Source organism: Photobacterium sp. 2_MG-2023 (assembly GCF_030547675.1).
Classification (GTDB): domain Bacteria; phylum Pseudomonadota; class Gammaproteobacteria; order Enterobacterales; family Vibrionaceae; genus Photobacterium; species Photobacterium arenosum.
Window position 1 is genome coordinate 173,015 of sequence record NZ_JAUOQQ010000001.1, and the last position, 115,343, is coordinate 288,357.

The following is a 115,343-nucleotide window of genomic DNA, read 5'->3' on the forward strand; positions in this document are numbered from 1 at the left end:
ACTATAGGCCAGCGTTTAACCTCCTTGTCTCATAAACAGCAAGAGTTAGCAGGTCAGTTCAAAGTGTGACAGCGCCGCCGCTGTCAGCGTGACCAAAAAAAGCCCGCAGTGCGGGCTTTTCTACCTTAACGGGAACCTGATTTAGTCGGCCTGATGCCAGTAACCCATGTTAACCCATTGGGTCAGCAGTAAAATTAATGCTGAGTTATTGATGAGCTCACCCACCTCTGCGATGGAGAAACTGTCCTGATTGCAAAGCCAGTCGGCGGCCTGTTCACAACCGGCGGGTAACTGGTAGCGCTCGCCATCAATATAGACAGTGTGCGGGTGCCCCTGATGGTAAAAAGCGCGCAGACCGCCAATCTTAAACAGCGTTTCGCCCTGCATCAGCGCGCCCACGATTTCATTACCCGACCAGGCCGGATCAGCTGCGATCACATCCATATTATGACGGCTCAGGCTTAAGTATTCACCCAGCCACTGATGCATGGTTTCCGGTTTTTCCATCAGGTTGCGCATCATGGCTATCAGATCCTGACATTCGCTGGCTGGCAGTTCGCCGACCTTGTCACGAGCCGGAAGATCCGGGTTGTGATAATGTTCATCGCCCAGTTCATTTTCGATGATGAAATCGGCAAAGCTGCTCAAAAGCTCCTGTTGCTTTGGTGAACGGAACCCCATTGAGTAGCTCATTGCGGTTTCCAGTGCATAACCGTCATGGGGGAATCCGGCAGGAATATACAGAATGTCGCCCGGCTCCAGCACTTCATCTATGATTGGGTCGAACCCGGTGATCTGGCGCAGATTCGGATGACGGAAGCACTCCTCGTAGTTCTCTTTGCGCGGGCCGACACGCCAGCGGCGTTGTCCGGAACCCTGAATAATGAAAACATCATACTGGTCGAAATGAGGGCCGACACCGCCTCCAGGGGTGGAGTAGCTGATCATCAGATCATCAAACAGCCAGCCGGGCATTGCCTGAAACGGTTTGACCAGCCTGGCCGCGCCGCTGTGCCAGTGGTTGGCTGCCTGCACCATGAAAGACCAGTGATCATCCGGCAGGTTTTCGAAGCTCAGCGGCCCTTGTTCGACCTGCCAGTCTTCACCCTGACGTGCAATATAACGGGAGTCGACTTCTTCTTCCATCGCCAGTCCGGCCAGTTCATCTGGCGAGATAGGGTCAACGAAATCGGCAAAACCGCCTTTAATCACTGTGGGTTGCTTTTGCCAGTAAGTCGATAAGAACTCGCTGAACGAGAAGGTAAATTGATACATAGTCTTCATCGGTTAGAAATTTAAGGGCGATTATATCAGTGATTGGGGGCAGACCGGCAGAAACTAAAAAGGCCAGCATCCTACGCTGGCCTTGAGACACAATAAATAAGCCGATCAGAGTTGATCAGTCAGTTTAATTGCATCACCAATGTAGTTAGCCGGTGTCATGGCTTTCAGGCGTGTTTTCTCGTGTTCCGGCAAATCCAGACCATCGATGAACTGACGCATACCCTCGCCGTCGACACGTTTGCCGCGGGTCAGCTCTTTCAGCTTCTCATACGGCTTTTCGATACCGTAACGACGCATCACTGTTTGTACCGGTTCGGCCAGCACTTCCCAGTTTTTGTCCAGCTCGGCTTCCAGTGCAGCCTGGTTGACTTCCAGCTTGCTGATCCCTTTCAGGGTAGAAGTGTAAGCAATGATGGCATAACCGCAGCCAACACCCAGGTTACGCAATACCGTAGAGTCGGTCAGGTCACGCTGCCAGCGGGAAATCGGCAGTTTTTGAGCCAGGTGAGCAAAGATAGCATTCGCCAGACCCAGGTTGCCTTCTGAGTTTTCAAAGTCAATCGGGTTGACTTTGTGCGGCATGGTGGAAGAACCGATTTCACCGGCAATGGTCTTTTGCTTGAAGTGGCCCAGAGCGATATAGCCCCAGACATCACGATCAAAATCGATCAGGATAGTGTTGAAGCGTGCAAAGGCGTCAAACAGTTCTGCGATGTAATCGTGTGGTTCAATTTGCGTGGTGTACGGGTTCCAGTCCAGACCCAGAGAGGTGACGAACTCTTCGCTGTACTGGTGCCAGTCGATATCCGGATAAGCAGAAAGGTGGGCATTGTAGTTACCGACAGCGCCGTTGATTTTACCCAGCAGTTCTACCTGTTCAATCTGACGGTACTGACGTTCCATACGGTACGCCACGTTAGCCATTTCTTTACCCATGGTACTTGGTGAAGCCGGCTGGCCGTGTGTACGGGACAACAGAGGCACTTCACGGTACTCCGCTGCCAGTGCTTTAATGGCGTCAATCACGTTACGGACTTCAGGCAGCATGACTTGCTCACGCGCTTCTTTTAGCATTAAAGCGTGCGACAGGTTGTTGATGTCTTCAGACGTACAGGCAAAGTGAATGAATTCATTCACCGCGTGCAGCTCAGGATTATCAGCCACTTTTTCCTTCAGGAAGTACTCTACGGCTTTCACATCGTGGTTGGTCGTGCGCTCAATGGTTTTGATACGCAGTGCATCTTGCTCGCTGAATTCAGCGGCAATACGATCCAGGAAGGCATTGGCTTCAGCGCTGAAGGCCGGAACTTCCGCGATAGCGTCAGTCGCTGCCAGTTTTTGCAGCCAGCGAATTTCAACGATGGTACGGTATTTCAGCAGACCAAATTCACTGAAGATACTGCGCAGTGCGCTGGTTTTGCTACCGTAGCGGCCGTCTACCGGGGAAACAGCAGTCAATGCTGACAGTTCCATGATGTCTCTCTCCTGATTAAAGGGTTATAGCTGAGTTACAGAACGCCCAGCAGGCGTTCTCTGAGAATAGTGTTTAGCTTCGGGCCTGAATGATTTTTGCCTGTTCAAGCATCTGTTTGCGGCCAAAAATCAGATGACGGCGCTTACCGCCGACCTGACGCCACAATACGGCACTGCGAACAGCAGCCAGCAACAGGGCACGTACCTTGTGCTGCACTTGTTGCTGTTGCAACTGAGCCGGCGTCCCTGTGACCTGAATGCGCGGGCCAAGCGGGCTGATGATATCCAGATACACACTGGCCATGTTGCTGATCATCTGGTCATCAAGCAGGTCGAAATGATCCAGCTGGCGTTTCACCATATCAATCCGGTCGCCCAACTGCGCCATACTGTCGCGACGACTGGCCAGCTTACGCTCCAACGCCATCACACTGACCAGATAGCGGGTAATTTCACTGCCTGCAGGTGTATTGTCAATTTCATTGATCATGGTGCTGAGGCCTAACCTGAGGTCAGCTTCTTCACCAAAAATTTCAATCACGTTGTTTGGGTTTGTCGAGGTCAGGGTGCGTAAACAGGTGACGAAAGCATCGTTATCACAAGTACCTGTGCGAGCAACAGTCTGTACTAATTTCACTGCCTGACAAATACCTGCAAACGCAATGGTTCTGTCATAAATTGTATAAGCCATGGACTGTCCCTTTAAATCCGCTCTTCAATGATGCCGCCGCCAAGACACACATCACCCTGATAAAACACCGCTGACTGGCCTGGCGTCACGGCGATTTGCGGCTCATCAAAAATGACTTTGATGCTGTTGTCATCAACAGGAATAAGGGTGCAAGGCGTATCCTGCTGGCGATAACGAGTCTTCACCGTGCATTTCACCGGCTCACGCACTGGTTCGCGATCCACCCAGTGCAGCTGAGCGGCGATCAGACCGTTAGATTGCAGGCGCGGATGATCTTTTCCTTGTCCGACAATCAGCAGGTTCTTCTCAATATCTTTATCAACGACATACCAGGGCTCATCTGAGCTGTCTTTCAAACCACCAATCAGCAGGCCTTTGCGCTGGCCCAGGGTGTGATACATCAGTCCCTGATGCTGTCCGATAACTTTACCGTCTTCTGCCGTCACAATATCGCCTGGTTGTGCAGGCAGGTACTTACCCAGAAATTCGGTGAACTTGCGCTCGCCGATAAAACAGATACCGGTAGAGTCTTTTTTCTTGGCGGTGATCAGCCCTTGCTCTTCAGCGATGCGGCGTACTTCCGGTTTTTCCAGTTCACCGACAGGGAACAGACTACGTGCTACCTGATCGTGGCTCAGGGTATAAAGGAAATAGCTCTGGTCTTTGTTGTTATCCAGTCCGCGTAACATCTGTGCTTTTTGACCGGGCTGGGTAGGGAAAGTGCGACGGGTATAGTGTCCCATGGCAATATAATCAGCATCCAGCACTTCATCGGCAAACTCCAGGAATGCCTTAAATTTGATTTCTTTGTTACACAGAATGTCAGGGTTTGGGGTACGGCCAGCTTTATATTCTGCAAGAAAGTATTCGAACACGTTGTCCCAGTACTCAGCAGCAAAGTTGATCGTATGAAGATGAATGCCCAGTTTGTCGCACACAGCCTGTGCGTCCGCGAGATCTTCTGCCGCTGAGCAGTACTCGTCATTGTCATCTTCTTCCCAGTTCTTCATGAACAGGCCTTCTACCTGGTAGCCCTGTTGAAGTAGCAGGTAAGCAGAAACCGAGGAATCGACGCCGCCGGACATGCCGACAATAACTTTTTTCTGGCTGTTATCTGACATTTTTCTCTTCAATCTTGAATAAGTGATAAGGGCGTAATTCTAACAGAAAGCTGCGAACTGAAACAGATCGAGAACCGCTTCACACTTTATTCATCTTTTATCGGCAAATTGGGCTGTCAGCCTGTGCGATCACTCGTTAATCACCACTAACGCAATCGTTTGCTATTTGCCGGCAATGATAGTGTAACTCTCCGCTAATGTGTAGTGTTTTAGCAAAATTAACGCGCCGGTAAATCTCCCCGGCCAGCCTGTCGTTGTCAGAGAGAGACTTCCCGCCATTCACCGGGAGCCAGACCATCGACAGTCCAGTCAGCCATTTGATAGCGGATCAATCTGAGAGTGGGGTGACCTATATGGGCCGTCATACGGCGCACTTGCCGGTTTCGCCCCTCTCTTAAGGTAATACTGAGCCAGGTGGTCGGGATATTTTTACGCTCACGAATTGGCGGATGCCTGTCCCAAACCGCAGGTGTTTCAATGACGGTGACATCGGCCGGCAATGTCATACCGTCTTTTAATGTAACACCTGTACGTAATGCTTTGAGCTGCTCTTCATCTGGAATGCCTTCAACCTGCACCCAGTAAGTTTTGGGCTGCTTGGAGCTGGGCTGTGTCAGGCGCGCTTGCAGGATACCGTCATTGGTCAGCACCAGCAGGCCTTCGCTGTCTTTGTCCAAACGCCCTGCGGCATAGACATCTTTTACCGGGATGTAGTCAGCGAGTGTTTTGTCTCCCGGCTCTCCGCTAAATTGCGTCAACACATTGAAGGGCTTGTTAAAAAGAATGATCTTCTGCGGACCACGGTGACGGCCTGGCTGAGAGGCAATACGTGATTTTCGCGGTTTGGCGCCAGGCTGACGGGACGGGTTACGATCGTCGTTCCGGGTGGTGCGTCGGGTACGTTGAGTTTTCATGGCGATACAAAGTAAAGGGGATAAGTATTTTGTGAGCGCACCATTATAACGTAAAAAACCACCCATGGCGTGCTGGTGAATTTTCAAGTATGATTCCCCCGCATCTTACAAAAAGATAACAAACGGACGCTAGGAGAATTTAATGGATAGTAAAGTAGTTGTACCAGCAGAAGGTCAGAAAATTGCCCTTGATGCCAATGGTAAGCTGGTCGTTCCTAACAACCCGATCATTCCTTTTATTGAAGGTGATGGTATTGGCGTTGATGTAAGCCCTGCAATGATCAAAGTGGTTGATGCGGCAGTTCAGAAAGCATACGGCGGCGACCGTAAAATTTCCTGGATGGAGATCTACACCGGTGAAAAATCGACTCAGATTTACGGTGAAGATGCTTGGCTTCCTCAAGAAACCCTTGATTTTATTCGTGAATACAAAGTTGCAATTAAAGGTCCACTCACTACACCTGTTGGCGGCGGCATTCGTTCTCTGAACGTTGCACTGCGCCAAGAGCTGGATCTGTATATCTGTGCTCGCCCGGTTCGTTATTTTGAAGGCGTACCAAGCCCGCTGAAACAACCTGAACTGACTGATATGGTTATCTACCGTGAAAACTCAGAAGATATCTATGCAGGTATCGAGTTCAAAGCGGGTACAGCCGAAGCAGATAAAGTTATCAAGTTCCTGCAAGACGAGATGGGCGCGACTAAGATCCGCTTCTCTAAAGACTGCGGCATCGGCATCAAGCCAGTATCTGAAGAAGGTACTAAGCGCCTGGTACGTGCAGCAGTACAGTACACCATCGACAATGACCGTGATTCACTGACGCTGGTTCATAAAGGCAACATCATGAAGTTTACTGAAGGTGCCTTTAAAGACTGGGGTTACGAAGTAGCGAAAGAATTCGGTGCTGAGCTGCTGGATGGCGGCCCATGGATGACGCTGAAAAACCCTAACACAGGTAAAGAGATCATCATCAAAGACAGCATTGCAGACGCATTCCTGCAGCAGATCCTGCTGCGTCCGGCTGAGTATGATGTGATTGCGACTATGAACCTGAACGGTGACTACATTTCTGATGCACTGGCTGCTCAGGTAGGTGGTATCGGTATCGCACCTGGTGCCAACATCGGTGATGGTGTTGCACTGTTTGAAGCTACTCATGGTACTGCACCTAAGTATGCTGGTCAGGATAAAGTGAACCCGGGTTCTCTGATTCTGTCTGCTGAAATGATGCTGCGTCACCTGGGTTGGACTGAAGCTGCCGACCTGATCATCAAGTCTATGGAAGCGGCAATCCGCAACAAGACTGTGACTTACGACTTTGAACGTCTGATGGACGGCGCAACACTGCGTAAATGTTCAGAGTTCGCTGGCGATATGATTGAACAAATGTAAGTCAGTTTAATCGCTTTGAAAAAGGCTCGGCTTCGGCTGGGCCTTTTTGTTTTTACTCGATTATTTATCCCATGGCCTGAGAAAAGCATGTCTCTGGCATTGTGTTGTTTCTATGAGATCGGTCATAATTAGCCCACAAGCGCTTGTTCAAAACGATAAGAAAACGCGGGCTGAATAGCCAGTTGTTAACTGAATTGTTAATTACTTGTTTTCTTGTGATTTATTCACTGTTTATTCACTTAATTGTCAATGAAGTGGTGATGAAAAAGCATAACCAGAGATGAAATGCTTGAAGAGTAGGTTGTCAGTAGGGTGGGAGAGGCAATAGCTAAAGGTGAGCAGTCGCCCACCTGGATAAAGTGATGTAAATGTGTCAGCTACGTTTATTTACTGGCGCTTTCAACATCGATGGGGACGATTTCACTGGCGTGATAGCCTTTCGGGCCAGTTTGAACGGTGTAGTTAACTTGTTGACCTGCTTTCAGCGTTCGATATCCTTCCATCTGGATAGTTGAATAGTGTGCAAAGATATCGCCTTCACCGTTTTCAGGACAAATGAAACCGAAGCCTTTTGCGTTGTTGAACCATTTAACTGTACCTGTTGCCATGCTTTTACATCCCTCTTTGCATTCAATTTCCATTTAGCATTTATTTATCAGTACTGTTTTAACATGACTTGAATATAAATGCTATTTTGATGCAGTTAGTATCTACTACAAGGTACACTTTAGTAAAAAGACTTAGACAGTCAAGCAAGACTTGTAACATTTGGATGAAATCTTTTTTGTCCGTCGCAATCTAGCAACCGATTGAACAAATGACTAAGATGAGAATATGAGTAAGTTAAGCGAAAGGATTAGCCCAGAGTCAGACATACTGAATAAGGAGGACACTCAGGTTAAGCCGCCATCGATGTATAAAGTGATTTTAAATAATGATGATTACACACCGATGGATTTTGTGATAGAAGTGTTACAGAAGTTCTTCTCCATGGATTTGGAGAGAGCAACACAGTTGATGCTGGCTGTGCATTATGAGGGGAAGGCAGTGTGCGGCATTTTTACTGCCGAAGTCGCTGAAACCAAAGTGGCTCAAGTCATGATGTATGCAAGAGAGCATGAACATCCGCTACTGTGTACCATGGAAAAAGCCTGACTTTTTCCGGCACGCCAAATCAAGTGGTATTTAGGGGAGGTGCCTTATGCTAAATAAAGAACTTGAAACCAGTCTCAATGGTGCCTTCGCGCGGGCAAGGGAAAAACGCCATGAGTTTATGACGGTTGAGCATCTGCTGTTGGCGCTATTGGAGAATCCTGCTGCTCAGGAAGCCCTGTTAGCGTGCCGTGCTAATCTGGACACCCTTCGAAAAGAACTGGATGCCTTCATTGAACAAACCACGCCATTAATCCCTGCCGATGACGAAAGCAGGGAAACCCAGCCAACACTGAGCTTTCAGCGCGTACTACAACGCGCGGTTTTCCATGTACAGTCATCGGGCCGCAGCGAAGTGACCGGTGCTAATGTGCTGGTGGCTATTTTCAGTGAACAGGAATCGCATGCGGCCTATCTGCTTAAGAAAAGTGATATCAGTCGACTTGATGTGGTCAATTTCATTTCTCATGGCACAGTAAAAGACAGTGACAGTGATGATTTGAATCAGTCAGAGGTTAGTCCTGATGATCCTCGTGCTGAAGGCGGTGAAGACCGTCTGGAAAACTTTGCCACAAATCTCAATCAGCTGGCCCGGGCCGGTGCTATCGATCCATTAATTGGCCGTGAATATGAGCTTGAACGTACCGTTCAGGTGTTGTGCCGTCGTCGTAAAAATAATCCTTTGCTGGTCGGTGAGGCCGGGGTGGGTAAGACGGCTATCGCGGAAGGCCTTGCCTGGCGTATCGTTGAAGGTCAGGTCCCCGACATTATTAAAGATTGTGTTATCTACTCGCTGGATATCGGCTCACTGTTGGCCGGCACTAAGTATCGTGGCGACTTTGAGAAACGCTTCAAAGCGATTTTGAAGCAGCTTGAGAAAGAAGAGAAAGCCGTCCTGTTCATCGATGAAATACATACCATCATAGGCGCGGGAGCGGCTTCTGGTGGACAGGTTGATGCGGCTAATTTGATCAAGCCTTTGCTGAGCAGCGGTAAAATCCGTTGTATGGGGTCAACCACTTATCAGGAATACAGCAATATTTTTGAGAAAGAGAGAGCGCTGGCTCGCCGATTCCAAAAGATTGATATTGTTGAACCTTCGTTGGACGATACCACGAAAATACTCATGGGGCTGAAAACGAAATACGAAGCCCACCATGAAGTCAGGTACACCAATAAAGCCATTCGGGCGGCAGTTGAGCTTTCTGCTAAGTATATCAATGAGCGCCATTTACCTGATAAGGCAATTGATGTCATTGATGAAGCCGGTGCGCGTTGCCGTCTGGCACCTGTCAGTAAGCGTAAGAAAACCATCAATGTCAGCGACATTGAAGCCATGATCGCGCGTATTGCCCGTATCCCTGAAAAATCGGTTTCCTCAAGCGATAAAGAAGTTCTGCTGAACCTGGACAACAAGCTTAAGATGCTGGTCTTTGGTCAGGATAAGGCGATAGAAGCGCTGACCGAAGTTATCAAACTCAGCCGTGCCGGGTTAGGGGCTGATAATAAACCCGTGGGTTCATTCCTGTTTGCCGGCCCGACAGGGGTAGGTAAAACCGAGGTGACGGTGCAATTGGCGAAAATGCTGGGCATCGAACTGCTGAGGTTTGATATGTCTGAGTACATGGAGCGCCATACTGTCAGCCGTTTGATTGGTGCGCCTCCGGGCTATGTTGGTTTTGATCAGGGTGGTTTGCTGACCGATGCCGTCATTAAGCATCCGCACTCTGTTGTGCTGCTGGATGAAATAGAGAAAGCGCACCCGGACGTCTTTAACCTGTTGCTGCAGGTAATGGATAACGGGACCCTGACTGATAATAACGGACGTAAAGCGGATTTCCGCAACGTGATTTTGGTGATGACGACTAATGCCGGTGTTCAGGAGACGGTACGTAAATCCATTGGGCTTGTTCAGCAGGATCACAGTCATGATGCGATGTCGGAAATCAAGCGGGTCTTTGCACCTGAATTTCGTAACCGTCTGGATAATATCATTTGGTTCAATCACCTGGAAAAAGATGTTATCAATCAGGTTGTTGATAAATTCATTGTTGAGCTGCAGGCCCAGCTGGATGCCCGTGGCGTCTCAATGGAAGTGTCAAATGAAGCACGTGAATGGCTGGCAAATAAAGGCTATGACAAATCTATGGGTGCCCGGCCAATGGCCAGGGTCATTCAGGAAAATCTGAAAAAACCTATGGCGAACGAGTTGCTGTTCGGCTCGCTGGTCAATGGTGGTTCGGTGCGTGTAACCTTAAAAGATGACGGTACACTGGATTTCCGCTTCAGCAGTGAGATGGAACCCGCGCATTAAAACGCCGGCTTCAGCCAGTGACAGCTAACAAAAACGGGACTTGAGAGTCCCGTTTTTTATGCCTTAGCTTATGAAGGCGATAGTATGGTGTGCTTCGCAGCTGGGCCAGTCTGATGTTCACCCGCCCGGCGCAAATTAGCGTGAACGGAAGACGATGCGGCCTTTAGACAGATCGTAAGGAGTCAGCTCAACTGTCACCTTGTCGCCGGTCAGGATACGGATGTAGTTTTTGCGCATTTTGCCAGAAATGTGTGCAGTCACTACGTGACCGTTTTCCAGCTCAACGCGGAACATAGTATTAGGTAGTGTATCCAGTACAGTACCTTGCATTTCGATTACGTCTTCTTTTGCCATTGAATCCTCTTAGGCTACCGTGCCTTGCATCTGATTGGGCCGGATAATGCCTTGAAACTGTTTAAGTGTAAAGTTCAGGCCCGCAATTTTACCCTTGCTGCTGCCCTTTGTCAGCTTTTGTTGCAAACTTCGTTCCTTTTAATGAGGCAGAAGCAGGGGGGATAAATAATAATCTTATTGCCATTGGCCCTGAATCAGCTTTTGGTAAGGCCTGAAGCGGGTTTTATAGTTCATCGCAGGGCAGTCATCAATCTGATAACCGGGGTAGAGCCAGCGCCGTCCGGTATCCCGGCAGTACTGGATTTGCTTCAGCACGCAGAGAGTGCCCAGCGATAACGGGTAGTTCGGCTCGAAGAAGGTATAGACTGCGCTCAGTGCCTGGTCAAAAAAATCGGTGACGGCGACAGCCAGTAATTGCTGATCCTGATAGAGGTGCAAAAAACGGGTTTCCATCCAGTTTGCCTGGCAAAACTCAAAAAACTGCTGTCTGCTGGCCGGATACATGGCCCCGTGCGCATGCCTTTCCCGGATATATCGTTCATAGAGAGGGAACCAGTCATCATTAAGCTGGTTCTTGAATTCAGCCCGAAAGCCATTGAGCTGTTTTAACTGCCTTTTCTGGCTTTTGCTGGGAGTGAAGTTAGTGCAGTCAACACGAAGGGGAGTACAGGCATGGCACTGGTCACACATAGGTTTATAAATGGCCTGACCGCTGCGACGATATCCGCAGCCAAGCAGAGCGCCGTAGCCAGAAGCCGTTAACCAGCGATGGTCAACGACTACGCCAAGCTGCTCTTTTTGCTCAGGTAAATAACTGCAACTGATTTCCGGAGTAAAGCCTAAGCGTATAGTGGGAAGACTCATGATAACCTACTACGCAATAACCTGGGGCGAATAACAACCTGATTTAAGTATGGCGCATCTTTGTTGTCCTAAGGTTTGCAAAAATGCGTCACGAGGCACTTCCTGCGCGCCCAGAGAAGCAAGGTGCGAGTTCATAATCTGACAGTCGATAAGACTGCCGTTATGTGCGCTGAAATGCCGGCAGAAGTGCCAGAATGCAATCTTTGAGGCATTGTCGGCGAGCGAAAACATGGATTCACCGCAAAAGACGGTACCGACGCTAATGCCATATAAGCCGCCAACAAGCTGGTCGTCATGCCAGACTTCAACGGAATGGCAGTGACCCTGGTTATGTAAGTGCTGATAGGCTTTAATCATGGCGGAAGTGATCCAGGTGGCATCAACCCCGCGGCTGTAAGCGCATTTCTCTATGACTTGATGACAGGCATGGTTCAGAGTGACCTGATAGCCTGATTTGCGGTAAAACTTTTTCAGACTCTTACTTGGCTGAAATATCTCTGGCAGGATAATCGCTCTGGGAGACGGGCTCCACCATAACAGGGGCTCACCTTCAGCGTACCAGGGGAAGATGCCTTGCCGATAAGCATGAACAAGTCGCTGGGCACTGAGATCACCACCAAATGCCAACAGGCCATTGGGATCATCAAGCGCTGTGCTCGGATGGGGAAACTGTAAGTCGACTGAGTCGAGCTCAGGCAAATATATAGCCATATAAATACAATGTAGGTGGAGAATATCAGTATGAGAAAGTGGTTATGGTTCGTTTTGCTGTTTTCGTGCGTGTCGCAAGCCGCGCCTTATAATCGCAATCAGGCGCGCCCGGTCAATCAGGTTGTTTTCGGTCAACTGGAAACGGTACGTTATATTACCCAGCAGCAAGTGGTCAACTCCGAACATAACGGTTGGCAGACTTTATTAGGTGCAGTGGTGGGCGGCTTGATCGGTAATCAGTTCGGAGGAGGACATGGCCGTGAGGTCGCGACCACGGTTGGTGCTTTGGCGGGCGCTGGAGTTGCCTATCAAAATCAGCATATTGGTCAGTCAATCCGGCAGTACAAGCTGGTGGAATTACTGATAAAAACCGATGACGGTAAGCTGGTGGATGTGATTCAGGATATTGATCCGAATATGTTGTTTCAGTCAGGTGATAACGTCCGGATTCTCTATTTTGACGAAGGGGTCAGAGTTGACCGCACTTATCCATAGCCAGAACAAGTGAGTCAGAACAAATGTGAGCCAGACTGAGAGAAAGGCGCTGGAATCGCTCCAGCGCCTTTCTGTTGCATGAGTTAAACCCGACGCCAGAGTTCAGTGTAGCGCCCGTTCAGGGCCATCAGAGAAGCGTGATTGCCACGTTCTATGATGTTGCCCTGATCCATCAGACAAATCTGATCCATTTGCTCCAGCCCGACCAGACGGTGGGTAATGAAGACCACTGTTTTATCCGGCATGTGCTCGAACAGCAAAGACAGGATCTGTTGTTCAGTCCGGCGGTCCAGCCCTTCGGTTGGTTCATCGAGCAGTAAAATGGGGGCATCATGAAGCAGCGCACGGGCGATGCCCATACGGCGGCGTTCGCCCCCGGAAATTTGCCGGCCCCCGTCACCCAGCCAGGTATTCAGGCCATTACCGTCCAGCAGTTTCTCCAGTCCGACTTTGGTCAGTACGGCTGTCAGCTCGCTGTCGGTGGCATCCGGTTTGGCTAGTTGCAGGTTATCGCGCACTGTGCCGTTAAAGATATCGACACGCTGGCTGACCACGCTGACAGCATCACGCAGTGCCGCTTCCTGCCATTGACAAAGCGGCGTGCCATCCAGTGTGATCTGACCTTGCTGCGGATCCCAGTTACGGGTCAGCAATTGCAGCAGGGTTGATTTACCACAGCCTGTGCGTCCAAGCAGCGCCAGTTTTTCACCGGCTTTGAGCTCAAGAGTGACATGGTTGAGCACGGATTGTTCGCTGCCGAAGTAGCTAAAGCTGACGTCTTGAATTTTAATCTCGCCCCTAACACTGGCTTGATGGCCCTGAGGATCAAACTGTGTGTCGGGCGTGGCATGAATAATTTCATTCAGGCGTCTGGCCGAGGAGAGCGTTTGCCCCAGATACTGGAAAGCCCCGGCAACCGGCATCATCAGCTCAAAGCTGGCCATAGTGGCAAAAGCCGCCAGCGCAATCATAGAATCAGGTGTGCTGCCGCCCACACCGTCAGCCGCTAACCACAGCATGAGTACCAGAGACCATCCGGTGGCCAGCAGTAACATCGCATTCGCCATTCCTGTCAGGCTGGTCATGCGGCGCTGTGCCAGCAGCAGCTGACTTTGTTCATTCAGTGTCCGCTCTCTGTACGCGGACTCTGCGTTAAACAGCAAGAGCTCGGCCTGGCCTTGTAACCAGTCGAGCAGGCGTATTCTGAATCCGGCTTTGGCCATCGTCAGCGTTTCACCGTGCTTCTTGCCCAGTTTATAAAAAATAACCGGCAGAGAAAGCATCAGGGTAAACAGCAGGCAACCGAGTACCAGGCCAAGCGCGGGGTCAAACCAGGCCAGAAAGCCACTGATCGCCAGGATACCAATCACCCCAATCACTAAGGGGCTGATCAGCCGCAGGTAAACGTGGTCCATGGCATCCACATCAGCAACCAGGCGGTTTAGCAAATCGGCGTCGCGCAGATTGGTCTGACGGCCGGGAATCAGCGGAATGAGCTTACGGAAGAAGAAAATGCGCAGATCGGCCAGTAGCTTAAAGGTTGCATTGTGGCTGACAACACGTTCTCCCCACCGGCCAGCGGTACGGGCGATGGAAAAACCACGCACACCCGATGCAGGTAACATGTAGTTGAAGGTTTCACGGGCAATCGTCATACCCGCAACGGCAGAGGCGGCAAGGAACCAGCCAGACAGTGTCAGCAGGCTCATGGCAGCAAGCAGGGTCGCCAGCCCCAGCAACATACCCAGGGTCAGGCCAAACCAATGACGACGGTAGAGTTTAATGTAAGGGATTAAATCATGCATCGAGATCCCTCTTATCTGTGTGGGACAACATGTCGGCTAATAAGCCTTCGCGGCTAATCTGGCTGAAATGGCCTTGCTGAACAATCTGGCCGTTTTCCAGCACCAGCACCTTATCCATACTGGTCAGCTGGTCGAGACGGTGGCTGATCATCAGGGTGGTCTGGCCTTGTGTAGCCTGGTTAAGGCTCTGTTGCACCAGGTGTTCGCTGTTAGCATCCAGGCTGGCGGTGGGTTCATCTAAAAGCCAGAAACTGCCGTTCTGAAGCAGGGCACGGGCGACGGCCAGCCGCTGTGCCTGGCCCACGGACAGACCGGCTGAGCGATCACCGACTGGATGATCAAAGCCCCGTTCCAGATGTTGAATAAACTCATTGGCGAAGGCTTTGTCAGCCACTTGCAGAACATGCTCGTCAGTGGCGTTTGGATTACCCAGCATAATGTTATCGCGAATGCTGCCATGGATTAGCAGCGGATTTTGGCCAACCCAGCTGATAGCCTGGCGCCATTGGGCAGGGGCGATTTCGCGCAGTTCTGCGCCATTCACTTTAATGCTGCCTTCATAGGGTAGAAAACCCAGCAGGGCATTTAACAGGCTGGTTTTACCGGCACCGCTGGGGCCAACCAGAGCCACTTGTTGTCTGGCATCAATATCAAAACTCAGCGGGCCTGCCAGAACCTGTCCTTGCGGGCTGAGCACTTTGACGTCGGTCAGACTGATGCGGATGGTCTCGGGTGAAGGCAGCGGTTGCTCACCCTGACTCATGTCGTCGGCCTGGGTATTGAGGAATGTCACTATGGATTCTGCGGCGCCAATGGCTTGTGCTTTGGCGTGGTAATAGGTGCCCAGATCTCTCAGCGGCTGATAGAACTCAGGTGCCAGCAGCAGAATAAAGAAACCGGTGAACAAAGTGATCGGCAGGCCATAATGGCCGAAATCCAGCTCGCCAATGAAAGAAAAACCAAAATAGACCGCGACCAGTGCGATGGAAATGGCCGTGAAAAATTCCAGCACGGCGGATGACAGAAAGGCCATGCGTAGCACTTCCATAGTGCGTTTGCGCAGTGTATCGGCGGCATCGTGCAGGTTTTCTGCTTCAGCGTCTGCGCGGTTGAACAGTCGCAGTGTTGCCAGGCCCTGCAGGCGGTCATAAAAGTGGCCGGACAGGCGCTGCATGGCTGTGAAGTTGCGTCGGCTTGCATCGGCAGCACCCATACCGACCAGCGCCATGAACAAGGGAACTAACGGCGCAGTGATCAGGAAAATCAGGCCGGCCGCCCAGTTAAACGGAAATACCGCCACCAGAATGACTACCGGGATAAGGACAGACAGCGCCATCTGAGGGATATAGCGGGCAAAGAAATCCTGCATTTCTTCAACCTGTTCCAGAATCAGGCTGGCCCAGGAACCGGCAGGACGACCTTTGATAAACGCCGGGCCAAGCTGATGCAGCCGTTGAATGATCAGCTGACGGATATGCAGGCGGATATGCTCTCCGCACCGGTATCCTGCCACTTCACGGCCCCAGCTGCAGGCGGCACGCAGTGCAACCACAGCAATCAGGCCGGCAAAATGCGCGATCAGCTGGTACTTGTCAGTGTGTTCAATGATCAGTTGCTGCAAAATGTAGGCGAGCAGTCCGGCCTGGGCTACCAGGAGCAGACCCGACAGGAATCCCATGCCGACACTCAGCATGAGCCAGGGTTTGGCAAGCTTGCTTTGCGATTTTAACCATTTGGTCAATTCGCGCTGTAATTGTTTATCCATTTTTTAAAGTAGCGCTGTATGGTTGGTCAAATTCTGGTTTCCCAAAGGGGGAAGGCAAAAAAGGCCGCGGTCGATTGCCGTGGCCGTAGTTTCAGTTTTTACTTGCTGTTTAACGCGTCAAGGTAGCGTTCCGCATCCAGCGCGGCCATACAACCTGTGCCAGCAGAGGTGATAGCCTGGCGGTAGACGTGATCCATGACATCTCCGGCGGCAAATACACCAGGAACGCTGGTTTGTGTTGCATTGCCTTCCAGGCCGGACTGAACTTTGATATAGCCATTTTCCATTGCCAGCTGACCGGTAAAGATGCCGGTGTTCGGCTGGTGGCCGATAGCAATGAACACGCCCATCACGTCCAGATCTTCGGTTGTATCAGACTGAGTTGCTTTCAGGCGCACACCTGTCACGCCCATGTCATCACCCAGTACTTCTTCCAGGGTACGATCCGTGTGCAGGACGATATTGCCGTTATGGACTTTGTCCATCAGGCGATCGATAAGAATTTTCTCGGCGCGGAAGGTGTCACGTCTGTGTACCAGATGCACTTCGGACGCGATGTTGGCCAGATACAGGGCTTCTTCTACTGCGGTATTACCACCGCCGACCACAGCAACTTTCTGGTTACGGTAGAAAAATCCGTCACAGGTGGCGCAGGCAGAGACACCGCGGCCCTGGAACGTTTGTTCGGAATCCAGACCGATATATTTTGCGGACGCACCGGTTGCAATGATCAATGCGTCGCAGGTGTATTCACCGTTATCGCCTTTCAGATGGAAAGGACGCTGGCTGAAATCGGTTTCGTTGATGTGATCGAAAATGATCTCAGTATTGAATTTTTCAGCATGCTCTTTCATGCGGTCCATCAGTGCCGGACCTGTCAGTCCTTCCGCGTCGCCAGGCCAGTTTTCAACTTCTGTCGTCGTGGTAAGCTGGCCGCCTTGCTGCATGCCAGTAATCATGACTGGATTGAGATTGGCACGGGCCGCGTAGACAGCTGCCGTATAACCGGCGGGGCCAGAACCTAGGATGAGTAGTTTACTGTGTTTTGCGTTACTCATTGTTTCTCCAGACTTAGTCAGCGTCACTTATCAATAAGGCATCGATTGTAGGGAAAATGCAGGCGTAAGGAAAGAGCAGACCATAGCTGTTCAGGAAACTCAACGAAAAAGCGCCGGAAACCAGGTTTTCAGCGCTAGGGGCAGCGAAATGTAACAGGCGCAGTTTAGTGCATGCTCAGGGCAACCGTCGGATCGGTATAGTGAAGGTTAAAGGCTTCAGCGACTTCGCGATATGTCACTTTACCGTGTATGACATTTAAACCGGCCAGAAAGCCGGGATCATCCCGTAACGCCTGCTTATAGCCTTTACCGGCCAGACTGATGATATACGGCAGCGTGGCATTGTTGAGCGCAAACGCCGAAGTTCGTGCCACCGCACCGGGCATATTGGCGACACAGTAGTGTACGACATTGTCCACTATGTAGGTTGGGTTGGTATGCGTGGTCGGATGAGAAGTTTCAAAACAGCCGCCCTGATCAATCGCCACATCAACAAGGCATGAACCGTGCTTCATAGCTTTAACGTGCCCGGCCGTGATGAGCTTAGGGGCAGCTGCACCGGGAATGAGCACCGCGCCGATAATCACATCGGTATCAGGCACCAGACGGTCAATCAGATCATCCGTCGAGTAAAGCAGCTTCACTTTGCCCTGAAACTCGCAGTCCAGCGCCCGTAACGTATCCAGGTTACGATCCAGCACAGTGACATCAGCACGCATCCCTACCGCCAGACGGGCGGCATTCGAACCCACAACACCACCGCCTAAAATGAGGACTTTGGCTGGCTCGACCCCGGGTACACCGCTGAGCAGCAAACCTCTGCCGCCACGGGTATTTTCCAGCGTTTGCGCAGCGGCCTGAACCGACATCCTGCCGGCTACCTCAGACATGGGCGCCAGTAAAGGAAGCCGGCCTTTATGGTCTTTTACCGTTTCATAAGCAATACAAATAGATTTGCTCTGAATCAGCTCCTTTGTCTGCTCAAAATCAGGGGCCAGATGTAGATAAGTGAATAGAATTTGCCCTTCGCGAAGCATGGCTCTTTCGACGGTCTGGGGTTCTTTTACTTTAATAATTAGCTCTGATCTGGTAAAAACTTCTGAAGCAGTCGAAAGAATCGTTGCTCCGGCAGATTGATAATCTGCATCGGACAACCCTATACCTGCTCCGGCCTGGGTTTCAATCAGTACCTGATGACCTAGCGAAACCAGTTCTCTGACGCTGCTGGTTACAAGGCCTACTCGGTATTCGTGGTCTTTGATTTCTTTAGGCACACCGATGATCATGCTGTGCTCCTTGATCTATGTAGCAGGGTTAGCTATGGACAAGGTTGAAATGACAGAGCTAATGGCAGTATAGTTTGACTAAAAGAGTATTTGATACTAAATAACTAGTAGATGTAGTATATTTTTTTGCAAGGAAGTAAATAGGTGGAATAAAAAATGGTAGATACCAAAAAGAAACCCTCCAAGGAGTTGGATCGCATCGACCGCAACATTCTGAACGAACTTCAGAAGGACGGACGAATTTCAAACGTTGAGTTGTCTAAACGTGTTGGATTGTCTCCAACTCCTTGTCTGGAGCGTGTACGTCGCCTGGAGCGCCAGGGGTACATCAGCGGCTATACTGCGTTGCTGAACCCGCAATATCTGGACGCATCTCTGCTCGTTTTCGTTGAAATTACCCTTAATCGTGGTGCACCCGATGTCTTTGAGCAATTTAACCGTTCGGTTCAGGAGCTGGAAGATATTCAAGAGTGCCATCTGGTGTCGGGCGATTTCGACTACCTGTTAAAAACACGTGTATCGGATATGTCTGCATACCGTAAGCTGCTGGGTGAAACCCTGCTGCGCTTACCGGGTGTAAACGACACTCGTACATATGTTGTAATGGAAGAAGTGAAACAGACCAATAACCTGGTTATCAAAACGCGTTAATTGGCCCGGAGCCAGTCTGATTTCAATCAATACCAAGCGGCCTTGCGCCGCTTGTTTCGTTTTTGTGGCAGTTATACTGTTTTGTGTCTCAATTGCTGAAAAAGTCGGCATCCCATCATCTATTTGACATTGGGATGAATTATTTGTGTTATCAACAAACTACAATTACAGCTTGTATGGTGGAGCCAAGCGTGCTGCGGGAGTGCGCAAAGTGAGTGAAAGTGTCAACGGGCGTGCATTCTGTGTTGTTCACATCGTTTTCCTACTTTGCTCCCACATTTCCTCAGGCAGGTAACATTACCCGTTAAGTGGTATAAAATAGGCCACAACACCCAAGCCCCTTAAAGCGGCCTGGGTGATATATCAAACGCAAATTCAGCTGGGTCACCCACAGGACGTTGATTACCCCCGGCTTACAGTCAGTATTAGCAAGACCGGAGAGAGTTTTTGAGGAAAGTTAGAGGCAAAACTCAGCCTATACGCCTGTCAGGCGGACAGCGCCTGCTGGAAAGTTTTTTGATCATCGGTATTCTTGCCGCAGTGTATATCATGGTTGCCCTGGTCAGTTTTAACCCGGCCGATCCGTCCTGGTCGCAAACGGCCTGGCAGGGTACGGTGCAAAATAAAGCCGGCGCATTCGGTGCTATGGTGGCCGACACCGCCTTTTTCACTTTTGGCTCGCTGGCGTACCCTTTACCGCTTGTTATGCTGGGAGTGACCTGGGTGATGTTCCGTCGTCGTGGTGAACGGGAAGCGGCGGACTACATGATATACGGCACCCGCCTGTTAGGCTTGCTGTTACTGTTTCTGACCAGTTGTGGCCTTGCCGATCTGAACTTTGATGATATCTGGTACTTCTCCTCCGGTGGTGTTATCGGCGATGTCGTCGCCAATCTGACTCTGCCGCTGTTTAGCCTGCTTGGCACGACACTGGTTCTGATGTTTTTATGGGCGGTGGGTTTTACCCTGCTGACCGGCATTTCCTGGCTGCGCGTGGTGGATGGCATAGGTGAGACAACCTTAGGGATGCTAGGCTGGTTGCTCAACAGAGTCCGTGGCGAAAAGCCGCAGACACTGGCGCCTTTTGCTGCTGATATTCCAGACGAAAGCCAGACAGCTTATGCCGCCAGGCTGACGCACAAGGACGAGACAGACATTGACGAGGATGACGTATTACTGCGTCGTCCAGAACGTATTGCCTATACCCCAACGCCGCTGGCCGACACACGGGTTTCGGATACGGCTGTTGAGAAACCGGCTCAGATCAATCAGGCTCGCCCTGAGGTTAAGCCGGCGCCGGCGCATGCGCCTGGGCAGTCAGAACCTGCCATTGTGATGCCAGAACGCAGCAAGCCCGCTGCAGCCTCCGCCAGTCAGCCGCTGGGATCCAATCCGGATATCGCTGGCGTGACGATTGCGGACTTGCAGTCCCAGCTGGCCGAAAATGATGATTACAGCGTGTATGCCGCCGAGTCGGACAACGCCCAGGCCGACACTCTTACAGACAGTTATGAACAGCCGGGTCAGGACCAACTGAGCCAGCAGGACCCGTCCACTCATGACAGGGTGGATGAACCCGTTATCGGGGATCTGTCCCTGGTCGGGGAAGAGCCGGTGATGTCTGAGTACCAATCTGCGCCGGAGCAGGAGTACGCAGTTGCTGAACCTGATGACGATATACCCTGGCAAGACGAACCCATGCCCGATACGGATATTGAGATCGGTGTCCGTGATGGTATGTCTGAACTGGAACGTGCTGGCATAGCCTCAGAAACTGAGGACGAGGCTGAATACGCTGATGACCAAGAATCTGATGAAGAGGCTTTTCAGCGCAAAATTCGCGAAGCGCAGCAGGCACAACAGCAGCAAGCCTACGCAGCGGGGCTGGATAATCCGTTCCTGATGAAAAAAGATGTCGATTTGCCTAAACCGACTTCACCGATGCCAACTTTGGATCTCCTGCAGCCGCCAACACAAAATGTGCAGCCAACCAGTGAAGAAGAATTAAAGAATACCGCCCGTTTGGTGGAATCTAAGCTGGCGGATTACAAAATTAAAGCCAAGGTGGTTGGGATTTATCCTGGCCCGGTGATCACGCGCTATGAGCTGGATTTGGCACCCGGTGTCAAAGTGAGCCGCATCTCAGGGCTGGCGAAAGATCTGGCCCGTGCTTTGTCTGCCTATGCAGTGCGCGTTGTGGAAGTGATCCCGGGCAAGCCTTATATCGGTCTGGAATTGCCGAACGAGAGCCGCGAAACGGTTTATATGTCTGAAGTGCTGGGCAGTGAGCGCTTTATGAACATGCGCGGTCCACTTCCTATCGTGCTGGGCTATGACATTGCCGGTGAGGCGGTAGCCGCTGATTTGAGTAAAATGCCCCACTTACTGGTGGCCGGTACCACAGGCTCTGGTAAATCTGTGGGTGTCAACGTGATGATTCTCAGCCTGCTTTACAAATGTAAGCCAGAGGATTGCCGTTTCATCATGATCGACCCGAAAATGCTGGAGTTGTCTATTTACGAAGGCATTCCGCATCTGCTGACCGAAGTCGTCACTGACATGAAAGACGCCGGTAATGCGCTTCGCTGGTGTGTGGGGGAAATGGAACGCCGCTACAAACTGATGGCCGCGGTAGGGGTGCGAAACCTGGCCGGTTATAATGCCAAGCTGAAAGAAGCTGCTGCCGCCGGTCACCCAATCCATGATCCGCTGTGGAAACCTGGCGATAGTATGGATGAACATCCACCGCTGTTGGAGAAAATGCCAAGTATTGTGGTCATAGTGGATGAGTTTGCCGATCTCATGATGGTGGTCGGCAAGAAAGTGGAAGAGCTGATCGCTCGTCTGGCGCAGAAAGCGCGAGCCTCTGGTATTCACCTGGTGCTGGCGACTCAGCGTCCGTCGGTGGATGTGATTACCGGTCTGATTAAGGCCAATATTCCAAGCCGTATGGCGTTTACCGTCTCAACCAAGACAGACTCACGGACTATTCTGGATCAGGGTGGGGCAGAATCGTTGCTGGGCATGGGTGATATGTTGTATCTGCCGGCAGGTCAGAGTCACACCATACGTGTTCACGGTGCCTTTGCATCCGATGATGATGTCCATAATGTGGTGAACGACTGGAAAGCCCGGGGCAAACCCCAGTATATCGACGGAATTCTGAACTCAGACCAGGGGTCGGAAGCCATGTTGCCAGGGGAAACTTCATCCGGTGGTGAGGATGATCTTGATCAGCTCTTTGACCAGGTCGCTGCCTTCGTGGCAGAGAGCCGTCGCGGATCCGTTTCTGGCGTCCAACGCCGTTTCAAAATTGGCTATAACCGCGCCGCCCGTATTGTAGAACAGCTGGAAGCACACGGTATTGTCAGTCCTCCGGGCCATAATGGTAACCGCGAAGTGCTGGCGCCGGCTCCGGCAGGAGATTGATGTATGATGAAAAATCAGCAAATAACAAAAACCATTCAGGGCGTGATTCTGGCCGCTGCACTGTTTCCAGTACTGGCATTAGCCAGTGCCCAGCAGGAGTTGAGTCAGCGTCTGAATAAAGTCGATGCCTTCAGTGCCACATTCACTCAGAAGGTCACCAGCCCTGAAGGGGATTTGCTGGTTGAGGGTCAGGGGAATGTTTCGGTTCAGCGCCCGAATTTGTTCAGATGGCATGCCGACACGCCGGATGAAAATCTGCTGGTGTCAGACGGTCGTACCCTCTGGTACTACACTCCTATGGTAGAGCAGGTAACGGCGATGAAACTGGACGATGCCACCGCGCAGACTCCTTTTGTTTTATTGATTCGCAACCAGAATCAGGATTGGGCGAAATACAACGTAGCCCAGACGGCTGATACGTTTACGCTGACGCCGAAAGACAGCGCTGCAGTGACCGGGAAGTTTGTGGTTACAGTCGGCCGGGATGGTCAGGTTCGCGGTTTTTCCGTTGAAGAGCAGGACGGTCAGCTCAGCCAGTTTCGCTTTGCCCGATTTACGCGTGGCAAGCAAGATCGTAAGCAATACAGCTTCACTCCCCCTCCGGGCGTAGAGCTGGACGATAAGCGCTGATTGCGTTAAAAACGAGAGAGTATTATTCAGGCGGTAGAGATACCGCCTTTTTCAGTGATGGATGGTCAGCGTGGATAACCTCAGCTTAAATTTTTCCTCGGATTTTCGCCCCTTGGCTGCGCGCATGCGTCCGCGTACGGTAGAAGAGTACATTGGCCAGCAACATATACTTGGCCAGGGGAAGCCTTTACGAAGAGCGCTGGAGGCCGGGCATCTACACTCCATGATTCTCTGGGGACCGCCCGGCACCGGCAAAACGACGCTGGCGGAAGTTGCGGCTCACTATGCCAATGCTGAAGTAGAGCGTGTATCGGCGGTGACCTCGGGCGTCAAAGATATTCGTGCCGCCATAGATAAAGCGCGTCAGAATCAGCACGCCGGCCGGCGCACCATTTTGTTTGTCGATGAGGTGCACCGTTTCAATAAAAGCCAGCAGGATGCGTTTTTGCCGCATATTGAAGATGGCACTGTGACATTCATTGGCGCGACCACTGAAAATCCGTCTTTTGAGCTCAACAATGCACTGTTATCCCGCGCCCGGGTCTATAAGCTCAAGTCTCTGACGACAGACGACATACTGACAGTCATCAATCAGGCGATGGATGATGCAGAGCGCGGCATCAGGGACGACAGCCTGACCTTTGCTCCGGATGTGAAAGAAAGCCTGGCGGCACTGGTTAATGGCGATGCGCGTATGGCGCTCAACTACCTGGAGCTGCTGGCGGATATGGCAGAGGCGCATCAGGGCAGTAAAGTCATCACTTTAGCGCTGCTGGCTGAAGTCGCCGGTGAGAAGATCACCCGTTTTGATAACAAAGGCGATCTCTGGTACGACATGATTTCCGCGGTCCACAAGTCAATCCGCGGCTCCAGTCCGGATGGCGCCTTATACTGGTATGCGCGCATGCTACAGGCAGGTTGCGATCCCCTTTATGTCGCCCGCCGATTACTGGCCATAGCGTCTGAAGATGTCGGCAATGCCGACCCGCGTGGCATGCAAGTCGCGATTGCGGCCTGGGATTGTTTCACCCGGGTGGGCGCTTATGAAGGTGAAAGGGCGATCGCGCAAGCCATTGTGTATCTTGCTTCTGCACCCAAAAGTAATGCGGTCTACACTGCATTTAATCAGGCAAAAGCGGATGCGGCCAATCTGCCCGACTACGAAGTCCCTCCTCATCTGAGAAATGCACCAACCACACTGATGAAAGATCTGGGTTACGGTGCTGAGTATCGGTATGCCCATGATGAGCCTGGCGCGTATGCGGCAGGGGAGTGCTATCTGCCCCCTGAGCTACAGAGCAGGAAGTACTATCAGCCCTCAGAGCGTGGTTTAGAGAGTAAAATTGCTGAGAAGCTGGAATATCTGGCTTCCTTGGATGCAAAAAGCCCGCAGAAACGCTATCAATAATCAGGCTTTTTGGGTATCGTTTATCAACTTGCGTTAGTGATTCTAACGTATTCAGATTTCAACTTATTTAACCCGCGAACGGGTTAAATTTTGTGCAACATTCTATGACGAGCACAGGATTAGCATGCTAGATTCAAAACTTCTTCGAACTGAGCTGGACGCGACAGCAGAAAAATTAGCGCACCGTGGGTTTACCCTTGACGTAGAAACACTTCGTTCCCTGGAAGAGCAACGTAAGTCGATTCAGGTGAAAACGGAAGAACTGCAGTCCTTGCGTAATTCCCGCTCGAAGTTAATTGGTCAGCTGAAAGGCAAGGGCGAGCACGAAGAAGCCGATAAAGTCATGGCAGAGGTCGCTGGCCTGGGTTCTGAGCTGGATAACGCTAAAAAAGCGCTGGCTGAGATTCAGTCTCAGCTCAGCGACATTGAGCTGTCTATTCCGAATATAGCGGATGACTCCGCGCCAATCGGTAAAGATGAAGACGAGAACGTCGAAATTTCACGCTGGGGCGAACCTAAGACTTACGATTTTGCTGTGAAAGATCACGTTGATCTGGGCGAGATGGCTGAAGGTCTGGACTTTGCCAGCGCGGTAAAACTCTCTGGCTCCCGTTTCATCGTAATGAAGGGCCAGTTCGCCCGTCTGCACCGTGCATTGGCGCAGTTCATGCTCGATCTCCACACCCAGGAGCATGGCTATACCGAAATGTATGTCCCTTACCTGGTCAATCAAGACAGCCTGTACGGTACGGGCCAGCTGCCGAAATTCGGCGAAGATCTGTTCAATACCAAGCCTGCGACCGAAGAAGGCGTGGGTATGTCGCTGATCCCGACCGCGGAAGTGCCGCTGACCAATATGGTTCGCGATACCATAGTTGACGAAGCTGAACTGCCAATCAAGATGACGGCGCATACGCCTTGCTTCCGCTCTGAAGCCGGTTCTTATGGTCGTGATACCCGCGGCCTGATTCGTATGCACCAGTTTGATAAAGTGGAACTGGTTCAGATCACCCGTCCGGAAGATTCTATGGCGGCACTGGAAGAGCTGACCGGCCAGGCAGAGAAAGTACTGCAACTGCTGGAACTGCCTTACCGTAAAGTGATTCTCTGTACTGGTGATATGGGCTTTGGTGCGATGAAGACGTACGATCTGGAAGTCTGGCTGCCGGCGCAGAATACTTACCGTGAGATCTCTTCCTGCTCCAATGTGGGTGATTTCCAGGCACGCCGGATGCAGGCACGCTTCCGCCGTAAAGGCGAGAAGAAGCCTGAGCTGGTACATACTCTGAATGGCTCAGGTCTGGCGGTTGGCCGCACCATGGTCGCAGTGCTGGAAAACTATCAGCAGGCTGATGGCCGCATTGAGATCCCTGAAGTGCTGCGTCAGTACATGGGCGGTCTGACTCACATCGGTTAATCGCTGTGATGACAGTCAAAATGAAAAACCCAGCCTGCGCTGGGTTTTTTTATGTCTTTATCTGCCTTGACCGCGACCTGCCTTGAGCGCGGGATGGCACCTGTGTCAGAGGAAGGCGGGCGTATCGTTATCAGGCCTGAAGCTTGAGTTCGGTTTGACCGGCAGCTTCAGATTCAGCCTGTTCCAGCAGGGGAAGCAGACTGGCGCTGATATCCAGCGGGAAATCGTCTATCGCCAGCGAATGAGCAATCTCAGTCAACTTGGCATCAAATAAATAGAAAATGTTATCCGACAAGCTGAGTGAGAACTTATACAGTGCCAGCCGGCATGCTTTGCTTGCACTGGCCGATTGCAGCAAAGTGGTCAGGTCGTTCTCCAGCTGATCGGCCATTAACGACGGCCCGGGTATTTTGAGCATCAGGTTCATTTGTCCCAATCGGCGTTGCAGCAAATGCAGATGCCTGCGCAGTAATACTTCCTGCTTACTGTTACCCGGATGAAACACCGCCACTGTTGAGCGGAACTGGGCCAGGGTATCCAATGCGTTCAGTGTGACCGGCCAGAACTGCTGATACTGCTCGAACAGGGTGCTTTTGTCTGCAATGAGCAGGCTGGTGGTTAAGTGGTCATCAATCAGATACATAACATGGCGAATGTTTTTGCCATGACTGGCCTGGTTACGTGACATAGAATACTGCGGCCACTCAGTGCTTAACTGCTGCAAATGCTGAGTCAGAATCCGGTACATGGGTTTTTGCTCAAGCCCGGCCTGACTCAGCAGAGTATGGCTCAAACTCAGGATGGCATTCTGCTCGGGAAAAACCGGCAGGATTTCGCCTCGACTTTTAGTGAGTTGGCTTTTCATAAGATGGCTATGGGACAGACGCCTGTGTTGGCGCAGCAGTTGAATGAGCTGCCGAAGGCCAAGGATCTGATCGAAGTGTGCTTCAGTTTGTGCCTGCTGCTGTTTGTTGTAGAAATACCAAGCCGTGAGTGCCAGCACAGTCAGTGTTAAACCAAGAATAATCCACATATCGACTCCCTGAATGCCAGTAAATGGCATAAATACTTTGTTGATCCTCTTTGACGTTTTGATTCTGTTTCTGGGTCAGCTTGTTTAAGCCTGAGTTGCAGTTTCTTAACGACCTAGTCATAACGCAAAAAGCGAGCCAGATTTTTTAGCAGGTGTCATTTTCTATCTATATGATTAAATTGGAAAATTTATTAAGGTAGCGTCATTGGTACACTTTAATTGCACTGCTTTGGTGCATTTTAAAACTTGCGATGCCACAGAATAAGGCAAGGAGAGAAATTGGTTGAGCAGATAAAAGAAGAGGCCCCGATATGGGGCCTCAGAGGTTACTATCCAGCTTTCGCATCAGGCTTTGTGCAGGTGTACTTCTTCGTCAGCTTCACCCGCTTTTGGATCGTTAAAGCGGCTGATATCTATCTCATTTTCAGATTTACCCACAATACAGGTGACAACACTGTCGCCTGTGATGTTGACGGCAGTGCGAATCATATCCAGCAGGCGGTCAACACCCATGATGATAGCGATACCTTCAACCGGCAGTCCTACCTGATTCAATACCATCGCCAGCATGATCAGCCCGACACCAGGGACACCGGCGGTACCGATTGAGGCCAGCGTTGCTGTCATGATCACTGCCATGTAATCGCCCATGGTCAGGTCGATATTGAATGCCTGAGCAATAAAGGCAGTGGCCACACCTTGCATAATGGCGGTGCCATCCATGTTGATGGTCGCGCCCAATGGTACAGTGAATGAGGCCACTTTATTGCTGACACCCAGACGCTTGGTCGCCGTTTCCATCGTCACCGGGATGGTGGCATTGGAAGAGGCCGTTGAGAAGGCGAACATGATCGCATCTTCCATCTTCTTGAAGAAAACGAATGGGCTCAGGCCCGAGAACATTTTCAGCATCAGGCCGTAAGTGAACACGGCATGCAGAATCAGGGTACAACTCAGTACCAGGAAGTAACCCATCAGGTTATAGATAGCATCCAAACCCAGACCGGTGAACAGTTTTGCCATCAGGAAGAATACACCGTATGGCGCGATGTGCATCAGCAATGCCACCAGCTTCATGATCACTTCGTTCAGATCGGCAAAGACGCCGGCAATGCGTTCACCCGCTTTACCTGCTGCACTGATGGCAATACCGAGCAGAATGGCAAATACGATGATCTGCAGCGTATTGCCCTGAGCCATGGAATTGATAGGGTTGGTCGGGAACATGCCAATGATCACTTCACCCAGTGAAGGTGCTTCCTTGGCTGCAAATGAGGTCGCGGCCGCCAGATCTGCACCTTCGCCAGGCTTAAACAGCGTGCCCATTGTCAGGGCAAGCGTAATAGCCACAGCCGTAGTGGTGAGATAGAAAGCCAGTGTTTTACCGCCAAGACGGCCAAGAGTGCTGATATCGCTCAGAGTGCTGGTACCGCATACCAGTGAGACGAAAACGAGTGGCACAACCAGCATCTTCAGGCTGGCAATAAAGATTGAGCCGCCTACTTCGAACAGGCCGTTAACTATGTAGTCCTGAACAAATGCCGTATCAGCGAAAAGCGAGCGGATGATAAATCCAGTCAAAATACCCAGCACCATACCGAGAATGACTCGGGCGGTCAGGGACAGTTTTTTGTTTTGGGTTTTCATGAAAGAACACTCCTTATTATATGTGGCTCTGTTACTGATCCTCAGAGCGCGGAGCAGATTACCAGTTCCAGTTACAAACCCGCGATGTAAAATCAATGTCATGATTTAAAGCTTGTATGAGATCACACTTTATTGGGTTTGTTGTTAATAAATCCTTATTCTTATTAACAAACCAGAAACCGTTTGATTGCTTTATATACTGATATAGCAAGCATTTTTTGGTTATATCGTCTGCTCTTTGCGATTTTGATGAAATCAAAAGCTGAGTGTGTAGGCTGTAGGTGCTGCTGAGAAGTGCATGATTGCGAGAGAGTCGCCGGCGGGTGAACGTGCGGAACAAGGGGAAATAGGATAAAAAAAGGAGCGACTGCTCCTTTTTTCAGGTGTTTTTCTGTGAATCCGCTTTACATTACACGCATGCCAGGCTGGGCACCTTCATGAGGTTCCAGCAGCCATAGCTCTTTGCCGCCAGGACCGGCAGCCAGGATCATGCCTTCTGACATACCAAACTTCATTTTACGCGGTTTGAGGTTAGCCACGACAACCGTTAGCTTGCCGACCAGATCTTCCGGGTTATAGGCTGACTTAATGCCAGAGAAAACCTGACGGGTTTCGCCGCCGATATCGAGCTGGAATTTCAGTAGTTTGTCCGCTTTTGGCACAGACTCACAACTGATGATTTTTGCAATACGCAGATCCACTTTAGCAAAGTCATCGAACTCGATTTCATCCGCGATTGGTTCATCAACCAATGGGCCCGCGGCGGGCTGGGTTGTTGCGGCTTTTTCAGCGGCAGCGTCTTCTTTAGACGCCTCAACCATAGCTTCAATGTGTTTGCTGTCTATTCGGCTGAACAGGGCTTTGAACTTGGCAATCTCATGGCCTGTCAGTGGCTGTGCAATACCATCCCAGGTCAGGGTTTCATTGAGGAATCCTTCAACGCGCTCTGCCAGTTTTGGCATCACAGGTTTGAGGTAAGTCATCAGCACACGGAACAGGTTAATACCGACAGAGCAGATTGACTGCAGTTCAGCATCTTTGCCTTCTTCTTTCGCTACAACCCAAGGTGCTTTCTCATCGACGTACTGGTTAGCTTTGTCAGCCAGGGCAGTAATTTCGCGGATGGCACGACCAAATTCACGGTTCTCATACAACTCGGCAATACGGTCAGACGCCGCCGCGAATTCCTGGTACAGCGCCGGTTCTGCGAAGGTGTCGGCCAGTTTGCCATCGAAGCGTTTGGTAATGAAACCTGCGTTACGGGAAGCCAGATTGACAATCTTGTTCACGACATCGCTGTTGACGCGTTGTGAGAAGTCTTCCAGATTCAGGTCGAGATCATCAATACGGTTGTTCAGTTTGGCGGCGTAGTAGTATCGCAGGCACTCAGGATCCAAATGTTCCAGATAAGTGCTGGCTTTGACAAATGTCCCCTTAGACTTGGACATTTTGGCACCGTTGACTGTGACATAGCCGTGAACAAAGACATTGCTCGGTTTGCGCAGACCGGCACCGTCCAGCATGGCTGGCCAGAACAGGCTGTGGAAGTACACTATGTCTTTACCGATGAAATGGTAAAGCTCAGTGGAGCTGTCTTTGTTCCAGAACTCATCAAAGTTCAGATCGTCACGCTTGTCACACAGGTTTTTGAATGAACCCATGTAACCGATAGGCGCGTCCAGCCAGACATAAAAATACTTGCCGGTTTCGCCCGGGATTTCAAAGCCGAAGTAAGGCGCATCACGGGAGATATCCCATTGCTGCAGTCCGCCATCGAACCATTCCTGCATCTTATTAGATGTTTCTTCCTGCAGCGCACCGGATTTGGTCCACGCTTTTAACATGCTTTCAAACTGAGGCAGGTCAAAGAAGAAGTGCACTGAATCTTTCATTACAGGCGTGGCGCCAGAAACTGCAGATTTCGGGTTGATCAGATCCGTCGGGCTGTAAGTTTCACCACAGTTGTCACAGTTATCACCGTACTGATCGTCTGCTTTACATTTCGGGCAGGTGCCTTTGACAAAACGGTCCGGCAGAAACATTTCTTTCTCTGGATCGAACAGCTGAGAAATAGTGCGGCTGGTAATAAAGCCGTTTTTCTTGAGTTCGTTATAGATGAAAGAAGACAGCTCGCGGTTCTCTTCAGAGTGCGTGCTGTGGTAGTTATCAAAGCTGATATCGAAGCCAGCAAAATCCGCCTGGTGCTCTTTGCTCACTTCGTCAATCATTTGCTCAGGCTCCATCCCCATCTGTTGGGCCTTAAGCATAATTGGCGTACCGTGCGCGTCGTCTGCACAGATGAAATGAACTTCGTTGCCGCGAAGGCGCTGATAGCGCACCCAGATATCCGCTTGGATATGCTCAAGCATGTGGCCAAGGTGGATAGAACCGTTAGCGTACGGCAGGGCGCAGGTCACCAGAATTTTTCTTGGGTTTGCAGCCATATTTCTCTATTCGCTCATGATGGGTAAAAAAGATAATAAGCCTTGAATAGTACCCCAAGGCAGGCCTGATTCATAGCCGAAATCACTGACAATTAGAGCGGTTTCAGACGCAAAGTGATAGGATAAAAACAGCGTATTACAACGAACAAAGCAGGTCTTTATCATGGTGAATAATCCCGACAGTCCTTTTGCCGATAAAGCGGCATTGTGTGACTGGTTAAATCAGTTTACACATCCCTGGCTGGTGCATGAGTGGGCGGATACTCCCGGTCTCGTCCACTGGCAAGGTGATCAGGCGGTGATCATCACGCTGCCTTTTGCCGCTTCGTCTGTGGCCGATGCTTTAACAGACTGGATTGCTGATCAGCAGGCTCAGCAGATTGCCACAGATCTGAACGTCAGTGTCAAAGTGCGGGTTACGCCGTTGGCCGCCAATGACAAGCCGCTATTGAAAGGCGTTAAGAATCTGCTGGTCGTCAGTTCGGCCAAAGGCGGCGTAGGCAAGTCGACGACAGCCGTGAATCTTGCGCTGGGATTACAGGCGCTGGGCGCCCGAGTCGGGCTGCTGGATGCCGATATCTATGGGCCATCTGTGCCTATGATGCTGGGCGCGGCAGATGAAAAACCGTCCTCACCGGACGGAAAAATGATGGCTCCGGTGGTGGCGCATGGCCTGTATACCAATTCTGTCGGCTACCTGGTGCCGGCCGATAATGCGACTGTGTGGCGCGGCCCGATGGCATCGAAAGCTCTGTCGCAGATCATGAATGAAACTCTGTGGCCGGAGCTGGATTATCTGGTGGTGGATATGCCGCCCGGCACGGGAGATATCCAACTGACCATGGCGCAACAGATGCCGGTCACCGGGGCTGTGGTGATCACCACCCCGCAGGATCTGGCCCTGGCTGATGCCATCAAGGGGGTAAATATGTTCAGTAAAGTGCATGTGCCCGTACTCGGCGTGGTGGAAAACATGAGCTATCACATATGCAGCGCCTGCGGTCACCATGAGGCGATTTTTGGTACCGGAGGGGCGGAGAGAATGGCGCGGGACTACGCGATTCCTTTGCTGGCTCAGGTGCCACTGCATATTCAGATTCGTCAGGATATTGACGAAGGCACACCGACAGTGGCGTCATCACCTGACAGTGAGCAGGCTCAGGCTTATATAGAGTTAGCCGGGCGCGTAGCCAGCCGACTCTATTGGCATGGGCAACCTGTGGCAGAGCAAATCAGTATTAAAACTCTGTAATTGCGGTCAATGTAACTGTTTAAGTCTTGTTTTCTGTTGCATTTGCATAATGTTTTGAGCGCAAGATCGCATTTGCTCTGGTATCCAAGGCGTCAACTCCTTATAATCGTGCGGTTTAATTTTTACCTGCAGTATAGTGCTGTGCCGCTGAGTGGGGCCGGTTACTGAAATTGGGTAATAACCCGCTAGATATTCTTACAGGTGCTTTCTGATATGTCTGAACATTCACACCAATGCGTAATTATCGGGATTGCAGGCGCGTCTGCTTCCGGTAAAAGTTTGATTGCCAGAACGGTTTACAACGAACTTAGAGAAAAAGTTGGCGATCAACAGATCGGTGTTATTACGGAAGATTGTTACTATAACGATCAAAGTCACCTGAGTATGGATGAACGGGTAAAGACCAATTATGACCATCCCAATGCCCTTGACCATGATTTGCTTTGTGAGCACCTCGAAACCCTGATGCGTGGTGAAGCGGTGGAAGTGCCGCAGTACAGCTACAGCGAGCACACTCGCATGACGGAAACCACCTCGCTGACTCCAAAGAAGGTGATCATTCTGGAAGGTATCCTGCTGCTGACGGATCCCCGTTTACGTGACCTGATGCATGCAACTGTGTTTATGGATACCCCGCTGGATATCTGTCTGCTTCGCCGTTTGCAGCGTGATGTGGCAGAACGCGGCCGGACAATGTCATCGGTACTGCAGCAATATCAGAAAACCGTCCGCCCTATGTTTATGCAGTTCATTGAACCGTCGAAACAATATGCCGATATTATTGTGCCACGAGGCGGCAAGAACCGAATTGCTATCGATGTGTTAAAAGCGCATATTGCCCGCTTGCTTAAAGCGTAAGGTATGGCAACGGCTGGCTCAGGTCAGCCTTTTTTGTCTCCTGAATTCGGTGTTGTATTAAAAGGCGTGACAACATGTCACGCAAGCGGCTGCAAAGATAGACCTGCTGCGAACAGGTCGTTATAGTGGCGGCAAGCATTTCCGATAGTATTTATGATTTTTTGCCCTGGAGATAACCCGCAACATGAGACTTTGTGACAAGGACATCAAGGCCTATCTTGATGAAGGTAAGATCAGTATTGAGCCGCGCCCGTCAAATGATGTGATTAGCGGTCTGACAATCGATGTCACCTTAGGTAATAATTTCCGTATTTTTACTGACCACGGTGCGCCGTTTATCGATCTCTCCGGCAAAAAAGAAGATGTTGCGGCACAGCTCGAAAAAGTCATGAGTGATGAGATTGAAGTCGCCGATGGCGATGCCTTTTTCCTGCATCCGGGACAACTGGCGCTGGCGGTGACTCATGAATCTGTCACCTTACCGGATAACATTGTCGGCTGGCTGGACGGACGCTCTTCGCTGGCCCGTTTGGGTTTGATGGTACACGTCACAGCGCACCGTATCGACCCGGGCTGGGCTGGCAGGATTGTGCTGGAATTTTATAACAGTGGCCGGCTGCCGCTGGCACTGCGTCCGCACATGCCCATTGGTGCTCTGAGTTTTGAGGTGCTGTCAGGTTCTGCTGAGAAACCTTACAACAAGCGCGCCAATGCGAAATATCATAATCAGCAGGGTGCGGTTGCCAGCCGAATCAATGAAGACGAGAAGAAACATCGCTGATTTTTGTCAGAAGCGCATTAAATTGTAGTCAGAATGATAAGGTCACCTTAACGGTGGCCTTATTTTTTGCTTTAATAAATCAGGTATTTTGACATTTTTTGTTGGCATTTTTAGTGTGTCACAGGTCAATAAATGTTGTTCAACATGGCACACATTCCGAGGACAGAATGAAAAAAATTCTCTATGTACTGCTGGCGATCGTGCTGGTTGTGGTGGTGGCGATTGGCGTTCTGGTGACGCTGGTCGACCCGAACCAATTTAAGCCTTTGATTGCGGAACAGGTGAAAAAGGCCACGGGCCGTGATCTGGTTATTGAAGGCGATATCGGCTGGCGTTTTTTCCCGAGCGTGGGCTTTGCGATAGGCCGGACCGAGTTTCGTAATCCGGCAGGTTTTGATGAAGCTAACCTGGTTCAGTTCAACGAAGCGGGTGTGTCTGTGTCTGTACTTCCGTTGCTGTCCAACCGGCTGGAAATTGGTCAGGTCACGCTCAAAGATGCCCGTGTGTTTATTCAGACGCGCAAAGATGGCGTCAGTAATCTGGATGGCTTAGGTGGCGATAAAACGACCACAGACAGGGCGTCTGACTCCCGGGAAACTGAGGCACAGCCGACAGCGTCAGGTGAGGGTGAAGTGGTGGCCGAAGGCGAAACAGCAACCGGTGAGAAATGGGTGATCAGTCTGGCAGGCATAGCGCTTGAAAATGCCAGTGTCAGCCTGCGGGACGATCAGGCAGGTACTGTCACTGCGCTGGACTCGCTGAACATGAATTTGAGCCAGTTTGCACCGGGTGAATGGGCGGATCTGAATTTTGATCTGGCGGGTCAAAACGGTGCGATGCGCTTCTCTGCCCAGGGCAAAACCAGCCTGCAGTTGGCGGAAAATCTGGATAACGCGGCGCTGAAAAACACCGAGCTCTCCGCCAGCATGACAGAAGCCGGCACTCAGCTGGATAATGTCACGGTGAAACTGGATGCCTTTAATCTGGGCGAGTGGAGTAACGTGACACTGTCAGCCAAAGGGCAGATCCCTGATCTTGCCTTCAATGCTGAGGGTAAAACCCGGATTAGGGTCAGCCAGGATAAGGCGAACATTTCGCTGCAGGCGCTGGATCTGAAATCAGATCTCGAAGGTGCCGCTCTGCCCCGGCCGACGATGAAAGTGGCCATGTCTGGCGATGCTGAATACGATCTCAAAGCCGCTATGGCGACCCTGAGCGGATTGACAGTGAAGGCGGATGAACTGGCGTTGAACGGCGATGCCTCTTTCAAACAGGCCGATATTCCGGTGATCCGTTTTGCGCTCAGCAGTGAGGAGATCAATGTCGACAACTGGACCGGTGGCGACGCAGAGGCTGCAGCCAGTGAGGAGGCCAAGCCGTCAGACACCTCAGGCACGGCTTCTGCACCGGCTGGCGATGCACCTGTCAGCGAACAGGAGCCTGATCTGTCGGTCTTGAAACAGCTCGATGTCGACGGCACTGTGAAAGTTAAGCGCTTTGTGGCGGCCAACGCCAGGCTGAGCAATGTTGATCTGGCGATAGCGGTTAAAAATGGCGTGTTTACTCTCAACAAATTCGCGGCAGATCTGTATGACGGGACAATATCCGCCACAGCCAGACTGGATGCGAACGGTTCATTGCCGGTGTACCAGATCAGCAATACCATTCAGGGTGTACAGGTGCAGCCTTTACTGGTCGATGTTGCCGAGAATGATATTCTGGCTGGCACGGGTAACATTGATGTCGAAGTGGCAGGCAAAGGCCTGGCAGAGTCGCGGCTCAAGAAGAATCTGGATGGAACAATCGCCATCAATTTTGCCGATGGTGCGGTTAACGGGATCAATATTCCCAAGATGATCCGTGAAGCCAAGGCCAAACTGAAAGGCCAGTCTGATACTGTACAGGACGAGCCGAAAAAGACAGATTTCTCTGCGCTGACGGCGACCTTCATACTGAAGGACGGTAAAGCGGCGACCAATAATATGCATCTGGCTTCGCCTCTGCTGCGTGTCGATGGCAAAGGGAATACGGATCTGACCGAGCAGTCACTGGCGTTTCAGATTGACACCTCTGTGGTGGCCACCAGTAAAGGACAGGGCGGTAAATCGGTAGACGAAGTCGCGGATATCACAGTGCCGCTTGATATTACCGGGACCTGGCAGGCGCCAGATTATGCCATCAACTTTAAAGAGCTGGTGAAGCGGAACAGCGAGCTGGATAAGCGGGCGAAAGAACTGGAAGCAAAAGCCAAAAAAGAAGCCGACAGACTGGAAGAAAAGGCCAACAAGGAAGTGCAACGCGGTCTGGATAAATTGCTGGGCGACAAAGCCGGTGACGATAAAGTCAAAGAAGCTACGGATAAGTTGCTGAAAGGACTGTTTAACTAACGCGCAGTTTGCGTCAAACCAATGAGATCAGGGCCAGTCGGGTAAACCGCTGGCCTTTTTAGTGCCTGCCGCTATTTTGTTACTGATAATGTAGTTGGGCTATCTCTGACTGAGCGGTTTGGTACAATCAGCAAAAAACCATGGAGAGTGACCTTGGATTCAGTTACACAGGCGGCGTTGGGCGCTGCTGTTGCCGGCATGATAGCTGGCCGAAAAGCCTCACCCAAAGTGCTGGTGGCCGGTGCCATGCTGGGAACCTTGCCGGATCTGGATGTGTTGATCGATTATGGCGATCCTGTATCGGATATGGTGAAGCATCGCGGCTTCAGCCACTCTCTTTTTGTGCTGTTTCCGCTTTCGTTGTTACTGGCGTGGTGCTGGCACCGATGGCGGCCAGCCAGCTCATTCAGTTTCTTGCGGTTGTGGGGCTTGGTGGCGGCCTGCCTGATCACCCATCCCATTCTGGATGCCTTTACCGCTTACGGTACTCAGCTTTTGTGGCCTTTACCTGTCAGCGTGGCGGTGTCCAGTATCTTCATTATTGATCCGCTTTATACCCTGCCGCTGTTAGTGACGTTGCTGGCCGCGCTGCTGTGGCGTGATCGTATTGCCAGCCTGTGCAAAGCCGGTGTTATCCTGTCCAGTCTGTACCTGTTATGGTCAGTAGTGGCGATGCACATGATTGAGCAGAGAGTAGAAAATCAGGTGGCAGGCACGCCACTGGAAGGCAAGCCGGTTTTTGTTTCGCCAACGCCTTTTAATACCGTGTTATGGCGAATTGTGGTGTTAGGCGAGGACAGCTACTGGGAAGGGTTGTCGTCACTGTTAGATGAATCAGACACTGTAGACTTTCTTGAGAAAGCCCGCGGTCACTGGCCTCTGACCGACAAGCCTTCAACATTACAGGCGCTTGAACGTTTTACCCGTCAGTTCATTCGCTATGAAGATAACGGCAGCCAGATCATCGCCACAGATCTGCGTCTGGGCATGGTGGATTATCTGCCGTTCCGGTTTGTGTTTGCCAGCCGGGAGAACCATGAAGACTGGCAATTCCCGCTGCCAGTGCAATTGAGCAGCCCTGCGGTGCGGATAAAACATTTACCTTCTTTGTGGCTGCGCCTGTTGGGCAGTCAGGATATTGATGCAGACCTCTGCCATGCGTCTGAGGCCTGTCATCATTCGGCGCTGCCGTCGTCCTGATTACCAGTCTACGCCTTTGCGGGCTTTAATACCGCTCTCAAAGGCGTGTTTGATGTTGCGAACTTCTGAAACGGTATCGGCCATGTCAGTCAGGCGACGGTGAGCCGCGCGGCCTGTTACCACCACGGATTGCTCCGGTGGGCGCTGCGCGATAGTGTCCAGCACCTCATCGATATCCAGATAGCCGTAAGTCAGCATGTAAGTCAGCTCGTCGAGCAATACCACGTCATAGCTGGCGTCTGTCAGCATTTTTTTGCATTCAGTCCAGGTGGTCTGCGCCGCGAGTGTATCGGCTTCTTTGTCTTGCGTGTCCCAGGTAAATCCTGTGCCCATGACAGCGAAAGTGACGTCGTGTTGTTCTAGCAGGTTCCGCTCGCCATTGTCCCAGGTGCCTTTGATAAACTGACCGACACCACATTTCTGACCATGACCGACCGCGCGGGCAATAGTGCCGAAACCAGAGGTGGATTTACCTTTACCGTTACCGGTAATGACCAGCAGGATGCCTTTTTCTGTCTGAGCTGCAGCCACTCGGGCATCGACTTCTTCTTTGACTTTTTGCTGCCGGGTTTTGTAACGATCCTGTTTATTGTGTTCGTCTGCCATAACTGCCTCTTTAAGTTGGCGTTCTTGCGGAATAGAAAAGAGATGATTGTGTTCGAGCAGAGCACAAGACGCAAGTGGGATTGGTGGTTTAATGACAACCTGACTCTCTCATTCCTTAGCCAATGGAGGAAAATAGGGATTGCTATACTTTTAGCGTGAACCCTAGCAGGTAAGGAAGGTGATGTTGTGAAATTCGTCCTTTTCGTCTTTTTCATTGTGTCGCTGGCAGTGAGTGGCTGCGCAAGAAACCCTTACGGTGATTCTTATGGCCGATCTCAGGCACAGCAGATCCAGCAAGTGAAATACGGCACTATTGTTCAGATTGATCCTGTGACCTTAGAAGGTGAGCAGAATGTGGTTGGCACCATAGCTGGTGCAGCTGTGGGCGGGATACTGGGATCGAAAATCGGTGGCGGCAGCGGTTCAGACATTGCTGCCATCGGGGGTGGCTTGCTGGGTGGTTATGCCGGGAGTAAAGCCTCACAGAATCTGTCGGAAAGTAACGGTGTGAATCTGACGATTAAACTCGATTCAGGCGAAACCATAGCCATCGTCCAGGCTGTTGATCCTAATATGCTTTTTCGGGTGGGGCAGAAAGTCCGGATTAATGTCACCGGCAGAACCGCACGGGTAGTGCCTCAGTAGTCCATCCTTTGGCGTTGAGGCTTCACCGATAAATAGTCCTGTGGTTTAGCTTGCACGGGTAGAATTGGACAGGCCACCATCTTGTGGCCTGTCTGATGTTTCGGATGAGTCTGGCCAGTATTTATACCCTCGCGACAAGCTCGGTCATTCTCTGCAATTCTGTCAGCAAACCCGTGAGACCTTTTTTCATTGCGTCATTGGCTTCCAGCACGCCTTGGTCATTAATGTATTGGTTATAAAAGGCAATAGGCACGGAAGCAGACAGGGTAAGCGTACCGACGCCAGACAGCAGCAGTCGTAATGCCTGAGTTGAACGCAGTCCGCCGGACACCCCGCCATAACTGACAATGCCTGCTGGCTTCCCAGCCCATTCTTTGGCCAGAAATTGAATGGCGTTGACTAATGCGGCAGGGGGAAAGTAGTCGTATTCCGGGGTCACAAAGAGAATGGCATCCGCAGCAGTGACGGTCTGGCTCCATTGCTTAGTATGAGCTTGGGTGTATTTTTGCTGGGCAGGGTGATCAGGTTCGTCCAGTAAGGGCAAGTTCACTGTTTTCAGATCAGCAAATGCCACTTCAAATTGTTCTGCAGTTTCTGCTTCTTGTACTACCCACTCAGCAACTGGTAAGCCACCACGGTTAGGCCGGGTACTGCCGAAGATGATTAATAATTTTTTCATACTTTTTCCTTGAATACTGACACAGGCTAATAACGTCAATGTTCAAGTGTAGTGGTGATTCGCCGTGAATGACGAAGGGCAAAGCACTATTTGATGTCGTTGCAGTGCGATTTGAGGTAAGACTGGCAGTAAAGACTGACAGATATGCATCAGTCTTACCGGATGAAAATATCTATGTATGCCTTGGTGCAAACATGATGATACACATGCCCGTAATGGCGACAGACGCACCGAGCAAATCCCAAAACGTAGGGCGGATGCCATCAACCAACCATAGCCAGAATATGGCAGCGAAGATATAAACCCCGCCGTAGGCAGCGTATACCCGGCCGGACGCTGTGGGGTGCAAAGACAAAAGCCAGGCGAACAGCGCCAGGCAAATAGCAGCAGGGAACAACAGCCAAATGGATTTGCCTTCCCTCAGCCATAAATAGGGAAGGTAGCAGCCAAGTATTTCTGCCAGTGCGGTGAATAAAAACAGCATCAGGGTTTTCAGTTCTGTCATGGGGCGTATTTTCAGTGTGTGGGTTTTCAGGCGCTATTTAACCATAATGGCTTCACTTCAGGGGGATTTACTGAAGCAGCAGATATTTTTCATTCGGTTTACTCAGGTTGCGCCTGATCCCGAACAGATTGGATAAAAAGGCATTTTTATTGACTAGGTCGAAAGGAGTGAATAGGATCACACTTTTTACACGCCATGGAGAGACAGATGTCAATTACGCCGCCTTAGCCGACAACCCACCCCTAATCTTTCTAACCTCTTGTTTACACAAATTTTTGAGAAATTTTATGATAGAAACGATAAAGCGCGATTGGTTATCCAATGTGCGTGGTGATGTATTGTCTGGGCTTGTAGTTGCACTGGCTCTTATTCCAGAAGCGATTGCTTTTTCCATTATTGCCGGGGTTGACCCGAAAGTCGGCCTGTATGCCTCATTCAGTATCGCGGTAATTATTGCGTTTACCGGAGGCCGTCCTGGCATGATTTCAGCGGCAACCGGTGCCATGGCGCTGTTGATGGTGACTCTGGTCAAAGAGCATGGTTTGCAGTATCTGCTGGCAGCCACAGTATTAACCGGTATCTTGCAAATCGCGGCCGGGTATCTGAAATTGGGTGATTTAATGCGATTTGTTTCCCGTTCGGTCGTCACGGGATTTGTTAACGCATTAGCCATTTTGATCTTTATGGCCCAGTTACCTGAACTGACTGATGTAACCTGGCACGTTTATGCTCTGACGGCGGCCGGTTTGGGTATTATCTACCTGTTCCCTTATTTGCCTTATGTCGGCAAAGTTCTTCCATCGCCACTGGTGTGTATTCTTGTTATTACTGCAGTCACATTGACCTTTGGTATTGATATTCGCACTGTGGGTGATATGGGGCAACTGCCGGATACACTGCCGTTCTTTCTTTGGCCTGATGTTCCGCTGAACCTGGAAACCTTGCTGATTATCCTGCCTTATTCTGTTGGCCTGGCAGTTGTCGGTTTGCTGGAGTCCATGATGACAGCCACAATTGTGGATGATCTCACTGACACCAGCAGTGACAAAAACCGTGAGTGTAAAGGTCAGGGGGTTGCAAATATCGCGACTGGCTTCCTGGGCGGTATGGCTGGTTGTGCCATGATTGGTCAGTCGATTATCAACATCAAGTCCGGTGGTCGGGGCAGATTATCAACTTTTATCGCGGGTTTGTTCCTGCTGATTATGGTGGTTTTTCTCAGCGACTGGATCAAGCAGATCCCAATGGCAGCGCTGGTTGCTGTCATGATTATGGTGTCTATTGGTACTTTCTCCTGGTCTTCGATTAAAGATCTGAAATCACACCCGCTGTCTACCAATATTGTGATGGTCACCACCGTTGCTGTGGTCGTGGCAACACATAACCTCGCTATCGGTGTGTTTGTCGGTGTTCTGTTGGCAGCCTTGTTCTTTGCCAACAAGATCGGCCACTTTATGGTGGTGAAGAGTGATCTGGAACAAAATGGCGAAGCAAGAACTTATCGTGTTGTAGGACAAGTCTTTTTTGCCTCTTCAGATCAATTTTTAGCCTCTTTTGACTACAAGGAAGTGCTGGAGCGTGTCACTATTGATCTGTCATCGGCTCACTTCTGGGATATCACAGCCGTCTCATCGCTGGATAAAGTGGTCATTAAGTTCCGCCGCGAAGGTACTCAGGTGGATCTCATTGGCATGAATGAAGCAACAGCGACCATAGTTGATAAATTTGGTGTTCATGACAAGCCGGAAGAAGTTGAAAAACTGATGGGCGGCCATTAAGGAGATATCATGACGCAATATATTACCGCATGTATAGACGGCCAGCATTACTCGAAAGCCGTGGTGGACCTGGCAGCCTGGACAGCCAGGCGTTTGGATACACCGCTAAAACTGCTGCACGTGCTGGATAAAGACAGGTATCAGGCTGATTCTCAGCTGTCCGGAACAATTGGTCTGGGCAGCCGTGAAGCGTTACTGAAAGAGCTCAGCGAGCTGGATGAAAAACGCTCCAAACTGGAAATACAGCACAGCAAAGCTTTGCTCAATGATCTGGAATCTCTGGTCACTGATACTGGCGTCCCTGCTGTGGTGAAACAGCAACTGCATGGGCATCTTGTCGAGACGTTACTGGAACTGGAACCGGAAATTCGGGTACTGGTGCTGGGTAAATCCGGCGAGTTACATCAGCAGGATGCCAAGGCGATTGGCTCGCAGCTGGAAAGTGTGGTGCGGGCATTTTCGACCCACACTCTGATTGCTAACGGCGATTTCAGTGAACCGGCTGAGTATCTGCTGGCGTTTGATGGCAGCGAAACCAGCCAGAAGCTGGTGCAGAAGGCCATTGATACCCCGTTACTCAAGGGGATGACGTGCCACTTAGTGATGGTGGAAGATGCTGACAACAAACGCGACGCCTTTGAGTCTGCGGCCGAGACCCTGAGCAACGCAGGTATTAACGTTACTAAAGTGTGCCTGACGGGATCAGTAGGCAGTGCAATTTTGCAATATCAGCAGGAAAAATCGATTGGCATGATAGTGATGGGGGCTTACGGCCACTCTAAGCTGCGCCAGTTCTTTGTCGGCAGTAATACCACCCGGCTTCTGGTGGATGCCACTGTTCCTATGCTGTTAATCCGATAACGCAAAGCGCATCAGAGACTCAGACCAAGGGAGCGATTTCGCTCCCTTTTTTTGTCGCCTCTAAACCACCGCCTATGGCGGTGGTGATTGTTTGACCTCTGTGATCCGTCATGCGGCTGTGGTGGTTGTGGCAGCTCAGCGCAAACAACGACAGGCAAGACACAGATAGGCTGTGCTTGTTTGGATATTGCATTTACCTGGCAGGGATGCGTACTCTGTATCAGGCGTAAAGGTAAGCTGATGGTGAGGAGGAAAATTGATGCCAGAGAAGAGAATACCATCCGTGCTGTTAGTCTGCATGGGTAATATTTGCCGCTCGCCAACCGCAGAAGCTGTGTTGCGTGCTAAGGCAGTGAAAGCAGGCATCGAGGTTGAGATCGATTCTGCAGGTACGATTGGGTATCACGAAGGAAAACGGCCGGACAGTCGTTCGCGTGCTGCCGGGGAAGCCAGAGGATACAGCTTTGAGCGGATTCGCGCCCGCCAGATAGCTGTCGGCGATTTCGAAAAGTTTGATTTAATTCTGGTTGCGGACAGGCAAAATTTGTCTGATCTGACAGCCATCTGTCCGGCAGAATATCTTTCTAAGCTGTCCTTGTTACTGGCCTTTGCGGATGCAGAGGAAGATGAAGTACCGGACCCGTACTATGGCGGCGAGGAGGGTTTCGAGCATGTGCTGGATTTAATCGAAGCTGCTGCGGACAGGATAGTTGCTGGTCTGAAACAAAGGTGATTTGGCGTGCACTGTAAGTGGCTTTGAGTTAAGTGGTCTGACTGGAGAGGTACGTTAATCCGAAACACAGAAAGTAAAAAGCCATGCAAACGCATGGCTTTTTGTCTTTATTGCTGCGTCAGAGTTACTCTTGTGTCTCTGAGGCTGCTTTGGTCATTGGCGCCGAAGCAACGTTAGTTGCTGTCTGACTACCTGCCTGACGGGCTTGAATCTGACTGGTACGTAACGGTGCAATCGCTACCGGTGTCGTATCCAGCACTTGCTGCGGAGCAGGTGCCTTAGTCATCGGAGACACGCTGTGAATCCCGCGGGGTGCGCTTGCCGTCACTTGCTGCTTAACGGCTGCTGTCACTTGGGCCATAACAGGCGGTTCAACGGTCTCTTGCGGACTGGCTTCTTCTGCCTGCTTTTCCGCAACAGTTTCTGCGACGGCTTCAGTGACAGTTTCTGCTACCAGAGGCACGGAAACGTCAGTGTCGGGAGCCGCGCTCTCAGAAACCTGGGTGGTTTCAGGTGCTTCAGCCACAGCTGCCGTTTCGGCTTGCTCAACGCGGGCTTGTACTGGCTCACTTTGCGCTGCAGTCTGACGAAGTGGCATGACTTTACCCATTGCCAGTTCCGGCATGGCCACACCGCTCAGTGATGCAGCCTGTGCCTCGGCGGATTGCTCAGCCTGTACTGCTACTGCAAGGGTTTCAGTTTCTTCGGCGCTATCTTCTGCGGCGGTATCTTCTGCATGGACAGCTGGCTTGTCGTGACGAGGCCAGACTTTACCCATTGCCATTTCAGGAGACGCCACACCGGTAGTTGGACGACGCTTAGGACGCTCAACAATGGAGACCACGTTTTCCATTTCGCCCAGGCTGTCAGACACTTCTTCTACCGCATGGGTAATGGCATCAGAGACTGCCTGATCGACCTGGTCTTCATCCTGTTGAGGACGCGTATCGCGGATGCGGCGACGACGTTGACCGCTGGCACGCAGGTGTCGTGGTGAGCGGCGGTTACGGCGTTGACCTTCCTGACCTTCCTGAGCATCTGTTTCCGACTGCACATCGGCAGATTCTAGCTCAGCGGCAGAGTTGGCTTCTTTGGCCATTTCGATACCGACGTTCTTAACACGGCTTGGCGTGTTATCGCTGACCGCAGCAGGAGCTTGCTCTGTGTCACCGGCTGGCTGCAGCTCTGCAGATTCCAGGCGGATCTTCTTATGCAGCTGGCGACGTTGACGGCGTTGTTTTACCTTCTCGGTCTTTGGTTGCTCAACGTTGTCGGTGGTCGCTTCAACGGTGTCAATTACCTCTGCCGTTTCAGCCTGTTGCTGCTTTTCTTTACGGCGTTGCTTTTGCACTTCATCGCGGCGTTGGCGTTTTTGCTCTTTGATTTCTTCATCAGCTATTGTGCGCGGTGCCGCCGCTTTCGCTGGCTTTTCAGCCTGGGCGTTACGGTCTTGCTTAGGACGCTCATTGCGACGACGCTGCTGACGCTGACCTTTTTCGCCAGCTTTCGCGTCGCGTGAATCGCGATCATCATCCTGACGGTTACGGCTCTGACCCTGACGGCTGCCGTCTTTGCCGCGGCGGTTATCACGACGGTTGTCACGTCGGTTATCCTGGCGTACGGCAGGTGTAGTCTCTGGCTTTTCTGCCGGCTTCTCTTCAGCGGTGCTGCTAAAGAAGCTGGCAAGAGCGCTGAACAGTCGCTGGAACAGACCAGGCTTGCTTTCTGCGTTGGCCGTCGGCTCAGAGACTGTGGCAGGAGCAGGCTTAACAACCGGCGCTGGTGCTTTTGGCGCAGTAAATCCTTGCAGAATGGGCTCTTCACGCTTTTTGGTTGCACGCTCTGGTGCCGCTTCCGCTGCTTCTGTCTCACGTGTAGCTTCCAGCACTTGCGGAATGTGGTAAGACAAGGTGTCTTTTTCTTCGCCGGTACGTACACGCAGCACTTCAAAATGCGGCGTTTCAATATCAGCGTTAGGAACGATCACCACTCTTACATCGTGATATTTTTCGATGTGTTGTACAGAGCGACGTTTCTCGTTCAGCAGGTAGGACGCGACAGCAACCGGTACGATAGCCTGTACCTGAGAGCTGTTGTCTTTGAGTGCTTCTTCTTCAATTAGGCGAAGAATAGACAGAGACAGCGACTCGTTATCACGTACCACACCTGTACCTGTACAGCGTGGGCAGACATGGTGGCTGGCTTCAGCCAGAGAAGGACTCAAACGCTGACGTGACATTTCCAGCAGGCCGAAGCGGGAGATACGGCCGATTTGCACGCGGGCACGGTCCATTCGCACGGCTTCGCGCAGGCGGTTTTCCACTTCACGCTGGTGACGAACCGGGGTCATATCGATGAAGTCGATAACCACCAGGCCGCCTAAGTCGCGCAAACGCAGTTGACGGGCGATCTCGTCGGCCGCTTCCAGGTTGGTCTGCAGCGCGGTTTCTTCGATATCACCGCCCTTCGTGGCGCGGGCTGAGTTGATATCGATAGAAGTCAGAGCTTCTGTCGGGTCAATAACCACAGAACCACCGGAAGGCAGTCGCACTTCACGCTGGAAAGCCGATTCAATCTGGCTTTCAATCTGATAGTGGCTGAACAGCGGTACTTCGCCTTCGTAACGTTTTACTTTAGGCAGAAAATCAGGACGTATCAGTTTGATGTGATCGCGGGCGCGGTCGAAGATTTTCGGGCTGTCGATCAAAATCTCGCCAATATCACGGCGCAGATAGTCACGAATAGCACGGGCAATCACGTTACTTTCCTGATGGATCAGGAAAGGAGCAGGGTGGGCATCGGCGGCTTCTTTCACTGCACTCCAGTGATTGAGCAGTACGTTTAAATCCCATTCCAGTTCTTCAGCGGATTTGCCCACGCCAGCAGTACGTACGATCAGGCCCATGCCATCCGGTAGCTGCAGGGTGCTCAGTGCGGCTTTCAGTTGTGTGCGTTCTTCCCCTTCGATTCGGCGCGATATACCGCCGGCACGAGGGTTGTTTGGCATCAGTACCAGGTAACTTCCCGCCAGAGAGATAAAGGTTGTCAGCGCAGCCCCTTTGTTGCCGCGTTCTTCTTTATCCACTTGAACGATAACTTCCTGACCTTCTTTCAGCACTTCCTTAATATTAGGACGACCCTGATAGGTGTAGTTGGCTGGGAAGTAGTCGCGTGCAATTTCTTTCAGAGGGAGGAAACCGTGACGCTCGGCACCATAGTCGACGAAAGCGGCTTCAAGACTAGGTTCGATACGGGTAATGCGGCCTTTGTAGATATTTGCTTTCTTAGATTCGTGTCCTGGGCTTTCGATATCAAGATCGAATAGCTTTTGACCGTCCACTAATGCGACGCGCAACTCTTCCTTCTGAGTTGCGTTGATCAACATTCTTTTCATTCTGTGTACTCATTTATTGTCGTTGTTTTAGTGAGCCAATATTGGATTTTCTACCGATGCTGCCTGACCCCAAGTCTGATTTACGGTTGCAACCTCACGGTTGGATGTTTCAGGAGTGCTCTATGGCTACACGTATCTGCCAGCTGTACTTAAAGATGGTATAAGACCATTAAAAGTGGCTTTAAGACCCTACGGTACTCAGCCGGTAACACCGCGTCATCGCGGTTGTATCTCTAACACCGATAAAAAATCTGCAATCGGAACACTAATAATGACTCTGCATGACTTATCGTCTTACGCCTATTGCAGCGACGCCAAGCAGAGCAGGATAAAAAACATTCATCATGACGAAAATATGACCGTCATGGCACGGAAAGTGGGAAATTCCCCTGTTCCAGACTGCAATCATAGCAGGGTGACTTTTTTGCGGCAATCTGCTTTATAGCCGTGATAGAATCTTGGGCTATGAAAGATGACAAACCAAAAGTGCAATTCATCGCTATTGCTGATGATTTTGCCGGGCAAAGGATTGATAATTTTCTCCGTGCCCGACTGAAAAACGTGCCCAAAAGTATGATTTACCGGATTTTGCGTAAGGGTGAGGTGCGAGTAAACAAAAAACGGATAAAACCGGAGTACAAACTCCAGGAAGGGGATCTGGTGAGAGTACCGCCTGTGACCTTGCCAGAGAAAGAAGCAGCGGCACCTGTCAGCACTAAACTGGACAAAGTCGCTGAGCTGGAAAATTGCATCATTTACGAAGATGAGCACATGCTTATCCTCAATAAACCGTCAGGTACTGCTGTACACGGTGGCAGTGGCCTGAAATTCGGTGCCATCGAAGCACTGCGGGCGTTGCGCCCGGATGCGCGCTTTCTGGAGTTAGTACACAGGATAGACAGAGACACTTCAGGCATTTTGCTGATAGCAAAGAAACGTTCAGCCCTGCGTAAACTTCAGGAACAGTTCAGGCAGAAAACGGTTCAGAAATATTATTTTGCGTTAGTCATGGGGCAGTGGCCGAAAGAGTGCCGTAAAGTCACCGCTCCGCTGCTGAAAAACGAAGTCAACAGTATTGTTCGGGTTAATCCGAACGGTAAAGCGTCTGATACACGTTTTAAAGTACTGGAAAGTTTTACAGAGGCCACGCTGGTGCAGGCCAGTCCGGTCACAGGTCGTACGCATCAGATCCGTGTGCACTGTCAGTATACAGGTCACCCCATTGCCTGGGATGACAGATACGGTGATCCGCGTTTTGATGCGTATACCAAGACGGCCGGGCTGAGTCGTCTCTTTTTACATGCAGCGAATATTCAGTTTGAACACCCGCACTCGGGTGAGAAAGTGGAAATCAATGCGCCCATGGATGCCATGCTCAACAGAACGCTGGAGGCGCTTCGCCAGCGTTAATGCATTCAAAGGACGTCAATACCCTGTCGGGACAGCATCTCCCGTAAACTGATGAGGGGCAAACCGATCAGGGTATTGGGATCCCGGCCTTCAAGGCGGTCAAACAACGCGATACCTAAGCCTTCGCTTTTGAAGCTGCCGGCGCACTGTAAAGGTTGTTCACGTTCAATATAACGTTGGATCTCAACCAGAGTCAGAGTGCGAAAATGCACGAGAAAGGGTTCACAGATGACGTCGCTGTTATCAGTCTGAGCGTTATAGACGCACAGGCCAGTATAAAAAGTGACTGTCTGACCGCTGGCGGCGGCGAGCTGGGCACAGGCCAGCTCTGCGGTATGAGGTTTACCCACTATCTTGCCGTTAATGACGCAGACCTGATCCGAGCCGATGATGATATGAGACGGATGTTCTGCCCGGCATGCTCGGGCTTTGGCTTCAGCCAGCCGTTTTACCAGTGTTTCAGCCGATTCATCAGGAAACGGTGTTTCATCAATATTGGGTGATGCGCAGTCGAACGGTAAACCGAACTTCTCCAGCAGACTGCGACGGAAGGGAGAAGTAGAAGCCAGAAGTAGCGGTTGTTTCATGATTTGACTCAATGTGTGTAGGTGTGTTCAGTGCGTTTTTACCCCCAGAGATTGGGGGAGCAATAAGCTGAAATCTACGCTAGTTTTAACTCAGAACCAACCTTATTATACCTGCCGTACCATGGACTTGGACTGGCAATGAAAACCCCTTGGGGGGAAATGGTCAAAAGCTGGGATTTCGGACACATTTCCTTTGACTCAAACCAATTAGAAGGCTAATATTCGCGCCCTATGCAAAAGGTAAAATTGCCGCTGACGGTAGATCCGGTCCGCGCTGCTCAAAAAAAGCTCGACTATGATGGCATCATCAAAGCCGAGCTTTTAGAGCGTCTGGCTGAATCGGCTTCCAGCGTTTTAAGTGATGCAAACGTCATCTTATCATTTGACTTTGACCAGCGTCATATCGCATTCATGCGTGGGCATGCTGATGTTGATGTGATGTTAACCTGCCAGCGATGTCAGGAAGAATTCCAACACCATTACAGTGTGGATTTCTGTTATAGTCCGCTCCTCAGACCCGAGGAAGCAGATGAGTTTCCGGAAGCTTATGAGCCGGCTGAAGTCGACGAAAATGGTGAGATCAATCTGCTTCAACTCATCGAAGATGAGCTGATTCTGGAGTTACCGCAAGTGCCAATGCATGATGAAGCTGACTGTTCAGTCACTGCATCAGGTATGAGCTTCGGTGAGATCCCTGTTGCTGATGAGCGTCCGAATCCGTTTGCAGTATTAAAAAACTTGAGTAAAAGTAATAAGGAGTAGGGTTAATGGCCGTACAAAAGAGCAAAAAATCACGTTCAGCACGTGGTATGCGTCGTTCACACGATGCACTGACTGGCGCTGCTGTATCTGTCGATCAGAACAGCGGTGAAACCCATCTGCGTCACCACGTGACTGCTGACGGTTTTTACCGTGGCCGCAAGGTTATCAACAAATAAGGTTGAACCTTGACTGGTCTAACCGTTGCACTTGATGCAATGGGTGGGGACTTCGGTCCTCAGGTAACAGTGCCTGCCGCCGTGCAGGCACTGTTACAATACCCGTCGCTAAATCTGCTCCTCTTCGGTGATCAAAGTGCAATCACCGCTCAACTCTCATCGCTCAATGCTACTCATCATCCCCGTCTGACTGTTGTCCATTGCGATCGTGCCATCGCTGATCACACTCGTCCGTCTCAAGCATTACGCCAAAGCCAGGGTTCGTCTATGCGGCGGGCATTGGATGCTGTGGCAGAAGGTGACGCGGATGCCTGTGTCAGTGCAGGGAATACCGGCGCTCTTATGGCATTGGCTCGCTATACGTTGAAGCAATTACCCGGCGTGGAGCGTCCTGCTTTAGTGTCCGCAATCCCCAGCCGCCGCGGTGGCAAAACATGGCTGCTGGATCTGGGTGCCAATGTATCTTGTGATGCTGATACTTTGTTTCAGTTTGCTGTGATGGGATCGGTACTGGCGGAGCAGGAAATGACGGGCAGGCCGCCCAAAGTGGCCCTGCTCAATATTGGTTCTGAAGAAATAAAAGGCAACGATCTTGTTAAACGCTGTGCATCTATGCTGAGCCGTTCGCCGGATGTACATTACATTGGCTATGTTGAAGGCAATGAACTGTATGACGGTAAAGCCGACGTGGTTGTCTGTGATGGTTTTGTCGGCAATGTTAGCCTGAAAACCAGCGAAGGGGTTGCTAATCTCTTTATAGAGAGCTTTAAACAGGCTGTCAGCCAGCATCCTATCAAGCGATTGATCGCTAAGTGGCTGTTTAGTGACCTGTTCCGTCAGATACAAAGCCTGAACCCCGACCAGTACAATGGCGCAAGTCTGTTAGGATTGCGCGGTATTGTCGTTAAAAGCCATGGAAGTGCTGACATTGCTGCTTTTACCAATGCAATTGGTGAAGCAGTACATGAAATCAAGCGGAAGATACCGGCAAAAATCAGTGACCGTTTGGAACACGTACTACTTGAGAGGCATTTTTAGTCTTCATGTATAGCAGAATATTAGGCACTGGCAGCTATCTGCCAGAGCAGGTTCGTACCAATGCGGATCTGGAGAAAATGGTGGATACCAGCGATGAGTGGATTGTCGCTCGCACTGGTATTCGTGAGCGTCGCATCGCGGCAGAAGAGGAAACAGTCGCAGTAATGGGGTATCACGCTGCAAGCCGTGCGATGGAAATGGCCGGTGTTGCGGCTGACGAGATTGATTTAATTATCGTTGCGACAACCTCAGCCAGCCATGCTTTTCCGTCTGCAGCCTGTCAGGTACAGGGCATGCTTGGCGTCAAAGGGTGCCCGGCATTTGATCTTGCGGCGGCCTGTTCCGGTTTTGTCTATGCCTTGAGTGTGGCGGATCAACACATCAAAACCGGTATGGCGAAGAAGGTTCTGGTTATCGGTGCGGATGCGCTGTCCCATAAGTGCGACCCGCAAGACCGTTCCACCATCATTTTATTTGGTGATGGTGCAGGGGCCGTTGTGCTGGGCGCCAGTGAAGAAGCCGGTATCATTTCTACCCATCTACATGCAGATGGCCATTTTGGCGGTTTGCTCAGTTTGGCTGTGCCTGAACACGGTGAGACATTTGATTGTAATAAATGGCTCTACATGGCAGGCAACGAAGTCTTCAAAGTGGCCGTCACTCAGCTGTCGAATCTGGTGACGGATACACTGGCCGCCAATAATATGGAAAAATCCGATTTGGACTGGCTGGTGCCGCATCAGGCCAATTTGCGCATTATTACGGCGACGGCGAAAAAGCTGTCAATGTCGATGGATCAGGTTGTCGTGACTCTGGATAAGCAAGGGAACACGTCAGCGGCAACGGTGCCGGCCGCGCTGGATGAAGCCGTACGAGACGGCCGCATCCAGCGGGGACAGACACTGTTGCTGGAAGCCTTTGGTGGTGGATTCACCTGGGGTTCGGCACTGGTGAAATTCTGATAGAACCGCACGTTTTTTACTATGAGGCACAGGCGGAATTAATCAATAGTCGCCTGATTACCGCATCATTGATGGCATCTTGGATGCCATTTCTCTTTGTATAAGGATTCTCGAATGTCTAAGTTCGCGATTGTTTTCCCTGGTCAGGGGTCTCAGGCTGTTGGCATGCTGGCTGAACTGGCTGAGCAGTATGAAAGCGTACAGCAAACTTTTGCACAAGCATCTGATGCCCTGGGTTATGACCTGTGGGCGCTGATTCAGAATGGCCCGGCCGAAGATCTGAACCAGACTCACCGCACTCAGCCTGCTCTTTTGGCGGCTTCGGTTGCTATCTGGCGTGTCTGGCAGCAAGAAGGGGGCGCACAGCCTGCTGTTCTGGCCGGCCATAGTCTGGGCGAATATTCTGCATTGGTTTGTGCTGGTGTGCTGGATTTTAGCGATGCTATTAAGCTGGTTGAGCTGCGCGGCCAACTGATGCAAGAAGCGGTACCAGCCGGTGTGGGTGCTATGTCGGCTATCATTGGTCTGGACAATGACGCTATTGCTAAAGCGTGCGAAGAAGCGGCTCAGGGCGAAGTGGTTGCACCGGTTAACTTTAATTCACCGGGTCAGGTTGTTATTGCAGGGCATAAAGCGGCAGTGGAACGTGCGAACGATCTGTGTAAAGCCGCAGGCGCGAAACGCGCACTGCCGTTGCCTGTGTCTGTACCGTCTCATTGCGCGTTAATGAAACCAGCTGCCGATAAACTGGCCGTGGCGCTTGAGTCAGTCACTTTCAATCCGCCGGTTATTCCAGTGATTAACAATGCGGACGTCGCGACTGAAACCGACCCGGCAGCGATCAAGCTGGCGCTGGTTAAACAGCTTTATGGCCCTGTGCGCTGGACAGAATCTGTCGAGCGTATGGCCGCTGAAGGTATCGAACTGCTGCTGGAAGTGGGGCCAGGCAAAGTGCTGACAGGTCTGACTAAGCGCATTGACAAATCGCTCAATGGCGCTGCTGTGAATGATCCAGCCAGCCTGGCAGCGGCTAAATAATCTGACGTTGTCGCGATAGCTGCTGGTCAGTACGCGGCAAACCGAATAATCAGCCTGTAAACAATGACAGGCTATATAAAGAGGAAAAAACATGAGCCTGGAAGGTAAAGTTGCTCTGGTCACCGGCGCAAGCCGTGGTATCGGCCGTGCGATCGCAGAAATCCTGGTTGAACGTGGTGCAACCGTAGTCGGCACTGCCACTTCTGAAAGTGGCGCGGAAGCGATTAGCGCTTACCTGGGTGATAAAGGTAAAGGTCTGGCACTGAATGTGACTTCTCCTGAGTCTATTGATGCAGTACTGAAGCAGATCAAAGAAGAATTTGGTGATGTTGATATTCTGGTGAACAACGCCGGTATTACGCGCGATAACCTGCTGATGCGAATGAAAGATGACGAATGGCAGGATATCATCAACACTAACCTGACCTCGATTTTCCGTCTGTCTAAAGCTGTGCTACGTTCAATGATGAAAAAGCGTTATGGGCGTATTATCAGCATTGGTTCTGTGGTCGGTACTATGGGTAATGCGGGTCAGGCAAACTATTCAGCGGCAAAAGCCGGTGTGATCGGTTTCACTAAATCCATGGCACGCGAAGTGGCTTCACGTGGTATCACAGTGAACGCTGTGGCACCTGGTTTCATTGAAACGGATATGACCAAAGCTCTGAATGATGAGCAACGTGCCTCTACGTTGTCTGCTGTGCCTGCGGGACGTTTAGGCGAGCCGCGTGAAATTGCAGCAGCTGTTGCATTTCTAGCCTCTGACGATGCTGGTTACGTTACAGGCGAAACCCTGCACGTTAATGGCGGCATGTACATGATTTAAGCAAAAAAGTTGAAATCTTTTTGGATGCAGGTCAAACTCACGTAGATTTGACGCAGAATCGTGGTTTGACCAGCACCCTGAGTGTTGCAACTTTTACAGTAATGAATAAACTACAGCAAATCGCAATAGCGAACTCTTGTTAAGGAAATAGATTAGTATGAGCAACATCGAAGAACGCGTAAAAAAAATCATCGTTGAGCAGCTGGGCGTAGATGAGTCTGAAGTAAAGAACGAAGCTTCTTTTGTTGACGATTTGGGTGCTGACTCTCTGGATACTGTTGAGCTGGTAATGGCTCTGGAAGAAGAATTCGACACAGAAATTCCAGATGAAGAAGCTGAGAAAATTACTACAGTTCAGGCAGCTATCGACTACGTTGTAAGCGCTTCTGCTGAGTAATCTCAAGAACACTTCCAGGCGGTCTCCATGACCGCCTGATTTTCATTTGTAAATCCTTATTTAATACTTCAGTTCCCGGAGAATAAATCGTGTCTAAGCGTCGCGTAGTTGTAACTGGCATGGGTATGCTGTCGCCGGTTGGCAATACTGTCGAATCTTCATGGAAAGCCTTGTTGGCAGGCCAGAGTGGTATCAGCAATATTGAGCACTTCGATGCGAGTGATTTTGCAACCCGTTTTGCTGGCATGGTCAAAGACTTCAATTGCGAAGATTACATGTCAAAGAAAGATGCCCGCAAAATGGATCTGTTCATCCAGTATGGCGTGGCTGCTGGTATTCAGGCGCTGAAAGACTCTGGTATTGAAGTCGGCGAAGACAACGCCAGTCGCTTTGGTGTTGCTATCGGTTCAGGTATTGGTGGTATTGGCCTGATTGAAGTCAACCATCAGGCAATGCTTGAAAAGGGTCCGCGTAAAATCAGCCCATTCTTTGTACCATCCACTATTGTCAACATGATTGCCGGTCATTTGTCTATCATGTACGGCCTGCGCGGTCCAAACATTGCAATTTCTACTGCCTGTACGACTGGCCTGCACAACATTGGTCACGCCGCCCGTATGATTGTATACGGAGATGCGGACATGATGCTGGCTGGTGGTGCAGAAAAAGCCTCAACACCGCTGGGTATGGGAGGCTTTGCTGCGGCGAAAGCGCTGTCTACCCGTAACGATGATCCTCAGGGCGCATCTCGCCCTTGGGACAAAGATCGTGACGGTTTCGTCCTGGGTGACGGTGCCGGCATGATGGTGTTGGAAGAGTATGAGCACGCGAAAGCGCGCGGTGCCAAGATTTATGCTGAGCTGGTTGGCTTTGGTATGAGTGGTGATGCTTTTCACATGACCTCGCCAAGTGCTGATGGTTCTGGCGGTGCCCTGGCCATGGAAGCTGCTATTCGTGATGCTGCTATTTCGCAAGATCAGATTGGCTATGTGAATGCACACGGTACCTCTACACCGGCTGGTGACGTTGCTGAAACACTGGGCATTAAACGTGCCTTGGGTGCAGCGGCAGACAAGGTGCTTGTGTCTTCAACTAAGTCAATGACTGGTCACTTGCTGGGCGCAGCAGGTTCTGTGGAATCCATTATTACTGTTATGTCTCTGGTTGATCAGGCGGTACCGCCAACTATCAACCTGGAGAATCCAGACGAAGGTTGCGACCTGGATTATGTCCCGGGTGAAGCCCGTCAGGTTTCGATGGAGTACGCACTGTGTAACTCCTTCGGATTCGGCGGCACGAATGGCTCCTTGCTGTTCAAGAAAATCTAAGTCGATTCTGTTATGCTAGACGGCCCGGTCATCTAACCGGGCCGTTTTTTTATGGGGGTCGCAATGGTGTGGATCAACAGTGTTGCAAAGGGTTATGTGGAACAAGACACGGTTGATGTGTCTGCTCGTGCTTTGCAGTACGGCGACGGTTGTTTTACGACTGTGCTGGTTGAACACAGTGAACCCAGGCTTTGGCATCTGCACCTTGAACGCCTGCAAACGACCTTGAAAAGACTGGACATTGATGCTCCAGACTGGTCGCCCCTAACAGATAAGGTGATGTCTCTTGCCAGGGGATACCCTGAAAAAGGGGTTGTAAAAATACTTATCAGCCGGGGTGCCGGAGGCCGAGGCTACAGCCCTGCAGGCTGCCATCAGACTCAGGTCATTATTTCCGACTTTACCTGGCCAGCCTTTTACGAGAAATGGCAGCAGGAAGGTATCGAGTTAGGAGTTTGTCAGCAGCGGCTCGGGCTTTCTCCCATGTTAGCCGGCTTAAAGCACCTGAACCGTTTGGAGCAGGTGCTGTTGAAGCAGGAAATTGAACGGAATGGCTGGCTTGATGCTGTAGTGCTAGATGCGAATGACCATGTGGCGGAAACCAGTGCCTCCAATATTTTCTGGCGTTGCGGTAATAGGCTATACACACCAGCTTTGGATCTGGCTGGGGTGCATGGCTTAATGCGGGCGCACGTCTGTCAGCAGGCAAGCGATTTGGGCTATTGTCTTGAGTTTGTCAAAAGCCCGCTCGACACCTTGCTTTGCGCTGATGAAGTCTTTATTACTAATGCGTTGATGGCCCTGGTGCCGGTCACGAAAATCCAAATGAGAACGTACACTGAACACAGTGCGTTAAAAGCGATAATGAAGAGGTTGTACACGTGCTAAAGAAACTGGCATTGGTGTTTGTACTGCTGGGGGCCATCCTGGCAGGCGGTGCAGGCTGGACGTATGTGCAGGTAAGAGCAAGTATTGACCAGCCGCTGTTAAAAAATACTGAGCCATATCTCACGGTCAGACAGGGCTCCACTTTCCGAGGCTTACTTTACCAGCTGACTCAGATGGGGATGATCGCCGACTCTCCCTGGGCGCGCTGGATCGGGCGGATCGAACCGCAACTGGCTCAAATTAAAGCGGGTACATATGCCATTGAGCAGGCACATACCCTGCGCGATATCCTGAGAACGGTGGCCTCGGGCAAAGAACACCAGTTTGCGATCACCTTACTGGAGGGCGGCCGTTTTTCCGACTGGCTGGCTGAGCTGGAAAATGCCCCAATGCTGAAGAACGACACTTCCCAGATGACAGAGCAGGATATCGCCAAAGCTATCGGCGCCGATGTCGATAAGCTGGAAGGGTATCTGTTACCTGAAACCTATCACTATACAGCGGGCACATCTGATCTGGCTTTGCTCAAGCGCGCTTATAAGCATATGACGGAGCTGCTTGATAATGCCTGGAAAGAGCGGGACGATTCGATTCCGCTCAATAATCCATACGAAGTCTTGATTATGGCTTCCATTATCGAGAAAGAAACGGCGGTTGATGAAGAGCGGGCTAAAGTGTCATCTGTCTTTATGAATCGTCTGCACAAAGGGATGCGTCTTCAAACGGATCCGACGGTGATTTATGGCTTAGGGGAGAAATTTGACGGCAATATTCGCAGAAAAGATTTGCGAACACCGACACCCTATAACACCTATACCATAGACGGCTTACCACCCACACCTATTGCTATGCCAAGCGCGGCCTCTGTGATTGCCGCGGTGAAACCTGCCCAGACAGGTTACTACTATTTTGTGGCCGACGGAAAAGGTGGCCATACTTTCTCAACAACATTAAGCGAGCATAATCGTGCTGTTCGCCATTATCTGAAGATATTAAAACAATAAATGAACGGAAAATTTATCGTCATCGAAGGCCTGGAAGGGGCGGGTAAAAGTACCGCGATTGCAACCGTGCTGGACACGCTCGCGGCACGGGGGATCACCGACATTCAGTCTACCCGCGAACCAGGCGGGACTCCCCTGGCAGAACAAATGCGAGCGCTGGTGAAAGAAGGGCACCCGGAAGAGCCATTAACAGATATGGCTGAGTTGCTGTTGCTGTATGCGGCGCGCAGCCAACTGGTAGAAAATGTTATTAAGCCTGCGCTGCGTGCAGGTCACTGGGTGGTGGGCGATCGTCATGATATGTCGTCGCAGGCTTACCAGGGCGGCGGCAGGGGATTTGACCCTGAGCTGATGTCTGGGATCAAAACCATGGTGCTTGGCGATTTTGAACCGGATCTGACCATTTACATGGACATTGACCCAGAGCTTGGTTTGTCACGGGCTCGGGGACGCGGGGCTTTGGATCGCATTGAAAAAATGGATCTGTCTTTCTTCGAACGAACCCGGGAGCGGTTTTTAGCGCTGTCACGTAATAACCGCAAAGTGGTGATTATTGATGCGTCCCAATCACTGGAAGCTGTGACGTCGGATATCCGCCTGCAGTTGAATGCCTGGCTGGCTCAGCAGGAGTCAGCATGAGTTACCCCTGGCTGACAACGGTCTGGCAGCAATGGCAGCAGCTTTTGAGTCAGGATCGTTTGCATCACGCCATGCTGTTGATTTCACCTGCCGGGTGCGCCGGGGACGTGTTGATACGCCAGCTGGCAAAAACTGTGCTCTGCCAGAACGGTGTTGAAGAGTCCTGTGGGATCTGCCACAGCTGCCAGTTGTTTGAAGCCGGTACCCACCCAGATTGTCACAGTATCAGTCCGCAGGATGGCAAAGCCATTGGCGTTGATATGGTTCGTCAGTGTAACCACTGGGCGTGGGAAACCTCCCAGCTTGGCGGTAAGCGTGTGGTACTGATTGAGCAGTCAGAGCATATGGGTGAGGCGGCGGCGAATGCCTTGCTGAAAACACTGGAAGAACCGCCGGCAAACTGCCAGTTCATCTTAACCGCCACTGAGCTGGATCGCTTACTGCCAACGATTAACAGCCGGTGTAACAAGTGGCGTCTGCCTCTGCCGCCTGAGCAGGATGCTAAGCGCTGGGTTGAACATAAACTGATGCAATCAATCAAACTGGAGGCTGTACGGCTTAACGGCAATGCGCCTCTGGCAGCCTTAGCGTTTATCGAGCAGGGACAGGATATCCGTCATCAGCATTTGCTGGCCGGCTTTCATCAGTTTCTGTCTCCCCCCCATAGTGGCCTGTTCAGTGTGGCTGACAGCTGCATGAAAGATGGCCACTTAAGCCTGAAATGGCTGAGCTATTTTCTGGTTGACTGCCTGAAAGTACAGCAAGGCGCTGAGCAGCACTTGATTCATTGTGAATCAGCACCTTTGGTCAGGCAAATCGCGGGGCAGCTGACCACGGTCACATTGCTGGCGCAAATAAAAGGGCTTAATGCCCTGATTCGGGAACTGGAAAGCCATCCTGGTCTGAATGATGAGTTGTTGATCTCTGACTGGTTGTCAGGCTTTATCAGTGCAACATAAATACACCGAAACGCGAGAGGATATTCAGGTGCTAGTAGATTCCCATTGCCACCTTGATAAATTGAATTACAACGAACTGCATACTGATGTTGCAGACGTACTGGCAAAAGCACAGGCTCGGGGAGTAGAGTATTTTCTGTCCGTCGGTGTCACCCTGAACAGTTTCCCTGCCATGATGGCGATGATTGCCCCTTTCGATCATGTGTTTGCATCTTGTGGGGTGCATCCGCTGGATATTGACGCTGGCTTTGATTATGGCCTGCTGAGGCAATATGCCAGTGATGATAAAGTCGTCGCTATCGGTGAAACCGGGTTGGATTACCACTACCAACCTGAACTGGCCGAACAGCAACAGGATATTTTCCGTCAGCATATCCGTTTGGCGGTTGAGCTGAACAAGCCGTTGATCATTCACACCCGCATGGCGCGTGAAGATACCATTCGTATTCTGCGCGAAGAAGGCGCTGAGCGCTGTGGCGGTGTATTGCATTGTTTCACTGAAAGCCTGGAAATGGCAGAAGCGGCAATTGAGCTGGGCTTTTATATTTCCATTTCCGGAATTGTGACTTTTAATAAAGCTGCTGAGCTGAAAGATGTGGTGAGTCGTTTGCCTCTGGAGCGGCTATTGGTGGAAACAGATTCACCCTACTTAGCGCCTGTCCCTTATCGCGGTAAAGAAAATCAGCCTGCTTATGTTAAAGAAGTTGCAGAGTATATAGGCCTGCTGAAAGGGGTTTCTGCCGCTGAGGTTGCCAGAGTGTCGAGTGAAAACTTTTTCCGACTTTTTTCGCAGGCAAAACGCTAAAACGGATAAAAAAGGAGCTGAGGCTCCTTTTTTTAAATTAATCCAATAGGTTTTATCCATTTATTTTATTTTTTCTCTCCTTTTTCAATCTCCCCCCAATCTTTACCTGTCATTCCATGAAATCTTCGTTCGTTACATAAAGAAACATGGGATACAAAAGTGAAATATAATTACATTCGGCTGTAATGCCAAATACTTACATTAAGTATTTGATTTATAATCAAGTTGTTTGATTTTGATGTGTTTTTTGAGTTGATTGTTAATTGTGATCTATGCGTCAAACTGAAACTTACTTTCATCTTCGGTTGGCAATATTGATTGATGTCACGTTATATTTGGCGCCGCATTTTATACTTATGCCGAACAATAAAAATGAGCGGTGCTAGCATTATGACTACGGGGGTAGGTCGCTGGAAACCGCTGAAACAAAACAAACATCTCACTCAGGAGCACAATATGTTTAAGAACTTTTTTGCTAACCTGCAGAAGGTCGGTAAGGCGCTGATGCTGCCTGTATCGGTTCTGCCGGTAGCGGGTATTCTGTTAGGTGTGGGGGCTGCTAACTTCAGCTGGTTACCTGACGTAGTCTCTCACTTGATGGAACAGGCCGGTGGCTCGGTATTCGGTCAGATGGCACTGCTGTTTGCCGTTGGTGTGGCTCTGGGCTTTACGAAAAACGACGGTGTTGCCGGTCTGTCTGCCATTGTCGGTTACGGTATCATGGTTGCTACCCTGAAGGTGATGGCCGATGTCATGGGTGTCGCCAAGATTGAGACCGGTGTGCTGGGTGGTATCCTGGCCGGTGGTGTGGCGGCCTGGGCGTTCAACCGCTTCTTTAAGATCCAGTTACCGGAATACCTGGGCTTTTTTGCCGGTAAGCGTGCAGTGCCTATCATCACAGGTTTTCTGTCTATTGCGTTGGGTGTTGTGCTGTCGTTCATTTGGCCGCCAATCGGTTCAGCGATTGCCACATTCTCTGACTGGGCTGCCAACCAGAACCCAGTACTGGCGTTCGGTATCTACGGTGTCGTTGAGCGTTCTCTTATCCCATTTGGCCTGCACCACATCTGGAACGTTCCATTCTTCTATGAAGCGGGTTCTTGTGTGACCAATACTGGTGAAGCAGCACGTGGTATCATGACTTGTTTCCTGACTGCGGATGACGCTTCCCGTGCCGCAGGCAACGGTTTTGGTCAGCTTGCGGGTGGCTACCTGTTTAAGATGTTTGGTTTGCCGGCAGCAGCATTTGCTATCGCTCACTGTGCTAAACCTGAAAACCGCGCCAAGGTAATGGGTATCATGGCATCGGCTGCCCTGACATCTTTCCTGACCGGCATTACCGAACCTATTGAGTTCTCATTCCTGTTCATCGCGCCAGTCTTGTACGGGATTCACGCTTTGCTGGCTGGTCTGGCATATGTACTGACCAATGCTCTGGGTGTTGTACACGGCCATACCTTCTCGAACGGTTTCATCGACTTCATTGTTCAGATGCCTCGTGCAGAGAACGTGTGGACACTGGTGATTCTGGGTCTGTGTTATGCCGTACTGTACTACGTGGTATTCACTTTTGTTATCCGTACCCTGAATCTGAAAACACCGGGTCGTGAAGATGAAACGGCGGATGTTGAAACCGCAACGGGTTCTGAGCTGGCTGGTGAGCTGGTTGAAGCCTTCGGCGGTAAATCCAACATCACTAACCTCGATGCCTGTATTACACGTTTGCGTGTCAGCGTTGCAGACACCGATATCGTTGATCAGGATAAACTGAAACGCTTGGGTGCAGCCGGTGTGGTTGTAGTCTCTGGCGGTGTGCAAGCTATCTTCGGGACTAAGTCTGATAACTTGCGTACAGAAATGGATGAGTGGATTCGCAATCACGCTTAATCCGATGTAACGGTTTTTCTTTAACCATAATCAAAGCCTGGCAGTTGCCAGGCTTTTTGTTGCCACTTCTAATTCACCGCCGATGGCGGCGGATTGTTACTATGGTTTAAAGCGACAGAAAAAACAGCATCAGCACTGGTACCAACAGGCTGAGAATGAATCCGCTGACTATTGCAATTGGGACGCAGCGAATACCGCCACAGTTTTGGATAATAGGTAAAGTGAAGTCCATTGCTGTTGCACCGGCATAGCCGATGGCTGTGTTAGGAAAGCGTGAAATCACGGCGGGTATCATGGTTAACGCAACCAGCTCCCGCAGCAGCTCATTCAAGAATGATGCGCCACCGTATACAGGTCCAAGGCCATCACCCATCAAAATACCTGCCAGCGAATACCAGCCGAACCCTGAGGCCATCGCCAGGCCGTGATTCAGCGGAATACCCAGCAGCCAGGCGGCGAGCAACCCGCCTGGTAACGAGGTCGCAATAATCACTAAAGCGATCAGCATACCTTGCTTGTTGAGCAGGATCTGTCGCAGCGTCATGCCACTGTTGCGCAGCTGGATACCGATTAAAAACAGCAGCAGTAACAGAATGATTTCACTTGCCCGGTCAACCCAGCTCAAATCCATGTTCAGCAACAGACCAGCAATGAGTCCGACGGCGACGACCAATATCAGCTTGGCTGACTCCAGCAACATTTTGGCTTTGGGAAGCTGCTGGTGGCCATGCTCTGTTTTCAATGGATAGCGCTTATCAAGCAGCGGCAGTACCAGCAGGTTAGATGCGCTGATGCAGAGGAAGAAGGTGATTGTGTATAACAGGATCTGGCTGAGATTTTCTCCCAGATTGTCCAAACCGGCCAAGCTCAGTCCCATCAGTGACAGAATCACCAGCACCAGGCGTGATGTCTGCGCGTGAATAAACTGAAGTACTGAGTCTTTCCTGACCGGTATGAGGTAGCCAACGATAAGTGGCAGGAAAATAAAAAGCATTCCTGAAAACATGAGTATCCTTACAATACGTTGCCTGTTCTGGCGAAAAAAAGCACCCGGATACTGCATGGTTGGTGCAGTCCTGACAATGAACCTTTTTGTCAATGGGCTGTTAATGAAATCAGAAGCTTATCAGGCTGTTGAAGACAGGGTCAATAGAGCGCTGTGTGTCTACAGCGCTTAAGTGGAGGAGATCTGGCTGGAAGGGGCTTACTGATAGATTAAAAACCACTGCTGAGCAACACGTGGTTGATTTGGCTGTTAAATTCGTCATCGGGCAGATTGGTCAAAGTAAACATGACTTCTGCGCCAGCCAGATCCAGTTCAACTTCATGCTCGTCGATGGCGTCATCATCGTCTTTAAACAGTAACAAATGATTAGCCATGCGGGCGACATCCAGATAAGTGATGTCATCTTCTTTCTTGTGAGCAGGAAAAAAACGCTTATTACAGGCGACTTCAAGATAATCTTCGTCGAAGCCCCAGTGTTTCAGGATATCCAGACTGGATTTGTTACAGCAGTGTTCAAAGACGTATTTGGCAAAATTGATATCCAGAAAATTCCCGCTATCAAGGTAGTTTTGGTATTCATGTATCAGGCTGAATAAACCAATGTCGGCAAATAATCCGGCCAGCAGGGCTTTCTCTGGCTCAATTTTCAACTCTGGACGGTATTGCAGCAGGTTCTGGGTAATTAATGCCATAGAACCTGCCAGTTGCCTGGAACGGGTGGCGCTGTTTAATAACAGAGACTTGCATTCAATATCAAAGCTGCTGTGCAGTTTAATGTCCAAGACTGTTTTTGCTGTAATGATATCTCTGACACGGAAAATACCGAGCCGACTGACAGCGGTTTGAATATCGTGGCAGACAATGTTACGGCGATTAAACATCATGGTATTGGAGGTTTTTATCACAGTTGCGGCCATACCGGGGTCATTCAGCAATAAAGTGGCTGCATCACGAACGGTAGAGTCGTCTCTGTTACACAAGGTCTGCAGTTCTGTCAGGACGTCAGGAATAGGCGGTAGCTTCAGACGGTTTTCTTTGATCGCGTCCTTCACTAACGCGTGAAACTCTGATTGCAGGCCTGTCAAAATTTTGTCGTTTTCAGGTTTTAACCAGAAAAAAGATACATGCGGCATGAGGGAACGTTAACCTATGAGATTTTGCTTATTTTATCTTGGTCAGATGAGTTGAGTACACCAGACCAGGTGATTTTTGAGAACAATGTAAGGGTTAGTTGATATCGTCATCAAATAACTGGTTATTATCGAGTAGCTTGTGCAAAAAACGTGCAGTGAGGGCAGGGGAATCCTGAGCAATTAATAGCTGCTTATAGTGAACTTCGAGCGGTAGTGATTCAATCCAGCGTTGACATACCCAACTTAAGTCGTCGAATTCACTGATTGGATATAAGGCGCCAATTTCTGGCATAGTGGCGAAAAAGAGTTTCAGTTTGTCCACTAAGCACTGGTGTTTGTCTGTTAAAGGTGTTGGCGGCCATGCCCTGAATGGCAGGTAGTCAGCAATCAACAGGCGATCACTCTCATGCCTTACCGACAAAATCCGTATTTTCGTTTTACCTTCCACGACTATGCTGAGCAAACCGTTAGTTAACGCGTTAAAGTCCACCACCCGGACTTTGGTTGCGATGGCGGGAATGCGGGTAATGGTCTCGTCGTTCTCTTCTTCTTCACTGCGCATGCATAATGCAAAATCCCGCTGGCCTTCAATCGACTCTTTCAGCATACGCTGGTAACGCTGTTCGGTAATGGTAATTTCCAGTTTGCCTTCCGGTAACACATGGCTGGCAGAAGGAAACAGGGCAATATCAGGCATATCTCTTAATTCCTTTCTCCCTTTCTCTCTTAACCTTAGTCGTTATCACAGTGTAAAACGATCATCAGCAGCGGATATGACACAGGATTTTTTATTATTACTTATTGATAAATGCCCATAGTTACCTGAATTTGCATTCAATTTTTCTTAAGAACTTGCTCTGAATCTCATTTTCATCTGTACTTTGTTTCATATGTGGAATTTAAAATTTCTGTGTGACATTGTTGCATATGATAGTTGGCGTTGGTTTTAGATCGACAAAGAAGAATAAATTTAGGACTTATGTTATGTCGATTACAAAAGAAACATTCATAAATTACCTGGATACCTTTGTACCGAATGAACAGCGTTCCATGTTTGGCGGGACAGGTATCTTCGTTCAGGGGGCCATGTATGCTCTGCTGTCGAATGAAAAGCTTTATATTCGTGGTGGAGAAATGCTGGATCAGCAACTGCTCGAATTGGGCTGCCACAAGTTCAAGCATGTGAAGCGCAGTACGGTGGCAGTCGTGAATTATTACGATATCTCACCTCTGTATGCATCCCGGTTATCGCTCTGTAATGAGCTGATTCAAAGCTCAATCGCGATAGCATTGCAGGAAAAAACAGTCAAAGGAGCATCCCGTAACAAGCGGTTACGGGATCTGCCGAACTTGCGTTTGACCCTCGAAAGGATGATGAAAAAATCCGGTATCGATGATGTTGATATTTTTCATCAGATGGGGGCGGTGGATGCGTATCTGCAGGTAAAACAGACTCAGGGGAAAAATGTTGATCAGAAACTGTTGTGGATGTTTGCAGGAGCGATCGAAGGTTGCCATTGGACTTTGCTGAATGAATCACATAAAAGTGTGTTATTGCAGCAACTCGAACAGAAAAAGCAACATTACAAGCCCCCGCGTGGTGCTGAGCAACATCCTTGTGATTTTATCTAATTGATAACATATGAAAAGTGCTTATCCATGCCTTAAATCCAGAGGCTAACGGTAAAGCCTTTCGCAGAAAACAAATCCGGGTGTGTGCAAGCCGCCCGGATTTTTTATTTTCAGCGCAGCAATGCTCTGAGGCGGGGTCTCTGTCCTTGTCAGCGTCAACTATCTTTAATAGAGAAGATTCGGTTAACAAGATGCTGCTGTGAAGACATGAGAAATGAATGACCTGATCAGGATTGGGTGCATGGCCTGTTGGCTGAGTTACGGTCCTGTATGGGCTGCGGGCTTCGCTGAACAGCGCGAACAGTACAATGACTGCATACTGGAGTATGTTTCTGCCGCTGAGGAAGCGGCGGCAATTACCTGGCTAACCAATGCATGTCGTGAACTGTATCTGGATAATATTCTGCTGACCGACAAAGACAAACAATACTATCAGTGCCTGCTCGAATTCATGCCGAAATCGAGCAGGCTTGAAGCCACATTGAGTATCAAGCAGGTCTGTCAGGACAGATACCGTTCTTTCTTACGCTGATCAGGCCTCTGAGCGTTTTGTCTGGCTGAGCAAAAACAACAAAGCGGCAGAGACGACCACAGATGGGCCCGCCGGGGTATCATAATGCCATGACAGTAACAGCCCCAGCATCACAGCAATGCAGCCCAGAATGGCGGCAATCACTGCCATACTTTCCGGGCTTTGTGCAAAGCGGCGCGCTGTGGCTGCCGGAATGATAAGCAAAGATGTGATAATCAGTGCGCCGACAAATTTCATCGCTACCGCAATCACCATACCGACCATCAACATCAGTAATAACCGCATCAGATCGACGTTAACCCCTTCAACCTGAGCCAGATCTTCGTTGACTGTCATCGACAGCAGCGGACGCCATAATGCAATCAAAGCGGCCATGACCAGCGCGCCACCACCGTAAATCCATACCAGATCATTGGTTGTCACCGCCAGCAAGTCACCAAAAAGATAAGCCATCAAATCAATGCGGACATGATCCATGAAACTGATTGCGACTAAGCCTAACGACAGCGCACTGTGAGCGAGAATGCCCAGTAACGTGTCAGTAGCGATATAACGCTGCTTTTGTAAACTGACCAGAATGACCGCCAGAGTCAGACAGCAGATCACCAAAGCGAGGTTGAGGTTGATATTAAACAAGAAGCCCAGTGCTATGCCCAGTAATGAGGCGTGGGACAGCGTATCACCGAAATAGGCCATTTTACGCCAGACAACAAAGGAGCCCAAAGGCCCGGCTAACATAGCGATGCCAATGCCGGCGGCAAAGGCGGGTAGCATAAATTCAAGCATTGTTTTTTCCGTGCTGGCATGGACCTACCAGGCTACCGCCCAGATCGTGTTCGTGATTGTGGTGATGGTGATACAGTGCAAGTTGCTCACTTTGCTGTGTGCCAAAGAGCGCAACATAAGAAGGGTGACAGGTGATCGACTCTGGTTCACCCGAACAGCAGACATGGTGCTGCAAGCAGATGACATGGTCGGTTTTAGCCATAACCAGATGAAGATCATGAGAAACCATCATTATCGCGCAGTTCAGCTTATCTCTGAGCGACTGAATTAAACTGTAGAGTTCGAGCTGACCGTTGACATCGACGCCCTGTACAGGCTCATCAAGCACCAGCAAGTCTGGATTTTGCAAAAGTGCGCGAGACAGTAGCACTCTTTGTGTTTCTCCTCCCGACAGGCTGTGCATATTACTGTGTATCAGGTGCGCGCTGCTCGCCAGTGCCAGCGCGTCCAGACGTTGCTGGGCGCTGTAACGCCCGCCTAATGCCATAAAACGATCAACGGTAAGCGGCAGCGTGTCATTGAGCTGCAGTTTTTGTGGTACGTAGCCAATGCGTAGCCCCGGTGAGCGAATGACTCGGCCAGATGTGGGCTTGCGCAAGCCGGTAATGACTTTCACCAGCGTGGACTTGCCTGCCCCGTTCGGACCTATCAGAGTGGTGATCTGGCCGCGTTCAAGCTGGAGTGAAACCAGATCAAGAATGTGGCGGCCTGAAGCGTTAACAGTAACATTCTGAAGTTCTACCAAAGGTTTGGTGGACATTGTACTGGCCATAAATGGGTGTGAATCTCGTTGCTATCGGTTGGTGTTATATTATAACATTATCAAACTTCTTTTCATTGAATATTTTTAGGGTAGGTAGATGTTGCGTTTTCGAGCCTGGTACTTTGCGGCAATGGTGTTGGTACCCTTTGCGGTTTCAGCAAGCAATGTGCATGTTGTGACCACTGTACATCCGGTGAATCTGATTGTGCAGGAGCTGGTCGAAGGTGTCGGCCAGAGCGAAACTCTGTTGCCTGCCGGCAGCTCTCCCCATGACTATGCTTTACGTCCATCTGATGTGGAAAAGCTGAAAGCCGCGGATTTGGTGGTTTGGGTCGGGCCGGAGCTGGAATCTTTTCTGACCAAAATACTCAGTGGCCAGGAAAATGCGCTTTCACTGACCTCGCAAGAGACAATTACTTTCCGGGATTTTGAAGGCCATGAAGATCATGACGGTCACGAAAGTCATGAAAGTCACGAAAGTAATGGCGGTCACGAAGAGCATGAACATCATCATGATGGCATCGACCCGCACCTTTGGCTGGGCCCGGATCAGGCAATTCAGGCTGCAAAAGTGATCAGCACTGCATTGATTGAACTGGATCCGTTGAATCGTGCGCAATATGAGGCTAACCTGTCCCGGTTCATTGTCAGTGTTAATGAAACTGTACAGAACCTGAAAGAGCAGCTCCAGCCTGTGCGTGATAATGGGTACTATGTTTTTCACGATGCCTATGGCTATTTTGAGGAAACGTTTGGGTTACATAATCTGGGACACTTTACGGTTTCACCGGATCGCCGCCCAGGTGCAAAAACCTTGATCGCTATCCGCAATACGCTAAAAAAGTCACAGGTTAAGTGTATTTTCAGGGAACCGCAGTTCTCACCTGCGGTCATTAACAGTGTCACAAATGGCAGTGACATCAAAATTGGAACCCTGGATCCCATGGCAACGGATATTGCCTCTGGCCAGGGAGGTTATGTTCGATTCCTGCAAGAACTCGGACGAAGTTTTACCGAATGTCTTAAATAAATAACAATGAAAATATTTACGGTTGCAGCCCGGCGGTTTTATCAGCTCCCCCGTCAACACCGAATTGCGCTTGCTTCTACATCACTTATCGTTGCGGCTGCCCTTATGTGGCAGCCTTCTGTCGTCCACTCTCCCTCTTACGGTTCGCGCAGCGAATCGGAACAGCGGCGTGAAGTCCCGCTGCTGTCAGAGGAGCTCTTGTCACTGTCCGAGCAAAACAGTGAACCGCTTGGTGTTGTGCTTGACCCGGAAGACCCAGACTTTCAGGTTCCCAAAGATGAGCTGGAACAACAGTTGGATCAAGCCACTGATGTTGCACATTCCCACAAAGTGTCTTCCGGTGAAACCTTAGGTGAAATTTTCACTCAGTATGCACTGCCTATTTCAGATATGTACAAACTGATTGGGGCAGATAAATCGATCCAGTTTCTACGTGTCGGACAAAGTATTGGCTGGTCGCTGGATGAAGAAGGGCGGATCGGCGAACTGTCCATCGAACGCAGTGCGAAACTGACGGATACTTATACCCTGACCTCAAAGGGTTATGAGCATAAGGAAGTGGAGCGCACCGGTGAGTTTAAACCTGTACGTTTAACCGGACGTGTTTCCGGCAGCTTCTATCAGTCGGCCCGCTCTGCCGGTCTGTCACCGACGCAAATTCAGACCCTGGTCAAAGCGCTGCAGTGGCGGTTTGATTTAGGTAAAGAAGCCCGCAAGGGCGACCGCTTTGCGATTACGCTTGAACGTGAATTTATTGACGGAAAAGCGGTGGGTCAGGGTGAGGTGAAGGCTCTGTATTATATGAATCGTAATCAGGAACTGTTTGCCATGCGTTATGACGATGGTGAGTTTTATGACGAAGAAGGCCGAAGCCTGAACCGGGCGCTGAACCGATATCCGACTCAGAAACGTTTTCGGATCAGTTCATCGTTTAATCCCCATCGCAAGCATCCCGTCACCCACAGAGTCTCGCCACATAACGGTACTGATTTTGCAACGCCTGTCGGCACACCTGTGGTTGCGACAGGCGATGGCGTGGTAGTTAAAGCGCAAAAACATGCTTTGGCGGGTAATTTCATTATGATCAAGCATGGTCGGGAATACTCAACCCGCTACCTTCATCTGAGCAAGATACTGGTAAAAGTCGGTCAGAAAGTCCGTATGGGTGACAAAATCGCACTGAGTGGGAATACCGGACGTTCCACGGGACCGCATCTTCATTATGAGTTGCTGAAATACGGACGTGCAGTGAACGCCATGAAGGTACCGCTGCCTCAGGCTGAGCCTGTGCCTAATAAAACCCGGACCGATTATCGTAAACTGGCGAATCGGGAACGGCAGAATTTGCTGGCGGTTATGCCGGGGTAACAAAGAAAAAACGCATCGTTTGATGCGTTTTTTTACTTTATAAATTGTGTGTCGCACCGATGGGGCCTGGCCCCCGTGCGTGTAGTGCTGGAGTTATTCACGTATCGGTCGCTGTTCGCTGAGCCATTTATGCTGGTGTAAAGCCGTTTACTTGGCCGAACAGTAATTGCAATCGTTCAACCAGTTGTTGTTGCTCATCTTCGCTGTGCAGGCTGCCGTCGGTATTTCCCCAGACAGGTCCTGGCCAGGCAATATCTGTCGTAAAGCGGGCGATATGATGGACATGAAGCTGCGGCACTAAATTGCCTAAGGCCCCGATGTTGATTTTATCGGGGCTGAAATAGGTCTCAAGCAACTGGGCGGTTGAGCTGGATTCTACCATCAGCTGCTGTTGATCCACGGCAGACATATGGTGAATCTCACGTAATGCGTCATATCTGGGGACCAGAATCAACCAGGGACCAATGGCTTCTTTTGACAGCAGCACACGGCAAAGCGGTAAGTCGCCAATCCACTGAGTATCCGCGCTTAGTCTCGGATGAAGGGTGAAACTCATGGAAATATTCCTTCTTTCTATTAAGTGCTTCACAAGTCAGCTATCAGGCTACAACAAAAAGCCATCGCACCGAGCAAGCTCACCCTAGGATAAACTAGAACGTATAAGCACGAAAGCGGCTTAATTATCTCAGAGTCATTGTTATGAACAAGCAGGAGGAAACCATGGCAGAGTGTGAGGAAGTGCTTACCTATTGGTTCGGAAATCTCAAAGGGGAAGTTACCGAACTAGATAAACAGGCACTGTGGTTTAAAGGCGGGGATGCAGTAGACCGTGAAATCACCGAACGTTTCAGGGATCTGGTCAGCCGTGCTGGTCGGGGTGAATTGAATGCGTGGACAGAAACGCCTAAGGGGACGCTGGCGCTGATTATTTTGCTTGATCAGTTCAGTCGTAACATCTATCGGGGTTTGGCAGCCGCTTTCCGCTATGATTCATTGGCACAGGCCATATGTAAACGCGGACTGGCGAAGAATTTTGATCGTGCGTTAGCCCCTATTGAGAGAGTGTTCTTTTATTTGCCGTTAGAGCACTCAGAAGCATTGGAAGATCAGGAAGAGAGTGTGTTTCGTTTTGACCAATTGCGGCAGGAGGTAATGAAAGAGCATAAGCCAGAATTTGACGACTTCTATCAGTACGCTGTCAGTCATTTCCAGGTCATCAAAGATTTCGGCCGCTTTCCGCACCGCAATGCCGTTTGCGGCAGATTATCGACACAAGATGAGATCAGCTATCTGCATCATGGCCCGAGATACGGGCAGTAAATGGGTTATAAGACAGGCAGTACCCGGTTCCGGCCAAGATTTTTTGCCTGCAGCAGATACTTGTCGGCTCTGGCCAGCACTGCCAGACCGTTTTCTTTTCCTGTTTGTTCTGCAATGCCAAACGATGCAGTAATAGAGCTGACGGTATTTCCCGATTGTTTGTCCTGCACGGCAATGCCGGAGAGGGTTTTACGTAATTTTTCTGCTTTGTCTCTGCTTTGTTGCAGGTTAGTGCCAGGTAAGATAATAACGAACTCTTCGCCACCGTAGCGATAGGCCTGCATACCTTGCTCGCACCAGAATTGAAGGTGGCGGGCAACAGAGCAGAGTACTTTATCGCCCATTAAATGGCCAAATTCATCATTGAAGGTTTTAAAGTTATCAATATCCAGCAAGACCAGACTGAAAGGTGTGCCGTGCTGGATACAACTGCTGAGGTCTTGCTGAAAGGCGCGTCGGTTGAGTAGTCCGGTCAAGGGATCTTCGTTGGCACATTTGAGGCTGTCTTTCAGAGCTTTTCTCAGATTCTCAATTTCTTTATTAGCGTTTTCCAGTTGCTGGTTCATAAGCGTACTGGATTGATGCATGTGTCTGGATTCATCCAGTAATTCTTGTACCAAATCATTGGCTTCGTGCACGTTGACACCCTGATCGGCTTTCTGGCTCAGCCGCTGGCAGGTCCGGGATAACGCTTGATGGAATGCCTGCGTTTCTTTTTGAGATCCGTTCATGGTGTGGCAAAGTTCATCCATGATGGCTTGCAGGCTATGGCTTACCTGCCCTTGCTCACTGGCAGGGTGATGAGCCAGATGGGTTCGGTAAAGCGAATCACTCAGGCTGGGAGGACAATGCCCGTATTGCGCTAAACTCTGGTCTATGGCCTGAGTGAGAATCGGATTCTGATTCGTGGTATAGCTGTACCACAGTGCGTAATTCACCGGTGTCGTCGGGACTTTATGTTTGATCATCAGTGGAATGGCTTTACGCAAGGTCTGAGTTGACGTGAGAAATTCGTCAGTCATACCGTCGTCGGTTTCGTGTGAGTCATTGAGGCTCATTGCAACATTCCATGTAACAGAAAAAGGCCGGTATCCAAAAATTTGTGCCAAAAAAAGCCTTCTAAGGATACCTCAGAAGGCTGTGCATGTTTAGCTTTGCTTAATTAGATAAATGTGATGTTCTGCCAGATTACATACGTTCCAGTGTGTCAATACCCAGTAAATCCAGACCTTGTTTGATGGTTTTCGCTGTCAGCAGCGCCAGTTTCAGACGGCTGTGCTTGACCGGTTCATCGGCATTCAGAATCGGGCAGGCTTCATAGAAGCTGGAGAAATTCCCCGCCAGCTCAAACAGGTAGCTGCACATAACGTGCGGATGGCCTTCACGGGCCACGGTTTCCACGGCTTCTTCAAATTGCAGCAGTTTTGACAGCAGCACTTGCTCTTTCTCGCCATTGATCACAACTGGGTGTGTCAGCTCACTTTCGTTCAGGCCTGCGCGTTTAAATACAGAAATGACACGGGTGTAGGCGTATTGCATGTAAGGTGCTGTATTGCCTTCGAAGGCCAGCATGTTCTCCCAGTCGAACACGTAATCTGTGGTACGGTGTTTGGACAGATCAGCATACTTCACCGCGGCCATGGCGACGGTCGATGCAATCTTGGTTTTCTCAGCCGCATCCAGCTCAGGGTTCTTCTCTTCGATCAGTACCTTAGCGCGTGATTCTGCTTCATCCAGCAGATCAGCCAGACGAACGGTACCGCCAGAGCGTGTTTTGAACGGACGACCGTCTTTACCCAGCATCATACCGAAAGCGTGGTGCTCCAGCGACACATCGTCAGGGATGTAACCTGCTTTGCGGACAATCGTCCATGCCTGCATCAGGTGTTGGTGCTGGCGTGAATCGATAAAGTAAAGCACCCGGTTGGCATTGAAATGCTCGTAGCGGTATTTCGCACAGGCAATATCCGTGGTTGTGTACAGGAAACCGCCGTCACGTTTCTGGATGATAACCCCCATAGGCTCACCATCTTTGTTTTTGAACTCATCCAGGAAAACAACCTGAGCGCCATCGTCTTCTACGGCCAGCCCCTTTGCTTTCAGATCGGCGACAATCCCTGCCAGCATATCGTTGTACATGGACTCGCCCATCACATTGTCACGGGTCAGGGATACATTCAGACGATCATAGTTATACTGGTTTTGCTCCATGGTCACGTCGACCAGTTTCTTCCACATATCAGCACAGTACTGATCGCCACTTTGCAGCTTCACTACATAGTTACGGGCGCGTTCTGCAAAGGCTTCATCTTCATCGTACAGTTTTTTCGACTCACGATAAAAAGCTTCCAGATCAGCCAGTTCCATAGAAATCTCGCCAGATTCTTGCTGAACACGTTCCAGGTTGGCAATCAACATGCCGAACTGAGTTCCCCAGTCGCCTATGTGGTTGGCGCGAATGACGTTATGTCCCAGAAACTCCAGTGTACGAACCACAGCATCACCAATGATGGTGGAGCGCAGGTGACCAACGTGCATTTCTTTGGCGACATTGGGTGCCGAATAGTCGACAACGATATTTTGTTTTTCCTGCGTGGCCACACCCAGGCGGGCATCAGTCAGTGCCGCTTCTGCACGCTCGGCCAGCCAGGTTTTATTCAGAAAGATGTTAATGAAACCAGGACCGGCGATCTCGACTTTCTCTGCGATATCGCCCAGATCGAGTTGATCGATGACTTTTTGTGCAAACTCGCGCGGGTTAGCTCCCAGTTTTTTCGCAACACCCATCACACCGTTGGCCTGGTAATCACCGAACTGTGCTTTGGCTGACTGACGAACAGCTGCCGGGCTGCCTGCCGGGGCACCGGCCGCTTCGAGCGCCAGGGAAACTTTATCGTTAATGAGTGCTTGAATGTTCACACGTCTATCCTTTAAATCGGTCTGTAGCCTGACAGGCAGGCAAAAGTCTTGGGTATTCAATAAGCTATGCAGTTACGTCTTACACCTGAATCGGTCAGAAGCGTGGTCAGCAATACACCAGAAAAGGTGAAAACAACCCTGTCTGATGTTTTTAAAAAGGTCATCCGGGTAGTGCTGACGGGAGCTTGCTGGCTGCAAAGGCGGCTGCATGGATACTAAAAATAGTTAGCCGTAATAATACCCATAAACACAGGGCAGTTGGCAAGGTGAAAAGGTGATAGGAGCTGAAATTTTTCTCATTGCTATGGCTGGCTGAAGGCTTGTTGCTCAAGGCTTTTGCTGGCAAAGATTCTGTGGATAATGGGTGACCTGAGATCAGTGAGGAGAAATCACATGCAAGATTTACAGCAGGCAAATCTGCAACCGGAGCAGATGCTGACACAATTACCTGAATTTATGGGTAAAATTGAGAGGCTTGCTGAACTACTGGGGTTGGATCTTTCAGCCTGTCAGGCAGACCACATTGCCCTGCGCGTAAATAGTACTGCGTTAGCGACGGCATTGCATCAGGCATGGCTGGCATACGGTGAAGAGTGGTCAACCAATGTGATCAATGGTCGTCCTATTGTTGTGATTGGCTTTCATCAGCCTGTGCAAGCGGGCCAATGGCAGATTGAAGCACTGGAGCTGCCTTACCCGGGCGATAAAGCATACCCGGTTCAGGGGTGGGAGCATGTTGAATTTGTGGTGCCTTGTCAGGCGTCCACCACAGAGGAATTAAAAGTGGTTCTGGATGCGCGTTTTCCCGGATTGGACTGGGACAACTTGAAGCAAGCCGGTATTGATGTGAAAGCAAGTTCACCGGCAGGAGAGAAAGAGCGGCTGGCTAACCCGACCTTTGCGTTTAAGAAGGACGGGGTATGCATTAAGCTGCACCCGTGTTCGCTGAAAGCTGTGATTGAGAGTGAAGGCTGATCTGAGCCATAAAGCCAGGGCGGAGAAGCGATGAACACTTTTCCGCCACAGGTTTACAGCACCACGGTGCGATTGCCGTAAACAAACACCTTGTCTTCAACTACCAGGCTGAGTGCCTTGCTCAGAACAGATTTTTCGACATCACGTCCTGAACGGGCCATGTCTTCTGCACTGTAGTTATGATCAACCGGAATGACGTTCTGGGTAATGATAGGGCCTTCATCCAAATCATTGGTGACGAAGTGGGCCGTGGCACCAATGATTTTCACCCCGCGTTCATAGGCTTGCAAGTAAGGTTTCGCGCCAATAAATGCCGGAAGGAAACTGTGATGAATATTGATAATCCGGTGCGGAAACTGAGCGACAAAACCAGGCGTCAGAATACGCATGTATTTTGCCAGCACCACATAATCGGGTGAATACTGGTTTACACAGTCAAGTAATCTGGCTTCATGCTCTTCACGGCTTAAACCTTCATGGCAGACATGGTGGAAGGGGATATCAAACTTTTCAACCAGGCCAGCCAGTTTGTCGTAGTTACCAACGACAGCTGCAATGTCAATATCCAGTGTGCCGTCATAGGCTTTTACCAGGATATCGCCCAGGCAGTGTGCTTCTTTGGTCACCATAATCACGACTTTCTTGCGAGCAGAGCTCACCAGACGGCGGTGGCTGCCTTCAGGCAGGGCGCGATCCAGATCGAACAGAAAGGTTTCATCGTTAAACACCCCTTCCAGCTCAGTACGCATAAAGAACTGCCGATGGCGGTGATCGACAAACTCTTTGTTGTGGATAATGTTGAGCTGGTGTTTGTAGCAGATGTTGGTGATCTTAGAAATCAATCCCATGGCATCCGGGCAATCGGTGAGCAGGGTTTTCTTTTCCATGGTGTCCTTATGTTGCGTGCATATATGTATTAGTTGTGTCATTAATTTTTTACATGGCTTTGATTTCGACGTCAAAATATTTTGTGATCTGACTCAATAATTTTTCCTGGTAACTGCCGCTGGCTGTTACGGGGTAATCTTGGCATAATCCCGAAAGATACTGGATAAATAACCAATAGATTGGCCTTCATGATTGCAAAATTCTTTCAACCCGGCGGTGCATTGGAAAAGGCGATACCTGGCTTTCAGGCACGTCAGCCACAGATTGATATGGCAGAAGCGGTCGGGCGGGCAATTAAACACCAGCAGCAACTGGTGGTAGAAGCGGGTACAGGCACAGGCAAAACCTTTGCGTATCTGGTGCCGGCGTTGATCAAGGGCCATAAAACCATTATCAGCACAGGCTCGAAAAACCTGCAGGAACAGCTTTTCTACCGGGATTTACCTTTGATGACCCAGGCGCTGGGCTATACAGGGAAAGTGGCGTTACTGAAAGGGCGCTCAAATTATCTCTGTCTCGACAGGCTCAGCCGTCAGATCACCGAAAGCCATGGTGGCTTTGTCGATCAGGGCATGCTGAGCCAGCTGGTGACGATCCGCAGCTGGTCTTCAGCTACCAAAACCGGTGATATCAGCGAATGTGATTCCATTGCCGAAGACAGCCCGGTGATTCCGACTATTACTTCAACCAACGACAATTGTCTGGGGCGAGAGTGCCCGTCTTTTGAAGACTGCTTTGTCGTGAAAGCCAGGCGAAAAGCCATGGATGCGGATGTTGTAGTGGTTAACCACCATTTGTTCATGGCGGATCTGGCCATTAAAGAAACAGGCTTTGGCGAGCTGATCCCGGAAGCGGATGTGTTTATTTTCGATGAAGCCCATCAGATCCCCGATATTGCCAGCCAGTATTTCGGCCAAAGTCTGTCGAGCAGACAACTGCAGGAACTGGCGAAAGACATTACTATCGGTTATCGCACTGAAGCACGAGATATGCGTCAGCTGGAAAAAACCGCAGACCGGCTGAGTCAGGCCGCTGCTGATATGCGATTGGTGATGGGCGAACCCGGCTATCGCGGCAACTGGCGTGAGGCGGTGAACAGCCCGGCCATTCAACGGGAGCTGACGAGGCTGAATGATGCACTGGATCTGGCACATGACGTGCTCAAACTGGCACTTGGCCGCAGTGAGTTGCTGGACGCCGCATTTGAACGAACCACCTTGCTTAAAGCCAGACTGACACGCTTGTGTGATACCTCGATCACCGGCTATTCCTACTGGTATGAATGCACCCCCCGCCATTTTACTTTGCATATTACGCCGCTGTCGGTCGCAGAGAAGTTTCATGAGCAGATAGAAAAGCAAAAAGGCGCCTGGATCTTTACCTCTGCGACACTGGCTGTTGATGAAGATTTCAGCCATTTCAGTCATCGTTTAGGGCTGCAGCCTGCGGAGCAGATGTCGCTGACCAGCCCGTTTGATTATCAGCAGCAAGCGTTGCTGTGTGTTCCCCGTTTTTTACCAGAACCCAACAGTCACGGACTGGCGGCCAAACTGGTGGCTCTGATGGCACCTGTGATTGAGGCCAACCAGGGGCGGTGTTTTTTCCTTTGTACCTCGCACCAGATGGTACGGGATCTTGCGGAAGGCTTTCGCGCCTGCCTGGATTTGCCTGTGCTGGTTCAGGGAGAAACCAGTAAGCAAAAACTGCTTTCAGAATATCTGGAATTGGGAAATGCGCTGCTTATTGCAACAGGTGCGTTCTGGGAAGGTATTGATGTTAGAGGGCAGGCGCTGAGCTGTGTTATTATCGACAAACTTCCCTTTACCGCGCCGGATGACCCATTATTGAAGGCGCGGATAGAAGATTGTCGTCTGCGCGGCGGGGACCCCTTCGCGCAAGTTCAGATACCGGATGCGGTGATCACCCTCAAGCAGGGGGTAGGCCGGTTAATCCGAGACCAGCAGGATAAAGGCGTGCTGGTTATCTGCGATAATCGTTTGGTCACGCGCCCTTATGGCGCTGTATTTTTAAGAAGTCTGCCGCCGATCCCCCGTACGCGGGATGTTGACGGTGTCGGACAATTTCTGTCTGGACTGCACGCCGAGCAGCAAGCAGCCGACAGCCAGCATTCAGAGGCTTGAATGAGCAGTAAGATTTTAGCGGTTGATACCGCGACTGAAAATTGTTCTGTTGCGCTTTTAGTGGGCAGTGAAGTGATTGCGCGTTGCGAATTTGCGCCGCGTGAACATACTACCAAAATTTTGCCTATGGTTGATGAAGTCCTCGCCGAAGCGGATTTGCGTTTAACCCAGTTAGATGCGCTGGCGTTCGGTCGTGGCCCGGGGAGTTTCACCGGTGTGCGGATTGGCATAGGTATCGCTCAGGGACTGGCATTTGGTGCCGATTTGCCTATGGTTGGTGTGTCGACACTGGCAGCAATGTCTCAGGGAAGCTACCGTTTACATCAGGCTTGCCATACCCTGGCTGCTATCGATGCGCGGATGGGCGAAATTTACTGGGGGCAATATCAGCGTCAGCAAGATGGTGACTGGCATGTGCTCGGTGAAGAAGCCGTATTGCGTCCAGAACGGGTAGAGCAGCGATTGATCTCTGTACCGGATACCCGTTGGTTTACTGTAGGTACTGGCTGGCAAACCTATCAGGAACAATTACAGGCTTTGGCTGTCGAAAAGCAGGCCAGCACAGTGCTTTACCCTGAAGCCCAGGATATGGCATGGCTGGCTCAATTTGCTCTGCAGCGTGGTGAAGCCGTAGACGCTGAACATGCCAGCCCTGTCTATCTGCGTGATGAAGTAACGTGGAAAAAATTGCCCGGCCGTGAATAATGCGTATTCACAGCTAACAAGACACACAGGTCAATATGGTCAACATACCCCGTATACCGACAGCAACGCAGGCGCCGCAACGGCCGAAGCGAACCGATAAACAGCGAAAGGCTGAGCAGACAGCTGCGCCTGTTTCTCAGCCGACTGTGGTTGCTAAAGCGGTGGCGGAAACGATCAAGGATCCGGCTTTTATTGAAGAGGTTCAGGCCAGAGTGCAGTACGACAGTCCGCAGGGGAAAAATAAGCAGGCATTGTCGGCTTATCTCGATGTGCTGCATCAGGCTAAAAGGGAAGAATACTCTCATTTGTTAGGCGTGGATTTCTACGTTTGAGCTTCGATGCCGGCAGAGCATCAGACGCGAATTTCTTTTTTAACAAGGATCCTGTGGTGAAAAAATCTATATTGGCATTTGCCTTGATGGTATTGAGCGGTTGCAGCCAACTGCCAGACAGTCTGCAAACATCGACCGAAACACCAGTAACCGACTTAACCCAAGTGATTGAAGACCCTCAGGGTGTACAGGGTAAAGAGGTGCGCCTGGGAGGCGTGATTGCCTCAGTGGTCAATGAAGCGTCACGTACGCGGCTGGAAATAGCCAGCTTGCCTATAGATGAATCAGGCAAGCCTGAATTGAAAGCGTCGCCTCAGGGGCGATTTATTGCTTATGTTGATGGTTTTGCTGACCCTATCGAATACGCTCAGGGTAAACTGGTGACCGTTGCCGGTCAGCTGCGTGGCAGCGAAGTGGGTAAGATTGGTGATTTCGATTACACCTATCCTGTGGTGTTTGCTAAAGGCCAGCAGATCTGGCAAATCAAAGAGCAGATCCGTGTTGATGATGTGAGTGCCTACTACCGCTGCCTTGGTATCCGCTGTCAGTATATCCACTATGGTTTACGGCCAGATAATCTGGATGTCCAGTACCGCGTTACTCCTTAGTTACGACGACCTGCCTGATTGAACAGCGAAACTGACTATGATGTACGAAAGCCGATTACCGCTTGCTGACACTGAGCTGGCGGTAATCACGTCTTTTTCTCCTTGCCGGGAAAGTATACAGCGAGGCAAGCTCATTCCGATAAGCGATGCCGAAAGGCGTCGTCCTACGCTCTTGTTTCTGCACGGCTGGCACGATAACGCTGCCAGCTTTGCTGTGCTGTTTGAGCCACTGGCCGTGAGGTTCAATCTGGTTGCTGTCGACTGGCCCGGGCATGGTCTGTCTGCACATCGCCAGACAGATAATTATTATTATTTCATGGACTATGTCGACGATCTGGCTCAGATCATACAGTCTCTGTCATCTCAAAACCTTATGTTGGTTGGCCATTCTTTGGGGGCGCTGGTTGCGGCAGCCTATGCTGGGGCCTTTCCCGAATCGGTCACTGGACTGGTGCTGATCGAAGGGCTTGCGCCACTCCATGAAAGCGCTGAACGGGTGCCTGAAAGGCTGCGTCAGGGCATTGAAAGCCGGATGCGGCGCAGGCAGCGTCAGTCTGCAGAATTTAAACTGGATTCGTTTCAGGCCGCATTATCTGTTCGTTGTCGGGTAAACAGACTGACACCCGATCAGCTCAGGCCGCTGGTTCAGCGAGCGACCTATACCGACGGCAAACACTGGTACTGGCGTCATGACGATAAGTTGCGCTGCGACTCGTTGTTCAGGATGACAAAGGAACAGGTTAAGGCGCTGATGCGGCAAATTGAGTGTCCGGTATTGTCAGTGATCGGTGATAAAGGCTTTTCCTATCTGAAAGAACCGGATGCTGGCTTGTCATGGCTGAGACAGGCCGGGCAAATAGTGGTACCCGGTGGTCATCACTGTCATCTTGATAGCCCTCAGCTTGTTTGTGAGCAGATTTTGCTGCTCAGTTCAAAAATCAATAAGCTGGTCTAATCAGTTGTGTTAATTCAATGTTAATTGTGCTGTAATGCTTGTATAGAACAAGTGTTTGAATGTCCCGCTACAGCCATTTTTGGCGCTTTAAGCCCTAATAAATATAAGGAGAGTGCATGGTGGATAAGGTTTGGCTTAACCGCTATCCGGATGATGTACCGGCTGAAATCAACCCTGATACTTACTCGTCATTGGTTGAACTGTTTGAACAGTCCGTCCAGAAATATTCCGATCAAACGGCCTATATCAATATGGGTCAGGTGATGACTTTCAGAAAGCTGGAAGAACGCAGTCGTGCATTTGCGGCTTATCTGCAAAATGACCTGAAGCTCGAAAAGGGTGATCGGGTGGCTGTCATGATGCCAAACCTGCTTCAGTATCCTATCGCGCTGTTCGGTATTCTCCGTGCGGGTTGTGTGGTGGTTAATGTTAACCCACTATACACACCTCGTGAACTGGAGCATCAACTGAATGACTCTGGTGCAAAAGCCATTGTGATTGTGTCGAACTTCGCTCATACGCTGGAGAAAATTGTCGAAAAAACCAGTGTTGAGCATGTCATTTTAACCAGTCTTGGGGATCAACTTTCCCGGCCCAAAGGCACTCTGGTTAATTTTGTGGTGAAGCACATTAAAAAGATGGTCCCTAAATACCACCTGCCGCATGCCACCTCGCTGAATCATGCGCTGAAGCGCGGGCGCAGAATGCAATACGTGAAGCCTTTCATTTCAGGAGAGGACATCGCTTTTCTGCAATACACCGGAGGGACTACCGGCGTAGCGAAAGGCGCAGTGCTGACGCACAGAAATATGATTGCCAATGTGCTGCAGGCTAAAGCAGCCTACGGACCCATTTTGCATGATGGTCGTGAGCAGGTGGTTACAGCGCTTCCGCTATATCACGTTTTTGCCCTTACTGTGAACTGTCTGCTGTTCATTGAAATGGGCGGCCAGAACCTGCTGATTACCAATCCCAGGGATATTCCAGCTTTCGTCAAAGAGCTGAAGCGTTATCCGTTCACTGCGCTGACCGGTGTAAACACACTGTTCAATGCGCTGCTCAATAATGAAGATTTTCTTGAACTGGACTTCAGCCGTCTGCATCTGTCTGTAGGTGGTGGTATGGCTGTACAGCGTGCCGTTGCGGAGAAATGGTTAGCAACCACAAAGAACTATTTGCTGGAAGGGTATGGCCTGACTGAGTGTTCGCCGTTGGTGGCCGCTTATCCGCATAACCTGACTGAGTACAATGGTTCGATTGGCCTGCCTGTGTCTTCGACAGATATTCGTATTGTGGATGAAGAGGGTAACGTTCTGGCCATGGATCAAACCGGCGAACTGCAGGTCAATGGCCCGCAGGTGATGAAAGGCTACTGGCAGCGCCCTGAAGCAACGCGTGAGGTGCTGACAGAAGATGGCTGGTTATCGACAGGCGATGTTGTGCGCTTTGACGAAGACGGCTTCTTACATATCGTTGACCGTAAGAAAGATATGATCCTGGTCTCTGGCTTCAATGTGTATCCCAATGAAGTTGAAGATGTTGTCGCTTTGCACAGTAAAGTGCTGGAAGTGGCGGCAATCGGTCAGCCGGATGAAGCTTCGGGCGAGGTGGTGAAGATTTGTGTTGTGAAACGCGATTCCAGCTTGACCCGCGAAGAGTTGTTGTCGCATTGCCGTCAATACTTGACCGGTTATAAAGTGCCTAAAGTGGTGGAGTTTAGAGATGAATTACCGAAAACCAATGTCGGTAAAATTCTGCGCCGTGCACTGCGTGAAGAGTCAGAGAAGGTAGCGCAAAAAGAGACAGCGCAAGCATAATCCTGAATTTTAGGATAAACTTGTTCCAGGTTCAGTGCCGGCTTACATAGCCGGCACTTTGTTTTATGCCAGCAGCCAGTATTCATCTGAGAATGGCGTTAGAACACAGAGAAAACAGGCTGGTATCTGCTTGTTATGTTGAAAAAGGTGAGTTTTGAAATTTGAGATTATAACCACGAATGACAGACTGGCTGAGGTTTGCCAGCAGGCAAGTCAACAACAGGCGGTAATGTTGGATACCGAATTTGTTCGTACCCGGACCCTGTTTGCTCAGTTGGGGCTGATCCAGCTTTATGACGGCGAACTTCTGTCTTTGATTGATCCTCTCAAGCTGACTGATATGTCGCCGTTATGGGCGTTAATGCAAAATCCTGATGTTGTGAAAGTGCTGCATGCCTGTGGTGAAGATCTGGAGGTGTTTCAGTCTGTTGCTGGCTGCATGCCCGCGCCTATGCTGGATACTCAGATCATGGCGGCCTTTATCGGCCACGGCTTGTCGACGGGATTTGGTGCCTTAGTGCAGGAATATCTGGGCGTTGAGTTGGAAAAAGGGGAAGCCAGAACGAATTGGCTTGCTCGTCCTCTGAGTGACAAGCAACTCGATTATGCCGCCGCAGATGTTTTTTATCTGTTGCCTTTGTATCAGCAGCTTTTGGCAAAAGTGGAAGCGAAAGGGTGGATGGATGCCCTGCGTCAGGAATGCGAAACCATGCTGGTAAAGCGCAGCCGTGTTCCCGACCCGGAGCAAGTTTACACAGACATAAAGAATGCCTGGCAGCTATCCCCTAAACAATTGGCTATCTTACAGAAGCTGGCTTCCTGGCGTCTTCGGGAAGCGAGAAAGCGCGATCTGGCACTTAACTTTGTGCTCAAAGAGCTGCATCTTTGGAAAATTGCTCGCTATGAGATCACCTCAAAAGCGGTTATGGCTCAGGAAGGTTTTGATGAGCGTGAGATTCAAAGACATGGTAACCGTTTGATTTCCATTGTGAAAGACGTTGAAAAAATGAGCCAGTTGGATTATCCGCAGCCATTGTTTCGTTTGATGGAAATGCCCGGCTATAAACAAATGGTTAAACGCATCAAAGATGAAGTAAATGCCGTGGCCAAAGAAACAGGGCTGGCGACGGAGTTTCTTGCCTCGAAGAAGCAAATTAATCAGTTGCTGAGTTGGGCATGGAAGAAGGGCTGCCCTGAAGATCAGTTGCCTGAAATGTTGTCTGGCTGGCGAAGAGCGCTTTTTGCTCATCGGGTGTTGCCTTTGGTTCAGGCTTAAAGCTTGTACGGTAACAAACCAAGTTAACACCTGAAAAAAATCCCCGGCGAACCGGGGATTTTTTTATTTTTCATCGGGCAGGGTGACATTGAGTTCCAGTACCGACAGGTCTTCTTCTTTCTGATCGAGGTGTACCGTGACATGCTCAGGTGAGACATCAACGTAACGGCGGATAACCTCAAGAATATCCTGTTTGAGCTGGGGCAGATAACTCGGATTACCCATACTCGCGGAGCGACGTTCAGCAACAATGATCTGCAGCCTTTCTTTCGCCACACTCGCGGTCGACTGTTTTTTGGGGCGGAAGAACTCTAGCAAAGCCATAGTGTGGTTAGCCTCCAAATATGCGTTTCAGGAAGCCTTTTTTCTCTTCCTCTAAGAATCGGAACGGGCGATCTTCACCCAGTAAGCGTGCAACTGTGTCCTGGTATGCCTGACCTGCATCTGAATCGGCGTCCAGGATAACGGGTTCACCTTTGTTAGATGCATTCAGAACAGATTGGCTCTCAGGTATGACGCCTAGCAGTGGAATGTGCAGAATTTCTTCAACATCCGCGACGCTGAGCATATCGCCATGAACCACACGCGAAGGATTATAACGAGTCAGCAATAAATGTTGCTTGACCGGTGATTCACTGTTTTCGGCTCGACGGGATTTAGAGTCGAGAATACCAAGGATACGGTCTGAATCACGCACAGAGGCCACTTCAGGGTTGGTAGTGACTATCGCCTCATCTGCAAAGTATAAGGCCATCAGCGCGCCTGTCTCTATGCCTGCCGGTGAGTCACAGATGATAAAGTCGAAACCCAGTGCATCTAATTCAGACAAGACTTTTTCGACACCTTCTTTACTTAGGGCATCTTTGTCACGGGTTTGTGAAGCCGGTAAGACGAACAGGTTGTCTACACGTTTGTCTTTAATCAGCGCCTGATTAAGTTTTGCCTCGCCATTGATAACATTGACGAAATCATAAACAACGCGGCGTTCACAGCCCATAATCAGGTCCAGATTCCGCAGGCCGATATCAAAATCAATGACGGCCGTTTTTTTACCTTTTAAGGCCAGGCCGGACGCAATGGCCGCACTGGAGGTCGTTTTACCTACCCCACCTTTACCTGAGGTCACCACGATAATTCGTGCCATCTGTATTATTCCTTTTCAAAGTTATACAGCCAGATGCTCTATATTTAAATTGTTGTCAGTCAGAGAGATAGCGACACTTTTTCCCCAAAAAGCGTCTTGAATTTTGTCACTTAGCCAATAATTACCAGCAATAGATATCAACTCTGACTGTAAATTATGGCAGAAAATCTGAGCATGAGTTTGGCCGCTGGCGCCGGCAATAGCCCGGCCACGCAAACACCCATAAATATGGATACATCCATCAGCAATAATTTCAGCACCTGCGCTGACATGATTCAATACGACGAGATCGCAATTTTTTGCATAAATCTGTTGCCCCGATCTAACCGGGGTGCGAATCACTTTTGCTGGCTCCATCACCGGGCTGGTGGCCCGGGCCTGCTTGGCGGCATTCATGATGGCAAAACCGGCTGATTTCGCCTGTGCTTGCAGGTGAGAGGGCTTGCAGCCACTGATCCCGACGGGGATCATACCCGCATCCTGAATGCCTTGTCGAAGTTGTTCGAAATCAAGTGCTCTGCCAGCCTGGCTGACATCAATCACCAGAGGCGCATGGGCAAAGAATGCCGGAGCCTGCTCCACTTTGTCCTTCAGGAAACTGATTGCCTGTTCTAAGCCGCCGTCAGCCAAGTGTAAGGATGAGAGCGTGTAACTGCCCCCTTTTAATTCTGCCGTTTTTGTCATGGCTTATTCATCTTACGCGGACAATTTCGCGCTCAGGTACGTTATCACATAGGTTATAGCATGTTATATTCCCAGGCAGGTCTCAGCAAGTTCTCCTTGTCAGAGTTCGGTATAAAGTTTAAATGATAGCCACAATGGTGAACGCAGAACGCAGAGGAACCCTGATCCTGATTCGGGGTGGAATGTTTTCTGCTTTTTGTGGTCAGATAATGGTGATTGGTAACCTGCAGGTCAGCTCATGTTTTGTGCAATTTATAAAAGCTCTAAAAAAGAAAACACCTATTTATATATCAATACCAAAGATGATTTTTCAGATGTACCTGAAGCCTTATTGAGCACTTTTGGTACACCTCAGTTTGTTATGGTGCTAAAACTGAGTAATGAGAGGAAGTTAGCGTTGGCGGATATCAATAAGGTACGGGAGTTGCTCTCTACCCAGGGTTATTACCTGCAAATTCCGCCTCCTGTGACTAACCTTCTAGACGAATACAAAGCAAATAAGTCAGAAAATAATACATGACGATGAAAGGGTGGATATGCGTAAGCAATGGGTAGCTGTCTTTGTGTCCTTAGGACTAGGCCTTGCATCACCGATAGTATCGGCTGATGAAAGTTTTGATAATTATGTCTCCGGGCTAAAACAAGAAGCACGTGAGAAGGGGATAGATGATTCGATTCTTGAGTCCGCCTTCGCTGATGTCACATTCATTGAACGTGCAGTTAAAGCTGATAAAAATCAGCCAGAAAAGAAGTTAACACTGGATGAATATTTACCTAAAGCTGTTCCCCAGTGGAAAATTGAACAGGCGAATAAGTATTATCAGCAGCATAAAACGGCACTGGAGCGAATCGGGCGTCAGTATGGTGTTCAGCCCAGGTTCATCGTGGCATTGTGGGGCGTGGAAAGTAATTTTGGTCGCTTAACCGGCTCGTATAATGTCATTGAAGCGTTGACGACGCTTGCTTATGAAGGTCGCCGTGAAGCCTTCTTCCGTGAGCAGGTCATGGCGGCTTTAACTATTTTACAGCAAGGCCATATTACTGCAGCGGATATGAAAGGCTCCTGGGCCGGTGCCATGGGGCAGCCTCAGTTTATGCCGACCTCATACCTGACCTTTGCTGTTGACGGAAATGGCGACGATAAAGCTGATATCTGGAAAACGGAAGATGATGTTTTTGCTTCTGCGGCCAACTACCTGAGTAAATCAGGTTGGGATGACAAATACACATGGGGACGCCAGGTACGTATTCCAGATAGGTTGAGCGATACCCTGAAAGGTGTGGAATCCCAAAAGATGAAAACGTTGTCTGAGTGGGATCAACTGGGTGTGCGCCGTTTGAATGGCACTGCGCTACCTAAGGTAGATATCAATGCATGGCTGGTGCAACCAGACGATAATCATGGCAGAGCTTACTTAGTGTACGGTAATTACCAAACATTACTGAAATGGAACCGGTCGCATTATTTTGCGTTAGCTGTCAGTACACTGGCAGACAGTATTCGGTAGCTGCGGATTTAGCTGAACAAAAAACGATATGCGTTATTAATTGCGAATAATAAAAAACCCGGCAGCAATGCCGGGTTTTTTGATCTGGTCTTGATCAACCTTGTTTGATCAAAGCTTGAAGTCGTCCAGAGATTTACCTTCATCCAGTGCTTTTTTAAGAGCGCTTGGCGTGCGGCCTTGGCCTGTCCAGGTTTTCTCTTCACCGTTTTCATCGATGAACTTGTATTTAGGCGGGCGAGCTGCACGCTTGGTTTTTGCTTTACCAATGTTTGCCATCAGTTCTTCAGGATCAATACCATCAGCCAGTAGCATATCTCGGTATTGCTTCAGTTTTTCTTCGCGCTCTTTTTCTTTCGCGATTTCTTCCGCTTCTGATTCTTCACGTTCATCAACCACGGTCTGAAGTTTTTCCAGGGCTTCTTTCAGTTGCTCCAGTGAATATTCACGAGCAAGTGCACGAAGACTACGAAGGTTTAATAGCGCTTTCATTGCATCAGACATTTCAAATTTCCTGTTGGCGTTATACTAATTATTAGTGAATCACTTTATATCTGCAATAGTAATACTTTTTAAACCCAACTGCCAAATAAAATTGTTAGTTTGCATTATTAATCAGGCGGTTTTTTATACTTGAACTTTATCTTTGAACAATGAAAGGCGGCACCATTCGTTTTTTTGCTTGTTAATAAAATGGGGGAGTACGAATATTTTAACTTGCTGTAATGCTAATAATTTCATATTCATTTACAGTGCGTTTTGGGCGCAAATGTAAGTAAATACAGAAGATTAGTGCAGTAGTATTAACTCAAAGTAGCAGATATTGGCTTTCTGTAGTTGCAAATCAGATAACAAAAAGTAGAATACGCGATTCCTTGACTAAGGGTAGAGGTGCATTATCTATCAGTAACTGGCGGGAGGTGACCCCGAGGAACGTCAGTGAAAGGAGCTAATGCCGAAGTAAGGCTGGTCTGTCAAATCACCTTGCTGGGGTTGTCACTGAAAGGGACAACACTGCCATAGTAACTTACAATTAACTATGGAGCGCTACTGTGGGGTCGGGAGGGGCATCAGTCTCTTTCCTATATCGCTTCCCATCACGGTTGACATCGGTACCGTGTTTAACAGTAGATCTCCAACCACGATCGGTTGTAGTAGAGATCATGAACCTAGTAGATTTTTCCCAATCCTCCATTTCCATTTTACCGCCACTCGTGGCGTTAAGCCTTGCTATTCTTACTCGACGAGTGCTTCTCTCGCTGGGTATTGGCATTTTGATCGGTGCGTTATTGCTGACTGATTTCAGTATGTTCAATACTGTCTCTTATTTGAGAAACAAAATTGAAGGGCTGTTTATAGATGGTGACAGCATCAATACCTGGAATATGAGTATTGTTGCTTTCTTGCTTTTATTAGGCATGACCACAGCATTACTGACGCTCTCTGGCGGTACGCGTGCTTTTGCACAATGGGCGCAAACTAAGATTAAAAGTAAACGCGGTGCAAAACTTTTAGCGGCTTTTCTTGGCGTGTTTATTTTTGTTGATGATTATTTCAACAGCTTGGCGGTTGGTTCGATTTCCCGGCCAGTCACCGACCGCTTTTATGTTTCCCGCTCAAAACTGGCTTATATTCTGGACTCCACTGCCGCACCTATGTGTGTACTGATGCCTGCATCCAGTTGGGGGGCATATATCATTACAGTGGTGGGGGGTATTTTGGTTTCACATGGTGTGACTGAATATTCTGCGTTAAGCGCCTTCATGCAATTGGCACCTATGAATTTTTACGCTGTGTTCGCGCTGCTGATGGTATTTGTTGTTGCCTGGTTCCAATTAGATGTTGGTTTGATGAAGAAGCATGAAGTTCAGGCCAGTCATGCTCGCGGGTTTGACAATGAAGAAGTTCATGCCGAAGCCAAAGATTTGAATGACGAACTTGAAATAGAAGAAAGTGAAAATGGAAAAGTGGGCGATCTCATTATTCCTATTCTGGTACTGGTGGCAGCCACATTATTCTTCATGATCTACACCGGTAATCAGAGTTTGCAGGCTGACGGTAAACCGTTTTCTATTCTTGGCGCATTTGAGTCTACCGATGTTGGGGCCTCTTTGTGTTACGGCGGTCTGCTGGGGTTATTATCGGCACTGGTTGCCGTTGGACGCCAGGCTATTCCGGTAAAGCACATTGCGCATGCTTTATGGATTGGTGCGAAATCCATGTTCGGTGCCATTCTTATTCTGTTTTTTGCCTGGACAATCGGTAGCATAATCAGCGATATGGCAACAGGTAAATTCCTGTCGACTTTGGTTCAGGGCAATATTAACCCTGTCTGGTTGCCTGTGATTCTGTTTCTGCTGGCCGGTATTATGGCTTTCTCGACCGGTACGTCCTGGGGCACCTTTGGTATTATGTTGCCGATAGCCGGCGATCTGGCTGCGGCAACTGACATCAGCCTGATTCTGCCTATGCTCAGTGCGGTACTGGCTGGTTCTGTTTTTGGTGATCACTGTTCACCTATTTCAGACACCACCATATTGTCTTCAACGGGGGCACGCTGTAATCACATTGACCATGTGTCGACACAGTTGCCTTACGCATTGTCCGTTGCACTCGTTTCTGCGGTAGGCTTTACCGTGTTAGGGATGACAGAATCTCTGGCGGTGTCTTTTGTGGCTGCGACAGTCGCTTTCTTACTGGTTTGTGTATCCCTTGCCTGGATTGCCAAACGCCCGCTGAAAGGCGCGTAAGAGCAGCTTAGCCATCGTAGAAAGATGGCACTGAACCGGCTTAGTCTGCACTGAGCCGGTTTTTTTATCTCTGTGTACAGTCATTCATCGTAAAGTGGTCTCACCGCATGAAGCCGGGAGCCAGACTTCCAATTCGCATTCTTCTTCGGTAGCATCTTGCGATATTCAGAGTGATGCGGAAAGCCTGATGGCGCAAATGTATTTTTATTACTCGGCGATGAATGCCGGGAAGTCGACGACGCTGTTGCAGTCGTCTTTTAACTATCGTGAACGCGGCATGTCGCCGGTAATTTTTACCGCAGCCATTGATAACCGGTTTGGTCAGGGTAAGGTCAGTTCCAGAATTGGTCTGTCTGAAGAGGCTGAACTGTATAGCCCGGAAGATAACCTGTGGGATAAGCTGTCTCAGATGAACAGCTTGTCACGAGTGGATTGCGTGTTAATGGATGAATGCCAGTTCCTGACGAAAGATCAGGTTCACCAGTTGACTGAAGTGGTCGATAAACTGGATATTCCTGTGCTTTGCTATGGCTTGCGTACCGATTTTCGTGGTGAGCTGTTTGAAGGTAGTCAGTACCTGCTGGCCTGGGCCGATAAACTGGTCGAACTGAAAACCGTTTGTCATTGCGGCCGAAAAGCGAACATGGTGATTCGCCATGATGCGTCAGGTAAAGCCATTGCGGATGGCGATCAGGTTGAAATCGGTGGTAATGACAGATACGTATCAGTTTGCCGGAAGCATTATAAAGAAGCGATGGGTCAAGCTCGTCAGGCGGCGAAAAGCGCCTGATAAAGCCAGCGTAATAATGGAAATGAAATAAAAAAGGAAGCTGCTGAAGCTTCCTTTTTTAATGGGGTTTGTCGCAGGCTTTAGCCTTTATGCCTTTCCTGCAGTTTGGCAATCACATCAGACAGGCTCAGACCCTGATCCTGAAGTAACACTATCAGGTGATACATCAGGTCGGCTGATTCGGAAATTACCTCCTCTTTGTCACCCGCCGTTGCCGCAAGCGCGACTTCAACGCCTTCTTCGCCCACCTTCTGCGAAATCCGCTTGGTGCCACGAGCGTAAAGGCTGGCGGTGTAAGAGGACTCAGGATCGGCGCCTTTGCGGGCTGCCAGCACTTGCTCCAGTCGGTGAAGAAACACCAGATCGGGGGCGGTGGCAGTGTCTCCGCTGTCTGTGCTGCCCTTGTCGAAACAGGTGGTTGTACCGAGATGGCAGGTGGGGCCAACAGGCTCGGCGCTGACCAGGAGGGTATCCTGATCACAGTCGAGCTGAATTTGTTTGAGTTGCAGCACATTGCCGGATGTCTCGCCTTTAGTCCAAAGACGTTGTTTGCTGCGTGACCAGAAAGTCACCTGCCGGGTATTCAGCGTTTTGCTGAGTGCTTCATCATTCATGTAGCCCAGCATCAGTACCTGGCCGCTGCGGCTGTCCTGCACTACGGCGGGGACCAGACCGTCGACCTTGTCCCAATTAATTTCACTGCTCAGGCTCATAGTCGGATCTCCACCTGTTGTTGTTTGAGGTATTGCTTGAGTTCGCCAATATTAATGATTTGCTTGTGGAAAACAGAGGCGGCGAGGGCGCCGTCAACTTTGGCGATAGTAAAGGCATCGGCAAAATGCGCCATTTCACCGGCGCCGCCGGAGGCAATAAGCGGCACTTTGCAAATGTCACGAACCAGATTCAGCTGAGTCAGATCATAGCCCTGACGAACACCATCCTGGTTCATCATGTTCAATACGATTTCACCTGCCCCGCGGCGCTGCACTTCCTCAATCCAGTCAGCGGTTTGCCACTGGGTGACCTGGGTGCGGCTTTCATCACCGGTGAACTGGTAAACCTGATACTGACCGGTTTTGGCATCAAAGTAAGAATCGATACCCACCACAATACACTGCACACCGAATTTATCTGCCAGCTCAGTGATCAGCGCAGGGTTGGCTAACGCCGGCGAATTGATAGAAATTTTATCCGCGCCAAATTGCAGTATTTGCTGGGCATCGTCGGCTGATTTAATACCGCCCGCGACACAGAACGGAATATCGATGACTTCAGCGACACGTTCGACCCAGCTTTTGTCAACGACACGGCCATCGCTGGACGCTGTGATATCGTAGAAAACTAACTCATCGGCCCCTTCTTCCGCGTAGCGTTTTGCCAGCGGAACGATGTCACCGATGATTTCGTGATTTCGGAACTGGACACCCTTAACGACCTGGCCGTCACGGACATCCAGGCAGGGAATAATGCGTTTTGCTAACATGTCAGGCTCCTTGTCACTCGTTCCAGCAGGCAAATGCCTGCTCTGCGGTAAATTTACCGTCCAGCAGGGCACGGCCGACAATCACGCCGGCAACGCCTGAGCCTTTCAGTGCAGCAATGTCATCCAGTGATCCGATACCGCCGGATGACTGGAACTGAACGTCTGGGTATTGCGCACATAAGTCGCGGTACAAATCGACATTAGAGCCAGCCAGCGTGCCGTCGCGGGAGATATCCGTACACAGAACATGTTTAAGGCCCACGGTGCGGAAGTCTTCAATCAGGGCTTCAATGGTGACGCCTGAATCTTCCTGCCAGCCGGAGACGGCCACTTTGCGCTGGCCGTTGTCATCGATGTTGACGTCCAGCGCCAGTACGATGCGCTCCGGGCCGTATTTTTCCATCCAAGCCTTAACAACTTCCGGTTGTTTAACCGCGGTTGAACCAATCACAACACGCTGCGCGCCGGCATTCAGTAAGTCGGCAACATCTTGCTCGCTGCGAACGCCGCCTCCAATCTGGATATTGGCAGGCGTGCTGGCCAGCAGGGCACGGATTAAATCGAGCTGGCGAGCAGAGGTGTCTTTCGCGCCGGTCAGATCAACCAGGTGCAGCCAGTCAGCCCCTGCCTGATGATACAGCGCAAACTGTTCTGCGGGGTTTACTTTATACTCGGTTACCTGACCGTAATCGCCCTGAAACAGGCGGACGACCTGGCCATCTATTAAATCGAGTGCGGGAATAATCATAACCAGTCCTTGTCGTCCTACATATCGAGAAAGTTTTGAATCAGTTGTGCACCGGTTTTACCGGAACGTTCAGGGTGAAACTGCACACCGTAGTAATTACCGCTTTGCACTGCGGCAGTAAATGGCTGGCCGTATTCACAGCTGGCTATCGTTCTGCCTTGCTCGGTGTTAAACGCCGGCATGGCGTAGCTGTGGACGAAATAGAAATAACTGCCAGCAGGGATGCCGTTAAATAATGGGTGGCCCTCTTCCGGAGTAATGGTATTCCATCCCATGTGCGGTAAGGGCAGCTCACCGGTGCGCATTTTCTGCACCGGTGCCGGACAAAGCTTCAGACAGGGTACGTGTTCTGTACCATTCAGGCCTTGTTCTTCTGAGTAGTCACCCAGCAGCTGCATGCCCAGACAGATACCCAGCAAGGGTTTGTCGACCTGGCTGACCAGTGTGATTAGGTCGCGCTCGGCCAGGTTTTTCATAGCCTCGCTGGCGGTACCTACACCGGGCAGGAAGAGTTTATCTGCCGCCAGTACAATCTCAGGATCCCGGCTGACGGTCACCTGATAACCCAAACGCTCAATGGCAAATCGCACGGATGACACGTTGGCGCACCCTGTATCAATGATGACAACTTTCTGAGTTGAATCAGTCATTACAGCACCCCTTTACTGCTCGGCAGCTCGTTGCCTTCCACTTTAATGGCCTGGCGCAAGGTACGGCCAAAGGCTTTAAACAGGCTTTCAACGATGTGGTGATCGTTGTTGCCATCGGAAGAAAGGTGCAGCGTGCAGGCCAGTGTATCGGTCAGGGAGCGGAAGAAGTGCGGGACCATTTCCGTTGACAGATCACCGACGTTTTCACGGCTGAACTTGGCATCGAATTTCAGATAGGGGCGGCCGGATAAGTCCAGCGCACACTGAGCCAGGCATTCGTCCATTGGCAGGCTGAAGCCAAAGCGGCCGATGCCGCGTTTGTCGCCCAGCGCTTCTTTCAGCGCCTGGCCCAGTGCCAGTGCGGTGTCTTCCACACTGTGGTGGTCATCAATGTGCAGGTCACCATCCACTGTCAGGATGAGCTGGAAGCCGCCGTGAGTCGCAATCTGATCCAGCATGTGATCGAAAAAGCCCAGACCGGTCTGAATCACGTTGCCGCCGGACTGATCCAGATTGACCTTCACTCTGATGTCGGTTTCTTTGGTCTTGCGGACCACTTCGGCAATGCGGGGACGGGTGGTGAGATCGGCCACTATCTGCTGCCAGTTCAGGCTTTCACGCTGGTACTGGATACCCCGGATAGCCATGTTGCCGGCCAGTTGCAGATCGGTTTGGCGATCGCCGATAACCGCAGAGGTGGCAAAATCGACACGGCCTTGTTGCAGGTAGTCTTTGACCAGGCCGAGCTTGGGCTTGCGGCAACTGCAGTTGTCGTGTTCAAAATGCGGGCAGATCAGCACATCATCGAAGCGAACTCCCTGAGACTCGAAAATGGCCATCATCATATTGTGCGGAGCATCAAAGTCAGCCTGCGGGTAACTGTCTGTGCCCAGTCCGTCCTGATTGGTCACCATGACCAGTTTATAGCCTGCATCCTGCAGTTTTAGCAGGGCAGGGATGACGAAGGGCTCCAGCTCAAGTTTGTCCAGCCGATCGACCTGGAAGTCTACCGGCGGTTCGGCAATTAAAGTGCCGTCGCGATCAATAAAGAGAATTTTTTCCTTGCTCACAATAGAATCCTTCCAAATTACGAAATCTTTTCCAGCTGAGTGCGGATGAAGGCCAGGGTCTTCTCGCACTCATCCCGGCTGCCAATACTGATACGGATACAGTTCTCGATCGGAGAGCGGCGCAGAATAATGCCGTTATCCCACAGGGCTTTGAACATGGCATCACCGTCAGGAAAACGTACCAGCAGATAGTTACCATAGCCGTCGTATACCGTCACACCCGGTAACATACCCAGTCCAGCTTGCAGGTAAGCACGGTTTGCGCTCAGGTCGAGCACCTGAAATTTGGTTCTGGCCAGACCGGCGGGCGACAGTGCCTGGACTGCAATATCAGCCACAGGGATAGGTACAGGGTAAGGTGCAATGACTTTCAGCAGTAAATCAATCACCACTGAGTTAGCCAGTGTGAAGCCACAACGCAGGCCAGCCAGGGCAAAGGCTTTAGACAGGGTACGCAGGATCACCAGATTCGGGAACTGCGCCAGCAAATCAACCGTGGAAGCTTCCGGACAGAAATCGATATAGGCTTCGTCCATTACTACCAGGGCTTTGTCTTGCGTCATGTTCAGCAGCGTAATAATGTCATCACGGCGAATGAGGTTGCCGGTCGGGTTGTTAGGGCTGCAGACAAATACCAGTTTGACGCCGTCCAGGTTATCGGCAATCGAAGGTAAATCCAGCTGCCAGTCAGCGGTCAGCGGTACCTGCTTGACCCCCACATCAAAGGTCTCGGCACTGATGCTGTACATGCCGTAAGTCGGCGGGCAGTAAAGAATGCTGTCTTGCTTAGGCTCACAGAAAGTGCGGACCAGCAACTCAATGCCTTCGTCAGCCCCACGCGAAGTCAGCACCTGGGATTTATCGACACGCGCATAATCGGCATAGGCCTGAATCAGCGCTTCTGGCTGGCAGGAGCTGTAGCGGTTCAGGCGGTCACACTGAATCTTGTATTCATTGACGAACGGCGACTCGTTGGCATTCAGCCAGATGTCACCACTGCCGCCAAGGCGGCGGGCAGACTGGTATGGCGTGAGTTCGCGAACGGTTTTACGAGCCAGTAATTCAGGGTTCATCTTAAGCCTCTTTCAACGTCGATGAGCGTGATTGTTTGATTTTTTCTACCCGGATGCTGACGGCACGGCGGTGTGCGTCCAGACCTTCTGCGGTTGCCATGGTTTCCACCGTCGGCGCCAGTTCCAGCAGGCCATCGGCACTGAGTTCCTGCACCGTCATACGCTTGGTAAAGTCGGCCAGACCCAGGCTGGAATACGTTTTGGTATAACCATAAGTAGGCAATACGTGGTTGGTGCCTGAGGCGTAATCGCCTACGGATTCCGGCGACCAGTGCCCCAGGAAAATCGAGCCGGCGTTATCCAGCAGAGGCACTAAATCACGCGGGTTACGGGTCTGAACAATCAGATGCTCAGGTCCGTAGTGATTTGAGATAGACACGCACTGAGTGATGCTGTCGGCAATGATCATCAGGCTCGATCCGAGTGCCTGGCGGGCAATATCGGCACGGGACAAACTGCTGAGCTGTTTTGCAATGGCGTCAGCGACGCGGTCGGCAATACTTGGCTCAGGGGTGACCAGCACAACCTGTGAATCTGGTCCGTGCTCAGCCTGACTGAGCAAATCAGCAGCGATAAAATCCGGATCAGCGCCACTGTCGGCAATGACCATGACTTCAGACGGGCCGGCAGGCATGTCAATGGCGGCGCCATTAAAATCATTGCTGACCTGACGTTTGGCCTCGGTAACAAACGCATTACCGGGGCCGAAAATTTTGTCGACTCTGGATACTGATTCGGTGCCGTATGCCATGGCGGCGACAGCCTGCGCACCACCGGCATTGTAGACATCGGTAATGCCGCACAGTTGGGCGACATACAGAATCTCATCGGCGATAGGCGGGGGCGAACAAAGCACTACACGCCGGCATCCGGCAATTTGTGCCGGCACGCCCAGCATCAACACAGTCGACGGTAAGGGGGCGCTTCCGCCCGGAATGTACAGACCCACGGCATTAATGGGCCGGGTGACCTGCTCACAGATAACACCGGGTTGTGTTTCAACCTGCAGTGGCTTGGTTTTTTGCGCTTTATGGAACTTGGCGATGTTGGCGTATGCCTGTTGCAGTGCCTGTTTCATGTCCTCAGACAGTCTGTCAGCGGCGGCCTGAATCTCTTCCTGGCTGACTTTGATTGATTCCGGGCGGACTTTATCGAATTTTTCTGCCAGCTCCAGCAAGGCCTCATCACCGCGTTCGCGAACATCTGTAATGATGTCTTTGACAATTGCCGTCACATTCTCGCCTGCTGTGATGGCCGGGCGTTGCAGTAATGATTCACGCTGCTGTTCACTCAGAGATTGCCATACAACCGTCTTCATGGTGCTTACTCCATCATTTTCTCAATTGGCAGAACGAGAATTGAGCTGGCGCCCAGCGCTTTCAGTTGTTCCATGGTTTCCCAGAACAGATTTTCTGAGCTGACAAGGTGAACGGCGACGCGGCTTTTGTCGTGAGACAGCGGCAGTACGGTAGGGTCTTCCGCGCCAGGCAGTAAGGCTGTCACTTGTTCCAGGCACTCAGTCGGTGCGTGCAGCATGATGTATTTCGACTCTTTGGCCTGAATCACACCTTGCATACGGGTTAACAGACGCTCGATCAACGCTTGTTTGTCGGCGCTGAAATCACCAGAACGCTGAATCAGTACCGCTTTAGACTGCAGGATCACTTCGACTTCTTTCAGGCCGTTGGCCTCGAGTGTCGCACCGGTGGAAACCAGGTCACAGATGGCATCGGCCAGACCGGCACGTGGTGCAACTTCGACTGAGCCATTGAGCATGCAGGTGCTGAATGTCACACCCTGCTCTGTCATGTAGCGCTTCACCAGTTGTGGATAGGTAGTGGCAATGCGCTTACCTTGCAGATCTTGCGGACCTAGGTATTCCTCATCTTTATCAATCGCAATAGACAGACGGCAGCCACCGAAATCCAGGCGACGCAGCATCTCGTAGTGGCTGGGTTCACCCCGCGCCGCACGCTCAAGCCCGACTTCTTCCAGTTCATTTTCACCAATGAAGCCCAGATCAACGACACCATCCATAATCAGGCCGGGAATGTCATCATCACGAACCAGCAGCAGGTCGATGGGCATGTTTTCACAGTGAACCACAAGGCGCTCACCGATCAGATTGAATTTTACACCGCAGCGCTTCAGGAGATCTTTACATTCAGTGCTCAGTCGTCCTTTCTTCTGGATAGCAATGCGTAGTCGTTGTGTTTGCATGATGACATTCCCTATATGCTTAATTTATCTTTTAAATTCAGTGCTAAAACGAAAAACCCCCGGAAGATTTCTCTTCCGGGGGTCTGAATGCTGCTTATATGTAGCGACCGCTGGAAGAGGCGAATTGTCGTCTTCCAGAGTGAGGCGTATCCTCCTGAAAGACTAATCAGGATGATGATGGTGGTGTAGGTTTACCATTTGGATACGCATAATTATGTACTCTGTCTAAATCATTATTGACTGTGGACTTGTTATTCACACTAACCAAGCTACGGCGGTTTTGCAATAGTTAATTAGTACATTTTGGAAATTTCTTTGTGCTGAATGCCACACGGGGATTAGCTTACATACAGCATTTTTTAAACTTCTTGCCGCTACCGCACGTGCAGGGATCATTCCGGCCCACTTTCAGCGGTTCGGTTGCTTCCTGATACTCGCCGTCGATATAGAACCATTGTGGGCTGTTTCCGATCATTTCACGTAAAAATCGTGACTTTTCGTGCAGGCAATATTCTTGGTTTTCGTCACGGTAAAAGGCTTTGAATTCGACATAGCCTTGGGTATCGCTGGCGATCTGGCTACTGACGACCTCAAGCCCAAGCCATTCACTATTGATGGAGTCTGCGATGGCGTCGCGATATTGTTCTGCCTGACAACTGGGGTGGTAAGTCGCGACGACAAAATCGACCAGTCCCAGAACATGCGCGCTGTATCGGGCGCGCATGAGCTGTTCAGGATGCAGGGCCATTGATGGATTCTGGTGGACAAGCTGGCAGCAGCTGGATAAAGGTTGCTGGCTGCCACAAGGACATAATTGTGTGTTTGTCATCATTTATTGCAGTTCTTCTATGCTGGTCACCCATTCTAAAGATTCCAGGTAGCGGTTCGCAACATGTTCACTCTCCAGACCCAGTTTAGAGCACATGCTATCCACCTGATCCCAATCGGCATGATCATAGGCGCACACCAGTGACAGCAGGTATCCCAGTTTTCCGCTGCGGTGAATCAAGGCGCCCTGAATGCTGATATCGAGCGGCAGCATAGGGATCAACACATCGAGCGGCTGATCAAGCAGTGAATCCAGCATCGAGAAAAGCCCCGTCAGAAAAGCACGGTTGCCATTTAATTTCGGGGAAATGTCAGCGGCCAGCAGTTCGCACAGATGGGCCCGTTGCAAAGACAGGCAGTAGAGTGATGACGGCTTGTCACGGGTAACGTGTGAGGTTGCCACAAAACTGATAAAGCGGCGAAGCCTTTCTTCCCCCAGATAAATGAGTGCCTGCTTGAAGGAGGAAATGGGCACAGCACGGTTTGAGGTGATGGCATTCACATGGCGTAATAACTTGTACGATAAGGACAAATCGGTCGCAATGATCTCCTCCGCCTCATCAAAGTTCACCACATCCTGACAGATCTGCTGGTAGAGCCTCAGCGTCGTCAGCGCCGAAGGGCTGAGTGTCTTTTGCTGCATCATTTCGGGCTTGCTGAAGAAATACCCCTGAAACAGATGAAATCCCGCCGCTTTGGCTTCTTTGAATTCGGCGTAGGTTTCCACTTTTTCAGCCAGAAACTGAATTGGCTTGTCTTTGTGGCGGCGAATAAAAAATCGCGCTTTATCAATAGGCGTCAGTTGTAAATCAAATTTAATGATGTGGACGAAAGGCAAAAACCGGTTCCATTCTACGCTCGGGTTAAAATCGTCCAGTGCTATCTGGTAGCCACGCTGATAAAGGTCTTTAACCGTTTCCAGAAGCGTATCTGAGGGGGTGCAGTCTTCCAGCACTTCAATTACAAAAGTATGGGATGGAAAAAGAAGAGGTGTACCTTTAAGCAGGCTTTTTTCAGGAAAGTTGACAAAGGCGAGTTTGCCGCTGCATACATCGTTTGAACCGTTAGAGAAGAAATTGTTCAGTAACAAGCGATTTGTTGCCTCTTCGGGCGGCACATCCGGGAAACAATTTTTGGGCCCGTCGCGAAAGAGCAATTCGTAGCCAATAGTCGTTTTTTCGCGATCTAAAACGGGCTGCCGGGCAAGATAAGAATACATGATATCAGCACTGTTTATGGTTATCGTTGTGTTGGCGAGGGCTTGCATTGCCAGTGATTCTCTTTGGTGAATAGTCCGCATGACAGGAGTGAACCAGTATATTACTAATAATTATCACCGTTGCGTAACATTAGCAGTAGAATTTTCCACTGGTTGTGACCTTTCGCTGAGAAATTGCGCGGCTTGTGATCTTAAGCCCAAAAGATAAGATTGATAAGTAAAAGTAATGCCCGGTGTCGACCCGAATTCAGCCTCTGGTTATGAATCACCGGGTTGTGTGTGAGTGTGAATATGTATCGCTAGTTTTGGTCAGCCATTCTGAAGCTGCGCATTTGCAGCTGGCAACCGGCAGCTGTGCAGAGCAGAACGGAACCCTGATCATACCAGTCACCCAGCACGGTCCGGGTGGCCTGCTGCCCATCAATGGTTAAATCATGAACGGCCGGGCGATGGGTATGGCCATGAATCATATGGGTCACTTGGTGTTCTGACATTAAATCAGTGACAGCTTGTGGCGTCACATCCATGATGTCATAGGACTTCATCTGATTGTTGCTACTGCTGCCAGAGCGCATCTTGCGGCCAACAGCCTGGCGCCATGCCAGCGGTAGGCGCAAAAATAGCCATTGAATAAATGGATTATGGACTTTTTTCCGGTAACGCTGATAGCTTTCATCCAGGGTACACAAAGTGTCACCATGCAAAATCAGCGTTGGCGTACCGTACAGGTCAATCACAGTGTGCTCTGGTAATAACATGACGCCTGTTTCACGGCTGAATTGCTTGCCGATCAGGAAATCACGGTTGCCATGAATGAAAAAACAGGGCACACCGGAATCCGTCAATGCTTTAAATGCACATTTGATCTGGCGGTGAAAGGCATTGTCGTCGTCATCACCAATCCACATTTCAAACAGATCGCCCAACACATAGAGTGCTTCGCATTGGGTTGCCTCGGTTGACATAAAGTGCAGAAAACAATCGGTAATATCAGGGCGATCCGCACTCAGGTGCAAATCAGCTATAAAACATATGGTCATAAGTATTGAGACAGGTGGCCGGTATGAACGGCCACCTTGGCAGGGAATTATTCTTCGATGGTAACAGAATTGATGACAACTTCTTCAACCGGCACGTCCTGATGGACATAGCCCCAGTTACCTGTCGCAACCGCTTTGATCTTGTTGACGATATCCATACCTTCAACCACTTCACCAAATACGCAGTATCCCCAACCATCTGGTGTTTCAGATTTGAAATCCAGGAAGTTGTTATCATTCACGTTGATGAAGAATTGAGAGCTTGCGGAATGTGGTTCCATGGTGCGGGCCATCGCGATGCTGCCAGTTTTGTTGCTCAGACCATTGTTAGCTTCATTCTTGATTGGTGCACGGGTTTCTTTTTCAACCATGCCGGACGCCATACCGCCGCCCTGAACCATGAAGCCGTCAATCACACGGTGAAACAGCGTACCATTGTAGAAACCGTCACGGCAGTACTGCAGGAAGTTCGCACTGGTTTCCGGAGCTTTTTCTGTGTTGAGCTGGATTTTAATATCACCAAAAGTGGTGTGAAGCGTTACCATGAGCTTATCCTTAACTGGAGTGTATTGCTTTAAACCCTGAATTCTAACGAACTAAGGCAAAGCGTCAATACAGTTTATACAGGTGAACCAAGTTAATTCTATAACTATAGAAGAGGGTTGGGATTGGTAAAATCGGTACTGCACCCGTTAACCATGCCAATCGCGCTGAACCTAGCATCTTGAGGCGACTTGGGTATAATCAGCCCTTTGAATCGTAACCCCCGAAATGAGTAATTATCAGACATGTTAAAGATCTATAACTCACTGACAAGACAAAAAGAGGAATTTAAACCCATAGTGCCTGGCAAAATAGGCATGTACGTCTGCGGGGTTACTATTTACGATTTATGTCACATCGGCCACGGCCGCACCTTTGTTGCATTCGACGTGGTGTCACGCTACTTGCGTTACAGTGGCTATGATCTGACATTTGTCCGTAATATCACAGATATTGACGATAAAATTATTAAACGCGCGGCAGAAAACGGTGAAAGCTGTGACTCTCTGACCGAACGTCTGATCGGCGAAATGTACGCCGATTTTGATGCCTTGGGTATGGCGCGTCCGGATATTGAGCCTCGTGCGACCAAATTCATTCCGGAAATTGTTGCGCTGTGTGAACGTCTGATCGAACGCGGTTTCGCGTACGTGGCAGACAATGGCGACGTGATGTTTGAAGTCAGTAAGTTTGACGAATACGGTAAGTTGTCTGGCCAGGATCTGGAACAGCTGCAGGCCGGTGCGCGTGTTGATATTGAAACGGCAAAACGCAGCCCACTGGATTTCGTGCTGTGGAAAATGTCCAAACCGGGCGAGCCGACCTGGGAATCACCATGGGGACCTGGCCGTCCGGGCTGGCACATTGAATGTTCTGCAATGAACTCGGCCATTCTGGGCGATCATTTTGACATTCACGGCGGCGGCTCTGATCTTCAGTTCCCGCATCACGAAAATGAAATTGCGCAATCCTGCTGTGCCCATGATACCCAGTATGTGAATACCTGGATGCACAGCGGTATGGTGATGGTTGATCGTGAGAAGATGTCCAAATCACTGGGTAACTTCTTCACCATTCGTGATGTGCTGGAGCATTACGATGCTGAAACGGTTCGTTATTTCCTGATGTCTGGCCATTATCGCAGCCAGCTCAATTACAGCGAAGAGAACCTGAAGCAGGCACGCTCTGCGCTGGAGCGTCTGTATACGGCACTGCGCGGTCTGGATACGGATGTTGCCGCACAGGGTGGTGAAGCCTTCATTGAGCGCTTTACCACGGCGATGGATGATGACTTCAACACGCCTGAAGCTTACTCTGTGATGTTTGATATGGCGCGTGAGATTAATCGCCTGAAAGGTGAAGATCTGAAGGCGGCTTCTGCACTTGGCGCTCAACTGCGCGCACTGGCTGAAGTACTGGGATTGCTGGCGCAGGATCCTGAAACCTTCCTGCAAAGCAGTGCAAAGGCAGACGATGTGGCTGAGATTGAATCACTGATCCAGCAACGTCTGGATGCCCGAGCTGCGAAAGACTGGGCAGCAGCAGATGCCGCACGTGATACGCTGACAGCCATGGGAATCATTCTTGAGGATGGTCCGCAAGGTACGATCTGGCGTCGTAAATAGCTGTTTATCAGACACTTGGACAGCTGAGTGAAAAAGCCCTCTTGCGAGGGCTTTTTTGTGCGTGCGGATTGTGTTCGTTTTTCTTGGATCATTTAGTGGCAGGCGCTGAGACGATCCTGTCATCGGGATGTGCGAGCTCACTGCCGCAATGCTTACAGAAGACGGCGTCGGTTTCATGGCCCGGCCGCGAGCAGTTCATGCACTTCACCAGGGTGCGGTGTAACTGACTCTGATGGCCAATTTCTGCCGTGATAATGCCGGTGGGAACGGCGATGATGGAGTAGCCCATCAGCATAGTGAATGAGGCGAGCGTTTTACCGAGATCCGTCTGAGGTACCAGGTCACCATAACCCACAGTCGTTAAGGTCACTATGGCCCAGTAAATACTGTAAGGAATGCTGGTAAAGCCATGTTCTGGTCCTTCAATCACAAACATGAGTGAACCAAATACAGTCACCAGCACTGCGACAGTAGTGAAAAAGATCAGGATCTTGCGGCTGGATTGTAATAAAGACCTCAGCAGTAAATTAGAATCCTGCAAATACCTAACCAGTTTTAAGATCCGGAATATACGCATTACCCTCAGCAACCGGATGACCATCAGATAGTGCGCGGCCGGAAAAAGAAACACCAGATAGGTGGGTAAGATGGCAAGAAAATCGACAATGCCGTAAAAACTCCGGGCATACGCAGCCGGCTTGGGTGAGCAGTACAGCCTGAGCAGATACTCGAGCGTAAAGATCAGCGTAAACCCCCATTCCATCAGGTAGAACAGCTGTCCCCACTTCTGGCTTATCGGGCTGACAGACCCGAGCATCAGAACAATAATCGATGCCAGTATGGTCAGAATTAATGTGATATCAAATGCTTTGCCCGCCGGGGTGTGGGTGCCAAAAATGGTGATGTAGAGTCTTTCTTTTCTTGTTGAGTGGGACATAACTAACATCTGAGTGATTGAAAAATAAAGCATACTTAAGAGTTGCTGCCTTTGCCAGAGCCATTTCCGCGCTGTTTGTACCTGCTGCCGGTAAGAGCTTATTTGGTTTACAGCAGCAGGGGGAAGGTAAGACTTACTGCACCTATTTTACTGTTTTTGTTTGCTATTCTGGCTTCATTTATCAATGATATGTGTTCAGATGCTTATTGGTGGTCAAAAAGTCATTCAATGACATTGTCGTTCTGAGCGTTACTGGATTAGGCTTTATGTGGCGTGAATACTACCCAGAATGGGGTATGAGCCTGTAGCCGTTTGGGGAGCCAATCTGTTGTCACTTTTGGGAATTAAATTACCGATATGAAAATTAATTTCATGTTGCGGCATGTCTAAATATTTGTTTTGTGAATGATTCTAATTGAGTTGCTTTTTAAATAATTGATTTTATTTGTTTTTGATGAGTGGTGACATCTTTCTGATGTATGCGTTTAGCATGATCCAGATCAAGCCCCACCTGGCAATGAAGTCATAAAATCAGTTTTGAAAGCAATTTACTAAGTGTGCTCAATCGGCGATAAGCGCTCTCATGGCAAGGAATCAGAGACGTATCCTTACTAAAAAGTTTTCAATCTTAAAGTTAGGAGTTTGACTATGCCTGTAACGAATTTGGCAGAACTCGATGCAATGGTTGCCCGTGTAAAAGCAGCACAGAAGATTTTTGCCACCTACTCGCAGGAGCAAGTAGACAAGATTTTCCGTGCCGCCTCTCTGGCGGCAAACAATGCCCGTATTCCTCTGGCCCAGCAAGCCGTACAAGAGTCTGGCATGGGGATCGTTGAAGACAAGGTGATCAAAAACCACTTTGCCTCTGAATTTATTTACAACAAATACAAAGACGAAAAGACCTGCGGCATTCTGGAGGAGAACGATGAGTTCGGCACCATCACCATCGCAGAGCCTGTCGGTATCATCTGCGGCATTGTGCCGACGACAAACCCAACTTCAACCGCTATCTTCAAATCTCTGATTTCACTCAAAACCCGTAACGGTATTATTTTCTCTCCGCACCCACGGGCGAAAGAATCGACCAACGCTGCGGCGAAACTGGTATTGGATGCCGCCGTCGCGGCTGGCGCACCTAAAGATATCATTGGCTGGATCGATCAGCCTTCGGTTGAGTTGTCCAATGCCCTGATGAAGCACCCAGACCTAAACCTGATTCTGGCCACCGGTGGTCCGGGCATGGTGAAAGCGGCTTACTCGTCTGGCAAACCGGCCATTGGCGTCGGCGCAGGTAATGTGCCTGTGGTGATTGACGAAACGGCCGATGTAAAACGTGCGGTGGCATCTGTGCTGATGTCTAAGACATTTGATAATGGCGTGGTGTGTGCCTCAGAGCAGGCCGTGATCGTGATGGATGAAATCTATGACGAAGTGAAAGCGCGTTTTGCCAGCCACAAAGGGTATGTGCTGAGCAAAGAAGAGGCCGACAAAGTCCGCAAAGTGATTTTGATTGAAGGTAATCTGAACGCCAATATCGTGGGCCAGCCTGCTACAAAAATTGCTGAAATGGCCGGGGTGTCGGTTCCTTCTGATACCAAGGTACTGATTGGTGAAGGCGAAGCCATCACGATCGATGAAGAGTTTGCCCATGAGAAACTGTCGCCAACCCTGGGGATGTTCCGTGCCAAAACCTTTGAAGATGCGGTAGAAATGGCCTGTAAAATGGTCGACCTTGGCGGTATTGGTCATACCTCGGGCTTATATACCAACCAGGATGTCAATGAAGAGCGCATTAAGTACTTTGGCGATAAGCTGAAAACCGCGCGTATTCTGGTGAACATCCCGACCACCCACGGCGGTATCGGTGATCTGTACAACTTCAACATAGCACCATCTTTGACTTTAGGCTGCGGTTCTTGGGGGGGGAACTCTATCTCTGAAAACGTCGGGCCTAAACATTTGATTAACAAGAAAACAGTGGCGAAGCGAGCTGAAAATATGCTGTGGCATAAACTGCCTAAGTCGATCTATTTCCGCCGTGGCAGCCTGCCTGTGGCGCTGACGGATCTGGAAGATAAGAAACGTGCTTTTCTGGTGACCGACCGTTTTCTGTTTAACAACGGCTATGCCGATGAAGTAATGACGCTGCTCAAAGCACAGGGCATAGATGTCCATGCTTTCTACGATGTGGAAGCCGATCCAACACTGACGATCGTCAAAAAAGGTGCGGAAGCCATGAAGAGCTTCCAGCCTGATGTGATCATCGCACTGGGTGGCGGTTCACCGATGGACGCCGCGAAAATCATGTGGGTGATGTATGAACATCCGGATACCCACTTCGAAGAGCTGGCGATGCGCTTTATGGATATCCGTAAACGTATCTACAAATTCCCGAAAATGGGTAAAAAAGCAGAGTTGGTTTGTATTACAACCACGTCAGGGACGGGGTCTGAAGTGACGCCGTTTGCGGTCGTCACCGATGATGAAACAGGCGCGAAATACCCGCTGGCTGATTATGAGCTGACACCTCAGATGGCAATCGTTGATGCCAATCTGGTAATGAACATGCCAAAATCACTGACTGCGTTTGGTGGTTATGACGCAGTGACCCATGCGTTGGAAGCCTATGTGTCTGTGCTGGCAAACGAGTATTCAGATGGCCAGGCATTGCAGGCACTGCAACTGCTCAAGCAATACCTGCCTTCCAGCTATGCCAACGGTGCGAAAGACCCGATTGCCCGTGAGAAAGTCCATAACGCGGCAACCATCGCCGGTATTGCTTTTGCCAATGCGTTCCTGGGCGTCTGTCACTCTATGGCACACAAGATAGGTGCTGAGTTCCATATTCCACATGGTCTGGCAAATGCCTTGCTGATTGCGAATGTGGTGCGCTATAACGCGAACGACAATCCAACCAAGCAGACGGCTTTCTCTCAGTACGACCGCCCGCAAGCTCGTCGTCGCTATGCCGAAGTGGCTGATCACCTGGGCCTTTCTCAGCCCGGTGACCGTACCGCACAGAAAATTGAGCGCTTGCTGAGCTGGCTGGATGCACTGAAAGACGATTTGGATATTCCTAAGTCAATTCAGGCGGCAGGGGTATCAGAATCTGACTTCCTGGCGAAACTGGATGAACTGGCTGTCGAAGCCTTTGATGATCAGTGCACCGGCGCGAACCCGCGTTATCCGCTGATTGCAGAGCTGAAAGAGGTGCTACTGGCTTCTTATTACGGAAAGGCGTATGTCGAAGGCGAAACCTTTGAAGGCACGACTGTGATTAAGAAGAATGCAGATCAAAAACCTGCGGAAGTCATTCAGGCTGCTCCTTCGGCCCGAAGCAAGAAGGTTGCGGCTAAGGCTTGATAGCCTATCGCTGAGTGAAACAAAAACCCGCTATCTGGCGGGTTTTTTATACCATTTGCAGATTACGGCCTATGGCATTAGTAGATTGCGAGGACAAAGACGGGACTCGCTGCAGTGACAGGGGGATCAGACCACTTCTGCTTCAATCATTCTGCCATTGAAATAGTCGTTCGAGACTATGTACTCAGCACTACGGGCAATTTCATACTGCATGGGCAGGCTGAGTAGGGTACTGGGTGGCAGATCATGCCGCTCATCAAAGATCAGCGGGAAAACGCCACCAACACGAATTTTGTACTGCGCCAGCTCTTTGGACCAGCTTTGAGTAAAGCCCGCCAGCATGGCTTTGGAACTGCTGCTCAAAGGTATGGGATTATCCGGCCGGCAAGCAGCTAAATTGATAATCACACCGGACTGGTGATGTTCGCGCATGTAGCTTGCGGTCTGTTTGCCAAAGGAAAGAAACGCTGATGTACCTTCCGTCATGAGCTGGCAGAATTCTTCAACTGAGGTCTGGGTTAAGAGCATGGGAATATCGACACCCAACCAGCAGTTGATCAGTACATCGATTTTTCCGTATTGTTCGTGTACCGCATGAATGGCACTGGCAATAGTGGCTTCTTTATTATCGGAAAGACAAAGTGCATAGCACTCGCTGCCTTTGGCTAAACATTCCTGATGGTTGATGTGCAATCGTTCACTGTCTGTATCTACCAGGGCTATCCGTGCGCCTAATGAAGAGAAATGGAACGATGCGGCTTTTCCTAATGGGCAGCCTGCAGCAGTAATAAGAATAACTGAGTCTGCAATATTCATAGCGCAATCTTCCTATATGTGGATACCTAGAAGTCGTAACAGCAATGACGGCTTTAACCATCCTCACCTTCACTATTCAATAAACTAATAACACCCTGATAATGTTAAATCTTAGTTAAGTACGCAGGTAAAGCGGCATTGAATTGTTTGGCATATGACGCTTGTCACGAAATTTAGTACTTTGTGAGATGTCGCGAAAAAATTGCTTAATTGACTGAAAAATAACGAAAAGAAAAGGTGATGGTGATCAGCAGACCTTAGCAACGGCGCCGTACATTTCAGCGGAACGTTTGGCTCGGATAAGGTTAAGGTAGAGATCCTGCGGGGACCCTTTGATCGGTTCCGGCTGGGTGGGAGGCAGGCGGCGGCGCTCATGCCCGGACAGGTTATGGTACAGCTCTTCAGGCAAACCTTTCGTGTCCTGGGGGGGGAACGTTATTGCTATGGGTTGTAACGAGCTGAGTAAGCGGGTTGCGGAAAGCCCGCCATAATGGAACGCTCGTGACTGCTCTGCACCACGGGGATAGCAGAACTCGGATGTCGACAGCGGGGCAGGGTCTTGCAATTCGAAATAAGAGCGCAACTGCTCTTCTGTGGTCGCAGGGGGCAGCGGTTTTTCGGTCGGCGTGGTTTCCAGATAATCCGGCGATAACATAGCCAGCATCAGTGCGAAGTCAGATCGGCGCCCCTGCTCAACCGCGCGGTTGAGCTGGTTACCAAGCTGCACTTCACTGATAAGCTGTGCTTTGTCTATGGTATGGATTTGCATGGAGTCCGACAGAAATTAAAACCAGTGTTATCTCTATCGGACAGTCAGTGAAAATCTTTAGCGAGATTGTCTATCAGATGGCTAATTATTAACCGATTGATTCAATGGCGTTCTTCATGCGCGATAGCGCCAGCTCTAAAGTCTGGCTGGTACAGCCAAAATTCATCCTGACAAATCCGGAATGGCCAAAATCTGCGCCAGACGAAAAGCCAACACCAGCGGCTTCAAAGAAGGCATGCGGGTTTGCCACAGGCAGGCCGGAGGCATCAATCCAGGCCAGATAGGTCGCTTCAATCGGATGCAGTGTGAGCCCCGGCATACTGTTAATGGCTGTCATCAGCCTGTCTCTGTGCTGACGCAGATAGTGGAGCTGATTGTCGAGCCACGGCTGGCAATCACGGTATGCGGCTTCGGCGGCCGTATAGGCCAGCACATTGACCTCAGGCACTATGCCAGCCCGCGTCCGGTTGAAACGGCGTCGTAGCTCGAAACTCGGAATAATTGCCATTGATGCGCCAAGACCGGCAATGTTAAAGGTCTTGCTCGGTGCTATCAGGGTGATGGATCGCTGTGCGGCATCGTCATCCAGACTGGCAAAGGGAATATGGCGGGCGTTCTCATTGAGGAGCAAATCGCAGTGGATTTCATCGGAACAGACATACAGGTCATGCTTTTTGGCAAAGCTGTGCAGCGCTTCCAACTCCTGACGCGTGTAGACGGTACCGCCGGGATTTAAGGGGTTACAGAACAGCAACAGCTTGCTATCGGTCGGGATCTCAGTTGCCGCTAAATTCAACAGCCAGCGGCCTTGCTGCAGTGTTACGGGGGAGTAGGCCAGAGGGCGTGAAGCGTATTTTGCCGCACTAAAAAATTTCGGGTACACCGGCTTGGGACTGACAACGGCCTGATGTTGCTCGGTACAGGCACGAACAGCCAGATTGAGACCACAGACCAGACCGGGTAAATAAACAATCCACTCTGGTTTGATCTGCCAGTTATAGAGGGCTGCCATGCGCTCAACGATCAGCTCGCTGAGCGATGCAGGCACGGAACCATAGCCAAAGACGCCGTGATCGACATGCTGGTGGAGGGCGTGTGTGATCGCATCCGGTACTCTGAAGTCACTGTCTGCCACCCACATAGGCAGAACATCCTTTCCCTGATACTTCAGCCACTTTGTACTGTTGCTCTTGGTGCGATCCACCGGCTGGTCAAATAAACGCAGGATCTCTGACATAGGCTCTCCAATAACCAGTTGAAATCAATGAATATGATGACTCAGCTATTATGCGCCTAATTGGCCAGAAGAAGGAAGCCCCAGCCTAAAACCGGAGCTTGAGAGGTAATCAGAACAGGGGCTTAGCTCCAAACTGTTCGGCGGCATAGGCGACGCGTTCAGCCGGAGAGGGCATCTTGGACGGCGTGCCCAGGCTTTCAATGTGATGAAGTCGCGGCAGCAACCCGCAGCCATTGGCGGTCTGGATCGCAAGGCCAGGCCGGGCATTCAGCTCCAATACCATAGGACCTTTGACTTTATCCAGTACCATGTCAGTGCCCAGATAGCCCAGTCCTGTCATTTCCCAGGCACTGGCTGCCAGTTCCAGTAACTTCAGCCAGTTGGGTACGGTGAGCTCGCTGAGCAATCTTTCAGTATCCGGGTGACGTTCTACCGGCAGGTTAAACTGCACCGCACGAACGGCTTTGCCGGAGGCGATATCAATGCCGACCCCGACGGCTCCCTGGTGAAGGTTGGCTTTGCCGTCAGAGGCCGCGGTAGAACAACGCATCATGGCCATGACAGGGTAACCTTTAAATACAATCACCCGTATATCCGGTACCCCTTCAAAGCTGAACCCGTCGAAGACATTATCAAACTGGATCAGATTTTCGACCATGGCCACATCGTTCTTGCCGCCGAGCGAAAAAAGCCCGGCCAGGGTATTAGTGATGTGTCTTTCAACATCCTGCTTATTAATCACAGCCCCTGACGGTTTGGTGTATAAACCGTTTTCGTGCTTGATAATGACAAGAATCCCTTTCCCGCCGGAGCCTTGAGCCGGTTTGATAACAAAGCCCGGCCAGTCACGCACCATGTCGTGAATTTCTTTGACGTGAACCTGGCTTCTTATCACACCGATCAGTTCAGGCACGGTGGCTCCCGCACGCTGGGCGATGATCTTGGTTTTCAGTTTATCATCGACAAGCGGATACAGACTGCGGTCGTTGTAGCGGCCGATATAGCTGTGATTGCGCTTGTTCATGCCCATGATGCCGCGTTCGCGCAGACGCCACGGCGTAGTATAACGCGATAAAAACATGGCTTAATCCTCCGCTAACGGCTTAAAGCGTCGTAGCTCACTCAGGCGGTAGCCTGTGTAGTTACCCAGCATCAGGATCATTGCCATTATAATGAGTTGCAGGCCGATAAAGTTAAAGGTTAAGTGACGAACCAGATCATTGGTCATGACCAGATACACTATGATAGCCGTTAACAGCGAGCCACCACCCTGAATAAAGACCTCTTTTGCCCCTTCTTCTTCCCACAGAATCGACATACGCTCAATCGTCCAGGACAGGATGATCATCGGGAAGAAGGTGATCGTCAGACCTTCTACCAGGCCAATTTTGAAGGCCACCACGGTAAAGATCGAAATAATGAGTATTACAGTCACTATGACGGCGGATATTCGGGCCACAAGCAGCAAGTTCAGCCGCGACAGGTAGCTGCGTATGATTAAACCTGTGCCAACGATAAGCAGAAAACCCAGTACACCGGTAATCAGCTGAGTCTGCACAAAGGCCACTGCAATCAGCACCGGCATGAATGTCCCTGAGGTTTTCAGGCCCACTATGACCCTGAGGAAGACTACAATCAACGCGCCTATCGGTACCAGCATGATGGTTTTGAACATCGCCTGCTCCTCAATAGGCAGGCTGTGTATTGAGAAGTTCAGCAGATCTTCAGCCTGGATTTTTTCACGGGTTGCCTGCTGCGGGGTAATATCCTGCGAAATAATCGAGAAGCTGATATTGGAGTTACGGCCGCCTATGACATCCAGCAAGGAATGACCTTGCTGATTCCAGACCAGTACATCGTTAGGTTTACCTTCCTGTCCTGTCTGCGGGTCAAATAAATGCCATTTCTCGCCGCCCCAGACTTCCACCATAGGGCTGATGCTTTGGCGACGGCGGCCATCTTCGAGCTGTAAGCCACCCACGATGCGGGCATTTATCCCTTCCATCGAGAGTAAGAAAACCACCACATTTTCCCGCGGAAAAGCATTGAGCAGCAAAGAGGCGTTTTGGTTATTCCTGTCATTGAGCTGTTTCAGTATTTCCCGGGTCAGCGTCAGATTGTCCGCCGACAGGGTTCTAGCCTGAACCAGCATGGCTTTGGCTGCCGTTTCCTGAGGGTTATCAAGGCTGGGAGCTTCAGGCTTGCCTCTCGGTTTATCGGTCGAGAAACTGGCCAGCGGGTCGACAAGCATCTGTGTTTTGTAATAAAGCACCTGTTTGCCGGATGCCTGACGAATTGACCATTCCGCCCGGCGTCCCTGATCGGTATCGATCAGTGCAACGCCATAGCCAGGTGATGAGGTGCTTTCGTCGATTTGCGTGAAGCCCTGCTGTGATTCCGGTGCGGCCATTGATACTTTGACCGGCTTGCCGATGGCATCAAACTCCACTCTGGCTTCCAGCTCCCACAAGGCGCGCTCTTCGCCCGGTGTCCAAGGCACACCGTAAATATCATGGCGGTAGAGACTGAGCGCTGTCCCGGCAATGACGAGCAAGGTGATGAGAAAATAAAACGGAATTCTTGACGTCATGACAACCTCTAATTTTTCCTTTATTGGTTGAAGCAAACGAAACGATGAAAACGAAAATGGGGCTATGACAAGCTGTCATGCCCCAAACTGAAAACGGTTATCGCCCTTGGATGAATTGTTTACCGACATCAACGAGTGCGACGTCTTTAAAGAATTCCCGCCCAAGCAATACCGGATATGTCATCTGTGTTCGGTCTGCCAGGGTAAACTGTGCTTTCTCATGCAATTTGCCGAGTTTAAGCCACATTTCAACCACCGGGCGCCGCTCGGTATCGTCGGCGGAAGACTGGCGAATTTTCACCCAGCGGACAATCGGGGCTTCCATGATTTGATCGGCTGGCTGATTCTCTTCCCCGCTGTGGCTGAGATTGAATTTGGCCCACTGTTTGCCATCCCGTTCAAAGATCTGGACATCCAGTGCGTTGATCGAAGAAGTTGTCGCACCCGTGTCAACCCGTGCTTTAAAAAAGGATTGCACTGAGTCCAGCCAGATCCATTCTTCTTCACCCAGGATAACTTTGCCATGGGCAGTTTTAGGATCGATATCAATAGTTTTTTGTGGTACCGGCACTATTTTTTTCTCAACAATGACTTCAGGTTTAGACGATGAAACAGAAGCAACTTTATTCAGTTCTTCTGACATTGATGATAGCTCTTTTTCTAACTTAGCAATGTTTTCATTTTGCTCATTTATTTGTTGCGACATGCGATTAAGTCGAAAATGGACATTGGTTTCCATCATTTCAATCGCAGTCAGTGTATTCGTTTCCCGCTGCGGGCTGGGTTCGGTTTTCAGCATTGAGCAGCCGGAAATAAATGTCAATGCAATAAAGGTTACGCTGCGGCCAAGCATGCTCACTCCCAAAAGTGGATATAGTGTAATTCTTAGTTTTTCTTTAGGGGGCCGTAGTTTAGCGTACAAAAAAGGATGCGGGTAGCACCCTTTTGTTAACACTTAGTCAGGATTTACGGCGACCAGCACTGCGCGTCGGGGGGCCGGGTAGCCTTCTATTGTTTTTGACGGGTCTTGCGGATCAAGATATTCCGGCAGTGAATTATTTGTCATCCAGTTGGTGGAGCGTTGCTCATCGGTGGTGGTGACACTTTCATCAACAATCCGCACATCGACAAAACCGCTTTTCTCCAGCCAGACTTTCAGGGCTTTGGCAGAGGGGAAAAAGTAGACATTGTGCATCTGAGCATAACGGTGACCTGGAACCAGTACCGCATTTTCATCGCCTTCAATCACTAAGGTTTCCAGCACCAGTTCACCGCCTTTGCGCAGCTGGTTTTTCAGCTGCAATAAGTGATCAAGCGGCGAGCGGCGGTGATAGAGCACACCCATACTGAAGACGGTATCAAACGCTTTCAGTTCCGGCAGTTGTTCGATGCCCAGCGGTAGCAGGTACGCACGCTCATCCTGGCCCATCAGGCGACGGATCGCCTCGAACTGAATCAGGAACAGGTTTGAAGGATCGATCCCGACCGTCAGTGCGGCCCCTTCACCCAGCATACGCCACATGTGGTAGCCGTTGCCGCAACCGACATCCAGCACTTTACGGTGTTTGAGGGGAGAGATGTGCGGCAGAACGCGATCCCATTTCCAGTCGGAACGCCATTCGGTGTCGATGTGAATACCGTGGATATGGTACGGGCCTTTGCGCCAGGGGTGCAGCAGACGCAGTAAGCTTTCCAGGCGTTTTTGCTCACCATCGGCTACCGGCACTTCATTCATGACACTGACTTGTGTTTTCAGGTCGATAAAGTCCGGCTTATCGGCAGGAAACTTCTTCAGCGCCCGAACCCAGCGGGCCATGTCGCCGTGCTGGGCGGTTTCCCAGTCGGATAATTGCTGCGGCAAAATGTTAAGCCAGGGACGCAGTTGCTCGTCATTGGCTAATAAGCGATAGAATTCTGAAAAGCTAAACATGGAGCGTCAAAGTTACCTTAATTTCGTTAATTACTTGATGGCAAACATAGAGCCGAAGTTGAAGCACTGGAACCAGACTTCTACGCTGCGAAAGCCAATATCGGACAAACGCTCACGGTGGGCCGGGATGCTGTCCGGGCGCATGACATGTTCGATGGCGCTGCGTTTCTGGCTGATTTCCAGCTCGCTGTAGCCGTTGGCACGTTTGAAATCGTGATGCAGATCGATCAGCAACTCGTGCGCTTGGCCGTTCTCAAAAACATATTTCTCAGACAGGATCAGTATGCCGCCCGGACGCAGCCCGGCATAGATTTTTTCCAGCAACTGGCGGCGATCTTCCGGTGCCAGAAACTGCAGGGTGAAATTCAGCACCACCACAGAGGCATTGTGAATATCCACATCCCGGATATCCGCTTCAA

The 115,343-nt window shown here is 50.3% G+C and carries 108 protein-coding genes, 1 riboswitch and 1 other annotated feature (2 of these 110 running past the window's edge); of the genes, 53 read left to right on the plus strand and 55 right to left on the minus strand.

Going from position 1 to position 115,343, the window contains the following annotated elements; translation table 11 throughout:
- Window positions 1-69, plus strand: partial view of a methyl-accepting chemotaxis protein gene (locus Q4491_RS00775; RefSeq protein ID WP_303453392.1) — the end only. The gene continues 2,046 nt to the left of window position 1, outside the view; only the last 69 of its 2,115 coding nucleotides appear in the window; its start codon lies beyond the left edge, outside the window; it ends in the stop codon at window positions 67-69.
- 72 nt (window positions 70-141) lie between these two features.
- Here the strand turns inward: Q4491_RS00775 and Q4491_RS00780 are convergent, their stop codons facing one another.
- From Q4491_RS00780 to Q4491_RS00800, 5 genes are all read right to left on the minus strand, one after another.
- Window positions 142-1,275, minus strand: a complete 1,134-nt coding sequence (locus Q4491_RS00780; protein WP_192015162.1) for a cupin domain-containing protein — start codon at window positions 1,273-1,275, stop codon at window positions 142-144.
- 114 nt (window positions 1,276-1,389) lie between these two features.
- On the minus strand, window positions 1,390-2,757 hold the full coding sequence (gene purB / locus Q4491_RS00785; RefSeq protein ID WP_218382921.1) for an adenylosuccinate lyase: 1,368 nt from the start codon (window positions 2,755-2,757) through the stop codon (window positions 1,390-1,392).
- A 73-nt stretch (window positions 2,758-2,830) separates the two neighbouring features.
- Window positions 2,831-3,448, minus strand: coding sequence for a high frequency lysogenization protein HflD (gene hflD / locus Q4491_RS00790; protein WP_218382922.1), 618 nt, complete (start codon window positions 3,446-3,448; stop codon window positions 2,831-2,833).
- Window positions 3,449-3,459: 11 nt separating this feature from the next.
- A complete protein-coding gene (gene mnmA / locus Q4491_RS00795; RefSeq protein WP_237794085.1) occupies window positions 3,460-4,569 on the minus strand; it encodes a tRNA 2-thiouridine(34) synthase MnmA in 1,110 nt (369 codons plus the stop codon).
- A gap of 257 nt (window positions 4,570-4,826) precedes the next feature.
- Window positions 4,827-5,483, minus strand: coding sequence for a pseudouridine synthase (locus Q4491_RS00800; RefSeq protein WP_368393372.1), 657 nt, complete (start codon window positions 5,481-5,483; stop codon window positions 4,827-4,829).
- A 142-nt stretch (window positions 5,484-5,625) separates the two neighbouring features.
- Here Q4491_RS00800 and icd point away from each other — a divergent pair, with 142 nt between their 5' ends.
- Window positions 5,626-6,876, plus strand: coding sequence for an NADP-dependent isocitrate dehydrogenase (gene icd / locus Q4491_RS00805; protein ID WP_218382925.1), 1,251 nt, complete (start codon window positions 5,626-5,628; stop codon window positions 6,874-6,876).
- A gap of 383 nt (window positions 6,877-7,259) precedes the next feature.
- Here icd and cspD read toward each other — a convergent pair whose 3' ends face one another.
- Window positions 7,260-7,484: a cold shock domain-containing protein CspD gene (gene cspD / locus Q4491_RS00810; protein ID WP_027252772.1), complete on the minus strand. Its 225-nt coding sequence runs from the start codon at window positions 7,482-7,484 to the stop codon at window positions 7,260-7,262.
- 226 nt (window positions 7,485-7,710) lie between these two features.
- On the opposite strand from cspD, the gene clpS reads away from it, so the two are divergent.
- Both clpS and clpA read left to right on the plus strand, forming a co-directional pair.
- Entirely contained in the window at window positions 7,711-8,031 is a 321-nt protein-coding gene (gene clpS / locus Q4491_RS00815; RefSeq protein ID WP_161445786.1) for an ATP-dependent Clp protease adapter ClpS, read from the plus strand.
- Between the two features lie 46 nt (window positions 8,032-8,077).
- Window positions 8,078-10,342 carry an ATP-dependent Clp protease ATP-binding subunit ClpA gene (gene clpA, locus Q4491_RS00820; RefSeq protein ID WP_192015168.1) on the plus strand — a complete coding sequence of 755 codons (2,265 nt, stop codon included), beginning with the start codon at window positions 8,078-8,080 and terminating at the stop codon, window positions 10,340-10,342.
- 135 nt (window positions 10,343-10,477) lie between these two features.
- On the opposite strand, the gene infA is transcribed toward clpA, so the two are convergent.
- The 3 genes from infA to aat form a co-directional block, all read right to left on the minus strand.
- The gene (gene infA, locus Q4491_RS00825; RefSeq protein WP_027252769.1) at window positions 10,478-10,696 is read right to left on the minus strand and encodes a translation initiation factor IF-1; all 219 of its coding nucleotides are present in this window, start codon (window positions 10,694-10,696) and stop codon (window positions 10,478-10,480) included.
- A gap of 174 nt (window positions 10,697-10,870) precedes the next feature.
- Window positions 10,871-11,560 (minus strand): arginyltransferase, encoded by a 690-nt coding sequence (locus Q4491_RS00830; RefSeq protein WP_192015169.1) that lies wholly within the window; start codon window positions 11,558-11,560, stop codon window positions 10,871-10,873.
- A 9-nt stretch (window positions 11,561-11,569) separates the two neighbouring features.
- A complete protein-coding gene (gene aat, locus Q4491_RS00835; protein ID WP_192015170.1) occupies window positions 11,570-12,271 on the minus strand; it encodes a leucyl/phenylalanyl-tRNA--protein transferase in 702 nt (233 codons plus the stop codon).
- Between the two features lie 30 nt (window positions 12,272-12,301).
- On the opposite strand from aat, the gene Q4491_RS00840 reads away from it, so the two are divergent.
- The gene (locus Q4491_RS00840; protein ID WP_161445792.1) at window positions 12,302-12,766 is read left to right on the plus strand and encodes a glycine zipper 2TM domain-containing protein; all 465 of its coding nucleotides are present in this window, start codon (window positions 12,302-12,304) and stop codon (window positions 12,764-12,766) included.
- An 83-nt stretch (window positions 12,767-12,849) separates the two neighbouring features.
- On the opposite strand, the gene cydC is transcribed toward Q4491_RS00840, so the two are convergent.
- The 4 genes from cydC to ald all read right to left on the minus strand — a co-directional run bounded on the left by cydC (window position 12,850) and on the right by ald (window position 18,680).
- Window positions 12,850-14,571, minus strand: a complete 1,722-nt coding sequence (gene cydC / locus Q4491_RS00845; protein ID WP_303453415.1) for a cysteine/glutathione ABC transporter ATP-binding protein/permease CydC — start codon at window positions 14,569-14,571, stop codon at window positions 12,850-12,852.
- Entirely contained in the window at window positions 14,564-16,336 is a 1,773-nt protein-coding gene (gene cydD / locus Q4491_RS00850; protein ID WP_303453418.1) for a cysteine/glutathione ABC transporter permease/ATP-binding protein CydD, read from the minus strand. Before cydD ends, cydC begins: the two co-directional genes overlap by 8 nt.
- A 98-nt stretch (window positions 16,337-16,434) precedes the next feature.
- A complete protein-coding gene (gene trxB, locus Q4491_RS00855; protein WP_303453420.1) occupies window positions 16,435-17,394 on the minus strand; it encodes a thioredoxin-disulfide reductase in 960 nt (319 codons plus the stop codon).
- A 164-nt stretch (window positions 17,395-17,558) separates the two neighbouring features.
- The gene (ald, locus tag Q4491_RS00860) at window positions 17,559-18,680 is read right to left on the minus strand and encodes an alanine dehydrogenase (RefSeq protein WP_192015174.1); all 1,122 of its coding nucleotides are present in this window, start codon (window positions 18,678-18,680) and stop codon (window positions 17,559-17,561) included.
- A gap of 156 nt (window positions 18,681-18,836) precedes the next feature.
- On the opposite strand from ald, the gene lrp reads away from it, so the two are divergent.
- From lrp to serS, 5 genes are all read left to right on the plus strand, one after another.
- A complete protein-coding gene (lrp, locus tag Q4491_RS00865) occupies window positions 18,837-19,331 on the plus strand; it encodes a leucine-responsive transcriptional regulator Lrp (protein ID WP_027252761.1) in 495 nt (164 codons plus the stop codon).
- Window positions 19,332-19,778: 447 nt separating this feature from the next.
- Window positions 19,779-22,760: a DNA translocase FtsK gene (locus Q4491_RS00870; RefSeq protein ID WP_303453428.1), complete on the plus strand. Its 2,982-nt coding sequence runs from the start codon at window positions 19,779-19,781 to the stop codon at window positions 22,758-22,760.
- A gap of 3 nt (window positions 22,761-22,763) precedes the next feature.
- Window positions 22,764-23,390, plus strand: a complete 627-nt coding sequence (lolA, locus tag Q4491_RS00875) for an outer membrane lipoprotein chaperone LolA (protein WP_237794091.1) — start codon at window positions 22,764-22,766, stop codon at window positions 23,388-23,390.
- Window positions 23,391-23,460: 70 nt separating this feature from the next.
- Entirely contained in the window at window positions 23,461-24,798 is a 1,338-nt protein-coding gene (locus Q4491_RS00880) for a replication-associated recombination protein A (protein ID WP_303453433.1), read from the plus strand.
- A gap of 124 nt (window positions 24,799-24,922) precedes the next feature.
- A complete protein-coding gene (serS, locus tag Q4491_RS00885; protein WP_237794094.1) occupies window positions 24,923-26,215 on the plus strand; it encodes a serine--tRNA ligase in 1,293 nt (430 codons plus the stop codon).
- A gap of 130 nt (window positions 26,216-26,345) precedes the next feature.
- Here the strand turns inward: serS and Q4491_RS00890 are convergent, their stop codons facing one another.
- From Q4491_RS00890 to metG, 3 genes are all read right to left on the minus strand, one after another.
- The gene (locus tag Q4491_RS00890) at window positions 26,346-27,248 is read right to left on the minus strand and encodes a hypothetical protein (protein WP_303453437.1); all 903 of its coding nucleotides are present in this window, start codon (window positions 27,246-27,248) and stop codon (window positions 26,346-26,348) included.
- A gap of 345 nt (window positions 27,249-27,593) precedes the next feature.
- The gene (locus Q4491_RS00895; protein ID WP_192015178.1) at window positions 27,594-28,895 is read right to left on the minus strand and encodes a dicarboxylate/amino acid:cation symporter; all 1,302 of its coding nucleotides are present in this window, start codon (window positions 28,893-28,895) and stop codon (window positions 27,594-27,596) included.
- A gap of 404 nt (window positions 28,896-29,299) precedes the next feature.
- Entirely contained in the window at window positions 29,300-31,339 is a 2,040-nt protein-coding gene (gene metG, locus Q4491_RS00900; protein ID WP_303453440.1) for a methionine--tRNA ligase, read from the minus strand.
- 163 nt (window positions 31,340-31,502) lie between these two features.
- On the opposite strand from metG, the gene apbC reads away from it, so the two are divergent.
- The 5 genes from apbC to Q4491_RS00925 all read left to right on the plus strand — a co-directional run bounded on the left by apbC (window position 31,503) and on the right by Q4491_RS00925 (window position 37,817).
- On the plus strand, window positions 31,503-32,591 hold the full coding sequence (gene apbC, locus Q4491_RS00905; RefSeq protein WP_303453443.1) for an iron-sulfur cluster carrier protein ApbC: 1,089 nt from the start codon (window positions 31,503-31,505) through the stop codon (window positions 32,589-32,591).
- 213 nt (window positions 32,592-32,804) lie between these two features.
- Window positions 32,805-33,449 carry a uridine kinase gene (gene udk, locus Q4491_RS00910; RefSeq protein WP_192015181.1) on the plus strand — a complete coding sequence of 215 codons (645 nt, stop codon included), beginning with the start codon at window positions 32,805-32,807 and terminating at the stop codon, window positions 33,447-33,449.
- 184 nt (window positions 33,450-33,633) lie between these two features.
- Window positions 33,634-34,230 carry a dCTP deaminase gene (dcd, locus tag Q4491_RS00915; protein ID WP_192015182.1) on the plus strand — a complete coding sequence of 199 codons (597 nt, stop codon included), beginning with the start codon at window positions 33,634-33,636 and terminating at the stop codon, window positions 34,228-34,230.
- 167 nt (window positions 34,231-34,397) lie between these two features.
- Complete coding sequence (locus Q4491_RS00920; RefSeq protein ID WP_218382958.1) at window positions 34,398-36,617, plus strand: AsmA family protein; 2,220 nt, start codon at window positions 34,398-34,400, stop codon at window positions 36,615-36,617.
- A 153-nt stretch (window positions 36,618-36,770) separates the two neighbouring features.
- Complete coding sequence (locus tag Q4491_RS00925) at window positions 36,771-37,817, plus strand: metal-dependent hydrolase (RefSeq protein WP_303453449.1); 1,047 nt, start codon at window positions 36,771-36,773, stop codon at window positions 37,815-37,817.
- Here the strand turns inward: Q4491_RS00925 and cobO are convergent, their stop codons facing one another.
- Window positions 37,818-38,423 carry a cob(I)yrinic acid a,c-diamide adenosyltransferase gene (gene cobO, locus Q4491_RS00930; protein WP_218382966.1) on the minus strand — a complete coding sequence of 202 codons (606 nt, stop codon included), beginning with the start codon at window positions 38,421-38,423 and terminating at the stop codon, window positions 37,818-37,820.
- A gap of 186 nt (window positions 38,424-38,609) precedes the next feature.
- On the opposite strand from cobO, the gene Q4491_RS00935 reads away from it, so the two are divergent.
- Window positions 38,610-39,068, plus strand: coding sequence for a glycine zipper 2TM domain-containing protein (locus tag Q4491_RS00935; RefSeq protein ID WP_192015186.1), 459 nt, complete (start codon window positions 38,610-38,612; stop codon window positions 39,066-39,068).
- Window positions 39,069-39,189: 121 nt separating this feature from the next.
- Here Q4491_RS00935 and Q4491_RS00940 read toward each other — a convergent pair whose 3' ends face one another.
- A complete protein-coding gene (locus Q4491_RS00940; RefSeq protein ID WP_303453456.1) occupies window positions 39,190-39,747 on the minus strand; it encodes an NADPH-dependent FMN reductase in 558 nt (185 codons plus the stop codon).
- A 172-nt stretch (window positions 39,748-39,919) separates the two neighbouring features.
- Complete coding sequence (locus tag Q4491_RS00945) at window positions 39,920-40,252, minus strand: YnfA family protein (protein ID WP_192015188.1); 333 nt, start codon at window positions 40,250-40,252, stop codon at window positions 39,920-39,922.
- A gap of 287 nt (window positions 40,253-40,539) precedes the next feature.
- Between Q4491_RS00945 and Q4491_RS00950 the strand changes: the two genes are divergently transcribed.
- From Q4491_RS00950 to Q4491_RS00960, 3 genes are all read left to right on the plus strand, one after another.
- A complete protein-coding gene (locus Q4491_RS00950; protein ID WP_303453459.1) occupies window positions 40,540-42,030 on the plus strand; it encodes a SulP family inorganic anion transporter in 1,491 nt (496 codons plus the stop codon).
- A gap of 9 nt (window positions 42,031-42,039) precedes the next feature.
- The gene (locus Q4491_RS00955) at window positions 42,040-42,891 is read left to right on the plus strand and encodes a universal stress protein (protein WP_303453462.1); all 852 of its coding nucleotides are present in this window, start codon (window positions 42,040-42,042) and stop codon (window positions 42,889-42,891) included.
- 259 nt (window positions 42,892-43,150) lie between these two features.
- The gene (locus Q4491_RS00960) at window positions 43,151-43,624 is read left to right on the plus strand and encodes a low molecular weight protein-tyrosine-phosphatase (RefSeq protein ID WP_303453465.1); all 474 of its coding nucleotides are present in this window, start codon (window positions 43,151-43,153) and stop codon (window positions 43,622-43,624) included.
- 124 nt (window positions 43,625-43,748) lie between these two features.
- On the opposite strand, the gene rne is transcribed toward Q4491_RS00960, so the two are convergent.
- Window positions 43,749-47,018: a ribonuclease E gene (rne, locus tag Q4491_RS00965; RefSeq protein ID WP_303453468.1), complete on the minus strand. Its 3,270-nt coding sequence runs from the start codon at window positions 47,016-47,018 to the stop codon at window positions 43,749-43,751.
- A gap of 465 nt (window positions 47,019-47,483) precedes the next feature.
- On the opposite strand from rne, the gene rluC reads away from it, so the two are divergent.
- Entirely contained in the window at window positions 47,484-48,428 is a 945-nt protein-coding gene (gene rluC / locus Q4491_RS00970; protein ID WP_192015193.1) for a 23S rRNA pseudouridine(955/2504/2580) synthase RluC, read from the plus strand.
- Between the two features lie 5 nt (window positions 48,429-48,433).
- Here rluC and Q4491_RS00975 read toward each other — a convergent pair whose 3' ends face one another.
- Entirely contained in the window at window positions 48,434-49,015 is a 582-nt protein-coding gene (locus Q4491_RS00975) for a nucleoside triphosphate pyrophosphatase (protein ID WP_303453473.1), read from the minus strand.
- 231 nt (window positions 49,016-49,246) lie between these two features.
- On the opposite strand from Q4491_RS00975, the gene yceD reads away from it, so the two are divergent.
- The 14 genes from yceD to ptsG all read left to right on the plus strand — a co-directional run bounded on the left by yceD (window position 49,247) and on the right by ptsG (window position 61,724).
- Window positions 49,247-49,777, plus strand: a complete 531-nt coding sequence (gene yceD, locus Q4491_RS00980; protein WP_027253513.1) for a 23S rRNA accumulation protein YceD — start codon at window positions 49,247-49,249, stop codon at window positions 49,775-49,777.
- A gap of 5 nt (window positions 49,778-49,782) precedes the next feature.
- Window positions 49,783-49,953: a 50S ribosomal protein L32 gene (gene rpmF / locus Q4491_RS00985; RefSeq protein ID WP_192015195.1), complete on the plus strand. Its 171-nt coding sequence runs from the start codon at window positions 49,783-49,785 to the stop codon at window positions 49,951-49,953.
- Between the two features lie 9 nt (window positions 49,954-49,962).
- Window positions 49,963-50,991 carry a phosphate acyltransferase PlsX gene (plsX, locus tag Q4491_RS00990; RefSeq protein ID WP_303453484.1) on the plus strand — a complete coding sequence of 343 codons (1,029 nt, stop codon included), beginning with the start codon at window positions 49,963-49,965 and terminating at the stop codon, window positions 50,989-50,991.
- Between the two features lie 5 nt (window positions 50,992-50,996).
- A complete protein-coding gene (locus tag Q4491_RS00995; protein WP_192015197.1) occupies window positions 50,997-51,953 on the plus strand; it encodes a beta-ketoacyl-ACP synthase III in 957 nt (318 codons plus the stop codon).
- 114 nt (window positions 51,954-52,067) lie between these two features.
- On the plus strand, window positions 52,068-52,991 hold the full coding sequence (gene fabD, locus Q4491_RS01000) for an ACP S-malonyltransferase (protein WP_192015198.1): 924 nt from the start codon (window positions 52,068-52,070) through the stop codon (window positions 52,989-52,991).
- Between the two features lie 91 nt (window positions 52,992-53,082).
- Entirely contained in the window at window positions 53,083-53,817 is a 735-nt protein-coding gene (gene fabG, locus Q4491_RS01005; RefSeq protein ID WP_192015199.1) for a 3-oxoacyl-ACP reductase FabG, read from the plus strand.
- 157 nt (window positions 53,818-53,974) lie between these two features.
- Window positions 53,975-54,214 (plus strand): acyl carrier protein, encoded by a 240-nt coding sequence (gene acpP, locus Q4491_RS01010; RefSeq protein WP_027253507.1) that lies wholly within the window; start codon window positions 53,975-53,977, stop codon window positions 54,212-54,214.
- An 89-nt stretch (window positions 54,215-54,303) separates the two neighbouring features.
- Window positions 54,304-55,542 (plus strand): beta-ketoacyl-ACP synthase II, encoded by a 1,239-nt coding sequence (gene fabF / locus Q4491_RS01015; RefSeq protein WP_192015200.1) that lies wholly within the window; start codon window positions 54,304-54,306, stop codon window positions 55,540-55,542.
- A 63-nt stretch (window positions 55,543-55,605) separates the two neighbouring features.
- Window positions 55,606-56,430 (plus strand): aminodeoxychorismate lyase, encoded by an 825-nt coding sequence (gene pabC, locus Q4491_RS01020; protein ID WP_192015201.1) that lies wholly within the window; start codon window positions 55,606-55,608, stop codon window positions 56,428-56,430.
- The gene (gene mltG / locus Q4491_RS01025; RefSeq protein ID WP_218382977.1) at window positions 56,424-57,434 is read left to right on the plus strand and encodes an endolytic transglycosylase MltG; all 1,011 of its coding nucleotides are present in this window, start codon (window positions 56,424-56,426) and stop codon (window positions 57,432-57,434) included. Before pabC ends, mltG begins: the two co-directional genes overlap by 7 nt.
- Window positions 57,435-58,073 carry a dTMP kinase gene (tmk, locus tag Q4491_RS01030; protein WP_303453495.1) on the plus strand — a complete coding sequence of 213 codons (639 nt, stop codon included), beginning with the start codon at window positions 57,435-57,437 and terminating at the stop codon, window positions 58,071-58,073.
- Window positions 58,070-59,032, plus strand: a complete 963-nt coding sequence (gene holB / locus Q4491_RS01035) for a DNA polymerase III subunit delta' (protein ID WP_303453498.1) — start codon at window positions 58,070-58,072, stop codon at window positions 59,030-59,032. Before tmk ends, holB begins: the two co-directional genes overlap by 4 nt.
- 28 nt (window positions 59,033-59,060) lie before the next feature.
- Complete coding sequence (locus Q4491_RS01040; RefSeq protein WP_303453501.1) at window positions 59,061-59,837, plus strand: TatD family hydrolase; 777 nt, start codon at window positions 59,061-59,063, stop codon at window positions 59,835-59,837.
- A gap of 456 nt (window positions 59,838-60,293) precedes the next feature.
- Window positions 60,294-61,724 (plus strand): PTS glucose transporter subunit IIBC, encoded by a 1,431-nt coding sequence (gene ptsG, locus Q4491_RS01045; protein ID WP_237794114.1) that lies wholly within the window; start codon window positions 60,294-60,296, stop codon window positions 61,722-61,724.
- A gap of 106 nt (window positions 61,725-61,830) precedes the next feature.
- On the opposite strand, the gene Q4491_RS01050 is transcribed toward ptsG, so the two are convergent.
- From Q4491_RS01050 to Q4491_RS01060, 3 genes are all read right to left on the minus strand, one after another.
- The gene (locus Q4491_RS01050; protein WP_192015207.1) at window positions 61,831-62,730 is read right to left on the minus strand and encodes a lysine exporter LysO family protein; all 900 of its coding nucleotides are present in this window, start codon (window positions 62,728-62,730) and stop codon (window positions 61,831-61,833) included.
- 209 nt (window positions 62,731-62,939) lie between these two features.
- On the minus strand, window positions 62,940-63,863 hold the full coding sequence (locus tag Q4491_RS01055) for an HDOD domain-containing protein (protein ID WP_192015208.1): 924 nt from the start codon (window positions 63,861-63,863) through the stop codon (window positions 62,940-62,942).
- A 94-nt stretch (window positions 63,864-63,957) separates the two neighbouring features.
- Window positions 63,958-64,560, minus strand: a complete 603-nt coding sequence (locus tag Q4491_RS01060) for an LON peptidase substrate-binding domain-containing protein (protein ID WP_218382984.1) — start codon at window positions 64,558-64,560, stop codon at window positions 63,958-63,960.
- A gap of 287 nt (window positions 64,561-64,847) precedes the next feature.
- Between Q4491_RS01060 and Q4491_RS01065 the strand changes: the two genes are divergently transcribed.
- Entirely contained in the window at window positions 64,848-65,495 is a 648-nt protein-coding gene (locus Q4491_RS01065; protein ID WP_218382987.1) for a TfoX/Sxy family DNA transformation protein, read from the plus strand.
- Between the two features lie 241 nt (window positions 65,496-65,736).
- A complete protein-coding gene (locus Q4491_RS01070; protein ID WP_303453509.1) occupies window positions 65,737-66,027 on the plus strand; it encodes a VF_A0006 family four-cysteine protein in 291 nt (96 codons plus the stop codon).
- Here Q4491_RS01070 and znuB read toward each other — a convergent pair whose 3' ends face one another.
- Both znuB and znuC read right to left on the minus strand, forming a co-directional pair.
- Window positions 66,028-66,813, minus strand: a complete 786-nt coding sequence (znuB, locus tag Q4491_RS01075) for a zinc ABC transporter permease subunit ZnuB (RefSeq protein WP_218382991.1) — start codon at window positions 66,811-66,813, stop codon at window positions 66,028-66,030.
- Complete coding sequence (znuC, locus tag Q4491_RS01080; RefSeq protein WP_192015213.1) at window positions 66,806-67,573, minus strand: zinc ABC transporter ATP-binding protein ZnuC; 768 nt, start codon at window positions 67,571-67,573, stop codon at window positions 66,806-66,808. Before znuC ends, znuB begins: the two co-directional genes overlap by 8 nt.
- 100 nt (window positions 67,574-67,673) lie before the next feature.
- On the opposite strand from znuC, the gene znuA reads away from it, so the two are divergent.
- Both znuA and mepM read left to right on the plus strand, forming a co-directional pair.
- Window positions 67,674-68,606: a zinc ABC transporter substrate-binding protein ZnuA gene (gene znuA / locus Q4491_RS01085; protein WP_303453514.1), complete on the plus strand. Its 933-nt coding sequence runs from the start codon at window positions 67,674-67,676 to the stop codon at window positions 68,604-68,606.
- 6 nt (window positions 68,607-68,612) lie between these two features.
- Window positions 68,613-69,974 (plus strand): murein DD-endopeptidase MepM, encoded by a 1,362-nt coding sequence (mepM, locus tag Q4491_RS01090; protein WP_303453516.1) that lies wholly within the window; start codon window positions 68,613-68,615, stop codon window positions 69,972-69,974.
- A gap of 127 nt (window positions 69,975-70,101) precedes the next feature.
- On the opposite strand, the gene Q4491_RS01095 is transcribed toward mepM, so the two are convergent.
- Window positions 70,102-70,530, minus strand: a complete 429-nt coding sequence (locus tag Q4491_RS01095) for an HIT domain-containing protein (protein WP_192015216.1) — start codon at window positions 70,528-70,530, stop codon at window positions 70,102-70,104.
- Between the two features lie 164 nt (window positions 70,531-70,694).
- On the opposite strand from Q4491_RS01095, the gene Q4491_RS01100 reads away from it, so the two are divergent.
- Window positions 70,695-71,294, plus strand: coding sequence for a DUF924 family protein (locus tag Q4491_RS01100; protein WP_303453519.1), 600 nt, complete (start codon window positions 70,695-70,697; stop codon window positions 71,292-71,294).
- A gap of 5 nt (window positions 71,295-71,299) precedes the next feature.
- On the opposite strand, the gene Q4491_RS01105 is transcribed toward Q4491_RS01100, so the two are convergent.
- Together Q4491_RS01105 and argS are read right to left on the minus strand one after the other, a co-directional pair.
- Window positions 71,300-72,352: a GGDEF domain-containing protein gene (locus tag Q4491_RS01105; RefSeq protein WP_192015218.1), complete on the minus strand. Its 1,053-nt coding sequence runs from the start codon at window positions 72,350-72,352 to the stop codon at window positions 71,300-71,302.
- A 130-nt stretch (window positions 72,353-72,482) separates the two neighbouring features.
- Window positions 72,483-74,213, minus strand: coding sequence for an arginine--tRNA ligase (argS, locus tag Q4491_RS01110; RefSeq protein WP_192015219.1), 1,731 nt, complete (start codon window positions 74,211-74,213; stop codon window positions 72,483-72,485).
- Window positions 74,214-74,606: 393 nt separating this feature from the next.
- On the opposite strand from argS, the gene Q4491_RS01115 reads away from it, so the two are divergent.
- Window positions 74,607-75,188, plus strand: coding sequence for a VOC family protein (locus Q4491_RS01115; protein ID WP_303453526.1), 582 nt, complete (start codon window positions 74,607-74,609; stop codon window positions 75,186-75,188).
- 53 nt (window positions 75,189-75,241) lie between these two features.
- Here Q4491_RS01115 and purU read toward each other — a convergent pair whose 3' ends face one another.
- Complete coding sequence (purU, locus tag Q4491_RS01120; protein ID WP_303453529.1) at window positions 75,242-76,075, minus strand: formyltetrahydrofolate deformylase; 834 nt, start codon at window positions 76,073-76,075, stop codon at window positions 75,242-75,244.
- A gap of 189 nt (window positions 76,076-76,264) precedes the next feature.
- Here purU and Q4491_RS01125 point away from each other — a divergent pair, with 189 nt between their 5' ends.
- The 7 genes from Q4491_RS01125 to rnd all read left to right on the plus strand — a co-directional run bounded on the left by Q4491_RS01125 (window position 76,265) and on the right by rnd (window position 83,910).
- Complete coding sequence (locus Q4491_RS01125; protein ID WP_303453532.1) at window positions 76,265-78,217, plus strand: ATP-dependent DNA helicase; 1,953 nt, start codon at window positions 76,265-76,267, stop codon at window positions 78,215-78,217.
- Complete coding sequence (gene tsaB, locus Q4491_RS01130; protein WP_303453535.1) at window positions 78,218-78,922, plus strand: tRNA (adenosine(37)-N6)-threonylcarbamoyltransferase complex dimerization subunit type 1 TsaB; 705 nt, start codon at window positions 78,218-78,220, stop codon at window positions 78,920-78,922.
- A 35-nt stretch (window positions 78,923-78,957) separates the two neighbouring features.
- Entirely contained in the window at window positions 78,958-79,254 is a 297-nt protein-coding gene (locus Q4491_RS01135; protein ID WP_218382999.1) for a chromosome partitioning protein ParA, read from the plus strand.
- A 56-nt stretch (window positions 79,255-79,310) separates the two neighbouring features.
- Window positions 79,311-79,862 carry a Slp family lipoprotein gene (locus Q4491_RS01140; RefSeq protein WP_303453540.1) on the plus strand — a complete coding sequence of 184 codons (552 nt, stop codon included), beginning with the start codon at window positions 79,311-79,313 and terminating at the stop codon, window positions 79,860-79,862.
- Between the two features lie 37 nt (window positions 79,863-79,899).
- Complete coding sequence (locus Q4491_RS01145) at window positions 79,900-80,817, plus strand: alpha/beta fold hydrolase (RefSeq protein WP_225445099.1); 918 nt, start codon at window positions 79,900-79,902, stop codon at window positions 80,815-80,817.
- A 119-nt stretch (window positions 80,818-80,936) separates the two neighbouring features.
- Complete coding sequence (gene fadD / locus Q4491_RS01150; protein WP_192015369.1) at window positions 80,937-82,634, plus strand: long-chain-fatty-acid--CoA ligase FadD; 1,698 nt, start codon at window positions 80,937-80,939, stop codon at window positions 82,632-82,634.
- Window positions 82,635-82,788: 154 nt separating this feature from the next.
- Window positions 82,789-83,910 carry a ribonuclease D gene (gene rnd / locus Q4491_RS01155; protein WP_237794127.1) on the plus strand — a complete coding sequence of 374 codons (1,122 nt, stop codon included), beginning with the start codon at window positions 82,789-82,791 and terminating at the stop codon, window positions 83,908-83,910.
- A 63-nt stretch (window positions 83,911-83,973) separates the two neighbouring features.
- Here rnd and minE read toward each other — a convergent pair whose 3' ends face one another.
- From minE to minC, 3 genes are read right to left on the minus strand one after another with little or no spacing between them, the layout of a single operon-like run.
- Window positions 83,974-84,234 carry a cell division topological specificity factor MinE gene (minE, locus tag Q4491_RS01160; protein WP_027253478.1) on the minus strand — a complete coding sequence of 87 codons (261 nt, stop codon included), beginning with the start codon at window positions 84,232-84,234 and terminating at the stop codon, window positions 83,974-83,976.
- A 7-nt stretch (window positions 84,235-84,241) separates the two neighbouring features.
- Window positions 84,242-85,054 carry a septum site-determining protein MinD gene (minD, locus tag Q4491_RS01165; protein ID WP_046222509.1) on the minus strand — a complete coding sequence of 271 codons (813 nt, stop codon included), beginning with the start codon at window positions 85,052-85,054 and terminating at the stop codon, window positions 84,242-84,244.
- Between the two features lie 21 nt (window positions 85,055-85,075).
- Window positions 85,076-85,738 (minus strand): septum site-determining protein MinC, encoded by a 663-nt coding sequence (gene minC / locus Q4491_RS01170; RefSeq protein WP_161446324.1) that lies wholly within the window; start codon window positions 85,736-85,738, stop codon window positions 85,076-85,078.
- Window positions 85,739-85,976: 238 nt separating this feature from the next.
- Here minC and Q4491_RS01175 point away from each other — a divergent pair, with 238 nt between their 5' ends.
- Window positions 85,977-86,258, plus strand: coding sequence for a YcgL domain-containing protein (locus Q4491_RS01175; protein ID WP_192015226.1), 282 nt, complete (start codon window positions 85,977-85,979; stop codon window positions 86,256-86,258).
- A gap of 16 nt (window positions 86,259-86,274) precedes the next feature.
- A complete protein-coding gene (locus Q4491_RS01180) occupies window positions 86,275-87,246 on the plus strand; it encodes a lytic transglycosylase domain-containing protein (RefSeq protein WP_192015227.1) in 972 nt (323 codons plus the stop codon).
- Window positions 87,247-87,354: 108 nt separating this feature from the next.
- Here the strand turns inward: Q4491_RS01180 and Q4491_RS01185 are convergent, their stop codons facing one another.
- Entirely contained in the window at window positions 87,355-87,747 is a 393-nt protein-coding gene (locus Q4491_RS01185) for an H-NS family nucleoid-associated regulatory protein (protein WP_027253473.1), read from the minus strand.
- A gap of 374 nt (window positions 87,748-88,121) precedes the next feature.
- Window positions 88,122-88,301: riboswitch (Lysine riboswitch) on the plus strand.
- Between the two features lie 105 nt (window positions 88,302-88,406).
- Between Q4491_RS01185 and Q4491_RS01190 the strand changes: the two genes are divergently transcribed.
- On the plus strand, window positions 88,407-89,993 hold the full coding sequence (locus Q4491_RS01190; protein WP_192015228.1) for a Na+/H+ antiporter NhaC family protein: 1,587 nt from the start codon (window positions 88,407-88,409) through the stop codon (window positions 89,991-89,993).
- A gap of 187 nt (window positions 89,994-90,180) precedes the next feature.
- Window positions 90,181-90,783, plus strand: coding sequence for a thymidine kinase (locus Q4491_RS01195; protein ID WP_192015229.1), 603 nt, complete (start codon window positions 90,181-90,183; stop codon window positions 90,781-90,783).
- A gap of 80 nt (window positions 90,784-90,863) precedes the next feature.
- On the opposite strand, the gene hisIE is transcribed toward Q4491_RS01195, so the two are convergent.
- The 12 genes from hisIE to Q4491_RS01255 form a co-directional block, all read right to left on the minus strand.
- Window positions 90,864-91,496 carry a bifunctional phosphoribosyl-AMP cyclohydrolase/phosphoribosyl-ATP diphosphatase HisIE gene (hisIE, locus tag Q4491_RS01200; protein ID WP_303453566.1) on the minus strand — a complete coding sequence of 211 codons (633 nt, stop codon included), beginning with the start codon at window positions 91,494-91,496 and terminating at the stop codon, window positions 90,864-90,866.
- Window positions 91,493-92,266, minus strand: coding sequence for an imidazole glycerol phosphate synthase subunit HisF (hisF, locus tag Q4491_RS01205; RefSeq protein WP_303453569.1), 774 nt, complete (start codon window positions 92,264-92,266; stop codon window positions 91,493-91,495). Before hisF ends, hisIE begins: the two co-directional genes overlap by 4 nt.
- A gap of 13 nt (window positions 92,267-92,279) precedes the next feature.
- A complete protein-coding gene (hisA, locus tag Q4491_RS01210) occupies window positions 92,280-93,014 on the minus strand; it encodes a 1-(5-phosphoribosyl)-5-[(5-phosphoribosylamino)methylideneamino]imidazole-4-carboxamide isomerase (protein WP_218383013.1) in 735 nt (244 codons plus the stop codon).
- A 17-nt stretch (window positions 93,015-93,031) separates the two neighbouring features.
- Complete coding sequence (hisH, locus tag Q4491_RS01215) at window positions 93,032-93,664, minus strand: imidazole glycerol phosphate synthase subunit HisH (RefSeq protein WP_303453575.1); 633 nt, start codon at window positions 93,662-93,664, stop codon at window positions 93,032-93,034.
- Window positions 93,664-94,737: a bifunctional histidinol-phosphatase/imidazoleglycerol-phosphate dehydratase HisB gene (gene hisB / locus Q4491_RS01220; RefSeq protein WP_192015370.1), complete on the minus strand. Its 1,074-nt coding sequence runs from the start codon at window positions 94,735-94,737 to the stop codon at window positions 93,664-93,666. Before hisB ends, hisH begins: the two co-directional genes overlap by 1 nt.
- 14 nt (window positions 94,738-94,751) lie before the next feature.
- The gene (gene hisC / locus Q4491_RS01225) at window positions 94,752-95,807 is read right to left on the minus strand and encodes a histidinol-phosphate transaminase (RefSeq protein WP_192015234.1); all 1,056 of its coding nucleotides are present in this window, start codon (window positions 95,805-95,807) and stop codon (window positions 94,752-94,754) included.
- A gap of 1 nt (window position 95,808) precedes the next feature.
- A complete protein-coding gene (hisD, locus tag Q4491_RS01230; RefSeq protein ID WP_218383014.1) occupies window positions 95,809-97,125 on the minus strand; it encodes a histidinol dehydrogenase in 1,317 nt (438 codons plus the stop codon).
- A 5-nt stretch (window positions 97,126-97,130) separates the two neighbouring features.
- Window positions 97,131-98,027 carry an ATP phosphoribosyltransferase gene (gene hisG, locus Q4491_RS01235; RefSeq protein ID WP_192015236.1) on the minus strand — a complete coding sequence of 299 codons (897 nt, stop codon included), beginning with the start codon at window positions 98,025-98,027 and terminating at the stop codon, window positions 97,131-97,133.
- A gap of 47 nt (window positions 98,028-98,074) precedes the next feature.
- Window positions 98,075-98,214, minus strand: a sequence feature (His leader region).
- 156 nt (window positions 98,215-98,370) lie between these two features.
- Window positions 98,371-98,859 carry a YchJ family protein gene (locus Q4491_RS01240; protein WP_303453580.1) on the minus strand — a complete coding sequence of 163 codons (489 nt, stop codon included), beginning with the start codon at window positions 98,857-98,859 and terminating at the stop codon, window positions 98,371-98,373.
- Window positions 98,860-100,074 carry an EAL and HDOD domain-containing protein gene (locus Q4491_RS01245; protein ID WP_303454261.1) on the minus strand — a complete coding sequence of 405 codons (1,215 nt, stop codon included), beginning with the start codon at window positions 100,072-100,074 and terminating at the stop codon, window positions 98,860-98,862.
- Window positions 100,075-100,373: 299 nt separating this feature from the next.
- Window positions 100,374-101,114: a UDP-2,3-diacylglucosamine diphosphatase gene (gene lpxH, locus Q4491_RS01250; RefSeq protein ID WP_192015238.1), complete on the minus strand. Its 741-nt coding sequence runs from the start codon at window positions 101,112-101,114 to the stop codon at window positions 100,374-100,376.
- Window positions 101,115-101,161: 47 nt separating this feature from the next.
- Window positions 101,162-101,659 carry a peptidylprolyl isomerase gene (locus Q4491_RS01255; protein WP_192015239.1) on the minus strand — a complete coding sequence of 166 codons (498 nt, stop codon included), beginning with the start codon at window positions 101,657-101,659 and terminating at the stop codon, window positions 101,162-101,164.
- 243 nt (window positions 101,660-101,902) lie between these two features.
- On the opposite strand from Q4491_RS01255, the gene cysS reads away from it, so the two are divergent.
- Entirely contained in the window at window positions 101,903-103,282 is a 1,380-nt protein-coding gene (gene cysS, locus Q4491_RS01260) for a cysteine--tRNA ligase (RefSeq protein ID WP_192015240.1), read from the plus strand.
- A gap of 88 nt (window positions 103,283-103,370) precedes the next feature.
- Here the strand turns inward: cysS and Q4491_RS01265 are convergent, their stop codons facing one another.
- The gene (locus Q4491_RS01265) at window positions 103,371-104,219 is read right to left on the minus strand and encodes an ion transporter (RefSeq protein WP_192015241.1); all 849 of its coding nucleotides are present in this window, start codon (window positions 104,217-104,219) and stop codon (window positions 103,371-103,373) included.
- A gap of 648 nt (window positions 104,220-104,867) precedes the next feature.
- Between Q4491_RS01265 and adhE the strand changes: the two genes are divergently transcribed.
- Window positions 104,868-107,582 carry a bifunctional acetaldehyde-CoA/alcohol dehydrogenase gene (gene adhE / locus Q4491_RS01270; protein WP_303453588.1) on the plus strand — a complete coding sequence of 905 codons (2,715 nt, stop codon included), beginning with the start codon at window positions 104,868-104,870 and terminating at the stop codon, window positions 107,580-107,582.
- Window positions 107,583-107,708: 126 nt separating this feature from the next.
- Here adhE and Q4491_RS01275 read toward each other — a convergent pair whose 3' ends face one another.
- From Q4491_RS01275 to cmoA, 8 genes are all read right to left on the minus strand, one after another.
- Entirely contained in the window at window positions 107,709-108,398 is a 690-nt protein-coding gene (locus tag Q4491_RS01275; RefSeq protein WP_192015243.1) for an SDR family oxidoreductase, read from the minus strand.
- A 247-nt stretch (window positions 108,399-108,645) separates the two neighbouring features.
- Window positions 108,646-109,167 carry a VC2046/SO_2500 family protein gene (locus Q4491_RS01280; RefSeq protein ID WP_192015244.1) on the minus strand — a complete coding sequence of 174 codons (522 nt, stop codon included), beginning with the start codon at window positions 109,165-109,167 and terminating at the stop codon, window positions 108,646-108,648.
- A gap of 88 nt (window positions 109,168-109,255) precedes the next feature.
- Complete coding sequence (locus tag Q4491_RS01285) at window positions 109,256-110,404, minus strand: MalY/PatB family protein (protein ID WP_303453594.1); 1,149 nt, start codon at window positions 110,402-110,404, stop codon at window positions 109,256-109,258.
- Window positions 110,405-110,513: 109 nt separating this feature from the next.
- The gene (locus Q4491_RS01290) at window positions 110,514-111,485 is read right to left on the minus strand and encodes an alpha-L-glutamate ligase-like protein (protein WP_192015246.1); all 972 of its coding nucleotides are present in this window, start codon (window positions 111,483-111,485) and stop codon (window positions 110,514-110,516) included.
- Window positions 111,486-111,488: 3 nt separating this feature from the next.
- On the minus strand, window positions 111,489-112,994 hold the full coding sequence (locus tag Q4491_RS01295; RefSeq protein WP_192015247.1) for an inactive transglutaminase family protein: 1,506 nt from the start codon (window positions 112,992-112,994) through the stop codon (window positions 111,489-111,491).
- Window positions 112,995-113,091: 97 nt separating this feature from the next.
- Window positions 113,092-113,847 carry an ATP-dependent zinc protease gene (locus tag Q4491_RS01300; RefSeq protein ID WP_192015372.1) on the minus strand — a complete coding sequence of 252 codons (756 nt, stop codon included), beginning with the start codon at window positions 113,845-113,847 and terminating at the stop codon, window positions 113,092-113,094.
- 102 nt (window positions 113,848-113,949) lie between these two features.
- Window positions 113,950-114,924, minus strand: coding sequence for a tRNA 5-methoxyuridine(34)/uridine 5-oxyacetic acid(34) synthase CmoB (gene cmoB, locus Q4491_RS01305; protein WP_303453599.1), 975 nt, complete (start codon window positions 114,922-114,924; stop codon window positions 113,950-113,952).
- 30 nt (window positions 114,925-114,954) lie between these two features.
- Window positions 114,955-115,343 carry the 3' portion of a carboxy-S-adenosyl-L-methionine synthase CmoA gene (cmoA, locus tag Q4491_RS01310; RefSeq protein ID WP_218383031.1) on the minus strand. 340 nt of this gene lie beyond the right edge of the window, so 389 of the gene's 729 nt are visible here — the last part of the coding sequence; the start codon falls outside the window, past its right edge; the stop codon is at window positions 114,955-114,957.

What these genes read in the sequence shown, in the direction of transcription:
- Q4491_RS01285 (WP_303453594.1), bottom strand. Translation starts at nt 110,404, where the DNA reads ATGTCAGAGATCCTGCGTTTATTTGACCAGCCGGTGGATCGCACCAAG.
- cysS (WP_192015240.1), top strand. Translation starts at nt 101,903, where the DNA reads ATGTTAAAGATCTATAACTCACTGACAAGACAAAAAGAGGAATTTAAA.
- serS (WP_237794094.1), top strand. Translation starts at nt 24,923, where the DNA reads ATGCTAGATTCAAAACTTCTTCGAACTGAGCTGGACGCGACAGCAGAA.
- Q4491_RS01175 (WP_192015226.1), top strand. Translation starts at nt 85,977, where the DNA reads ATGTTTTGTGCAATTTATAAAAGCTCTAAAAAAGAAAACACCTATTTA.
- Q4491_RS01240 (WP_303453580.1), bottom strand. Translation starts at nt 98,859, where the DNA reads ATGATGACAAACACACAATTATGTCCTTGTGGCAGCCAGCAACCTTTA.
- Q4491_RS00975 (WP_303453473.1), bottom strand. Translation starts at nt 49,015, where the DNA reads ATGAAACAACCGCTACTTCTGGCTTCTACTTCTCCCTTCCGTCGCAGT.
- lrp (WP_027252761.1), top strand. Translation starts at nt 18,837, where the DNA reads ATGGTAGATACCAAAAAGAAACCCTCCAAGGAGTTGGATCGCATCGAC.
- mepM (WP_303453516.1), top strand. Translation starts at nt 68,613, where the DNA reads ATGAAAATATTTACGGTTGCAGCCCGGCGGTTTTATCAGCTCCCCCGT.
- pabC (WP_192015201.1), top strand. Translation starts at nt 55,606, where the DNA reads ATGGTGTGGATCAACAGTGTTGCAAAGGGTTATGTGGAACAAGACACG.
- Q4491_RS01190 (WP_192015228.1), top strand. Translation starts at nt 88,407, where the DNA reads ATGAACCTAGTAGATTTTTCCCAATCCTCCATTTCCATTTTACCGCCA.
- mnmA (WP_237794085.1), bottom strand. Translation starts at nt 4,569, where the DNA reads ATGTCAGATAACAGCCAGAAAAAAGTTATTGTCGGCATGTCCGGCGGC.
- Q4491_RS01275 (WP_192015243.1), bottom strand. Translation starts at nt 108,398, where the DNA reads ATGAATATTGCAGACTCAGTTATTCTTATTACTGCTGCAGGCTGCCCA.
- znuB (WP_218382991.1), bottom strand. Translation starts at nt 66,813, where the DNA reads ATGCTTGAATTTATGCTACCCGCCTTTGCCGCCGGCATTGGCATCGCT.
- Q4491_RS00995 (WP_192015197.1), top strand. Translation starts at nt 50,997, where the DNA reads ATGTATAGCAGAATATTAGGCACTGGCAGCTATCTGCCAGAGCAGGTT.
- Q4491_RS00890 (WP_303453437.1), bottom strand. Translation starts at nt 27,248, where the DNA reads ATGTGGATTATTCTTGGTTTAACACTGACTGTGCTGGCACTCACGGCT.
- lpxH (WP_192015238.1), bottom strand. Translation starts at nt 101,114, where the DNA reads ATGACCATATGTTTTATAGCTGATTTGCACCTGAGTGCGGATCGCCCT.
- acpP (WP_027253507.1), top strand. Translation starts at nt 53,975, where the DNA reads ATGAGCAACATCGAAGAACGCGTAAAAAAAATCATCGTTGAGCAGCTG.
- clpS (WP_161445786.1), top strand. Translation starts at nt 7,711, where the DNA reads ATGAGTAAGTTAAGCGAAAGGATTAGCCCAGAGTCAGACATACTGAAT.
- Q4491_RS01105 (WP_192015218.1), bottom strand. Translation starts at nt 72,352, where the DNA reads ATGAGCCTCAATGACTCACACGAAACCGACGACGGTATGACTGACGAA.
- apbC (WP_303453443.1), top strand. Translation starts at nt 31,503, where the DNA reads ATGGTGAATAATCCCGACAGTCCTTTTGCCGATAAAGCGGCATTGTGT.
- Q4491_RS01290 (WP_192015246.1), bottom strand. Translation starts at nt 111,485, where the DNA reads ATGTTTTTATCGCGTTATACTACGCCGTGGCGTCTGCGCGAACGCGGC.
- Q4491_RS01100 (WP_303453519.1), top strand. Translation starts at nt 70,695, where the DNA reads ATGGCAGAGTGTGAGGAAGTGCTTACCTATTGGTTCGGAAATCTCAAA.
- Q4491_RS01115 (WP_303453526.1), top strand. Translation starts at nt 74,607, where the DNA reads ATGCAAGATTTACAGCAGGCAAATCTGCAACCGGAGCAGATGCTGACA.
- tsaB (WP_303453535.1), top strand. Translation starts at nt 78,218, where the DNA reads ATGAGCAGTAAGATTTTAGCGGTTGATACCGCGACTGAAAATTGTTCT.
- cspD (WP_027252772.1), bottom strand. Translation starts at nt 7,484, where the DNA reads ATGGCAACAGGTACAGTTAAATGGTTCAACAACGCAAAAGGCTTCGGT.
- hflD (WP_218382922.1), bottom strand. Translation starts at nt 3,448, where the DNA reads ATGGCTTATACAATTTATGACAGAACCATTGCGTTTGCAGGTATTTGT.
- Q4491_RS01145 (WP_225445099.1), top strand. Translation starts at nt 79,900, where the DNA reads ATGATGTACGAAAGCCGATTACCGCTTGCTGACACTGAGCTGGCGGTA.
- Q4491_RS01245 (WP_303454261.1), bottom strand. Translation starts at nt 100,074, where the DNA reads ATGTATTCTTATCTTGCCCGGCAGCCCGTTTTAGATCGCGAAAAAACG.
- Q4491_RS01095 (WP_192015216.1), bottom strand. Translation starts at nt 70,530, where the DNA reads ATGAGTTTCACCCTTCATCCGAGACTAAGCGCGGATACTCAGTGGATT.
- Q4491_RS01050 (WP_192015207.1), bottom strand. Translation starts at nt 62,730, where the DNA reads ATGTTTTCAGGAATGCTTTTTATTTTCCTGCCACTTATCGTTGGCTAC.
- Q4491_RS01185 (WP_027253473.1), bottom strand. Translation starts at nt 87,747, where the DNA reads ATGTCTGATGCAATGAAAGCGCTATTAAACCTTCGTAGTCTTCGTGCA.
- Q4491_RS01060 (WP_218382984.1), bottom strand. Translation starts at nt 64,560, where the DNA reads ATGCCTGATATTGCCCTGTTTCCTTCTGCCAGCCATGTGTTACCGGAA.
- ald (WP_192015174.1), bottom strand. Translation starts at nt 18,680, where the DNA reads ATGATCATCGGTGTGCCTAAAGAAATCAAAGACCACGAATACCGAGTA.
- Q4491_RS00960 (WP_303453465.1), top strand. Translation starts at nt 43,151, where the DNA reads ATGCCAGAGAAGAGAATACCATCCGTGCTGTTAGTCTGCATGGGTAAT.
- fabD (WP_192015198.1), top strand. Translation starts at nt 52,068, where the DNA reads ATGTCTAAGTTCGCGATTGTTTTCCCTGGTCAGGGGTCTCAGGCTGTT.
- Q4491_RS01180 (WP_192015227.1), top strand. Translation starts at nt 86,275, where the DNA reads ATGCGTAAGCAATGGGTAGCTGTCTTTGTGTCCTTAGGACTAGGCCTT.
- purU (WP_303453529.1), bottom strand. Translation starts at nt 76,075, where the DNA reads ATGGAAAAGAAAACCCTGCTCACCGATTGCCCGGATGCCATGGGATTG.
- Q4491_RS00950 (WP_303453459.1), top strand. Translation starts at nt 40,540, where the DNA reads ATGATAGAAACGATAAAGCGCGATTGGTTATCCAATGTGCGTGGTGAT.
- minE (WP_027253478.1), bottom strand. Translation starts at nt 84,234, where the DNA reads ATGGCTTTGCTAGAGTTCTTCCGCCCCAAAAAACAGTCGACCGCGAGT.
- yceD (WP_027253513.1), top strand. Translation starts at nt 49,247, where the DNA reads ATGCAAAAGGTAAAATTGCCGCTGACGGTAGATCCGGTCCGCGCTGCT.
- Q4491_RS01195 (WP_192015229.1), top strand. Translation starts at nt 90,181, where the DNA reads ATGGCGCAAATGTATTTTTATTACTCGGCGATGAATGCCGGGAAGTCG.
- cydD (WP_303453418.1), bottom strand. Translation starts at nt 16,336, where the DNA reads ATGGATAAACAATTACAGCGCGAATTGACCAAATGGTTAAAATCGCAA.
- znuC (WP_192015213.1), bottom strand. Translation starts at nt 67,573, where the DNA reads ATGTCCACCAAACCTTTGGTAGAACTTCAGAATGTTACTGTTAACGCT.
- Q4491_RS01265 (WP_192015241.1), bottom strand. Translation starts at nt 104,219, where the DNA reads ATGTCCCACTCAACAAGAAAAGAAAGACTCTACATCACCATTTTTGGC.
- adhE (WP_303453588.1), top strand. Translation starts at nt 104,868, where the DNA reads ATGCCTGTAACGAATTTGGCAGAACTCGATGCAATGGTTGCCCGTGTA.
- Q4491_RS00945 (WP_192015188.1), bottom strand. Translation starts at nt 40,252, where the DNA reads ATGACAGAACTGAAAACCCTGATGCTGTTTTTATTCACCGCACTGGCA.
- trxB (WP_303453420.1), bottom strand. Translation starts at nt 17,394, where the DNA reads ATGAGTAACGCAAAACACAGTAAACTACTCATCCTAGGTTCTGGCCCC.
- hisC (WP_192015234.1), bottom strand. Translation starts at nt 95,807, where the DNA reads ATGAACCCTGAATTACTGGCTCGTAAAACCGTTCGCGAACTCACGCCA.
- aat (WP_192015170.1), bottom strand. Translation starts at nt 12,271, where the DNA reads ATGGCTATATATTTGCCTGAGCTCGACTCAGTCGACTTACAGTTTCCC.
- Q4491_RS00800 (WP_368393372.1), bottom strand. Translation starts at nt 5,483, where the DNA reads ATGAAAACTCAACGTACCCGACGCACCACCCGGAACGACGATCGTAAC.
- lolA (WP_237794091.1), top strand. Translation starts at nt 22,764, where the DNA reads ATGATGAAAAATCAGCAAATAACAAAAACCATTCAGGGCGTGATTCTG.
- rpmF (WP_192015195.1), top strand. Translation starts at nt 49,783, where the DNA reads ATGGCCGTACAAAAGAGCAAAAAATCACGTTCAGCACGTGGTATGCGT.
- Q4491_RS01255 (WP_192015239.1), bottom strand. Translation starts at nt 101,659, where the DNA reads ATGGTAACGCTTCACACCACTTTTGGTGATATTAAAATCCAGCTCAAC.
- Q4491_RS00895 (WP_192015178.1), bottom strand. Translation starts at nt 28,895, where the DNA reads ATGAAAACCCAAAACAAAAAACTGTCCCTGACCGCCCGAGTCATTCTC.
- Q4491_RS01070 (WP_303453509.1), top strand. Translation starts at nt 65,737, where the DNA reads ATGGCCTGTTGGCTGAGTTACGGTCCTGTATGGGCTGCGGGCTTCGCT.
- icd (WP_218382925.1), top strand. Translation starts at nt 5,626, where the DNA reads ATGGATAGTAAAGTAGTTGTACCAGCAGAAGGTCAGAAAATTGCCCTT.
- minD (WP_046222509.1), bottom strand. Translation starts at nt 85,054, where the DNA reads ATGGCACGAATTATCGTGGTGACCTCAGGTAAAGGTGGGGTAGGTAAA.
- cmoB (WP_303453599.1), bottom strand. Translation starts at nt 114,924, where the DNA reads ATGTTTAGCTTTTCAGAATTCTATCGCTTATTAGCCAATGACGAGCAA.
- znuA (WP_303453514.1), top strand. Translation starts at nt 67,674, where the DNA reads ATGTTGCGTTTTCGAGCCTGGTACTTTGCGGCAATGGTGTTGGTACCC.
- metG (WP_303453440.1), bottom strand. Translation starts at nt 31,339, where the DNA reads ATGGCTGCAAACCCAAGAAAAATTCTGGTGACCTGCGCCCTGCCGTAC.
- hisG (WP_192015236.1), bottom strand. Translation starts at nt 98,027, where the DNA reads ATGCAAACACAACGACTACGCATTGCTATCCAGAAGAAAGGACGACTG.
- minC (WP_161446324.1), bottom strand. Translation starts at nt 85,738, where the DNA reads ATGACAAAAACGGCAGAATTAAAAGGGGGCAGTTACACGCTCTCATCC.
- hisD (WP_218383014.1), bottom strand. Translation starts at nt 97,125, where the DNA reads ATGAAGACGGTTGTATGGCAATCTCTGAGTGAACAGCAGCGTGAATCA.
- hisH (WP_303453575.1), bottom strand. Translation starts at nt 93,664, where the DNA reads ATGACTGATTCAACTCAGAAAGTTGTCATCATTGATACAGGGTGCGCC.
- hisF (WP_303453569.1), bottom strand. Translation starts at nt 92,266, where the DNA reads ATGTTAGCAAAACGCATTATTCCCTGCCTGGATGTCCGTGACGGCCAG.
- Q4491_RS01065 (WP_218382987.1), top strand. Translation starts at nt 64,848, where the DNA reads ATGTCGATTACAAAAGAAACATTCATAAATTACCTGGATACCTTTGTA.
- cobO (WP_218382966.1), bottom strand. Translation starts at nt 38,423, where the DNA reads ATGGCAGACGAACACAATAAACAGGATCGTTACAAAACCCGGCAGCAA.
- Q4491_RS01135 (WP_218382999.1), top strand. Translation starts at nt 78,958, where the DNA reads ATGGTCAACATACCCCGTATACCGACAGCAACGCAGGCGCCGCAACGG.
- Q4491_RS01125 (WP_303453532.1), top strand. Translation starts at nt 76,265, where the DNA reads ATGATTGCAAAATTCTTTCAACCCGGCGGTGCATTGGAAAAGGCGATA.
- infA (WP_027252769.1), bottom strand. Translation starts at nt 10,696, where the DNA reads ATGGCAAAAGAAGACGTAATCGAAATGCAAGGTACTGTACTGGATACA.
- Q4491_RS00840 (WP_161445792.1), top strand. Translation starts at nt 12,302, where the DNA reads ATGAGAAAGTGGTTATGGTTCGTTTTGCTGTTTTCGTGCGTGTCGCAA.
- holB (WP_303453498.1), top strand. Translation starts at nt 58,070, where the DNA reads ATGAGTTACCCCTGGCTGACAACGGTCTGGCAGCAATGGCAGCAGCTT.
- cydC (WP_303453415.1), bottom strand. Translation starts at nt 14,571, where the DNA reads ATGCATGATTTAATCCCTTACATTAAACTCTACCGTCGTCATTGGTTT.
- Q4491_RS00780 (WP_192015162.1), bottom strand. Translation starts at nt 1,275, where the DNA reads ATGTATCAATTTACCTTCTCGTTCAGCGAGTTCTTATCGACTTACTGG.
- clpA (WP_192015168.1), top strand. Translation starts at nt 8,078, where the DNA reads ATGCTAAATAAAGAACTTGAAACCAGTCTCAATGGTGCCTTCGCGCGG.
- udk (WP_192015181.1), top strand. Translation starts at nt 32,805, where the DNA reads ATGTCTGAACATTCACACCAATGCGTAATTATCGGGATTGCAGGCGCG.
- hisIE (WP_303453566.1), bottom strand. Translation starts at nt 91,496, where the DNA reads ATGAGCCTGAGCAGTGAAATTAATTGGGACAAGGTCGACGGTCTGGTC.
- Q4491_RS01300 (WP_192015372.1), bottom strand. Translation starts at nt 113,847, where the DNA reads ATGCTTGGCCGCAGCGTAACCTTTATTGCATTGACATTTATTTCCGGC.
- Q4491_RS00830 (WP_192015169.1), bottom strand. Translation starts at nt 11,560, where the DNA reads ATGAGTCTTCCCACTATACGCTTAGGCTTTACTCCGGAAATCAGTTGC.
- purB (WP_218382921.1), bottom strand. Translation starts at nt 2,757, where the DNA reads ATGGAACTGTCAGCATTGACTGCTGTTTCCCCGGTAGACGGCCGCTAC.
- rne (WP_303453468.1), bottom strand. Translation starts at nt 47,018, where the DNA reads ATGAAAAGAATGTTGATCAACGCAACTCAGAAGGAAGAGTTGCGCGTC.
- tmk (WP_303453495.1), top strand. Translation starts at nt 57,435, where the DNA reads ATGAACGGAAAATTTATCGTCATCGAAGGCCTGGAAGGGGCGGGTAAA.
- Q4491_RS01055 (WP_192015208.1), bottom strand. Translation starts at nt 63,863, where the DNA reads ATGCCGCATGTATCTTTTTTCTGGTTAAAACCTGAAAACGACAAAATT.
- Q4491_RS01280 (WP_192015244.1), bottom strand. Translation starts at nt 109,167, where the DNA reads ATGCAAATCCATACCATAGACAAAGCACAGCTTATCAGTGAAGTGCAG.
- Q4491_RS01295 (WP_192015247.1), bottom strand. Translation starts at nt 112,994, where the DNA reads ATGACGTCAAGAATTCCGTTTTATTTTCTCATCACCTTGCTCGTCATT.
- Q4491_RS00940 (WP_303453456.1), bottom strand. Translation starts at nt 39,747, where the DNA reads ATGAAAAAATTATTAATCATCTTCGGCAGTACCCGGCCTAACCGTGGT.
- Q4491_RS00955 (WP_303453462.1), top strand. Translation starts at nt 42,040, where the DNA reads ATGACGCAATATATTACCGCATGTATAGACGGCCAGCATTACTCGAAA.
- Q4491_RS00920 (WP_218382958.1), top strand. Translation starts at nt 34,398, where the DNA reads ATGAAAAAAATTCTCTATGTACTGCTGGCGATCGTGCTGGTTGTGGTG.
- hisA (WP_218383013.1), bottom strand. Translation starts at nt 93,014, where the DNA reads ATGATTATTCCCGCACTCGATTTAATAGATGGCCAGGTCGTCCGCCTG.
- fabG (WP_192015199.1), top strand. Translation starts at nt 53,083, where the DNA reads ATGAGCCTGGAAGGTAAAGTTGCTCTGGTCACCGGCGCAAGCCGTGGT.
- ptsG (WP_237794114.1), top strand. Translation starts at nt 60,294, where the DNA reads ATGTTTAAGAACTTTTTTGCTAACCTGCAGAAGGTCGGTAAGGCGCTG.
- dcd (WP_192015182.1), top strand. Translation starts at nt 33,634, where the DNA reads ATGAGACTTTGTGACAAGGACATCAAGGCCTATCTTGATGAAGGTAAG.
- rluC (WP_192015193.1), top strand. Translation starts at nt 47,484, where the DNA reads ATGAAAGATGACAAACCAAAAGTGCAATTCATCGCTATTGCTGATGAT.